Annotated in this window: 98 protein-coding genes, 1 tRNA gene and 2 pseudogenes (2 of these 101 running past the window's edge); 52 read left to right on the top strand and 49 right to left on the bottom strand. The window is 69.3% G+C overall.

The features are described 5' to 3' along the window. Both ACH4EW_RS06610 and ACH4EW_RS06605 read left to right on the top strand, forming a co-directional pair. Positions 1–1,254, top strand: the 3' portion of a protein-coding gene (locus ACH4EW_RS06610; protein ID WP_398252302.1) for a LamG-like jellyroll fold domain-containing protein. The gene continues 645 nt to the left of window position 1, outside the view; the window shows 1,254 of its 1,899 coding nt (coding positions 646–1,899); the start codon falls outside the window, past its left edge; its stop codon occupies positions 1,252–1,254. A gap of 493 nt (positions 1,255–1,747) precedes the next feature. Beyond that, a complete protein-coding gene (locus tag ACH4EW_RS06605; protein WP_398252299.1) occupies positions 1,748–2,596 on the top strand; it encodes a GNAT family N-acetyltransferase in 849 nt (282 codons plus the stop codon). Between the two features lie 29 nt (positions 2,597–2,625). Here ACH4EW_RS06605 and ACH4EW_RS06600 read toward each other — a convergent pair whose 3' ends face one another. From ACH4EW_RS06600 to ACH4EW_RS06585, 4 genes and pseudogenes are all read right to left on the bottom strand, one after another. After that, positions 2,626–4,341 carry a SpoIIE family protein phosphatase gene (locus ACH4EW_RS06600; RefSeq protein WP_398252296.1) on the bottom strand — a complete coding sequence of 572 codons (1,716 nt, stop codon included), beginning with the start codon at positions 4,339–4,341 and terminating at the stop codon, positions 2,626–2,628. A gap of 349 nt (positions 4,342–4,690) precedes the next feature. Further along, complete coding sequence (locus tag ACH4EW_RS06595; RefSeq protein ID WP_398252293.1) at positions 4,691–4,963, bottom strand: DUF1876 domain-containing protein; 273 nt, start codon at positions 4,961–4,963, stop codon at positions 4,691–4,693. Between the two features lie 163 nt (positions 4,964–5,126). Next, positions 5,127–5,321 (bottom strand): annotated as a pseudogene (locus ACH4EW_RS06590) (M56 family peptidase); the annotation flags it as partial. A 7-nt stretch (positions 5,322–5,328) separates the two neighbouring features. After that, complete coding sequence (locus ACH4EW_RS06585) at positions 5,329–5,820, bottom strand: BlaI/MecI/CopY family transcriptional regulator (RefSeq protein ID WP_398252290.1); 492 nt, start codon at positions 5,818–5,820, stop codon at positions 5,329–5,331. Between the two features lie 174 nt (positions 5,821–5,994). Here ACH4EW_RS06585 and ACH4EW_RS06580 point away from each other — a divergent pair, with 174 nt between their 5' ends. Then, positions 5,995–6,450, top strand: a complete 456-nt coding sequence (locus ACH4EW_RS06580) for a tellurite resistance TerB family protein (RefSeq protein WP_398252288.1) — start codon at positions 5,995–5,997, stop codon at positions 6,448–6,450. Positions 6,451–6,694: 244 nt separating this feature from the next. On the opposite strand, the gene ACH4EW_RS06575 is transcribed toward ACH4EW_RS06580, so the two are convergent. Next, complete coding sequence (locus ACH4EW_RS06575) at positions 6,695–7,765, bottom strand: PucR family transcriptional regulator (protein WP_398252285.1); 1,071 nt, start codon at positions 7,763–7,765, stop codon at positions 6,695–6,697. Positions 7,766–8,028: 263 nt separating this feature from the next. Between ACH4EW_RS06575 and ACH4EW_RS06570 the strand changes: the two genes are divergently transcribed. The 4 genes from ACH4EW_RS06570 (at position 8,029) to ACH4EW_RS06555 (ending at position 18,006) form a co-directional block, all read left to right on the top strand. Further along, entirely contained in the window at positions 8,029–8,712 is a 684-nt protein-coding gene (locus ACH4EW_RS06570; protein WP_398252282.1) for a hypothetical protein, read from the top strand. Between the two features lie 97 nt (positions 8,713–8,809). After that, entirely contained in the window at positions 8,810–10,930 is a 2,121-nt protein-coding gene (locus ACH4EW_RS06565; protein ID WP_398252279.1) for a flotillin family protein, read from the top strand. A 56-nt stretch (positions 10,931–10,986) separates the two neighbouring features. Then, the gene (locus ACH4EW_RS06560; protein WP_398252277.1) at positions 10,987–15,954 is read left to right on the top strand and encodes a DNA repair ATPase; all 4,968 of its coding nucleotides are present in this window, start codon (positions 10,987–10,989) and stop codon (positions 15,952–15,954) included. 51 nt (positions 15,955–16,005) lie between these two features. Continuing rightward, positions 16,006–18,006, top strand: a complete 2,001-nt coding sequence (locus ACH4EW_RS06555) for an NAD-binding protein (RefSeq protein WP_398252274.1) — start codon at positions 16,006–16,008, stop codon at positions 18,004–18,006. Between the two features lie 221 nt (positions 18,007–18,227). Here ACH4EW_RS06555 and ACH4EW_RS06550 read toward each other — a convergent pair whose 3' ends face one another. Together ACH4EW_RS06550 and trpS are read right to left on the bottom strand one after the other, a co-directional pair. Then, positions 18,228–18,818 (bottom strand): hypothetical protein, encoded by a 591-nt coding sequence (locus tag ACH4EW_RS06550; protein WP_398252271.1) that lies wholly within the window; start codon positions 18,816–18,818, stop codon positions 18,228–18,230. A 174-nt stretch (positions 18,819–18,992) separates the two neighbouring features. Then, entirely contained in the window at positions 18,993–20,069 is a 1,077-nt protein-coding gene (gene trpS / locus ACH4EW_RS06545) for a tryptophan--tRNA ligase (protein WP_398252268.1), read from the bottom strand. A gap of 537 nt (positions 20,070–20,606) precedes the next feature. On the opposite strand from trpS, the gene ACH4EW_RS06540 reads away from it, so the two are divergent. From ACH4EW_RS06540 to ACH4EW_RS06530, 3 genes are all read left to right on the top strand, one after another. Continuing rightward, entirely contained in the window at positions 20,607–21,602 is a 996-nt protein-coding gene (locus tag ACH4EW_RS06540; protein WP_398252265.1) for a helix-turn-helix domain-containing protein, read from the top strand. Then, on the top strand, positions 21,599–21,826 hold the full coding sequence (locus tag ACH4EW_RS06535) for a DUF397 domain-containing protein (protein WP_398252263.1): 228 nt from the start codon (positions 21,599–21,601) through the stop codon (positions 21,824–21,826). The genes ACH4EW_RS06540 and ACH4EW_RS06535 overlap by 4 nt, the downstream gene beginning before the upstream one ends. A 178-nt stretch (positions 21,827–22,004) precedes the next feature. Next, positions 22,005–23,432, top strand: coding sequence for an FtsW/RodA/SpoVE family cell cycle protein (locus ACH4EW_RS06530; protein ID WP_398252260.1), 1,428 nt, complete (start codon positions 22,005–22,007; stop codon positions 23,430–23,432). A gap of 86 nt (positions 23,433–23,518) precedes the next feature. Here ACH4EW_RS06530 and ACH4EW_RS06525 read toward each other — a convergent pair whose 3' ends face one another. Continuing rightward, positions 23,519–23,929 (bottom strand): VOC family protein, encoded by a 411-nt coding sequence (locus ACH4EW_RS06525; protein WP_398252257.1) that lies wholly within the window; start codon positions 23,927–23,929, stop codon positions 23,519–23,521. A 228-nt stretch (positions 23,930–24,157) separates the two neighbouring features. After that, complete coding sequence (locus tag ACH4EW_RS06520; protein ID WP_398253312.1) at positions 24,158–24,295, bottom strand: DUF6126 family protein; 138 nt, start codon at positions 24,293–24,295, stop codon at positions 24,158–24,160. A 141-nt stretch (positions 24,296–24,436) separates the two neighbouring features. Between ACH4EW_RS06520 and ACH4EW_RS06515 the strand changes: the two genes are divergently transcribed. Both ACH4EW_RS06515 and ACH4EW_RS06510 read left to right on the top strand, forming a co-directional pair. After that, positions 24,437–24,742 carry an LLM class flavin-dependent oxidoreductase gene (locus tag ACH4EW_RS06515; RefSeq protein WP_398252254.1) on the top strand — a complete coding sequence of 102 codons (306 nt, stop codon included), beginning with the start codon at positions 24,437–24,439 and terminating at the stop codon, positions 24,740–24,742. Between the two features lie 85 nt (positions 24,743–24,827). Beyond that, entirely contained in the window at positions 24,828–25,250 is a 423-nt protein-coding gene (locus ACH4EW_RS06510) for a universal stress protein (protein WP_327274239.1), read from the top strand. A gap of 110 nt (positions 25,251–25,360) precedes the next feature. Here ACH4EW_RS06510 and ACH4EW_RS06505 read toward each other — a convergent pair whose 3' ends face one another. After that, positions 25,361–25,771: a hypothetical protein gene (locus ACH4EW_RS06505; protein ID WP_398252251.1), complete on the bottom strand. Its 411-nt coding sequence runs from the start codon at positions 25,769–25,771 to the stop codon at positions 25,361–25,363. A gap of 119 nt (positions 25,772–25,890) precedes the next feature. Here ACH4EW_RS06505 and ACH4EW_RS06500 point away from each other — a divergent pair, with 119 nt between their 5' ends. Beyond that, the gene (locus ACH4EW_RS06500) at positions 25,891–26,787 is read left to right on the top strand and encodes a hypothetical protein (protein ID WP_398252248.1); all 897 of its coding nucleotides are present in this window, start codon (positions 25,891–25,893) and stop codon (positions 26,785–26,787) included. Positions 26,788–26,876: 89 nt separating this feature from the next. Next, positions 26,877–27,824 (top strand): NADP-dependent oxidoreductase, encoded by a 948-nt coding sequence (locus ACH4EW_RS06495; protein ID WP_398252245.1) that lies wholly within the window; start codon positions 26,877–26,879, stop codon positions 27,822–27,824. Between the two features lie 94 nt (positions 27,825–27,918). Here the strand turns inward: ACH4EW_RS06495 and ACH4EW_RS06490 are convergent, their stop codons facing one another. After that, positions 27,919–28,320 carry an RNA-binding S4 domain-containing protein gene (locus ACH4EW_RS06490; protein WP_398252242.1) on the bottom strand — a complete coding sequence of 134 codons (402 nt, stop codon included), beginning with the start codon at positions 28,318–28,320 and terminating at the stop codon, positions 27,919–27,921. A gap of 381 nt (positions 28,321–28,701) precedes the next feature. On the opposite strand from ACH4EW_RS06490, the gene ACH4EW_RS06485 reads away from it, so the two are divergent. Next, positions 28,702–30,672 carry a VWA domain-containing protein gene (locus ACH4EW_RS06485; protein ID WP_398252239.1) on the top strand — a complete coding sequence of 657 codons (1,971 nt, stop codon included), beginning with the start codon at positions 28,702–28,704 and terminating at the stop codon, positions 30,670–30,672. On the opposite strand, the gene ACH4EW_RS06480 is transcribed toward ACH4EW_RS06485, so the two are convergent. Then, positions 30,606–31,838, bottom strand: coding sequence for a sensor histidine kinase (locus ACH4EW_RS06480; protein ID WP_398253309.1), 1,233 nt, complete (start codon positions 31,836–31,838; stop codon positions 30,606–30,608). The genes ACH4EW_RS06485 and ACH4EW_RS06480 overlap by 67 nt on opposite strands. 62 nt (positions 31,839–31,900) lie before the next feature. Then, the gene (locus ACH4EW_RS06475; protein ID WP_398253306.1) at positions 31,901–32,554 is read right to left on the bottom strand and encodes a response regulator transcription factor; all 654 of its coding nucleotides are present in this window, start codon (positions 32,552–32,554) and stop codon (positions 31,901–31,903) included. A 148-nt stretch (positions 32,555–32,702) separates the two neighbouring features. On the opposite strand from ACH4EW_RS06475, the gene metG reads away from it, so the two are divergent. Then, entirely contained in the window at positions 32,703–34,307 is a 1,605-nt protein-coding gene (metG, locus tag ACH4EW_RS06470) for a methionine--tRNA ligase (RefSeq protein WP_398252236.1), read from the top strand. Between the two features lie 358 nt (positions 34,308–34,665). On the opposite strand, the gene ACH4EW_RS06465 is transcribed toward metG, so the two are convergent. From ACH4EW_RS06465 to ACH4EW_RS06450, 4 genes are all read right to left on the bottom strand, one after another. Then, entirely contained in the window at positions 34,666–35,490 is an 825-nt protein-coding gene (locus ACH4EW_RS06465; protein WP_398252233.1) for a L,D-transpeptidase family protein, read from the bottom strand. Positions 35,491–35,668: 178 nt separating this feature from the next. Next, positions 35,669–36,181, bottom strand: coding sequence for a GNAT family N-acetyltransferase (locus tag ACH4EW_RS06460; RefSeq protein ID WP_398252230.1), 513 nt, complete (start codon positions 36,179–36,181; stop codon positions 35,669–35,671). A gap of 175 nt (positions 36,182–36,356) precedes the next feature. Continuing rightward, complete coding sequence (locus ACH4EW_RS06455) at positions 36,357–36,554, bottom strand: DUF397 domain-containing protein (protein WP_398252227.1); 198 nt, start codon at positions 36,552–36,554, stop codon at positions 36,357–36,359. A gap of 11 nt (positions 36,555–36,565) precedes the next feature. Next, on the bottom strand, positions 36,566–36,907 hold the full coding sequence (locus tag ACH4EW_RS06450; protein ID WP_398252225.1) for a Scr1 family TA system antitoxin-like transcriptional regulator: 342 nt from the start codon (positions 36,905–36,907) through the stop codon (positions 36,566–36,568). Positions 36,908–37,057: 150 nt separating this feature from the next. Between ACH4EW_RS06450 and ACH4EW_RS06445 the strand changes: the two are divergent. The 3 genes and pseudogenes from ACH4EW_RS06445 to ACH4EW_RS06435 all read left to right on the top strand — a co-directional run bounded on the left by ACH4EW_RS06445 (position 37,058) and on the right by ACH4EW_RS06435 (position 39,221). Beyond that, positions 37,058–37,476: pseudogene (locus ACH4EW_RS06445) on the top strand (ATP-binding protein). 307 nt (positions 37,477–37,783) lie between these two features. Next, positions 37,784–38,173: a hypothetical protein gene (locus tag ACH4EW_RS06440; protein ID WP_398252222.1), complete on the top strand. Its 390-nt coding sequence runs from the start codon at positions 37,784–37,786 to the stop codon at positions 38,171–38,173. A gap of 451 nt (positions 38,174–38,624) precedes the next feature. Further along, positions 38,625–39,221 carry a dihydrofolate reductase family protein gene (locus ACH4EW_RS06435; protein WP_398252220.1) on the top strand — a complete coding sequence of 199 codons (597 nt, stop codon included), beginning with the start codon at positions 38,625–38,627 and terminating at the stop codon, positions 39,219–39,221. A 113-nt stretch (positions 39,222–39,334) separates the two neighbouring features. Here ACH4EW_RS06435 and aspS read toward each other — a convergent pair whose 3' ends face one another. Then, positions 39,335–41,119, bottom strand: a complete 1,785-nt coding sequence (gene aspS, locus ACH4EW_RS06430; RefSeq protein ID WP_398252217.1) for an aspartate--tRNA ligase — start codon at positions 41,117–41,119, stop codon at positions 39,335–39,337. Between the two features lie 197 nt (positions 41,120–41,316). Between aspS and ACH4EW_RS06425 the strand changes: the two genes are divergently transcribed. Further along, complete coding sequence (locus ACH4EW_RS06425; RefSeq protein WP_398252215.1) at positions 41,317–43,413, top strand: SpoIIE family protein phosphatase; 2,097 nt, start codon at positions 41,317–41,319, stop codon at positions 43,411–43,413. A gap of 44 nt (positions 43,414–43,457) precedes the next feature. Here the strand turns inward: ACH4EW_RS06425 and ACH4EW_RS06420 are convergent, their stop codons facing one another. The 3 genes from ACH4EW_RS06420 to ACH4EW_RS06410 form a co-directional block, all read right to left on the bottom strand. Continuing rightward, positions 43,458–44,513, bottom strand: a complete 1,056-nt coding sequence (locus tag ACH4EW_RS06420; protein ID WP_398252212.1) for an AI-2E family transporter — start codon at positions 44,511–44,513, stop codon at positions 43,458–43,460. Between the two features lie 82 nt (positions 44,514–44,595). Continuing rightward, positions 44,596–45,552 carry a pirin family protein gene (locus tag ACH4EW_RS06415; RefSeq protein WP_398252209.1) on the bottom strand — a complete coding sequence of 319 codons (957 nt, stop codon included), beginning with the start codon at positions 45,550–45,552 and terminating at the stop codon, positions 44,596–44,598. 145 nt (positions 45,553–45,697) lie between these two features. Beyond that, positions 45,698–46,138, bottom strand: a complete 441-nt coding sequence (locus ACH4EW_RS06410; RefSeq protein WP_030930244.1) for an SseB family protein — start codon at positions 46,136–46,138, stop codon at positions 45,698–45,700. Positions 46,139–46,310: 172 nt separating this feature from the next. On the opposite strand from ACH4EW_RS06410, the gene ACH4EW_RS06405 reads away from it, so the two are divergent. From ACH4EW_RS06405 to ACH4EW_RS06385, 5 genes are all read left to right on the top strand, one after another. Next, positions 46,311–48,137, top strand: coding sequence for an acyl-CoA dehydrogenase (locus ACH4EW_RS06405; RefSeq protein ID WP_398252206.1), 1,827 nt, complete (start codon positions 46,311–46,313; stop codon positions 48,135–48,137). Between the two features lie 111 nt (positions 48,138–48,248). After that, entirely contained in the window at positions 48,249–48,866 is a 618-nt protein-coding gene (locus ACH4EW_RS06400; RefSeq protein WP_398252203.1) for a Uma2 family endonuclease, read from the top strand. Between the two features lie 70 nt (positions 48,867–48,936). After that, positions 48,937–50,235: a M18 family aminopeptidase gene (locus tag ACH4EW_RS06395; RefSeq protein WP_398252200.1), complete on the top strand. Its 1,299-nt coding sequence runs from the start codon at positions 48,937–48,939 to the stop codon at positions 50,233–50,235. A gap of 154 nt (positions 50,236–50,389) precedes the next feature. Beyond that, positions 50,390–53,191 carry an AfsR/SARP family transcriptional regulator gene (locus tag ACH4EW_RS06390; RefSeq protein ID WP_398252197.1) on the top strand — a complete coding sequence of 934 codons (2,802 nt, stop codon included), beginning with the start codon at positions 50,390–50,392 and terminating at the stop codon, positions 53,189–53,191. 174 nt (positions 53,192–53,365) lie between these two features. Beyond that, positions 53,366–54,097, top strand: coding sequence for a DUF4232 domain-containing protein (locus ACH4EW_RS06385; RefSeq protein WP_398252194.1), 732 nt, complete (start codon positions 53,366–53,368; stop codon positions 54,095–54,097). Positions 54,098–54,206: 109 nt separating this feature from the next. Here ACH4EW_RS06385 and ACH4EW_RS06380 read toward each other — a convergent pair whose 3' ends face one another. Both ACH4EW_RS06380 and ACH4EW_RS06375 read right to left on the bottom strand, forming a co-directional pair. Then, complete coding sequence (locus ACH4EW_RS06380) at positions 54,207–56,030, bottom strand: NHL domain-containing thioredoxin family protein (RefSeq protein ID WP_398252191.1); 1,824 nt, start codon at positions 56,028–56,030, stop codon at positions 54,207–54,209. Between the two features lie 147 nt (positions 56,031–56,177). Next, on the bottom strand, positions 56,178–56,978 hold the full coding sequence (locus ACH4EW_RS06375) for a carbon-nitrogen family hydrolase (RefSeq protein WP_398252188.1): 801 nt from the start codon (positions 56,976–56,978) through the stop codon (positions 56,178–56,180). A 169-nt stretch (positions 56,979–57,147) separates the two neighbouring features. Here ACH4EW_RS06375 and ACH4EW_RS06370 point away from each other — a divergent pair, with 169 nt between their 5' ends. Next, on the top strand, positions 57,148–57,972 hold the full coding sequence (locus ACH4EW_RS06370) for a maleylpyruvate isomerase family mycothiol-dependent enzyme (RefSeq protein ID WP_398252185.1): 825 nt from the start codon (positions 57,148–57,150) through the stop codon (positions 57,970–57,972). Positions 57,973–58,052: 80 nt separating this feature from the next. Here ACH4EW_RS06370 and ACH4EW_RS06365 read toward each other — a convergent pair whose 3' ends face one another. Then, a complete protein-coding gene (locus ACH4EW_RS06365; RefSeq protein WP_398252183.1) occupies positions 58,053–59,363 on the bottom strand; it encodes a nitrate/nitrite transporter in 1,311 nt (436 codons plus the stop codon). Next, complete coding sequence (locus ACH4EW_RS06360) at positions 59,360–60,067, bottom strand: GntR family transcriptional regulator (RefSeq protein WP_398252180.1); 708 nt, start codon at positions 60,065–60,067, stop codon at positions 59,360–59,362. Before ACH4EW_RS06360 ends, ACH4EW_RS06365 begins: the two co-directional genes overlap by 4 nt. A 157-nt stretch (positions 60,068–60,224) precedes the next feature. Here ACH4EW_RS06360 and ACH4EW_RS06355 point away from each other — a divergent pair, with 157 nt between their 5' ends. Next, positions 60,225–61,184 (top strand): BRO family protein, encoded by a 960-nt coding sequence (locus ACH4EW_RS06355; RefSeq protein ID WP_398252178.1) that lies wholly within the window; start codon positions 60,225–60,227, stop codon positions 61,182–61,184. A gap of 175 nt (positions 61,185–61,359) precedes the next feature. Continuing rightward, on the top strand, positions 61,360–62,259 hold the full coding sequence (locus ACH4EW_RS06350; protein WP_398252175.1) for a D-alanyl-D-alanine carboxypeptidase family protein: 900 nt from the start codon (positions 61,360–61,362) through the stop codon (positions 62,257–62,259). 94 nt (positions 62,260–62,353) lie between these two features. On the opposite strand, the gene ACH4EW_RS06345 is transcribed toward ACH4EW_RS06350, so the two are convergent. The 3 genes from ACH4EW_RS06345 to ACH4EW_RS06335 all read right to left on the bottom strand — a co-directional run bounded on the left by ACH4EW_RS06345 (position 62,354) and on the right by ACH4EW_RS06335 (position 63,899). Next, positions 62,354–62,743: a VOC family protein gene (locus tag ACH4EW_RS06345; RefSeq protein ID WP_398252172.1), complete on the bottom strand. Its 390-nt coding sequence runs from the start codon at positions 62,741–62,743 to the stop codon at positions 62,354–62,356. Positions 62,744–62,832: 89 nt separating this feature from the next. Next, positions 62,833–63,015, bottom strand: a complete 183-nt coding sequence (locus ACH4EW_RS06340) for a DUF397 domain-containing protein (RefSeq protein WP_398252169.1) — start codon at positions 63,013–63,015, stop codon at positions 62,833–62,835. Further along, entirely contained in the window at positions 63,012–63,899 is an 888-nt protein-coding gene (locus ACH4EW_RS06335) for a helix-turn-helix domain-containing protein (RefSeq protein WP_398252166.1), read from the bottom strand. Before ACH4EW_RS06335 ends, ACH4EW_RS06340 begins: the two co-directional genes overlap by 4 nt. A gap of 219 nt (positions 63,900–64,118) precedes the next feature. Here ACH4EW_RS06335 and ACH4EW_RS06330 point away from each other — a divergent pair, with 219 nt between their 5' ends. After that, positions 64,119–64,628 (top strand): ATP-binding protein, encoded by a 510-nt coding sequence (locus tag ACH4EW_RS06330; RefSeq protein WP_398252163.1) that lies wholly within the window; start codon positions 64,119–64,121, stop codon positions 64,626–64,628. Positions 64,629–64,639: 11 nt separating this feature from the next. Here the strand turns inward: ACH4EW_RS06330 and ACH4EW_RS06325 are convergent, their stop codons facing one another. From ACH4EW_RS06325 to pdhA (ACH4EW_RS06315), 3 genes are read right to left on the bottom strand one after another with little or no spacing between them, the layout of a single operon-like run. Continuing rightward, complete coding sequence (locus ACH4EW_RS06325) at positions 64,640–66,031, bottom strand: dihydrolipoamide acetyltransferase family protein (protein ID WP_398252160.1); 1,392 nt, start codon at positions 66,029–66,031, stop codon at positions 64,640–64,642. 10 nt (positions 66,032–66,041) lie between these two features. Beyond that, the gene (locus ACH4EW_RS06320) at positions 66,042–67,022 is read right to left on the bottom strand and encodes an alpha-ketoacid dehydrogenase subunit beta (RefSeq protein WP_398252157.1); all 981 of its coding nucleotides are present in this window, start codon (positions 67,020–67,022) and stop codon (positions 66,042–66,044) included. Positions 67,023–67,024: 2 nt separating this feature from the next. After that, the gene (gene pdhA / locus ACH4EW_RS06315; RefSeq protein ID WP_398252154.1) at positions 67,025–68,197 is read right to left on the bottom strand and encodes a pyruvate dehydrogenase (acetyl-transferring) E1 component subunit alpha; all 1,173 of its coding nucleotides are present in this window, start codon (positions 68,195–68,197) and stop codon (positions 67,025–67,027) included. 340 nt (positions 68,198–68,537) lie between these two features. On the opposite strand from pdhA (ACH4EW_RS06315), the gene ACH4EW_RS06310 reads away from it, so the two are divergent. The 3 genes from ACH4EW_RS06310 to ACH4EW_RS06300 all read left to right on the top strand — a co-directional run bounded on the left by ACH4EW_RS06310 (position 68,538) and on the right by ACH4EW_RS06300 (position 71,073). Next, positions 68,538–69,197, top strand: a complete 660-nt coding sequence (locus tag ACH4EW_RS06310; protein ID WP_398253304.1) for a response regulator — start codon at positions 68,538–68,540, stop codon at positions 69,195–69,197. A gap of 164 nt (positions 69,198–69,361) precedes the next feature. After that, the gene (locus ACH4EW_RS06305) at positions 69,362–69,790 is read left to right on the top strand and encodes a pyridoxamine 5'-phosphate oxidase family protein (protein ID WP_398252151.1); all 429 of its coding nucleotides are present in this window, start codon (positions 69,362–69,364) and stop codon (positions 69,788–69,790) included. Positions 69,791–70,080: 290 nt separating this feature from the next. Continuing rightward, positions 70,081–71,073, top strand: coding sequence for a phosphotransferase (locus ACH4EW_RS06300; RefSeq protein WP_398253301.1), 993 nt, complete (start codon positions 70,081–70,083; stop codon positions 71,071–71,073). A 26-nt stretch (positions 71,074–71,099) separates the two neighbouring features. On the opposite strand, the gene ACH4EW_RS06295 is transcribed toward ACH4EW_RS06300, so the two are convergent. Continuing rightward, positions 71,100–72,686, bottom strand: a complete 1,587-nt coding sequence (locus ACH4EW_RS06295) for a protein kinase (protein WP_398252148.1) — start codon at positions 72,684–72,686, stop codon at positions 71,100–71,102. 458 nt (positions 72,687–73,144) lie between these two features. Here ACH4EW_RS06295 and ACH4EW_RS06290 point away from each other — a divergent pair, with 458 nt between their 5' ends. From ACH4EW_RS06290 to ACH4EW_RS06265, 6 genes are all read left to right on the top strand, one after another. After that, positions 73,145–74,791 carry a protein kinase gene (locus tag ACH4EW_RS06290; protein WP_398252145.1) on the top strand — a complete coding sequence of 549 codons (1,647 nt, stop codon included), beginning with the start codon at positions 73,145–73,147 and terminating at the stop codon, positions 74,789–74,791. Between the two features lie 575 nt (positions 74,792–75,366). Continuing rightward, on the top strand, positions 75,367–75,603 hold the full coding sequence (locus ACH4EW_RS06285) for a hypothetical protein (protein ID WP_398252142.1): 237 nt from the start codon (positions 75,367–75,369) through the stop codon (positions 75,601–75,603). A 245-nt stretch (positions 75,604–75,848) separates the two neighbouring features. Next, positions 75,849–76,463, top strand: a complete 615-nt coding sequence (locus tag ACH4EW_RS06280; protein ID WP_398252139.1) for a PadR family transcriptional regulator — start codon at positions 75,849–75,851, stop codon at positions 76,461–76,463. A 192-nt stretch (positions 76,464–76,655) separates the two neighbouring features. Next, positions 76,656–77,435 carry an ABC transporter ATP-binding protein gene (locus ACH4EW_RS06275; protein WP_398252136.1) on the top strand — a complete coding sequence of 260 codons (780 nt, stop codon included), beginning with the start codon at positions 76,656–76,658 and terminating at the stop codon, positions 77,433–77,435. After that, positions 77,432–80,269 carry an FtsX-like permease family protein gene (locus ACH4EW_RS06270; RefSeq protein WP_398252133.1) on the top strand — a complete coding sequence of 946 codons (2,838 nt, stop codon included), beginning with the start codon at positions 77,432–77,434 and terminating at the stop codon, positions 80,267–80,269. The genes ACH4EW_RS06275 and ACH4EW_RS06270 overlap by 4 nt, the downstream gene beginning before the upstream one ends. 119 nt (positions 80,270–80,388) lie before the next feature. Continuing rightward, entirely contained in the window at positions 80,389–80,937 is a 549-nt protein-coding gene (locus tag ACH4EW_RS06265; RefSeq protein ID WP_398252130.1) for a bacterial proteasome activator family protein, read from the top strand. A 167-nt stretch (positions 80,938–81,104) separates the two neighbouring features. Here the strand turns inward: ACH4EW_RS06265 and ACH4EW_RS06260 are convergent, their stop codons facing one another. The 7 genes from ACH4EW_RS06260 to pdhA (ACH4EW_RS06230) all read right to left on the bottom strand — a co-directional run bounded on the left by ACH4EW_RS06260 (position 81,105) and on the right by pdhA (ACH4EW_RS06230) (position 89,723). Next, positions 81,105–82,091 carry an NAD(P)H-quinone oxidoreductase gene (locus ACH4EW_RS06260; protein ID WP_398252127.1) on the bottom strand — a complete coding sequence of 329 codons (987 nt, stop codon included), beginning with the start codon at positions 82,089–82,091 and terminating at the stop codon, positions 81,105–81,107. 167 nt (positions 82,092–82,258) lie between these two features. Next, positions 82,259–83,395: a potassium channel family protein gene (locus ACH4EW_RS06255; RefSeq protein ID WP_398252125.1), complete on the bottom strand. Its 1,137-nt coding sequence runs from the start codon at positions 83,393–83,395 to the stop codon at positions 82,259–82,261. Next, the gene (locus tag ACH4EW_RS06250; protein WP_398252122.1) at positions 83,353–85,107 is read right to left on the bottom strand and encodes a molybdopterin molybdotransferase MoeA; all 1,755 of its coding nucleotides are present in this window, start codon (positions 85,105–85,107) and stop codon (positions 83,353–83,355) included. Before ACH4EW_RS06250 ends, ACH4EW_RS06255 begins: the two co-directional genes overlap by 43 nt. After that, on the bottom strand, positions 85,104–85,952 hold the full coding sequence (locus ACH4EW_RS06245) for an NTP transferase domain-containing protein (protein ID WP_398252119.1): 849 nt from the start codon (positions 85,950–85,952) through the stop codon (positions 85,104–85,106). The genes ACH4EW_RS06250 and ACH4EW_RS06245 overlap by 4 nt, the downstream gene beginning before the upstream one ends. Before the next feature lie 98 nt (positions 85,953–86,050). Continuing rightward, the gene (locus ACH4EW_RS06240) at positions 86,051–87,532 is read right to left on the bottom strand and encodes a dihydrolipoamide acetyltransferase family protein (protein WP_398252116.1); all 1,482 of its coding nucleotides are present in this window, start codon (positions 87,530–87,532) and stop codon (positions 86,051–86,053) included. Next, positions 87,532–88,563, bottom strand: a complete 1,032-nt coding sequence (locus ACH4EW_RS06235) for an alpha-ketoacid dehydrogenase subunit beta (protein WP_398252113.1) — start codon at positions 88,561–88,563, stop codon at positions 87,532–87,534. Before ACH4EW_RS06235 ends, ACH4EW_RS06240 begins: the two co-directional genes overlap by 1 nt. Then, on the bottom strand, positions 88,560–89,723 hold the full coding sequence (gene pdhA, locus ACH4EW_RS06230; protein ID WP_398252110.1) for a pyruvate dehydrogenase (acetyl-transferring) E1 component subunit alpha: 1,164 nt from the start codon (positions 89,721–89,723) through the stop codon (positions 88,560–88,562). Before pdhA (ACH4EW_RS06230) ends, ACH4EW_RS06235 begins: the two co-directional genes overlap by 4 nt. Before the next feature lie 264 nt (positions 89,724–89,987). Here pdhA (ACH4EW_RS06230) and ACH4EW_RS06225 point away from each other — a divergent pair, with 264 nt between their 5' ends. Continuing rightward, entirely contained in the window at positions 89,988–90,494 is a 507-nt protein-coding gene (locus ACH4EW_RS06225) for an Lrp/AsnC family transcriptional regulator (RefSeq protein WP_398253298.1), read from the top strand. Positions 90,495–90,677: 183 nt separating this feature from the next. On the opposite strand, the gene ACH4EW_RS06220 is transcribed toward ACH4EW_RS06225, so the two are convergent. Continuing rightward, entirely contained in the window at positions 90,678–91,271 is a 594-nt protein-coding gene (locus ACH4EW_RS06220) for a TetR/AcrR family transcriptional regulator (protein ID WP_398252107.1), read from the bottom strand. 123 nt (positions 91,272–91,394) lie between these two features. Here ACH4EW_RS06220 and paaN point away from each other — a divergent pair, with 123 nt between their 5' ends. Continuing rightward, positions 91,395–93,095, top strand: coding sequence for a phenylacetic acid degradation protein PaaN (gene paaN, locus ACH4EW_RS06215; protein WP_398252104.1), 1,701 nt, complete (start codon positions 91,395–91,397; stop codon positions 93,093–93,095). A gap of 237 nt (positions 93,096–93,332) precedes the next feature. On the opposite strand, the gene ACH4EW_RS06210 is transcribed toward paaN, so the two are convergent. From ACH4EW_RS06210 to ACH4EW_RS06200, 3 genes are read right to left on the bottom strand one after another with little or no spacing between them, the layout of a single operon-like run. Then, positions 93,333–94,094 carry a TrmH family RNA methyltransferase gene (locus ACH4EW_RS06210; protein ID WP_398252101.1) on the bottom strand — a complete coding sequence of 254 codons (762 nt, stop codon included), beginning with the start codon at positions 94,092–94,094 and terminating at the stop codon, positions 93,333–93,335. Continuing rightward, positions 94,091–95,347, bottom strand: coding sequence for an HTTM domain-containing protein (locus ACH4EW_RS06205; RefSeq protein ID WP_398252098.1), 1,257 nt, complete (start codon positions 95,345–95,347; stop codon positions 94,091–94,093). The genes ACH4EW_RS06210 and ACH4EW_RS06205 overlap by 4 nt, the downstream gene beginning before the upstream one ends. Further along, a complete protein-coding gene (locus ACH4EW_RS06200) occupies positions 95,344–96,111 on the bottom strand; it encodes a DUF5819 family protein (RefSeq protein ID WP_398252096.1) in 768 nt (255 codons plus the stop codon). Before ACH4EW_RS06200 ends, ACH4EW_RS06205 begins: the two co-directional genes overlap by 4 nt. Positions 96,112–96,229: 118 nt before the next feature. Here ACH4EW_RS06200 and paaA point away from each other — a divergent pair, with 118 nt between their 5' ends. The 6 genes from paaA (at position 96,230) to ACH4EW_RS06170 (ending at position 101,152) form a co-directional block, all read left to right on the top strand. Continuing rightward, positions 96,230–97,234 carry a 1,2-phenylacetyl-CoA epoxidase subunit PaaA gene (gene paaA, locus ACH4EW_RS06195; protein WP_398252093.1) on the top strand — a complete coding sequence of 335 codons (1,005 nt, stop codon included), beginning with the start codon at positions 96,230–96,232 and terminating at the stop codon, positions 97,232–97,234. Further along, on the top strand, positions 97,231–97,521 hold the full coding sequence (paaB, locus tag ACH4EW_RS06190) for a 1,2-phenylacetyl-CoA epoxidase subunit PaaB (RefSeq protein WP_398252090.1): 291 nt from the start codon (positions 97,231–97,233) through the stop codon (positions 97,519–97,521). The genes paaA and paaB overlap by 4 nt, the downstream gene beginning before the upstream one ends. After that, the gene (paaC, locus tag ACH4EW_RS06185) at positions 97,518–98,219 is read left to right on the top strand and encodes a 1,2-phenylacetyl-CoA epoxidase subunit PaaC (protein WP_398252087.1); all 702 of its coding nucleotides are present in this window, start codon (positions 97,518–97,520) and stop codon (positions 98,217–98,219) included. Before paaB ends, paaC begins: the two co-directional genes overlap by 4 nt. Beyond that, positions 98,213–98,719: a 1,2-phenylacetyl-CoA epoxidase subunit PaaD gene (gene paaD, locus ACH4EW_RS06180; RefSeq protein WP_398252084.1), complete on the top strand. Its 507-nt coding sequence runs from the start codon at positions 98,213–98,215 to the stop codon at positions 98,717–98,719. Before paaC ends, paaD begins: the two co-directional genes overlap by 7 nt. Next, a complete protein-coding gene (locus ACH4EW_RS06175; protein WP_398252081.1) occupies positions 98,720–99,778 on the top strand; it encodes a 2Fe-2S iron-sulfur cluster-binding protein in 1,059 nt (352 codons plus the stop codon). Between the two features lie 150 nt (positions 99,779–99,928). After that, positions 99,929–101,152, top strand: coding sequence for an acyl-CoA dehydrogenase family protein (locus ACH4EW_RS06170; RefSeq protein ID WP_398252078.1), 1,224 nt, complete (start codon positions 99,929–99,931; stop codon positions 101,150–101,152). A 45-nt stretch (positions 101,153–101,197) separates the two neighbouring features. On the opposite strand, the gene ACH4EW_RS06165 is transcribed toward ACH4EW_RS06170, so the two are convergent. The 6 genes from ACH4EW_RS06165 to ACH4EW_RS06140 form a co-directional block, all read right to left on the bottom strand. After that, the gene (locus ACH4EW_RS06165) at positions 101,198–101,542 is read right to left on the bottom strand and encodes a rhodanese-like domain-containing protein (RefSeq protein WP_398252075.1); all 345 of its coding nucleotides are present in this window, start codon (positions 101,540–101,542) and stop codon (positions 101,198–101,200) included. A 46-nt stretch (positions 101,543–101,588) separates the two neighbouring features. Continuing rightward, on the bottom strand, positions 101,589–102,530 hold the full coding sequence (locus tag ACH4EW_RS06160) for a hypothetical protein (RefSeq protein ID WP_398252072.1): 942 nt from the start codon (positions 102,528–102,530) through the stop codon (positions 101,589–101,591). A gap of 58 nt (positions 102,531–102,588) precedes the next feature. Further along, positions 102,589–104,049, bottom strand: coding sequence for a DUF2252 domain-containing protein (locus ACH4EW_RS06155; RefSeq protein WP_398252069.1), 1,461 nt, complete (start codon positions 104,047–104,049; stop codon positions 102,589–102,591). A 405-nt stretch (positions 104,050–104,454) separates the two neighbouring features. Beyond that, positions 104,455–105,114: a response regulator gene (locus ACH4EW_RS06150; protein ID WP_398252066.1), complete on the bottom strand. Its 660-nt coding sequence runs from the start codon at positions 105,112–105,114 to the stop codon at positions 104,455–104,457. Between the two features lie 28 nt (positions 105,115–105,142). Beyond that, a complete protein-coding gene (locus ACH4EW_RS06145) occupies positions 105,143–106,861 on the bottom strand; it encodes a sensor histidine kinase (protein ID WP_398252063.1) in 1,719 nt (572 codons plus the stop codon). Positions 106,862–107,084: 223 nt separating this feature from the next. Continuing rightward, positions 107,085–107,167, bottom strand: a tRNA-Leu gene (locus ACH4EW_RS06140). 315 nt (positions 107,168–107,482) lie between these two features. Between ACH4EW_RS06140 and ACH4EW_RS06135 the strand changes: the two genes are divergently transcribed. The 6 genes from ACH4EW_RS06135 to pknB all read left to right on the top strand — a co-directional run. Then, entirely contained in the window at positions 107,483–108,346 is an 864-nt protein-coding gene (locus tag ACH4EW_RS06135) for an FhaA domain-containing protein (RefSeq protein ID WP_398252060.1), read from the top strand. A 10-nt stretch (positions 108,347–108,356) separates the two neighbouring features. Continuing rightward, positions 108,357–108,869: an FHA domain-containing protein gene (locus ACH4EW_RS06130; protein WP_398252057.1), complete on the top strand. Its 513-nt coding sequence runs from the start codon at positions 108,357–108,359 to the stop codon at positions 108,867–108,869. A 129-nt stretch (positions 108,870–108,998) separates the two neighbouring features. Further along, a complete protein-coding gene (locus ACH4EW_RS06125) occupies positions 108,999–110,504 on the top strand; it encodes a Stp1/IreP family PP2C-type Ser/Thr phosphatase (protein WP_398252054.1) in 1,506 nt (501 codons plus the stop codon). A gap of 23 nt (positions 110,505–110,527) precedes the next feature. Further along, positions 110,528–111,928, top strand: a complete 1,401-nt coding sequence (locus tag ACH4EW_RS06120; protein ID WP_398252051.1) for an FtsW/RodA/SpoVE family cell cycle protein — start codon at positions 110,528–110,530, stop codon at positions 111,926–111,928. Then, positions 111,925–113,382: a penicillin-binding transpeptidase domain-containing protein gene (locus ACH4EW_RS06115; protein WP_398252049.1), complete on the top strand. Its 1,458-nt coding sequence runs from the start codon at positions 111,925–111,927 to the stop codon at positions 113,380–113,382. The genes ACH4EW_RS06120 and ACH4EW_RS06115 overlap by 4 nt, the downstream gene beginning before the upstream one ends. 167 nt (positions 113,383–113,549) lie before the next feature. After that, positions 113,550–115,343, top strand: partial view of a Stk1 family PASTA domain-containing Ser/Thr kinase gene (pknB, locus tag ACH4EW_RS06110; protein ID WP_398252046.1) — the 5' portion only. It continues 186 nt past the right edge of the window; only the first 1,794 of its 1,980 coding nucleotides appear in the window; it begins with the start codon at positions 113,550–113,552; the stop codon falls past the right edge of the window.

The raw sequence follows: 115,343 nt of genomic DNA, 5'->3' as shown, positions 1-115,343 counted from the left end.
AAGGATGTCATCGCCCAGCACCCGCACACGCCGGTCATCCTCACCACCCACGAGTTGGTGTACGCGGACGCGGACGGCGACGAGGCCGAATTCTCCGAACACGGAAAGCATCTGTGGGACGAGTTGATAGCCGGGCACGACCAGATCTTCCTCACCCTCAACGGCCACTACTGGCCCGCGGGACGCACCACCCGTAGGAACACCGCGGGCAACGACGTCCATCTGCACATCACCAACTACCAGAACCGCTACTACGGCGGCAGCGCCATGATCCGCCTCTACCGCTTCGACCTGGCCAGGAACACCATCGACGTGGAGACGATCTCCCCGTGGATCCTCGGCCGCGCGGGCGAGAGGCTCAACGCCCTGGAGCGCGGCGAGATCGAACTGACCGGTCCGCAGGACTGCTTCGCCGTCCCCATCGACTTCGAGAAGCGCTTCGCGGGCTTCGCGCCCGTGCCGGTGCGCGAAGCCCGCCCGGCGAAGCAGATGCTGATACCGGGCACCGTCGCCTACTGGCGCTTCGACTCCCCTTCGCACCAGGACGGTTCCGCCGCCGACGCCGACCTGCGTGTCCCCGATCTGTCCGGACACCGCAACGACCTGGTGCGCGAAGCCGTCCCCGGCAGTGCGCCCGACGCGCTGCGCTGGTCCACCGGGCACCATCCCGACCAGCCCGGCCACGGCAGCCTCTGCTTCAACGGCTCGAAGCCGCCGCTGCGGGGCGCGTATCTGCGTACGGAGAACAACGCACCGCTCAATACCAAGACGTTCAGCTCCGGTTACACGATCGAGGTCTTTCTCCGCCTCCCCGCCGACTGGGACGCCGGACGCAACGCCTGGGGCGCCGTACTCAGCCGCCGCGGCACGCTCGGGGCAGCGGGCAAGACCTCCGGCGACCCGGAGGAGCCCGTCGTCACCCTGTCCGTATCGGACGGCCCCGGGCTCCAGTGGGCGGCGGCGCCGCTGAACCAGCCGGGGCTCGTCACCAACTGGAGCCATGAGCTGCTGCGTGAGCGGTGGTGGCATGTGGCGGTCGTCAACGACGGGAAGCACACGACGATGTACGTCGACGGCTGCGTCGTCGCCCGCAACCCCGCCACCCGCACCACCGGCCTCTCCACCCTGGGGCTGCCCTGGCTGCTCGGCGCATACGAGTACGGAGGCAGGCTCGACCAGTTGATGCACGGCCGGCTCGGCGACATCAGGATCGTCGAACGCGCCCTGCCCGTGCGGGACTTCATGATCGCCTGAAACCAGCGGCCCCCGTGGGCATGCCGCCCGGCCGGTACGGTGCTGCTCGGCGACGGGCCACGCCCCCCATCGTCCCAGTGTTGCGGCACGGCGCAGGGCCGGCGAGGGGCGGATCCGACGCCGTCGCCCGTAACCCCAATCCCACTGACTCATCAGTCAGTTGATGATGCCCTGACCAGCAGTCATAATGCACGTGCAGCCCTTCACGCATCCCCCGTCGTGAAGGGCTGCACCCACAGGCGGGCCATGCCCCTTTTGCCTGCGACGACTTCACGGGCAGGAGGCTCCCCTCGTGGTCCCCTGCCCGTGTTTTTTCGAGTTAACAGTTACGTAGAGTGTTTACGCAAGCCCGTTCCCGTACGGCCTTCCGAACCGCCTCCCACGCCGGGGACGCCACGTCAGCAGGGCCACGACGACGGGCGCGTTCCTGCCCGTCCGTTCCGCGAGGGAAAACCCACCGTTGAACCGGTCGCCCGCCGGGTACAGGTGCCCCGTGCCGAACTTCGAGATCACCACCGCAAGCGCCGACGACCTCACGATGCTGGCCGCATGGGCCCACGCGGAGGGCTGGAATCCCGGCCTGACCGACCGCCACGCCTTCTTCGCCGCCGACCCGCGCGGCTTCCTGATCGGCCGGCTCGACGGCGAGCCGGTCTCCTGCGTCTCCGTGGTCCGCTACGGCTCGGACTTCGGATTCCTCGGCTTCTACCTCACCCGCCCCGAAATGCGTGGCCGGGGTTACGGCACCCAGCTCTGGCGAGCCGGCATGACACGGCTGGACGGGCGCAATGTCGGGCTGGACGGTGTGGTGGCCCAGCAGCCCAACTACCGTGCGTCCGGCTTCCGTTCCGTCTGGACGAACATGCGTTACCAGGGCCTGCCACCCGCCGCCCCGACCGCACCGCCCGGCACCGCTCTCGTCGACGCCCGTACCCTCCCCTTCGGTCAACTCGCCTCCTACGACCGCCGCTTCTTCCCCGCCGAACGCGACAGCTTCCTCGCACTGTGGATCGCCGGCCCCGCACGCACCTCGCTCGCCGCCGTCCGCGACGGGGAGCTGCGGGGCCTCGCCGTGATGCGCCCCTGCCGTACGTCGTCCCGCATCGGCCCCGTGTACGCGGAGTCGCCCGAGGTGGCCGGCGCCCTGGTCGGCGCACTCGCGGCCACCGATCCGGGCACCCCGGTGGCGATCGACGTACCCGACATCAACCCGGCCGCTGTGCACCTCGCGGAACAGCTGGGCCTCACCCCGTCGTTCGAGACCGCCCGGATGTACACGGGCCCGGCTCCGGACGTCGATCACACCGGCCTGTTCGGCATCACCAGCCTGGAGCTGGGCTGACGTGCTGCCCCTTCCGGCGGCGGCCCGGATCAGAAGGCGGCACGGGGGCGGGTGCGCGAGGCCAGTACCGCTATGTCGTCCTCCGCACCCGGTCCGAACCGTTCGAGGACGTCATCGAGCAGATCGTCGAGGCTGCCGCTCTCCGGCAGGGTCAGTTCCCTGAGGCGGCCGACCGAGGTGTCGATGTCCTCACCGCGCCGCTCCACCAGGCCGTCGGTGTACAGGAACAGCACCGCGCCCGGCCCGAACTCCACCAGCGTCGTCCGGTACCCGCCGAACCCGGTACCGAGCGGCGGGCCCACCGGCACCTCGTCGCACACCCTGGTTCCGGCCTTCCCCGGGTCGATGAGCACCGGCGGGAGATGCCCTGCGCTCGCCACCTCGCACATCCCGCCGTGCCGGTCGACGACGACCAGCAGACAGGTAGCCGCCCGGTCCAGTCCGGACCGCTCCACCATCCGGTCCAGCTGTTCCAGGATGCGGTGCGGCGGCAGGTCGTCGTCGGCGAACATCCGCAGCAGCGAGCGGTAATGGCTCATGGCGACCGCCGCCTCCACCCCGTGGCCCATCACATCGCCCATCGCCTTCAGATGCCGTCCGTCCCGCAGCGGGATGACGTCGAACCAGTCGCCGCCGACCATCACGCTCCGATCGGCCGGCAGATAGCGGGTGGCGATCTCGATGTGCGGGTGCGGCAGGCACGGCTCGGACAGCAGGGAGCGCTGCAGCTCCAGGGCGATGGTGTGCTCGTGGGAATACCGGCGGGCGTGGTCGAGATCGACGGCGGCCCGGCCGGCGAGTTCCCGGGCGACCACCACGTCCTCGTCCGTGAAGACCGGCGAGTCCCCCGCCCGGATCAAGCCGAGGACGCCGAGCGGACGGCTGCGTACCGCAACGGGCACGATGACCGCCGAATGCATCCCGAGAGCTCGGTAGGCGGCGACCCGTTCCGGGGAGGGGGCGGAGCGGCTGAGCTGTTCGTCGGTGGTGAGGTTCTCCATGACCGGCTGGTTGGCGGCCAGACAGCGCTGCACGGCCGCGCCCTCCTGGTAGTCGACGTACTCGCCGGTCAGCCCGAACCCCGGCAGCTCGTCGCGCAGCCCGGCCACCGCCGTCAGCGCCGCCCTGCGCAGCCGCAGCACTCCGGCGGGCGCGGGGCGTACCGGGGCGGCGACATCGGGCGGGAACACCTCGACCGTGGCGAGGTCCGCCAGCCCCGGCACGACGAGGTCGGCAAGTTCCGCACAGGTGGTGTCCATGTCGAGCGTGGTGCCGATCCGGGCGGCCGCGGTGTCGAGCATGGTCAGATGCCGCCGGGCCTGTTCCAGCTCGCGCCGTCCCTTGTCCGAGGCCTTGACCTCCAGCACGATCCCGGCCAGGCCCACGATCCGCCCGTCGACCTCCAGCCGGTGGTACGCCCCGTGCCAGTACCGCCGGACCGAGCCCGCCACGGCGGCGGTGACTCCGCTGGACGTGATCTCGCGGGGCTTCCCGTCGGCGAGGACGGCCCGCATCATGTCCTCGCCCGCGTCGACCCCCGGAAGGACCTCGGAGACGGTGCGTCCGAGGTGTTCGGCGGCCGGAATGCCGTTGAGCCGCTCAAGGGCCGGGTTGACATACAGATAGCGCAGCCCCGTGTCGAGCACACCCACCCCGGCCATGGTGCCGTCGACCAGGGCCGCCAGGGTCGCCAGGGCCGCGGGGTCGAACGGCACCGCGCTGTCGGCGTACGCATCGGCCTGCACGTCAACCTCCTGGGGCGGGGGACGCGCGTCCCGCTTCCCGGCCTTCAATCGTCGACCGCCCGCTCCCGCCGCGCATCCGCAGCCGGGCCCCGACACGCCCTCATTCGCCGACGGGCCCTGCTTTCCTGCGCGGCCTCGCGGCACGGGGCCGGCCGGACACCCCCGCCCCCGAGACGGCGATCATTCAGCCGAACCCGAGACGGCGATCATTCAGCTGTACGCGCTCGTGGTCCTTCCTCACTCGGTCTTCAGCTCATACGGAACAGCGGTCGACGACGCCACCACGGACCGTCCGATCACGAGCGGCATCGACATGTTCCCGGGCCACCAACGGCCTGGGGGCGGGGGCTCAGGTGAGCGGGTGCGATGTCCGGCCGGACGCCTCGTCGATCTCGTCGTGCGCCTTCGTCAGCATCTTCATCGCCAGCTCATTGAGTGCTCTGGCTCCCGCGATCTCCTCGCCGACCCTCGGCTGATCCTTGTCCGAAGGGTGACGGCTCGCATATCCATGGGCCCGCACCTCGGCCCCGTCCGGAAGCCGTACCAGGGCGGCCGCGCGGGTGCGGTGGCTGTCCTCCTCGAATTCCAGGTCCACATGCCATCCGACGGTTGTGCGCATCATGACGATCACCTCTCTACCAGGGTGCGCCCGTTCTCCCACCCCTGCACCACGACACCTCCTCCACCGGCCGCTGCAGGAGCGCTGGTACGGCTCATAGCGGGGTCGTCTCTTGCAGGATCCGCACCAGCGTCACCGCCGCGTTGAGCGACGAAAACGCCGAGACCGCCGTTCCCGCCGTCACGACGAGTGCCGCCAGGGCGGCATGGGCGGACGACGGCGTACTGCACAGGGCGAGCAGTGTGCCGACGACGGCGAGCAGCCGGGTCGCGCTGCGAGGGTGCACATGCTGCTCGGCCAGGCGCGCGATCGGCAGCGCGGTCAGCGGAAGCACGAACGGCAGACAGACGAAGACACCCATCGAAGCGCTATCGGCCTTCCGTGTCAGGGGAGTTGTCCGGTGCGGCCGCGCGGGCCAGGAGCGCGCGAAGCCGTTCTTCGTCGCCCGGGGACAGGGCCGAGACGAAGTGGGCGAGCACGGCGTCCCGGTCCCGTTCGCCGTCCAGTACGCGGCGCATCCGCAGGGCCGCGAGACCGGCCTCGTCGGAGGCGGACGTCCAGGTGTAGGAGCGGCCCTCGCGGGATCTGGTCACGGCGTTCTTCGCGTAGAGGCGGGAGAGGATCGTGATGACGGTGGTGTACGCGAGGTCGCCGTCGAGGCGTGCCTGCACCCAGCCGGCCGTCGCGGGGCCGTTCGCCGAGTGCAGTACGGAGAGGACCTGGGCCTCCAGTTCGCCCTGCCCGCGCCTGCGGAGCCGCCGGCTGTCGGGGCGTACGGGGCCGGGGTGTACGGGACCGGGGTGTACGGCTTCGGGCACTTCCTCGTGGGGCGGCTCGTTGTCCGGGTGGTGGCCGGGCATGGCCGAGTCCATCTGGGGTCCGCCCTTCTGCGATACCGCGTCAGCCGCGGCGTCGCAGCATCCTACTTACCGAAGTTCCGGGACACAGCCAACGCCCGTCCTGCTAACTTCTACACGGCTGTAGAGTTGGAATTCGTTCCGGCAACACAACGCAACGCAATGTATGGAGACGTCATGGCACTGTGGGATCGGATCAAGGAATCCGCTTCGTCGATGCAGTCGCAGCTGGAAGCGAAGAAGAACGACCTGAAGAGCGGCGCGTTCCGTGACGCGAGCATGGCCATGTGCGCCCTGGTCGCGGCGGCCGACGGTTCCATCGACCCGTCAGAACGCCAGCGTGTCGCCTCGCTGATCGCTTCCAACGAGGTTCTGCAGAACTTCGCGGCGGACGATCTGCAGCGTCGCTTCAACGACTACGTGAACAAGCTCACCGCCGACTTCGCCTTCGGCAAGGTCAGCGTGCTCCAGGAGATCGGCAAGGCGAAGAAGAAGCCTGCCGAGGCGCGTGCCGTCATCCAGATCGGCATCGTCATCGGCGGCGCCGACGGCGACTTCGACAAGTCGGAGCGGGATGTCGTCCGGGAGGCGTGCTTCGCGCTCGACCTTCCGCCGCACGAGTTCGACCTCTGAGAGCCTGTCCTGCCCGACGGACCGGCTCTGCCCGGTCCCCCATGCTGCCGGAACGACCGCGGACCGGCTGACCACCGGTCCGTGCCCGGCAGGCCGGAGGTGTGCTGTTCCCCCCTGTGCACACCTCCGGCCACTCCCTTCCTACGGGACAGCCCTTGGACCCCGCTCCCCGAAGCGCGCATCGGCGTCGCGTCACGGGTGCGGGGTCTCGCCTCATGTGCACATCAGGGCCGTGCCGGCCAGGTCACAGCTCCTTGGCCGGCCAGCCCAGCAGCCGGGCGCCGATGACCGCCGTCTGCAGCGTGTAGCGGTGCACCGGATCGGACGGATCGGAACCGGTCAGCTGATGGATCCGCTCCAGCCGGTAGGTGAGCGCCCGCACGCTCAGTGACAGCCGACGGGCCGTCTCGGCAGACACACAGCCCGCGTCGAAGTAGACGGTGAGCGTCTTCAGGAGGGGTTCGGCGCCACCGCGGGCCTGCTGGAGCGGGCCCAGCTCGCTGCGCACCAGATCGGCCATCGCCTGTCGGTCCCGGGTCAGCACCGGGTAGACCAGCAGATCGGCGGCGTACAGCACCGGATCGTCCAGATCCATCCGTTCCGCGAGATCGAGTGCCTCGAGCGCCTCGTCATACGACTGGACGACGCCTCCGGGGCCCGGGTGCGGGCGGCCGACCGCGACCCGGCCGCCGTCCGTAGCCGCATGCGACTGCTTGGCGAAATACCGCAGGACGTCGGGCTGGCTGCCGGGGGCTATACAGACCAGGCGCCCGTCCTTCGTCGTGATCAGGATCTTCCGGCCGCTGAAACGCGTGAGCAGCGCCGCCTCGACCGAGCGCGGTACGGAGTCGGTCTCCGTGTACGCCTCCCGGCCCGTCGCCACCGCGACCGCGTGGGCGCGCGAGAGACGCAGCCCGAACCGGGTGGCCCGCTCCGCGAGCCGGCCCAGATCGCTGCGCCCGTACAGCAGATCGTCGATGAACTCGCGGCGCGCCGCCTCCTCGCGCCGTACGGTGAGCCGCTGGGCGCGCTCGAATCCCGCGGCGAAGGCGTCGACGGCCTGCTCGACCGCGGCCAGCACGGAGTCGGTGGACACGGCATCGGCGCAGACGGCATGCGGCCAGGCGGTGCGGGTCGCCGCGAGATGGAGACCGACCAGGGCGCGCAACTGGAATCCGGCCTCGGCGGCCTCCCGGCCCAGAAGCCGACGGGTGTCCAGCTCGTCCCGGGTCAACCGACGGCCGGTGGCGGCGACATCGGCCAGAATATGGGCATAGTTCCCCAAATACTCGTCGGGAATCTCCGGCTCCGGCACGCGCACTCCTCACATCCTGACGCGGTGTTGACACTCACCCCATGCACACTGGCCGATGTCTGTGCCCGGCATCAAGGACGTATAAAGATTGCCGGACTCCGGCAGTGCGACGCCACGGCCCCGAGTGACACGATCCGGTCAGCAAGAAACGGGGGAACACGGGGGACACGGGGGAAGACCCAGTTGCTGCGGCCACGCTTTCCGCAGTGCCGCAGCAGCGGGGTCACCACCCGGCCACCCGTAGGAAACAAGGGGGTGGACCGATGCGGGAGTTCCTGAGCGCAGCGACCGCCTTTCCCGCCGTCCTGTTCGGCGCCGCGCTGTTCGTGGTCGTCTTCTTCTGGCTCCTCGTGCTGGCCGGTGCGGCCGACCACCACTCCTTCGACGCGGACCTCGACACCGGCATGGCCGGGATCGGCGGGGTGCCGGTCACCGTCTCGGTGTCCGTGATGGTCGTCGTCGGCTGGTTCACGAGCCTGTCCGGTACGGTCCTGCTGCACCGCAGCGGTGTCACCGGCATCACCCGCGCGGGGCTCGCCTGTGCCGTGTTCGCCGGGGCACTGCTGATCGCCTGGGCCGTGACGCGGACGCTGGCACGCCTGGTGCGCCGGCGTTTCCCGGACGAGCCTCCTCCGTCGCGGCAGGACTTCCTCGGCCGGGTCTGCACGATCCGTACCGGCTCCGTCAGCTCCGACTTCGGCCAGGCCGAGGTCGCGGCCGCCGACGGTTCCACCGCGGTCGTCCAGGTCAGGCTGCTCGGTCCGACGGACGACACGATTCTCACCTCGGGCAGTGCGGGGCTGCTGTACGCGTACGACGACGAGGGCGAGTTCTTCTGGGTGTCGCCGTACGACAAGGCGCTGGACCCGGGGCCGCCGAAGCCGCGCACGCGCCCGGGCCCGGGTACGCGTTCGGGTGCGCGCCGGACTCCGCGTCGCTCCGGCTGACCGCCCCGTCTCTCGCGGCCGCGTCGTCAAAACCGCCCGGCCGCCCGGCGGAAACCTCTGCCCTCTCCACCTTCCTCACCAGCCGTCAAGGACTGTCATGGATGCCATCACCCTGGGCTTCGGTGTGCTCGTAGCCGTTGTCCTGCTCATCGTCGTCGCCCTGCTTCTCGTCATCAGCCGGCTCTTCCGCAAGGTGGAACAGGGCAAGGCGCTGATCATCTCCAAGACCAAGAAGGTCGACGTCACCTTCACCGGGGCCGTCGTCCTGCCGGTGCTGCACAAGGCCGAGTACATGGACATCTCGGTGAAGACCATCGAGATCCGCCGCACCGGGCGCGAGGGCCTGATCTGCCAGGACAACATCCGCGCCGACATCCACATCAACTTCTTCGTGCGTGTCAACAAGACCGTCGAGGACGTCATCAAGGTCGCCCAGTCCATCGGTACGGAGCGGGCCAGCGACAAGGTCGCGATCCAGGAGTTCTTCGCCGCGAAGTTCGCGGAGGCTCTCAAGACCGTCGGCAAGCAGCTGGACTTCGTCGATCTGTACACCAAGCGCGAGGAATTCCGGGATCGGATCATCCGGGTCATCGGAACCGACCTGAACGGCTACCACCTCGACGACGCCGCGATCGACTTCCTTGAGCAGACGCCCATGACACAGCTCGACGGCGCCAACATCCTCGACGCACAGGGCATCCGCAAGATCACCGAACTGACGGCGATCGAGCATGTGCGCACCAACGAGTACCAGCGCACCGAGGAGAAGGAGATCACCCGGCAGAACGTCGACGCCCGCGAAACCATTCTGGAGCTGGAGCGCCGGCAGGCCGAGGCCGAGATCAAGCAGCGCCGCGAGGTCGAGACGCTGCGCGCCCGTGAGGAGGCCGCCACCGCCCAGGTCCAGGAGGAGGAACGGCTCGGCGCCCAGGCCGCGTTCATCCGTACCGAGGAGCAGCTCGGCATCCAGCGCGAGAACCAGGCCCGGGAGATCGCCGTCGCGCAGAAGAACCGTGAGCGTGTCATCGCCGTGGAGAACGAGCGCATCGAGAAGGACCGGCTGATCGAGGTCATCGGGCGCGAGCGGCAGACCGAACTCAGCCGGATCGCCGCGGCGAAGGAGGTCGAGGCCGAGCGCCGCGAGGTCGCCGACGTGATCCGGGAGCGGATCGCCGTGGACCGTACGGTCGCCGAGCAGGAGGAGTCCATCAAGACGCTGCGGGCCGTCGAGGAGTCGGAGCGCACCCGCAGGTCGGTCATCATCGCCGCCGAGGCGGAGGCTCAGGAGAAGCTGGTCAAGGACATCAAGGCCGCGGAGGCCGCGGAGGCGGCGGCCACCCACCTGGCCGCCGAGCAGCTGACGCTCGCCGAGACCAGGCTGAAGACCGCGGACCTCGACGCCCGGGCGAAGCTGCGGCTGGCCGAGGGCATCCAGGCGGAGTCCGCGGCGCCCGGGCTTGCGGAGGTTCAGGTACGTGACGCGGAGGCCGACGTCATCGAGAAGACCGGTCTCGCCGAGGCCGAGGCCGCGTCCGCCCGGCTCAGGGCCGAGGCGGAGGGGGCCAGGCTCAAGGCGCTCGCGGCAGCGGAGGGTACGCAGGCCCAGGCGACGGCCGACGCGGCGGTGATCGGCGAGAAGCTGAAGGCCGAGGCGGCGGGGCTCACCGAGAAGGCGGCCGCGATGGCGGCGCTGGACGACGCCTCGCGCGGCCACGAGGAGTACCGGCTGCGGCTCGCCGCGGAGAAGGAGATCCGGCTGGCCGGTCTCGATGCGCAGCGACAGGTCGCCGAGGCCCAGGCGACGGTGCTCGCCACGGGGCTGGAGAACGCCGACATCGACATCGTCGGCGGGGAGTCGGTCTTCTTCGACCGGCTCGTCTCGTCCGTCGCGATGGGCAAGAGCTTCGACGGATTCGTCGAGAACTCGCAGACGGCGAAGGCACTTGCGGGGCCGTGGCTGAACGGCACGTCGTCGTTCACGGACGATCTGACCCGGGTGCTGGGGTCGGTGTCGACGGCGGACGTGCAGAACCTGACGGTGTCGGCGCTGCTGATGCGGTTGATGCGGTCGCCGGGGGCGGGGGTCGCGCCGGGAGCGCTGCAGAAACTGCTGACGGCGGTCCAGGAGTCGGGCCTGGCGGACGTACCGGTCTCCGCGGTCACCGGGGCGGGCGCCGGTGAGGTACCCGCCTCCCGGAACGGGACACCGGTCGCGTAGACAACCCCCACAGCTGGACGCACCCCGCACCGCACACCTCGTAGGGAGCCGTACGCATGGACACCGACACCACACTCACCGCGCCGCGTGGCGATGTGGACGCGGGGACCTACGACGTGCTGCGCCGCAGGCTGACCGCACAGGCCGCCGATCTCGCGAGCCGTGCCGAGGCGCTCAACTCACAGCGCACGCGGGAGTTCGGGTCGACCGGGCTCAGGCTCAGCGGCACCGAGCAGATCCGTACCGAGCAGGCAGCCGTCCCCCGCGACCTGGTGGCCGTAGGCGGCCGGCTGCTGTTCGGGTTCGAACGGGCCCCCGGGGCAGCGGAGGCGGCCGAGATCGGTGACGTACTCACGCTGTACGGACCCGAGTTGGAGGAGACGCCCCACGGCGAGGGCGGCCTGCTCGAGGACGAAGCCTTCGTACGCGAATTCACCGCCCTCCACCGCTACTACCGCGACGCCCGCCTGATTCGGCTGCGCCGGGTGGACGGCAGGCTGCTCGCCGTCTTCCGTACCGGCGAGAGCGCGGACGGTGTCCGCGTGCTGCGCTGGGCGCTCGCCCCGGACGGTTCGCCCGGCGCGTTCCTCGACGCGCGCGGCGACCGCGACCATGTCTTCCCGCCGTCGCACGACTTCACCTGGACCGTCGCGGGCCGCGAGTCCCATGTCCCCGGCCGGCACCCGCACATCGCCGTGGGCGGCGACGGGGACGGCACGGGCGCCGTTCTCTTCGTCGACACGCTCGGCGGCACCCTCACCGTCAAGACGGTCAACGACACCGACACCCCGGACGGGATCTACGAGGAGCCGGTCACCGAACCCCTCCAGTCACTCGCCGACGCGGATGTCGAGCATGCCGTGATCGGCCCGCTGGTCCTGCTCCGCGTCCGCCCGTACAACGAGGAGTCCTGGCGGCATCTGGTCTTCAACACGCTGCTCGGCACGGTCCTGCGGCTGGACCTCATCGGGCCCGCCTGCCACCGGCTCCCGGACGACCAGGGGATCATCTTCCCCGGCGGCTACTACCTCACCACCGGCACCGCCAAGACCTTCGACATCGCCGAACCGCTCACCGACCCGCTCTTCGAGGGCGCGATCCGCTCACCGAACGGTGAGGACGTCCTCTACGTCTTCCGCTCTTCCGCCGACGGCCGCAGCCTGCTGCTGCCCTACAACCTGATCCGGCAGGAGGTCGCCACCCCTCTCCAGGGCCGCGGCCACGCCCTGCTCGACGACGGCACGCTCGTCCTCCTGCGAGGTGCCGCCACGGGTGACGAACCGGTCCGGGTCCACCCGTTGCAGCGCTGGCGGACCCCGTACGTCTCCGACACCCACGCCGCCGCCGGCCCCGCCGGAACCGGACAGCTCGCCCGGGTCGGCAACGCCGATCTGGTGCGCGGCATCTCCGACTGCCTCGCGCTCGCGCACAGCGCCGCCGAGACGACGCCGACCGCCGCCGTGTACGCACGGCTGGTCGCGGACTGCGCTCGCGCCACCGACCGCTACCACTGGCTGAACGATCCCGAACTCGGCGCGCTTGCCGTCCCGTTGGCCGACCTGCGAGCCACCGCGCAGCAGGTCCTCACCGAGTTCGAGACGGTGCAGGAGCTGACCCGGCAGGCCGCGGACGCACTCACCGAGGCGGCCGACCGGCTCACCGCTCTCGTCCGCCGCATCCGTGGCGAGGCCCCGCGCTCGGCCGCCGCCTGGGTCGCCCAGCTCACCGCACTGCGCGGCGCACACGGTCATTTGGCGACACTTGCCGAGATGCGGTACGCGGACACCGAGCGGATCGCGGCGCTGACCACCGCCACGGCGGCCGACATCGAATCGGCCGCCCAGCGCGCCGTCGCGTTCCTCGGCCGGGACGATGCGTTCGCCGGCTACCACGAGGACATCGCGCGCCTGGCCGCCGAGGCGTCCGCGCTCACCACCGTCGTGGACGCCTCGGCGCTCGGCGACCGGCTGACGGAGATGACGGACGGCCTGAGCACCGTCACGGATGTCGTCGCCGGGCTCGACATCGGTGACGCGACGGTCCGCACGTCGATCCTGGAGCGGATCGCGGAGGTGCTCGGCGGGGTGAACCGGGCCCGCGCCACTCTCGACGCGCGTCGGCGCGAGCTCCTGGACCACGAGGGCCGCGCCGAGTTCGCCGCCGAGTTCGCGCTGCTCGGGCAGGCCGTCACGGGGGCCCTGGCCGCGGCGGGCACCCCGGACGCCTGTGACGAGCAACTGACCAGGCTGCTGCTCCAGTTGGAGAACCTGGAGTCGCGGTTCGCGGAGTTCGACGACTTCCTCGCCGAGCTGGCCGAGCGGCGGACGGAGGTCTACGAGGCGTTCTCGGCCCGCAAGCAGACGTTGCAGGACGCCCGCGCCCGGCGGGCGGAGCGGCTGGCGGGTTCGGCGGCCCGGGTCCTCGAGACGGTGTCCCGGCGGCTGGCCGCCCTGCCCGACCTGGACGCCGTCCACACCTACTTCTCCTCCGACCCGATGGTCGCCAAGGTCCGCCGCACCGCGGACGAGCTGCGGGAACTCGGCGACCCGGTGCGCGCCGAGGAACTGGACGGGCAGCTGCTGGCCGCCCGCCAGGAGGCCGGGCGGGCGCTGCGCGACCGCGGTGAGCTGTACGCGGACGGCGGCGCGACGATCCGTCTCGGCCGGCACCGGTTCGCCGTGAACACCCAGCCCTTCGACCTGACGCTCGTCCCGCACGGGGACCGGCTCGCGTTCGCCCTCACCGGCACGGACTACCGGGCGCCGGTCACCGACCCGGAGTTCGAGGCGACCCGCCCGTTCTGGGACCGGACACTGCCCTCCGAGTCCCCGCACGTCTACCGCTCCGAGCACCTGGCCGCCCGGCTCCTCGACGAGCACGGCGCCGATGCGCTGGCCGCCCTGAGCGCGGACGAACTGACGTCCCTGGTACGGGAGTCGGCGGCGGCCGCGTACGACGAGGGCTACCAGCGCGGTGTCCACGACGAGGACGCCACCGCCATCCTCACCGCTTTGCTGCGGCTGCGCGCCGGAGCGGGGCTGTTGCGCTTCCCGCCCGCCGTACGGGCGGCGGCGCAGCTCTTCTGGGCATACGGGACGGACCAGGCCCGGCGCACCTCCTGGACCCGGCGGGCGCTCTCGCTGGCCCGCGCCCGTGAGACGTTCGGCCTCGCCCCGGCCGTCGCCGGTCTTCAGGAGGAGTGGTCGGACATCATCCGGGGCGACGATTCCCGGGCCGTCGCCGCGTACCTCTTCGAGGAGCTGACGAGCGGCCCGGACGGATTCGTCACGAGCGCCGCCACCGGCACCTTCCTGGACAAGTTCCGCCGTACGACGGGCTCTTCGGCGTACGACGAGGACCTCGCAGCCCTCCACGACGATCTGCCCGCCCGGCGCCAGCTCGTCGAGGGCTGGCTCGCCTCGTACGCCGCCGCGAGCGGCACGGAGATCGGCGAGGGCGATCTGGCGGAGGCCGTCGCCGTGGAACTCTGCCCGGAGCCGGTGCTCGCCCGGTACGCATGCGAGGCACCGCTCACCGCGACCGTGGACGGGCTGCTCGGCACCCATCCGCGCATCGACCGGGGCCGGCTGACCGTCCGCCTCGACGAACTCCTCGCCCGCACGGAGGAGTTCCGCACCACCGCCGTCCCCGGATTCCGCGCCTATCAGCGCCGGCGCACCGCACTCGTGGCCGCTGAACGTGCCCGGCTCCGGCTGGACGACCACCGGCCGCGCGTCATGTCGGCGTTCGTCCGCAACCGGCTCCTGGACGAGGTGTACCTGCCGCTGATCGGTGACAGCCTCGCCAAGCAGATCGGTACCGCCGACGCCGACCGGCGCACCGACTCGCAGGGCCTGCTGCTGCTCGTCTCGCCGCCCGGCTACGGCAAGACGACACTCATGGAGTACGTCGCCGACCGGCTCGGCCTGGTCCTCGTCAAGATCAGCGGACCGAACCTCGGCCACGACGTGACCTCCCTCGATCCGGCACAGGCGCGCACCGCGACCGCCCGCCAGGAGATCGAAAAGATCAACTTCGCGCTGGAGACGGGCAACAACACGCTCCTCTACCTCGACGACATCCAGCACACCTCGCCCGAACTGCTTCAGAAGTTCATTCCGCTCTGTGACGCCACCCGCCGGATCGAGGGCGTACGGGACGGCGAACCGCGCAGCTACGACCTGCGGGGCAAGCGGTTCGCGGTGTGCATGGCGGGCAATCCGTACACCGAGTCGGGCGAGCGGTTCCGTATCCCCGACATGCTCGCCAACCGGGCCGACGTGTGGAATCTCGGTGAAGTGCTGAGCGGCCGCGAGGACGTCTTCGCGCTGAGCTTCATCGAGAACGCGCTGACCGCCAACCCGGTGCTCGCGCCGCTCGCCGGGCGCTCCCGCGACGATCTCACCGTGTTCGTACGGCTCGCCTCCGGTACCGAGCCGGCAGCCCGCACGGACCGGCTCGACCACCCGTACACGCCCGCCGAGGTGGACCGGATCGTCTCCGTCCTGTGCCATCTGCTGACCGCCCGGGACGCGGTCCTGGCCGTGAACGCCGCGTACATCGCCTCGGCCGCGCAGACGGACGCGACGCGCACCGAGCCACCGTTCCGGCTGCAGGGCTCCTACCGCAACATGAACAAGATCGCCGAGCGGATCATGCCGGTGATGAACGACGCGGAACTCTCGGCCGTGATCGACGACCACTACGCGGGCGAGGCACAGACGCTGACCACGGGCGCGGAGTCCAACCTGCTGAAGCTCGCCGCACTGCGCGGCCGGCTCACGGCCGAGCAGGCCGAGCGCTGGTCCGCGATCACCGCCTCCTACGTCCGCACGCAGGCGCTCGGCGGCCCGGACGGCGACCCGGTGACGCGCGCCGTCGCCGCGCTGGGGCTGCTCGCGGACCGGATCGCGGCGGTCGAGTCGGCGATCGTCCGGATCGCGGACCCCCGTCACCTGCTCACGGGCCCGTCACAGCCGCCCCGTCACGCGGCCCCGCGCACCACGGCACCCGCAGATCACTGACCGGCCCGGAACGGCGGTCCGAACCGGTCGAACATCGGAGGTGGGCAAGGCATGCTGGGCTTCGTGTCCACACTTCCCCAGCAGCCCCAACGCTCGCCCTTCAGCGGCCACATGGTCGTCTGCGGCGACGACGCACTCGCCCAACGGCTGGCGGTGGAACTGCGCTACGTGTACGGGGAGCGGGTCACGCTGCTGCTCCCGCCGGGACGCGACCCGCGCCGCCCGGAGCTGCCGCCGACCCAACGCGGCCGCGCAGCCACGCTGTTCGGCCGGATGTCGGCGGCGATGAACCGCAACCTGGGCAACGCGGGCAACGCGACCGCCGCCACCGCCGACAGCTCCGACACCAACGCGGGTATCGAAGCGGTGCGCATCCTGGAAGCCCCGGAACCCTCCGACGAGGCCTTCGAGGAAGCGTGCGTCGAATCGGCCGCCGCACTGGCCCTGGTCTATGACGACGACGAGCGCAACATCCGCGCCGCGCTGACCGCCCGCCGCCTCAACCCCCGGGTCCGTCTGGTCATCCGGCTCTACAACCGCAAGCTGGGCCAGTATCTGGAGACCCTGCTCGACCAGGCCGCCGCCGTCACCGCCCCCGGCCTCGACCCTGCTGCACCGGACGCCTCCACCACCGTCCTGTCCGACGCCGACACCGCCGCCCCCGCCCTGGCGGCAACCGCCCTCACCGGCTCCAGCAAGGTCATCCAGGCGGAGGGCCTGCTGCTGCGCGCCGCCGAACGCACCCCGCCCGAGGACGGCCGGGTCGCCGACCCCGGCCTGTGCACCCTCGCGCTGCTCTCCTCCACCACCCATGACCCGGCGGGCGCCGAGGGTTCCGACAGCAGCGGCGACGAGGGCCCCCGGCTCCTGCCCGACGAACGGCAGGTGGCCGCGGCGACGGGCCGCGGCACGATCGTGCTGGAGGCGGTCAGCCAGGCGGCCCCGGCCGGTCAGCCACCCCGGATGGGCGGCAGAGGCGCACCGCTCAGCCAGTTCTTCTCCCGGCGGCTGCGCTGGTCGGCCCTGGGCGTCGGCCTGGCCGTCGTGGGCCTCGCCGTCGCCTCGACGCTCACCACCGGCGATGACCCGCTGCACGCCGCGTATCTGACGCTGCTGGACCTGTTCGCGATGGGCGACCCCGCGACCGGCGACCAGACGGCCCGCCAGGTCATCCAACTCCTTTCCGGCGCAGCCGGGTTGATGCTTCTTCCACTGCTCGTGGCCGGTGTCCTGGAGGCCTTCGGTTCACTCCGCACGGCATCGTCCCTGCGCCGCCCGCCACGCGGGCTCTCCGGCCATGTGGTGCTGCTCGGCCTCGGCAAGATCGGTACGCGGGTCCTCGTCCGGCTGCGTGAGCTCGGCATTCCCGTGGTGTGCGTGGAGAACGACCCGGACGCACGCGGAATCCCCGTGGCCCGGCGGCTGCACGTACCGGTGGTCCTCGGCGACGTCACGCAGGAGGGCGTGCTGGAGGCGGCGAAGATCCAGCGCTCCCGCGGACTCCTCGCCCTGACCAGCATCGACACCACCAACCTGGAGGCGGCTCTCTACGCCCGCTCGGTCAAACCGGACCTGCGCGTCGCCCTGCGCCTGTTCGACGACGAGTTCGCCACCGCCGTCTACCGCACCCTGCGCACCGCCCACCCCCAGGCCGTGACCCGCTCCCGCTCCGTCTCCCACCTGGCCGCCCCGTCCTTCGCGGTCGCCATGATGGGCCGGCAGATCCTGGGCGCCATCCCGGTCGAGCGGAAGGTGTTGCTGTTCTCGGCGGTCGAGGTGGCGGGGCACCCGCAGCTGGAGGGCCGCACCGTGGAGCAGGCGTTCCGGACGGGCGCCTGGCGGGTCATCGCCCTGGACGCCACCCCGCCCGAGGACCGCCGCCCGGACCTGACCACGGCCACCCCCGCCGCACCGGGCCGCCCGTCGGGCCTGGTCTGGGACCTGCACCCCGGGTACGTACTGCGCCCCGAGGACCGCGTGGTGCTCGCCGCGACCCGGCGCGGCCTGGCCGAACTGCTCCGCAGGCGGCGCCCCGTGGCACCGCGGTCATAGCCGGGGTGTGAGCGCCGGTTCAGAGGACGCGCATCGAGTCCGGCGAACTCGCCCCGCACCCAACGCCGTTGATCGAGTCCCTGCCCCTTGGCCCGGTCGTCGTCGGCGCCGCCCGCCGCCGACCAGGCAGCGGCCCGCTCCGCCCTCGTACGCGAAGCGGGCCATCCGCCGGATCCGGCGCCGCAGTGCGCTGCGCGGCTCTCGGACCTCGCGGAACAACTTCAGTTGATGGCCTCCCCCCGGGCCTTCAGCCTGTAAGAGGTGGCCTGGTCGTTCATCGCTTCGCCGACCCAGTCCGCTACGTCATAGGTGTTGTGTATCCCTTTGAAATTGGCGCTCGCGTACAGCTCGATATAACAGTTGTTCCACGTCTTCACGGAGCTGGTGATGTCATCGAAGTTCAGGGCGTCGAGGTCGCTGATCTGGGCATCCCACTTACCGTCGTTCTTGCACGGCTCGGCGAGCGCCCATCCGGTAACACGGCCACCGAAGTGGCCGTTCTCGTAAAGCTCGGCGCCCATGTAGCTCATCGTCCCAGGAAGCGCGTTCAGCCGGGCCTGGAACTTCTTGTCCGTGGCAGCCTTCTCCGGGGCCGGGGCGTCGGTGATCCGGCCGCCGGTCATCGCGGCCATGTATTCACGGAAGGTGTCATAGCAGGTGGTTTTCCCCGCACTGACCTTGACGACGCAGTAGGAACCGGCCTTGGCCCGAGAGGATTCGGGGGCCTGGGCCGCGCCGGCCGGGGACGGTGCCAGGAGGACGCCCGCGCAGGCAGCGGCCACCAGCCCGGTCACACCAGTTCTCACCCTCATGATTCTCCTCATTTTCAGCGGTGTGAGGCCACAACCACCCACATCGGTACGGCCGTTCACCCTGTGATCTCGTCGGAACGGGAGAGGGAGTGCATGCTCGAAAGGTTGCCTTGCAACTGCGTGATATCGGACCGCGCCAACCGGCCAGGCCCGGCCACCCCCGGCCGTGCGCCGCTACAGCACTCCCCCCATCACCCCGCGCACCTCGTCCAGCGTCACCTCGGCGATCTCGTTGGCGCGCTCGTTGCCGGCCCGGAGCACCGACCGTACGTACGCCATGTCCTGCGCGTACTCGGCCCGCCGGGCCCGGATCGGCGCCATCCGGCTGTTGACGGCATCGGTCACCGTCCGCTTGAGCGCGGCGGCACCCCCGCCGCCGATCTCCTCGGCCACGGTGTGCGGATCACGGTCCAGGCAGAGCGCGGCCAGCAGCACCAGCCCCGACACCTCGGGCCGCGTCTCCGGCTCGTACGTGATGCGCCGGTCGGCGTCCGTCTTCGCCCCGCGGATCAGCCGCGCCGTCTCGTCGGCGGAGGCGCCGAGCGCGATGGAGTTGCCCCGGCTCTTGCTCATCTTGGTGCCGTCGGTACCGAGCAGCAGCGGCGCGGCGGAGAGCAGCGCGTCCGGCTCCGGGAAGACCGCCCCGTACCGTTCGTTGAAGCGGCGGGCGACGGTCCGCGTCACTTCGAGGTGCGGCAGCTGGTCCTGCCCGACGGGGACGAGGTTGCCCTTGCAGAACAGGATGTCGGCAGCCTGGTGCACGGGATACGTGAACATCAGCCCGCTGACGGCGGACTGCCGGGAGTGAGCGATCTCGTCCTTGACGGTGGGGTTGCGGTTCAGCTCGGCGACGGAGACGAGGCTGAGGAAGGGCAGCATCAACTGGTTGAGCGCGGGCACGGCACTGTGGTTGAAGATCGTCGCGCGTTCGGCGTCGATACCGACGGCCAGATAGTCCAGCAGCATCCCCTCCATGTGCTCGCAGAGCCGGTCGGCGAGATCCCGGTCGGTGAGCACCTGGTAGTCGGCGATGATCACGAAGACGTCCACCCCGAGATCCTGGAGCCGGACGCGGTTGTGGAGGGTGCCGAAGTAATGCCCGAGGTGCAGCGGCCCGGTGGGCCGGTCCCCGGTCATCACCCGGAACCGGCCGGGTTCCCGCTGAATCCGCTGCTCCAGCTCGGCGCTGCGTCGCCGGGCGGACTCGGCGGCATCGGCGGAGTCGGCGGTAGTGGCTGTGGCGGTGGTCATGGGGCTCTCCTCGCGTGTGCTGGTTGCGTGGAGGACGGCCCGCCGGGATCGGCATCCGTACCCGTACGAGGGCAGAGAAATGGGCCGTCCGTTTCGAACGGCCCTGTTTCCGTGCAGATGGAGGTGGCCGCTCCTAGGAGGAGCGCCACCAGTTTCGGCACGGTACGGAGGTCATGGGCCGAGTTTAACGGGAGCGAGCTCGGCCCACACGACCTTTCCCGGCCCGCGCCGCGCCCCGTACGCGCGTACTCCGCTTGCTCGGCGTCGAGTTGGTACCTGGCGCGTGCAGGGAAGCAAGGGCTTACGCGTTCGTCGGCCGGTCGATCACCTCCGGGGGCCGAATTGAAAAACGCCGGAACAACGAGAGAAAGCGGGAGATAGGGTTCAGCAGGTCGACACTTCTTGTAAGCGTTGACCACGCCCCCGGACCGGTCGCACGGTCGCGGGGTTCCTCAGTGGCAGACCTCGGCACGCCTGCAAACAGCGTCGGCCACTACGTACAGCGACGAGACGCGTACCACTCTTGCCATCGGAGTGATGTCACACCACACGAATGGCAAGCAGAACCAGAGGATTGGCAATATTGCCAATCTTTCTAGCGATGGTGCCTCTGTGCAAGCATGGAGTCACTGGGTGCAGTCACCGCGAAAGCTGGGCACCCACAGGGAATTGCGAGGGGGCACCACCGTCATGACGGAACCGACTGTGCGACGTCGCAGGCTCGGCCTGGAACTGCGCCGCCTTCGAGAAGCGGCAAAACTGACACTTGAAGAGGTCGAATCCCGTTCCGGGCTCAGTGCGTCCAAGGTTTCACGGATCGAAAGCGCAACCCGTGGCGCGCGGCCGGTCGACGTGGAGCTCCTGATCGACCTATACGGTGCGGCGGGTACCGAGGTCGGCAGCTTCCTGCTGACGCTCGCGAACGACGGCAGAAGGCGCGGCTGGTGGCAGAGCTACGAACTCTCCTCCGTATACGCCGATTTGATCAGCCTGGAGTCCGATGCCTCGTCCGTCTCGACGTTCCAGCCTCTCTTCATCCCCGGCCTCTTACAGACGGCCGCATACGCCCGGGCAGTGATCGGCGCAGTGAGTATGACAGCGACGACCGAGGAGATCAGCCCGCTGGTCGAGGTGCGCATGGCCAGGCAATCCGTCCTCAGCCGACCCAAGCCACTGAAGCTACGAGCGATCGTCCATGAAGCGGCCTTGATGGCCCGGACGCCCGATCCGTCCATCATGCGGGACCAACTCCAGCGCCTGCTGGACATCGCGGTCTATCCGCATGTACGCATCCAAGTCCTGCCTCTTCATGCCGAGTTGAACCCAGGCATGGCAGGCGGCTTCACCTTGCTCGGCTTCGGCCAACCGGGACTCGATGTGGTGCTGCTCGAACATCTCGACAGCAGTCTCTATGTCGAGGACACCCCCGATGTGGAACGCTACGCGGAGGCGTTCGAGCGGCTGACCGCTTCGGCTCTGTCGTTCGACCAGTCGTTGTCCCTCATCGCCAGCAAGAAGGAAGCCAGCACGTGAGAACGCCCATCGCCGACGCTGCCACCGTCAACGTCTCATGGCACAAGTCACGTCACAGTGGGGCCAACAGCGACTGCGTCGAAACCGGACTGCTGGGCACCGGCACCAGCACTGTCGTCCGCGACAGCAAGGCTGCTCACGGCCCCGCCCTGGCCTTCAACCCCTCTACGTGGTCGACGTTCCTGACCGCAGTGAAGGAGGATGCCTTCCCGGCCTCACGCTGACTCTTCTCCACGTCTGCGACTGTAAGGAGCGCCTGCGAGGGCAAGACCGGCGGTACCACGGGCACCACAGGAACCACACACGCTTTCTTCACGTCTAAGACGACATCCAAGGCCGCAGCGCCGCCGACTCACTCGACTCAGTCAGCAGTAGGCAAGCCGTGAGAGGCCCTGTCACACGATGAGCATCACCACGAACACGTCGACGCACCGCACGTCGACGGTCGGCGCGCCAAGCCGGCGCAACACCGAGCTCGCACTGCTGTTGTTCGCCGTCGCCGTCCCCGTGTTCGCCTACGCCAACGTGGGCCTGGCCATCAACAACCGGGTGCCGTCCGGTCTGCTGAGCTACGGCCTGGGCCTGGGCCTCCTGGCCGGCATCGCCCATCTCGTCGTACGGAAGTCCGCGCCGTACGCGGACCCGCTGCTGCTGCCGCTGGCCACGCTGCTGAATGGGCTCGGCCTGGTCGTCATCTGGCGGCTGGACCAGTCCGAGCTGCTGAAGTCGATCAAGCAGGCGGGAACAGCCGCGCCACGGCAGCTGATGTACACGGCGATGGGCATCGCGCTGTTCATCCTGGTGCTGATGTTCCTCAAGGACCACCGCGTCCTGCAGCGCTACACCTACATATCCATGGTGAGCGCGCTGTTCCTGCTACTGCTTCCGCTGGTCCCGGGCCTGGGCGCCAACATATACGGGGCCAAGATCTGGATCCACGTCGGCAGCTTCAGCATTCAGCCCGGTGAGTTCGCGAAGATTGCGCTCGCGGTCTTCTTCGCCGGCTATCTGATGGTCAAGCGCGACGCGCTGGCCCTGGCCAGCCGCCGCTTCATGGGCCTGCACCTGCCGCGCGGCCGCGACCTCGGCCCGATCCTGGTCATCTGGTTCCTCTCGATCCTGATCCTGGTCTTCGAGACCGACCTCGGCACATCGCTGCTGTTCTTCGGAATGTTCGTCATCATGCTGTACGCCGCCACCGAGCGGACCAGCTGGATCGTCTTCGGGCTGCTGATGTCCGCGGCCGGCGCCGTCGGTGTCTCCTCCTTCGAGCCGCACGTCCAGCAACGTGTCCAGGCCTGGCTCGACCCCATGCGCGAGTACATGCTCAGCCGCCAGGACGTGCTCGGTCACTCCGAGCAGTCGATGCAGGCGCTGTGGGCGTTCGGCTCCGGCGGCACCCTCGGCACCGGCCTCGGCCAGGGCCGCTCCGACCTCATCCGGTTCGCCTCCAACTCCGACTTCATCCTCGCCACCTTCGGCGAGGAACTGGGTCTGACGGGCATCATGGCGATCCTGCTGATCTACGGCCTGATCGTGGAGCGCGGCGTACGCACCGCCCTCGCGGCCCGCGACCCGTTCGGCAAGCTGCTCGCCATCGGCCTGTCGGGCGCGTTCGCGCTGCAGGTATTCGTCGTCGCCGGCGGTGTGATGGGCCTGATCCCGCTGACCGGTATGACGATGCCGTTCCTGGCGTACGGCGGTTCTTCCGTCATCGCCAACTGGGCCCTCGTCGGCATCCTGATCCGCATCAGCGACACCGCACGCCGCCCCGCGCCCGCCCCCGCCCCCAACCCCGACGCCGAGATGACCCAGGTGGTGCGCCCGTGAACAAGCCCCTGCGCCGGATCGCGCCGGCTGCGGCGTGACGCCGGTTCGTGCGACAGCCTCCCCCTCGCACAGTCCGTCCGGGATCCTCAGGAGTTGGGCCAGTCACGCGCGCAGAGGACGAGCCGGTACCCGTCCGGGTCCTCGACGGTGACACCCCACTCGTTCCAGTACGGATTCGGCGACAGGACGCGCTTGCCCCCGTGCTCCTCAAGCCGGTCCACCATCTCCTGGGGCACGGGCCCGTCGAGGTAGAGGACGAGCAGGTCCTCGTCGGTGGGGCGGGGTCGGGCGGGGTGGTCGCCGCCGTGGACGAGTTCGAGGTGCCAGGACGCGTCCGGGTGTCCCACCATGAGCAGATCGTGCGCCCCGGGCTCGCGGCTCCCTTCGGCGCGGAACAGGACCGTCAGTCCGAGTCCCCCCACCCAGAACCGCTCAGCCGCGATGAGATCACGGGACGGCCGGGCAAGACGAACATGGCTCTGGCCGGTGAACGGCATGGTGGTGTTCCTTCCTCGACAGCGGCACGCCCGTCTGCGCACCGAGCCCGCAGCGTAGGCATCCAGCTCTCTCGCCCGCATCGGCACAACTTCCCGGTCCCCGCGACCGATCTCCTGCGACCGAAGGCCTACGCCCCCGCCGGGATGGACGTCCTCGACCCGGGCCAGGGAAGCCGGGCGACGCCCCTGCTCGATCGCGGTCGTACTGCGTCGCGGCCTCCGCTCCGCTTACTTCTTGGCGTGCTCGCCCACGTAGAAGAGGATCCAGATGAAGCCCGCGAAGAGGTGCGTGGCGAAGACGTAGACGAAGACGCGCAGGGCAACGCCGCGTTCCTTCCAGCGCTCGCTCTCGCCACTCCCGCCCACAGCCCTGCCTCCGCCCGGCAGAGGCGCGACCGGCCTCCGCAACCCGTCCAGGGTACGCACCATCCCAGTCCTCCCCGGCGGAATGGACCAGGGGTTTGCCCCGTTGGAGAGTGCGACCAGATGGTTTAATATTCAACAACAATGAAGGCGGGCGCCATGAAGTTCGGGATCTTCACCGTCGGAGACGGCCCTGTCCACCCGTGGTTCGGCAAGGACATCCGCCAGGGCATCCCGCTCGCCATCGAGCACTACGCCCTGCTGCACAAACTGTGGCGCAAGGACGCCGTCGACGGGGAGGGCAAGTTCCGTACGCCGCTGCAGCCCTTCACCGCGACCCCGCACGGCCGGCGCCGCCCGGCCCCGATCGGACCAAGTCGACCCCGACCGGACCGAGTCGATCCTCGGCCGGGCCAAGGCCCCCGCCACCCAAAGCCCTGTCCGGTTTGATTAGAGTTGGAACGAAAGATGCGTGGTGCGAAATTTTCTCGCACCACGCCTCTGCGCACTGAGCCGAACCGAGCTGGAGGCAGAGATGGGCAGGATCGTGGTGGGCGTTGACGGCTCCGAGTCGTCGATCAAGGCACTGCACTGGGCCGTACGCCAGGCGGAACTGACCGGTGACACGGTGGAGGCCGTCAACAGCTGGGAGTACCCCGCGACCAGCTGGGCGTCCATGATGCCGGGCATGCCGGAGGACTTCGACCCGCAGGCCGTGGCGACCGTGTCCCTCACCGAAGCGCTGGAAGAGGCCCTGGGCGCCGAGGGCGCGGCCGCAGTCAGCAAGGTCGTGGTGATCGGCAACCCGGCCCAATCCCTGCTGGAGCGCGCCAAGGGTGCGAACCTGCTGGTCGTCGGGGCTCGCGGCTACAGCGGCTTCAAGGCGACCCTGCTCGGCTCGGTCAGCCTCCATGTCACCCAGCACGCACCGTGCCCGGTGACGGTCGTACGCGACTGACCGCAACCGCGCGGCAGACGAGGCGACATGAGGACGGGCCCGCGCCCTGTGCGGGCCCGTCCTCATGTCGGCGCACCCCCATACCTGGACGGGAGATGCGGGAGACACGCTCACGTCCTCTCTCTCGTGTAGAAGATGTAGAACGTGGTGATGAACATCCCGAGGCCGACCGTCAGTCCCAGCGCCGAGGACCGCAGCACGCTCGAATTGGTCAGTCCCACCAGCAGGCCGATCGCCGCGGATGTCAGCGCGCCGTACGCCACTGCCCGAGCGAGCGGGATCATGGTGTGCTGAATCCGGCCCAGCCCGAAGCAGAGAACGGCGAGCACCACCGCACAGATCAGGCCGTACCAGAACTGCCGGCCGCCGCTCGCGCCGTTGTTGCGGAGGATGAACGACGCGTAGAGGCCGTACGCCGCGCCCAGCGTGACGGGTATGGCCCAGGCGAGCGCGCTGTGCCGACGTTCACCTGTCCTGGCCCCGGTCCGTCTGCGGGTCGGCGTCGCTGCATGAGTGGCCATGGCGGAGGACTCCTTCCGTCGCCCCTTTTCCCTCCAGGGCACACCCGGCCGCGCCGCCCGGCAACTCGGATGGCGTAGGGCCCTGGGCGCGCCGCTCCCGTACGGGATTCCCTGGAGAGGTGCGGACGTATCTCTCGGCGGCTCTGGCGGTGGTGGTGCTGGTGCTGCTCGCCGTGCTCGTCCCGCTGAGCGCACTCTCCGCCTGGGTGGATCTGGAGATCGACAACACGGACCGTTACGTCGCGGCGGTGGCCCCGCTCGCCTCCGACCCCGAGGTGCGGAGCACCGTCAGCGACCTCATCACCGACGGGGCGATGAAGCAGATCGACGCCGGGCCGCTCCAGAGCACCGTGCGGGACGTCCTGCACGAGGCGGTGATGTCCTTCACCACCACCGACACTTTCCGGACCGCATGGAACAGCGCCAACCGCACCGCCCACGAAGCCGTGACCGCCGCGCTGAACGGCAAGACCGGAGAGGCCGTGACCATCGATCTGGCGCCGATGACGGAGCAGATCAAACAGAACCTGGAGGAGAACGGGGTGCCGTTCGCCGACCGGATCCCGGTCCAGCACACCGACATCACGATCGTCTCCGCCGACCGCGCCGACCAGTTGCGCCAGACTTTTTGGTGGCTGCGGACCGGCAGCATCTGGCCCGCCGTGGCCACGGTCGTGTTCGCCGTCCTGACCGTGGTCGTGGCCTGGGTGCGCGGCGGACCGGGGCGCGGGCGTTCCGCGCTCGCCGCGCTCTCGGCCACCGCGGTGGCCGGGTTCGGTTTCGCGCTGGGGGCACTCGTGCTGCGCGCGGTGATCGCGGTCGCTCGCGACCGGGTGCTGTCCGAGGTGCCGGACGGCGAGAGGGGCAGTGTGGCGGCGGTGTACGACGCGCTGACGAGCTCGCTGCGTACGACGGTGTGGATCGTGTTCGCCGCTGGGCTGGCGGTGGCGCTGTGCGCGGTGCTCGGGCGGCTGTGGGCGGCGCGCACAGTGCACGGCGGCGGGCAGCGCCCGTAGCGGACCCGGTTCGACGTGCGGCGCCGGGCGGGCCGGGGAAGAGTGGTTCTGGTGACTGCCGGATCGGGGACGACTGAGAGGTCTTCCACATGCGAGCCATAGCCGTCAGCGCATTCCGGGCCGACCCCGCACTGGTCGAGATACCCAAGCCCGAGCCGGAAGCCGGTGAGGTACGGGTCAGGATCGAGTACGCCGCACTCAACCCGTGCGACTGGCAGGCCGCACAGGGCTCCCTGGACGACGACCCCGCCCCGAGGGTGTTCCCGCTGGTTGTCGGCGTGGACTTCGCGGGCCGGGTGGACATGATCGGCAGCGGCGGGAACCGTTTCCGGGTCGGCGACAATGTCTTCGGCCGGGTCGCCGGGCCGACGGCCGCCGCCGGTACCTACTGCGACTACGTGTCCGTACCGCAGGACTCCGCCATCACCTTCGTCCCGGACGGCCTCCCCCTCCGTACGGCGGCGGCACTGCCGTCCGCCGGGATGACGGCCGCCCAGATCCTGGAGACCGCGGTGCTCCGCGGCCACGAGAGCCTGCTGGTCATCGGCGCGGCGGGCGGCGTCGGCAGCTATCTGACCCAGTTCGCGTCGGCCCGCGACGTACGCGTGCTCGCAGCCGTGCGCGGCGACGAACACAGGCGGATGGCGGCCCTGGGCGCCACCGTCACGATCGACACCACGAGCCGCTCCCTCGAAGCGGCGGTACGGGAGGCCTGCCCGGACGGCGTCGACGCACTCGTCGACCTGGTCTCCACCACCCCGGCCGCCTTCGCCGCCCGTGCCGCGCCGGTACGCGGCGGAGGGATCGCTCTCACCACGCGGGGCGTCGCCGCCGGGGCCGCGCTCCCCCCGGGCGTGACCGGCATCGACTTCCGGCTCGAACCCACCCCGGTCCTGCTCGACGTCCTGGCGGAGGGGGCCGCCGAGGGCGTACTGCGCGTGCCCATCGACACCGAACTCCCGCTGGAGAAAGCCCCGCAGGCTCTCGACCGGAACCGGACGGGCGGCGCACGCGGAAAGACCGTCATCGTGCTCTGAGCCCCCACGAATCCGGACGCAGACGCACCCAACCGCCCCTGGACGCTGAGCAAACAAGCCCGTCCGGCACTTGAGGGCCACGGGGCAGCTCCGGTCACCCCGTGGGGCCGGCCCCCCGCAACCGATCCATCTCCCGCCGGTCCCGCTTCGTCGGCCGCCCCGCGCCCCTGTCCCGCACCGGAACCTGGATCGCCGCCTCGCGCGGTGGCGGAGGCGGGCTGTTGTCGATGAAGCACTCCGCCACCACCGGAGGGCCGACCCTCTTCTTCACAATCTTCGACACGACGACGATCCGGTCCCGGCCCGCGTGCCGGAGCCGTACCTCGTCGCCGACGTGCAACGCCTGGGCGGGCTTGGCGCGCTCGCCGGCAACCTTCACATGTCCCGCGCGGCAGGCGGCAGCGGCCTGCGAACGGGTCTTCGTCAGCCGGACCGACCAGATCCAGACGTCGACCCGAACGCTTCCATCCACCTGCGGCGCCTCACCGGAAACCATGCAACCGACTCTAGGGCGTGTTTCGAAAGCAGCTTCGTCCGCCCGCAGGGCGGGGCCGGGGGCGTCTGGTGCGTGCCGGACGCCCCCGGCCGGACGGGACTTTCGAAACACGCCCTCGGGGCACGCCCGTCGGGTCAGGTCATGCGGATGAGCCGAAGCAGCTCGGAACCGGGTGGGCACATTTGAACGACGTACATCAGGCCCGTACGGCATGCGCACAGGACGTGGTCGGGGATCGGCTTCGGCTCAGTTGTCCCACGGGCGGGCCGCACCGCCGAACGGCCGGATCCGGCCGCTAACCTTACGTATCCGTCCTGGCCAGGGATGAATTCCCGCAGGTCGGACATTTCTCGCACCCAACTCACGGGAAAGGCCTCGCCCATGGGCATTCGGAGCTTGCTGCGCAAGATGTTCGGCCGCGACCGCGCGGAGCAGGACGCGCCGGCGCCGACGGCCACGGTCCCGCCCCAGACCGAACGCACAGCGCCCGCGGAGTCGGAGCCGATCACGGTGACGGCGGACGAGCCGGCTGCGGAGACCGCCCCGGTACGCGAAACCGCCCCGGCCGCCAAGGCCTCGGTACCGTCCCCCGCCTCTACCCGGTCCACCACCAGCAACAGCGGTTTGGCGTCGGACCTGGTGGCAGCGGCCTTCGACAAGGCGTCCATCGTCACGGTCCCGGCACAGGGTTCGGCCCCGAAACCGAAGCCGTCGGAGCCGGAGATCGAGGCTGTGGAGCCGGTGGCTGCGGAGACCGGCAAAGCAGAGGTCGAGCCCGTCGCCGACGAGGTCGAGGTCGAGCCGGCCACTGCGCAGGCAGAACCGGAGGCCGCACCCGCCGCCGAGGTCGAGCCGGAGGCCGCGCCTGCTGCTGACGAGACCGAGCCGGAGCCGGAGGCCGCACCCGCCGCGGTCGACGTCGAGGCTTCCGCCGAGCCTCAGCCCGCCGAAGCCGAAGTCGAGGTCGAGGTCGAGGTCGAGGCCCCCTCCGAGCCGGCGTCGGAAACCACACCTGCCACCGAGGCCGAGCCGGAAGCCGCACCCGCCGCCGTCGCTGAAACCAAGGTCGAAGCCCCCGCCGAGCCCGAGCCCGAGCCGGTGATTGCACCCGTCGCCGAGCCCGTCGCCGCCGAGACCGAGCCGGAGCCGGAGGCCGCACCCGCCGCGGCCGACGTCGAGGCTTCCGCCGAGCCGCAGCCCGTCGAAGCCGAAGTCGAGGTCGAGGCCCCCGACGAGCCCGAGCCGGTGATTGCACCCGCCGCCGAGACCGAGCCCGTCACCGCCGAGACCGAGCCCGAGCCGGTCAAGGCGCCCGAGGCTCTCACTGAGCCGGACGCGGCACCCGCCGCCGAGGCCGAGCCCGTCGCCACCGAAGCCAAGCCCGAGACCGAGCCCGTCGCCACCGAAGCCGAGCCCGAGGCCCCCGCCGAGCCCGAGCCGGTGATTGCACCCGCCGCCGAGACCCTGACCGAGGTCGAGCCCGAGCCGAACCCCGAGCCCGTCGCCACCAAGCCCGAGACCGAGCCCGAGCCGGTCGCCACCAAGCCCGAGCCCGAGACCAACCCCGTCGCCACCGAAGCCGAGACCCCGGCCGAGGCCGAGGTGGAGCCGGAGCCTGCGGCCCCCGAGCTCGCTCCCGCGGCCGCGGCTGACACGGCCCCCGAGCCCGCTCTCCCCCTCGCCGAGGTCAAGTCCCGTGCTCCCGGGCTCGTCGACTCCTACGAGGCCGCCCGGGCCGGGCTGGAGGCGCACGGGCTGACCGGGCTGCGCGCCACCGTCTACCTGGTCCTCGACCGCTCCGGCTCCATGCGGCCGTTCTACAAGGACGGCAGCGCCCAGCACCTGGGCGACCGCACCCTGGCCCTCGCCGCGCACCTGGACGAGAAGGCCACCGTCCCCGTCGTGTTCTTCTCGACCGACATCGACGGCACCGGCACGGTCGACCTCACCTCGCACGAGGGCCGGATCGACGAGTTGAACGCGGGTCTGGGCCGCCTCGGCCGTACGAGCTACCACCGCGCCGTCGAAGAGGTCGTCGCGCACTACGAGAAGTCGGAGGCGACCGGCCCGGCCCTGGTGATCTTCCAGACCGACGGCCCGCCGGACGCCAAGCAGCCCGCCAAGCAGGCGCTGGCCGAGGCGGCACGGCTGCCGCTGTTCTTCCAGTTCGTCGCGTTCGGCGACGAGGACGCGAAGGGCTTCGACTTCCTGCGGAAGCTGGACGCCCCGAACGCCGGGTTCTTCCACGCGGGCCCCGCCCCCCGCGAGGTCGCGGACACCACGTTCTACCGCGAGGTCCTGGCCGCTCTCCCCACCTGGGTCGCGGCCCGCGAAGCGGCGACCGAGGACTGATCCACCGGCAGGCGTACGGTCACGGCGAGCCCGCCCTCGGGGCCCGGAACCGCCGTGACCGTACCGCCGTGAGCCACCGCGATAGAACGCACAATCGAGAGTCCGAGCCCGGAACCCCGCCCCATCCGGTCCTTGCCCTCACCCCGCCGGAACGGCTCGAACAGCCCGGGGATGTCCGCCGCGTCCACCACGGGCCCGGTGTTGCGCACCTCCAGCAGTCCCCCGTCGCCGGCCGTCACCAGGGACACCTCCACCGTCCCGTCGGACACGTTGTACGTGACGGCGTTGGCCAGCAGATTCGCCACCAGCTGGGCGAGCAGCAGCCGGTTCCCCCGTACCGCACAGGGTCCGGCATCGACCTCGACGCCCGGGTGCCTGGCCGCTTCCTCCGCCACCACCTGCGCGAGGTCCACCGCCTCCCGCTCGCTCGCCGCGAGCCCGCGTTCGCTGCGCGCCAGGACCAGCAGCCCCTCGATGAGCCGCTCGCTGCGCCGGTTGTTGTCCAGGAGCGTCTGCCGGGTCCGTACGAGATCCTCCTGGGTCGGGTCGTCCAGACCGATCTGAATGGCGGCCCGCTGGGTGGCGAGCGGTGTCCGCAGTTCGTGCGAGGCGTTGGCGATGAACCGGCGCTGACTGTCGAACGCCTTCTCCAACCGGGCCAGCAGCGCGTCGAGCGTCTCGCCGAGCTCTTTCAGCTCGTCGTCGGGGCCGCTGGACGCGATCCGTTCGTGCAGGGTGTGCTCGGACAGCCGGCGCGCCTTCGCCGTCATGGCGTGGACGGGGCGCAGGACCCGCCCCGCGATCCACCACCCCACACCGACCGCGAAGGCCGTCATGACGAGCAGCGAGGCCACGGACCACACGAGCAGCTGCTGACTGGCCGCATCGCTGACGTCGTCGGTGAGGTCGTAGACGGTGGGCGGCCCGAGAGTCCGCCGGGTGACCATCGGGCCGTTCACCGCGTAGCCGGGCTGGACGACCGCCGCCGTGCGGGCGATGTCGCGCGCCTGGGAGTCCGTACCCGCGCGGGAGGCGAGGTTGACGGTGGTGAGCAGCGCCGTCCCGAGCACCAGGAACACCCCGCCGTACACGAAGGCGATCCGCCTCCGGATCGTGGAGTGCGGGACACAACGAACGCGCAGAACACGAGGAACGCGCGGGCGCAGGAGACGACGGAGCCGCAGAAGACGAGGGAATCGCAGGACACCCGGAACGCGCGACGGGCGCTTCACAGGGCGTACCCCACACCCTGCACCGTACGGATCAGGGCCGGTTCCCCGAGCTTCCCCCGCAGCTTGCTCATGCAGACGCGGACGGCGCCGGTGAACGGATCGGCGTTGGCGTCCCAGGCCCGCTCCAGCAGTTCCTCCGCGCTGACGGTCGCGCCGTCGGCCTCCAGCAGCAGTTGCAGCACCGAGAACTCCTTCGGCGAGAGGTCCAGCTCCCGCCCCTCCCGGGAAGCGGTGCGCCGTACGGTGTCGAGCCGGATGCCGTACCGCTCCAGCTGCGGAGGCACGGGGCGGGCGCTGCGCCGCCGCAGCGCCCGTACCCGCGACACCAGCTCGGGGAAGTCGAACGGCTTGCCCATGTAGTCATCGGCGCCGAGGTCGAGGCCGGCGACCCGGTCCTCCATGGAACCGGCGGCGGTGAGCATCAGAATCCTGGTCCGCGAGCCGGAGGCGACCAGCCCCCGCGCCACGTCGTCGCCATGCACCCGTGGCAGGTCACGGTCGAGGACGACGACGTCGTAGTCGTGCAGCCCCAGGTAGGCGAGGGCGGCATCGCCGCTGTACACCGTGTCGACGGCGAATCCGGCCCGCCTCAGCCCGGTAGCGACCAGCTCCGCCAGGATCTCCTCGTCCTCGGCGACCAGTACCCGCATCGTGATGTCCCCTGCCTTGTGCATGCGTGTCCACTCCCTCCCAGGATGCGTCTTTGCTAGCGGAAGGAATGTTTCGCAAAGGTCTCCGCACCGGAGGCCCGGTTTATCGGTGTGAGTCGATCTTCCGCAGGCCGTTAGGATTTCGACCATGGCGGCCACTGGATCCGAGAAGCAGGGGGCGACGGCGTACTACGTCTCGACCCCCATTTACTACGTCAACGACGCTCCTCACCTGGGCCACGCCTACACGACCGTCGCAGGCGACGTGCTCACGCGCTGGCATCGCCAGCGCGGCGAGAAGGTGTGGTACCTCACCGGCACGGACGAGCACGGTCAGAAGATCATGCGCACTGCCGAGGCGAACGACGTCACCCCGCAGGAGTGGTGCGACAAGCTCGTCGAGGAGGCGTGGAAGCCCCTCTGGGAGCACCTGAACGTCGCGAACGACGACTTCATCCGTACGACGGAGAAGCGGCACACCGACCGGGTGCAGGAGTTCGTGCAGGACCTGTACGACAAGGGCGAGATCTACAAGGGCGGGTACGAGGGCCCGTACTGCGTGGGCTGCGAGGAGTACAAGCTCCCCGGCGACCTCATCGAGGACGAGGACGGCGTCAAGCTGTGCCCGATCCACAAGAAGCCGGTGGAGATCCTCAAGGAGGAGAACTACTTCTTCAAGCTGAGCGCCTACGGCCCGAAGCTGATGGAGTTCTACGCGAACAACCCGGGCTTCATCCAGCCCGAGTCCGCCCGCAACGAGGTCGTGAACTTCGTCAGGCAGGGCCTGCAGGACCTCTCCATCTCCCGCTCGACCTTCGACTGGGGCGTCCCGGTGCCGTGGGACGAGAAGCACGTCATCTACGTGTGGGTCGACGCCCTGCTCAACTACGCCACGGCGGTCGGCTACGGCGCCAACCAGGAGAAGTTCGACGGGACCTTCCCGGCCAACGTCCACCTGGTCGGCAAGGACATCCTCCGCTTCCATGCGGTGATCTGGCCCGCGATGCTGATGGCGCAGGGTCTGCCGCTGCCCGGCCGGATCGCGGCGAACGGCTGGCTGATGGTCGGCGGCGAGAAGATGTCGAAGTCGAATCTGACGGGCATCAAGCCGCAGGATCTGACCTCGCACTTCGGCGTCGACGCCTACCGCTGGTACTTCCTGCGCGCCATCGCGTTCGGCAGCGACGGCTCGTTCTCCTGGGAGGACTTCTCCGCCCGCTACACCTCCGAACTCGCCAATGACTACGGCAACCTCGCCTCGCGCGTGGCCGCCATGGTCGGCAAGTACTTCGGCGGGGCGCTCCCGGAGGCCACCGCCGCGGGTGACGCCGAGAAGGCGGTCCAGGAGGGGCTGGCGAAGGCCGTCGCCACGGCCGACCGGAAGATCGGCGAGGAGCTGGACTTCCAGGCCGGCATCCTGGCGGTCTTCGACTTCGTGAAGCAGGTCAACGGCTACATCACGGAGCAGGAGCCCTGGAAGGTCGCCAAGGACACGTCCCCCGAGGGCCAGGCCCGCCTCGCGACGATCCTCTACACGGCGGCCGAGTCGCTGCGCGGTGTCGCGGTCCTGCTGAACGCCGTGATGCCGGAGACCTCGCAGAAGCTGTGGGACTCCCTCGGCGCCGAGGCGTCCCTGGGTGCGCTGTCCGATCAGCGCGTCCAGGACGCCGGCACATGGGGCCTCCTGCCGGCGGGCGCGACGGTGACGAAGGGCGCGGTGCTGTTCCCCCGCCTGGAGGAGAAGCCGGCTTGAGCGACGGGCTCACCCACGCACACACGGCGAAGAGCCGGGACCGCACGAGGGGTCCCGGCTCTTCGCCGTGTTCTCCCGCCTTCGGATCAGTGGACCCAGTTCCCGGGTCGGGGTGCACGCAGCTGCGCGTCAACCATTCGATGATCCGCCCATGATTGCCGTCCGGCAGGGCCTTGGCCCCCGGTTTCCCGTTCAGGAACTCCAGGCGCGGCGCTTCTTCGTCGCGCATGGCGTGACGGGCGAGGTCCTCGAAGACCTCCTGGGTCAGCACACTCTCCTCAGCCACGGTCATCACTGCCTCCTGAGGGAAACCGGACTGTGCCCAGCGTACGGGCTGGAAGCCGGGCCCATCCCCGGTTCACCGCTCCAGTGCCGGTACGTCCCCCATCACGACGACCGGCTTCTTCGCCGGGTCGAGGAGCTGCAGCAGTTCCCTCATCCGGTCCTTGGGGAGCGTGATGCAGCCCTGGGTCGGGCCGTCGTGGTCCACGTGGATCCAGATGCCGCCACCCCGCTCCTGGCCGAGCGGACGCTTCTGGTCCAGGGGTGAGGCACCGGGGATCCGGTTGTAGTCGACGGCGATGACGTAGTCGAAGGAACCCTCCAGTGGCTCCCCGTCGAGCCCCTCGCCGCTCACGGCGAACGCCGGGCTCTGGTTGTACGGGAGCATGGTGCCCGGGGCATCGAGCAGGCCGCCCGCGGACGTCAGTCCGTAGACCCCGGTCGGGGAGCGGAGGTCGTCCTCCCAGTGCTCGTCGGTCCAGCCGTTCATGGCGTTGCGGGCGGGCCAGCGGGACGTGGCCGCCTGCCAGCCCAGGGCCGGATCGTCACGGGTGTAGAGGACAGCGGTGGACAGGCTGGAGTTGTAGGAGTGGCCGGTGACGACCAGCGCCTGCCGGGAGTCCGCCGGGATCGTGGCCCGGGTCCGCGGTCCCAGAGCGGGGATCTCGCGGGGGCGGAGGCGCGGAGCGTACGGGCCGGGGGCCGCCCGCCCCCGGCCCCCGTCGGCCTGTGGGCCCGCGACGCCGGCGGAAGCCGTGGCACCTGCCCGGACACCGCGGATTCCCGTGGCAGTACCGGAGATGCTGTCGCAGGCGGTGAGCAGCAGGATCGCGGCGGCACACGTTCCGGCGCAGACGACGTACGGGGGACGCCGGGAGGCCGACGGACGCAACACGGACACGGGCACTCCTCAGCAGTCGTGGGTGAAGACAGCGCGGGAGAGCTCCCCGTCACGCCTCTTCCCGCTGAACCCAGTTAACGCCGCGACACGCGAGCGCGAATCCGCACCAGGGCCATACGGCGGTACCGCCCGGAGGCGATCACCGACGAGCGCGAGGCCCCCGCACAGCGCGGATGGATCAGATACCGAACGGTGCTGCGTAGCGGACCGTTCCGCTGGGCAGCGGGTGGTTGGCGTCAAGGGTGAGAGCCATCAGGGCCTCGTCCGGAACCTCGATGGTCAAGCCAATGCCGTGGGTGGAGGCGCGGGTGAATCCGAACCGAGGGTAGTAGGTCGGGTGCCCCAAGACGATGACATAGTGCTCGCCCTTGCTCTTGGCTGCCGTCAGTGCGGCCAGAACCGCAGCAGAGCCGACGCCGCGGTTCTGTTTCTCGGGCCGGACGGCAACAGGACCCAGGCACAGGGCCGGGGCGTCGTCAATGTGGCAACGGGTCAGCAGTGCGTGACCGACGGGGGTGCCGTTCTCATCTGCGGCGACAAGGGACAGGCCGTCAATCCATGCGCTCGGGTCGGCGCGCAGGGCGTCGACGAGATCGGCTTCCTGAGCGGTGGGAAAGGCGGCGATGTTGATCGCGCGGAGAGCGGGGATGTCGGCGCTGGTCTCAGCGCGCGTGATCCACGTGCTGCTCATGATCGATGAAGATCCGTTCGGAGCGGTGTTCGTGTGGGCGCCTCGCGAGCTCACGCTCTCAGCGAGGGTGGACAGGATGAGGTCAGGCCACGGCCCGGGACGTGAGGGAAACCCGGGCGCCGTGCCCGGTGGCCTTGAGCGCGGTCATCATCACCCCCTGCGTGAGAGCCGGATGTCACGCCCTGCCGAGCCGCCCGCCCTTCACACCCCGAAGAAGCCGGGCCAACTGCTCCGGGGCAACCGCCAGCTCCGTACCGGGGTCATCGCTCTCGCGGAGCCGTATGCGGCTGTCACCGAGGGCGAGTTCGACGCAATTGGATGAATCGCCCCCGCCGGAGAACGAGGATTTTTGCCACACGACGTCCTTTGTCATGCCGGGACCTTTCACATGCTCCGCACAAGGCGATGGATGAAGTCCCTCGACTCTATGGCGCCCAACGAGACCGTCTCCAGCTTGTGCACGACCTCGCGGTACCGGCAGAGCTGTGCTTGCGCGTCCAGAAATGCACCGCCGTGCGGGGTGTCCATGAGAACGGTATCGAGCGACGGCACTGGCCCACCCGCGTACACCAGCGGGTCGCCCATTCCCGCGAACCCATTCATGTCGAATGGAATGACCCGCACCGTCACATGCGGCAGTTCGGACTGCTCCAGGATGTGCAGAAGCTGACCTCGTGCGACTTTGCTGTCGGCGACCCTGATCCGCAGAGCGGCTTCGTGAATCACCGCTTCGTAATATCCCACCCGCCCCTCGGCGCTGCGAAATGCCGGGAACCCGAAAGCGCACCGCCCCGCCCTGCCATGGCGGGTGCGACATGCCACCACCCACGGACCGCCGCGCCCCGCAACCACTCACGCACCAAACGGAGTTCCCGTATGCCGAACTCGCCCGCACGCACCGACGCGCCCTGGGAGTACACGCTCTACATCCCCCACGACCCGCGCGCGGTCACGGTCTCCCGACGCACTCTGCGTCTGATCCTCACGCTGCACGACCTGCTGCCCCTCTCCGAGACCGCCGAACTCGTCGCCGGCGAACTGGTCGGCAACGCGGTACGCCACACCAAGGGCCCGGCAGCGTTACGCCTGCGCTGGGCGGGCGGCGCGTACTGCGCATCGGCGTCTGGGACGCGGACCCCACCCCACCCGCGCCACCGCTGTACTCATCCGCAGAGGCCGACAGCGGACGCGGCCTCGACCTCATCCGCAACTGCACGGACGGGTGGGGCTGGTACCCGCTCACTTCGACAGGCGATTCCGGAAAGTTCGTGTGGTGCGAACTCCGGGCCGCGTAAAGGGACATGGCATGGTCGTTGCGAGCAATCCAATGGCCGTGGGCCAGATCCGCAATCTGCCGCCAACTCGGCCCCACCCGGACCTGCGGCAGCTTCCGCACCGGGGTGCCCTGCCTCGAAGCCGTACGAGGGGCCCGGCGCGTCCGGCCCCGCACGCACTCTTCGCAGGGCCTTATGAACGAGCAGTTCTGGTGCTGTGACCGGGAAGGTTCACCGGGCTCGGGCAGCCAGGGCGAGCTCCGAGTTGGGATGGCCTGGTCAGCGATGTAGCAGCCTGTTGTGCCCCCGGCTCTGCGACGATTGCTGAGTGAGCAAGCAAGAGTGGGACACTTTGACCAAGTCCGAAGAAGCCTTCATGGTCAATTCCTATGAGATCGACATCCTGCCTGGTGTCTGGGGCGATCTCGACGAAGCCGACCGGTCCCGACCGGTCAACGAGCTGGCGGGAATCTTGCTCGCTCTCATCGATCGTGGGTGGATCGAGGTCCGCCGACTCGCGCCGTGGACCTCCCCCTCCGGGGAGCATGGCTTCCAGCCCGGCAAGCTGGTACCTCGTGATCGTCTTCCGGCGATTCTCGAAGACGCGGCCACCTGGGAGTATCCCGAAGACGGGAACTGGATTGGCGCGTTGACCCTGGTCGAGACCGAAGCGGGAAAGAAGATCACTCGTCTGTCTCCTGAGGATATGGCTGAGTAGATCGTCGTCGCGGGAAGCCTTGGACCGCTGCAACGGCCGGCCGCCCCCAGCGGAGGCCCTTCTCGCTACGGATGCGGGCCAATCGGATTGGCCCAGGAGGCGTTCGTCGGGGTGCAGCACAACTCGACGTTGTTCTTCCGCGCCCACCGGCGGATCTCGGCGCTCGTGTGGGCGGGGTCGGTCCCGCCACGAACGCGGCGGCGGGGGCGGCCCCGGTCGCCTGCTTCCCGCGCATGCGGGGTTCAGCTCTGTTCACTTCGAACAACTGCGTTTCTTGGCTGGTTTCAGCAGCCGCTGGGCCCGGCGCGCGTGCGAGTTTGCACAAACATTGACGGTCCGCCGCGCGCTCGGTCGGCCCAGTGTGATGATCACTCAGCGGTCTCGCACCCTGGCACCCGTCCGGCTGCCCCGGGGCCGCGCCGCGGCAGCGGACCGACGGAAGGGACACGGCGTGCGCAGACTCGTCCACTACATCGCCATCACTCTCGATGGCTTCATCGCGGGCCCGGACGGCGCGGACCCCACTGGTCCGAACGGCTTCTGGCCCATACCGGAGGACTACCTCCAGCACCTCATGGCCGAGTACCCGGAGACGCTTCCCGTACATGCCCGGCAGGCGCTGTCCGTCACTGCGGAAGGCACGCACTTCGACACCGTGCTCGAGGGGCGGCGCAGCTACGAGATCGGTCTTGCGGCCGGAATCACCGACGCCTACCCACACCTGCGTCACCTGGTATTTTCCCGGACCCTGACCGAGAGCCCGGACCCGGCCGTCGAACTGGTCGCCGACGACCCGGTGGCGACCGTGCGGGGGCTCAAGCAGCTGGACGGCAAGGACATCTGGCTGCTCGGCGGAGCCGAGCTGGCGGGCTCCCTTTACGCCGAGATCGACACGCTGATCCTCAAGGTCGCCCCGCTGACCATCGGCGACGGAATCCCTCTGTTCTCCCGCAAGGCCGCCTTCGACCCGCGCACTTGGACGCTCACCGACCACACCGCTCTCAAGAGCGGCGCGGTGTTCCTCACCTACACGCGCGTCACCAGCTGAGCGCTCCGGGCGGGCGGCGGTGCGCGGGACCGGGCGCGGGCACGCTCAGCGAACAGCCCCCGGCCGTCCGGCCGGGGGCTGTTTCACGTGGAACCAGGGGAAGGAACGGGCGCTTACTTCTCCGTCTGGTCCTTGGCCGTCGCCGCCGGCTTGCGGAGCTGGATGTTCAGCTCGCGCAGGCGGGACTCGTCCAGCTCCGTCGGGGCGCCCATCATCAGGTCCTGGGCGTTGCCGTTGAGCGGGAAGGCGATCGTCTCGCGAATGTTGGGCTCGTCGGCCAGGAGCATCACGATGCGGTCGACGCCCGGGGCGATGCCGCCGTGCGGCGGGGCGCCGAGGCGGAAGGCGCGGAGCATGCCCGCGAACTCGTGCTCGACGGTCTCGCGGTCGTAACCGGCGATCTCGAACGCCTTGAGCATGACGTCGGGCTCGTGGTTGCGGATGGCGCCGGAGGACAGCTCGATGCCGTTGCAGACGATGTCGTACTGCCAGGCCAGGATGTCGAGCGGGTCCTTCTCCTCCAGGTCCTTCATGCCACCCTGGGGCATCGAGAAGGGGTTGTGCGAGAAGTCGATCTTGCCGGTGTCCTCGTCCTTCTCGTACATCGGGAAGTCGACGACCCAGCAGAACCGGAAGACGCCCTCCTCGAAGTGGCCGGCGCGCTTGGCGGCCTCGACGCGGACGGCGGACATGATCTTGGAGACCTCGTCGAATTCGCCCGCGCCGAAGAAGACCGCGTGGCCGGGGACGAGAGACAGACGCTCGGTGAGGGTCTTGATGTCGGTCTCGGTGAGGAACTTGGCGATCGGGCCGGTGAGGCCGCCGTCCTCGCCGACGCGGACCCAGGCCAGGCCCTTGGCGCCGTGCTGGACGGCGTAGTCGCCGAGGCCGTCGAAGAACTTCCGGGACTGGCCAGCGGTGTCCGGGACCGGGAGGGCGCGGACGTGCTTGCCGGCGAAGGCCTTGAACTCCGAGTCGGCGAAGATGTCGGAGATGTCGACCAGTTCCAGCTGGGCGCGCAGGTCCGGCTTGTCGTTGCCGTACTTCAGCATCGCCTCGCGGAACGGGATGCGCGGGAAGGGCGAGGTGACGTGGCGGCCGTTGCCGAACTCCTCGAAGAGCTCGGTCATCAGCTTCTCGATCGGCCGGAAGACGTCCTCCTGCTCGACGAACGACATCTCGACGTCGAGCTGGTAGAACTCGCCGGGCGAGCGGTCGGCACGGGCGTCCTCGTCGCGGAAGCACGGCGCGATCTGGAAGTAGCGGTCGAAGCCGGAGATCATCAGCAGCTGCTTGAACTGCTGCGGGGCCTGGGGCAGGGCATAGAACTTGCCCGGGTTCAGGCGGGACGGGACGACGAAGTCACGGGCGCCCTCGGGGGACGTCGCGGTGAGGATCGGGGTCGCCATCTCGTTGAAGCCGAGGTCCACCATCTTGGAACGGATGGAGGCGATGACGGCCGAGCGCAGCATGATGTTGCGGTGCATGCGCTCGCGGCGCAGGTCGAGGAAGCGGTACTCCAGGCGCCGCTCCTCGTTGACCCCGTCGTCGGTGTTGATCGTGAAGGGCAGCGGGGCGGCCTCGCCCAACACCTCGACCTCGGTGACCTCGATCTCGATCTCGCCGGTCGGGAGCTCCGGGTTCACGTTGTCGGCGCCGCGCGCGGAGACCTTGCCGTCGATCCGTACGACGGTCTCCTTGGTGAGCTTCGCCAGGGCCTCGTTGCCGGGGGTGCCAGGACGGGCGACGAGCTGCACCAGACCGTAGTGGTCGCGCAGATCGATGAAGAGGATGCCGCCCAGGTCTCGGCGATTGTGCAGCCAGCCGCTCAGCCGGACGTCGGTGCCGACGTCAGAGGCGCGGAGCTCGCCGCAGGTGTGGGACCTGTACCGATGCATTCTCGTTCATCCAGTCTTCGCGGTTCGGGGTGGATTCAGCCTCCCCAGGCTACCGCCCGCACCCGCCGGAATCATTGACATTGACATTTCAAGATCATCCCGGGAGGGGCGAGGCGCGACCCCTGGGGCGTGCCCGGCCGGGCCTGGGCGGCAACCCTCGGTGGCGTTTGCGGGGCACATCTTCTTAAAGTAGGGCAATGCGCACCGAGGACGTCCTGGCCGCGACCGCGACCGGCCTGTGGCGCTGGGACAACGGAGCCGGGACCGTCACGCTCGATGCGGAGGCGGCCCGGCTGCTTGAGCTGCCCGCCGCTGCCGGTGTCTTCCGTGAGTCCGCGGTGCGTTCCCGTTTCCATCCGGTCGACTGGAACGAGATCTACGGAGTGGTGAATCTCGCTGTCGCCGAGGGCACCCTCGCCGAGGCCCGGCTGCGGATCGTGGACGAAAGCGGCCGGGTGCTGCGTACCGTACGCAGCCGTTCCAAGCCGCTCCCGCCCGAGGAGCCGGGCAGCACGGCCTATGTGCTGGTCGGCACCCTTCAGGAGGTTGCCGAGCCGCAGCCCGGCACCACCGGGGCGCACACCCCCATCACCGGTGACTGGCGCCGCTCCCGCGAGGCGTTCCTGCTGGACGCGGGCCGGGCGCTGGCCGAGGCCCGGTCGACGGAGGAGGTGCTGCGGGTCGCCGCCTCGCTCTCCATGCCCGGGTTCTCGCCGGACGGCCTGGCGGTCTTCGGCATCGCGGGCGAGCGGCTGACGATCACCGGTCACCACGGACACAGCGTGGGCGACGAGGGCCCGTTCAACGGCATGCCGCTGGAGACGGATTATCCGGCCGCCGAGGCCGTACGGACGGGGCGGGCGATCTATCTGCCCTCGCCCGAGGACTACAGCCGCCGCTACCCGGCCACCTGGCCGCTCGCCAGCCGTTTCGGGCGCCGCTCCTGGGCGTTTCTGCCGCTGATAGTGGCGGGGCGCACCATGGGCGCCTGGATGGCGGGGTTCCGGCACCCGGTGTCGTTCTCGCCGGACGAACGGTCCGTGCTGACGACCGTGGCCCGGATGCTGGCCCAGGCACTGAGCCGTGCCGGGCTCGCCGAGACCGAGCGGGAGCTGTCGCTCGGGCTGCAGCGCTCGATGATGCCGACCCTCGGCCCCGACATCCCGGGAATGACGGTCGCCGCCCGCTACATCCCGACCGGCGGCGGGCTCCAGGTCGGCGGCGACTGGTACGACATGATTCCGCTCCCCAACGGCAATATCGCGCTCGTCATCGGTGACGTCCAGGGCCACGATGTGCGCGCCGCGGGCCTGATGGGGCAGTTGCGGATCGCCCTTCGCGCGTACGCCACCGAAGGGCACCGCCCGGATGCGGTGCTCTCCCGTGCGTCCCGGTTCCTGTCCGGGCTCACCGATGCGTACGAGGACGGGGAGGAGACCGGGCCTCGCTTCGCGACCTGTCTGTACGCGGAGGCCGACCCGGAGACCGGCGTCCTGGACATCGCACGGGCCGGCCACCCCGATCCGGTGGTGATGACCGCCGACGGGACCGCGATGATCCGCCAGACCGAGGGCGGGCTGCCGCTCGGCGTCGAGGCGGACGCCGACTATCCGACGACCCGGCTCACCCTGGAGGCCGGAGAAACGATCATGCTCTGTACGGACGGGCTGATCGAGACCGGCGGCCATGATTTGTCGACCGGCTGGGTCCGGTTGCGGCCGGTCCTGGAACAGGACACGTCCGACCTGGAGAAGCTCGCCGACGCCCTCGTCCAGGCCGTGCACGGGCCGACATCGCACTACACGACCGGGCCGCTGGCGGACCGCCGGGAGGACGACATCGCGGTACTGCTGCTGCGGCGCGATGGTGGGACGCCGGGAGAGACGGCGCCGCGGCGCACCGCGCTGGCCATCGCGCAGGCCGAGCCGGCTCGGATCGCGGCGGCCCGGCAGCAGCTGCGGGAGCTGCTGCACGACTGGGCGGATCCGGAGCAGGTCGACGCGGCGGTGCTGATGATCTCCGAGATGGCCACCAATGTCCTCGTCCACACGGACGGGGATGCGCTGGTGGTCGCCGAGGCGACGGGGGAGCACGGTGAGCGGCGGCTGCGGGTGGAGGTTGCCGACGGCAGCGACGAGCTGCCGCACATGCGGCGCCCCGGGGAGATGGCTTCCAGTGGACGGGGGCTGGTGCTGATGGAGATGCTCGCCGATGCGTGGGGAGTTGATCCGCGGGGGGCGGGGAAGTCGATCTGGTTCGAGCTGTACGAGTCGGGGTCGGGGGCGGGGAGCTGAACCGGGTCGTCGGGTTCGGGCTTTCCGCGGGAACGGTTCCGTCCTCAGGCGCCGGGCGGGCTGGAGCGCTGTCCGCGCAGTTCGCCGAGGATGCCGAAGGCCGCCGCGCAGGCCGGTACCGCGAGCAGCATGCCCAGCAGGCCCGCCACGCTGGCGCCCGCGGTGATCGCGATCATGATGGTGGCGGGGTGCATCTGGACCGTACGGCTCTGGATCAGCGGCTGCAGGACATGGCCCTCCAGCACCTGTACGGCGAGCACGACCCCCAGCGCCCAGAGCGCGATCACGAACCCCCGGTCGGCGAACGCGACCAGGACCGCGACCGCGCCGGAGAGGAACGCCCCGAGGTAGGGGATGTAGGCGCCGACGAATACCAGCGCACCCAGCCCCACGGCGCCGGGGACGTTCAGGATCAGCAGGCCGACGGTGATGCAGATCGCGTCGATCAGGGCGATGAACGTAGTGCCGCGCATGAAGCCCTCGACGGCTTCGAAGGCCCGCCGTCCCATGGCCTCGACCTGGCGCCCGGTACCGCGCGGGGCGACCGTGTGGGCGAGGTTCACAGCCTTGTCGGAGTCGCGCAGGAAGAAGAAGGTCAGCAGGAGAGCGAGGACGCTGGTCGCGATCAGCGAGCCGATCAGGCTGATCCCGGAGAGAATCCCGCCTGCGGCGCTCGCCCCGAACTTCTCGGCAAGCTTCTGGGCATTGGCGAGGAGGGCGTCCACATTGGTGTTCTTGCTGATGCCGAAGTGGTCGACGACCCACTGCCCGGCGTCCTTCAGCGACCGGACGATCTGGTCGCCGGTGTCGACGAGGGCGGTGACGACGATGTATCCGGCACCGCCGACCACCGCGACGAGCAGGGCGCAGGTGAGCCCCGCGGCCAGCGACCGGTTCATTCCGCGGGCGGTCAGCCAGCGGTGGACCGGGCCGAGCAGCGCCGTACCGAGCAGCGCGAGCAGAACGGGGGTGACCGCGGTCTTGAAGATGATGCACAGCCAGACGGCGACCGCGGCGACCCCGGTGACGAGGAGAACAACACCGCACCAGGCAGCTGTGCGGCGCGCGGCGGCGGGCAGGAGGGGTTCAGGAGTTTGCACCCTCCCACCCGATCACGGCGCGGGCCGATAATCCGCTTGCACCGCCGTACGAGTGTGGATCGTCACACGCCGACGGCGGATGTCACATCCCGTGGACGGCGGGCACCGTACCGAGGCGGCCGGCCTGGAAGTCCTCGAATGCCTGCTTCAGTTCGGCCTGGCTGTTCATCACGAACGGCCCGTAGTGCGCCATCGGCTCGCGGATCGGACGGCCGCCGAGCAGGACGACCTCCAGGTCCGGCGTGTTGCCGTCCTGCTTCTCGTCCGCGCGGACGGTCAGCGAGGAACCGGTGCCGAAGACCGCGGTCTGCCCCATGTGGACGGGGCGGCGCTCCGCACCGACGGTGCCGCGCCCGGCGAGCACGTACGCGAGTCCGTTGAAGTCCTCGCGCCACGGCAGGGTCACCTCCGCGCCGGGGCGGACGGTGGCGTGGATCATCGTGATCGGGGTGTGGGTGATGCCGGGGCCCGCGTGCCCGTCGAGCTCACCGGCGATGACGCGGAGCAGCGCGCCGCCGTCCGGGGAGGCGAGGAGCTGGACCTGGCCGCCGCGGATGTCCTGGTAGCGGGGGTTCATCATCTTGTCGGCCTTGGGCAGGTTCACCCAGAGCTGGAGGCCGTGGAAGAGACCGCCCGACATGACGAGGGACTCCGGCGGGGCCTCGATGTGGAGGAGGCCGGACCCGGCCGTCATCCACTGGGTGTCGCCGTTGGTGATGGTGCCGCCACCGCCGTTGGAGTCCTGGTGGTCGAAGATGCCGTCGATGATGTAGGTGACGGTCTCGAAGCCGCGGTGGGGGTGCCACGGGGTCCCTTTCGGCTCCCCGGGCTGATACTCCACCTCGCCCATCTGATCCATCATGATGAACGGGTCGAGGTACTTGTAGTTGATCCCGGCGAACGCGCGGCGAACCGGGAAGCCCTCGCCCTCGAATCCGCTCGGCGCCGTGGTGACGGCGAGCACGGGACGGGCCTTGGCGTCGCCCGAAGCGGCGACCTTGGGCAGGGTCAGCGGGTTTTCGACGGTCACTGCGGGCATGGGAGCCACCTCCGGGGTTGTCCTGAGCTCAATTTAGTTGAATGGTGAACATCAGGCAAGGCGTCATTCATTCCCGCACCGCCCACGACAACGAGAAGGGGTCCGCACCGATCGGTGCGGACCCCTTCGGGAAGGACCTCGGGCGTCAGCCGTACATGCGGCGCATCGCGAAGTCGACCATCTGCTCCACGGCCTTGGCGTCGAAGACCATGCGGTGCTCACCCTCCATGTCGAGGACGAAGCCGTAGCCGGTCGGCAGCAGGTCGATCACCTCGGCCCCGGTGATCACGAAGTACTTGGACTCCTTGCCCGCGTACAACCGCAGCTCCTTGAGCGTGGTGAACATCGGGATCACCGGCTGCTGGGTGTTGTGCAGCGCGAGGAATCCAGGGTTGTCGCCGCGCGGGCAGTAGACCTTCGACGTCGCGAAGATCTGCTGGAAGTCCTCTGCGGACAGAGAACCCGTGGTGAAGGCCCGTACCGCATCACCGAGGGAGGGCGGCGAGGGCTCGGGATACAGCGGCTGCTCGCCGTAGCCGCCGCCCATCTGCTGCTGTGCGCCCTGGTTCTGGTCGTAGCCGTACATGCCGCAAAGAGTAATCGGACACATCAGACCCTTGAGGGGTTGCGTCTTATTACTGACGGGTAGCATCATCGGAGAGGTCAGCTGATATACGCACGCCAGCTCGTCGCCCGCCCGGCCCACACCCCGTCCCCGGGGCCCTGTGCGCCACTGCTATTGATTACGGAGCCTTCCCATGGGGCACTACAAGTCGAATCTCCGCGACATCGAGTTCAACCTCTTCGAGGTCCTCGGGCGCGACAAGCTGTACGGCACCGGACCGTTCGCGGAGATGGACGTCGAGACCGCGAAGAGCATCCTCGACGAGGTCAACCGCCTCGCCGAGAACGAGCTCGCCGACTCGTTCGCCGACGCCGACCGCAACCCGCCGGTCTTCGACCCGGAGACCAACACCGCACCGGTCCCGGCCTCCTTCAAGAAGTCCTACCAGGCCTTCATGGACTCCGAGTACTGGCGTCTGGGCCTGCCCGAGGAGATCGGCGGCACCACCTCCCCGCGCTCCCTGATCTGGTCCTACGCGGAGCTGCTGCTCGGCTCGAACCCGGCCATCTGGATGTACTCCTCCGGCCCGGCCTTCGCCGGCATCCTCTTCGACGAGGGCAACGAGGCTCAGAAGAAGATCGCCGAGATCGCCGTCGAGAAGCAGTGGGGCTCGACGATGGTGCTGACCGAGCCGGACGCCGGTTCGGACGTCGGCGCGGGCCGCACGAAGGCCGTCGAGCAGGAGGACGGCTCCTGGCACATCGAGGGCGTGAAGCGCTTCATCACCTCGGGCGAGCACGACATGTCCGAGAACATCATCCACTACGTGCTGGCCCGCCCCGAGGGCGCAGGCCCCGGCACGAAGGGCCTCTCGCTCTTCATGGTCCCGAAGTTCCACTTCGACTGGACCACCGGCGAACTGGGCGAGCGCAACGGCGTGTATGCGACGAACGTCGAGCACAAGATGGGCCTCAAGGCGTCCAACACCTGCGAGATGACGTTCGGCGACCAGCACCCCGCCAAGGGCTGGCTGATCGGTGACAAGCACGACGGCATCCGCCAGATGTTCCGCATCATCGAGTTCGCCCGCATGATGGTCGGCACGAAGGCCATCGCGACCCTGTCGACCGGCTACCTGAACGCACTGGAGTACGCCAAGGAGCGCGTCCAGGGCAGCGACCTGTCGCAGTTCATGGACAAGACCGCCCCCAAGGTCACCATCACGCACCACCCCGACGTGCGCCGCTCGCTCATGACGCAGAAGGCGTACGCGGAGGGCATGCGCTCCCTCGTGCTGTACACCGCCTCCGTCCAGGACGCGATCCAGGAGAAGGAGGCCGCAGGCGAGGACGCCAAGGCGCTGCACGGCCTCAACGACCTGCTGCTCCCGATCGTGAAGGGCTACGGCTCCGAGAAGTCGTACGAACAGCTGGCGCAGTCGCTCCAGACGTTCGGCGGCTCCGGGTACCTCCAGGAGTACCCGATCGAGCAGTACATCCGTGACGCCAAGATCGACACGCTGTACGAAGGCACGACGGCGATCCAGGGCCAGGACTTCTTCTTCCGGAAGATCGTCCGCGACCAGGGTGCCTCGCTGAACGCCCTCTCCGAGAAGATCAAGAAGTTCCTCGCCGGCGCCCAGGGCAACGAGGAGCTGGCCGGTGCGCTGGACTCCCTCGCCAAGGCGGCCGTGGACCTGGAGGCGATCGTCGGCACGATGATCACCGACCTCACCGCGACCGGCGAGGACGTCAAGAACATCTACAAGGTCGGCCTGAACACCACCCGCCTGCTGATGGCCTCCGGCGATGTCGTCGTCGGCTACCTGCTGCTCAAGGGCGCGGCCGTCGCGGCCGAGAAGCTGCGAGACGCCTCCGCGAAGGATGTCGCCTTCTACCAGGGCAAGATCGCCGCCGCGAAGTTCTTCGCCACGAATGTGCTGCCGGGCGTCTCCACCGAGCGCGCGCTCGCCGAGTCCGTCGACAACTCGCTGATGGAGCTGGACGAGGCCGCGTTCTAGCCTCCGGCCCCGCTCACGATCGTCAACACGCACCGTCACCCGGACACGCTTTCGGGTGGCGGTGCTGTCGTATCAGCTGGGTACGCTGAGTGCAGGCCGAGAATCCCGTTCATGGGAGGAACCATGACTGCCGAGGCACTGCCCGAAGCGGCGCGGCGCGACGATTCCATCTGGCCGGTCCCGCCGCCGGACGGCTACATCGCGGACGATCTGTTCACGCTTGACGACCTCCCGCCGCATACGGAGCTGATCGACGGGAGCCTGGTTTTCGTGAGTCCGCAGCGAAAGTTCCACACGCTGGCGATGTATCTGCTGGAACAGGGGCTGCGCAGCCACGTTCCCACCGATCTGCGCGTACGCCGCGAAATGGCCGTCGTGCTCGGCAAGCGCAACGTCCCGGAACCCGACCTCGTCGTGGTGACGGCCGAAGCGGACGGGGACCAGCACCAGACCCGCTACCAGGCCGCCGACATCCTGCTCGCCGTCGAGGTCGTCTCCCCCGACTCCGAGGCCAGGGACCGCGACACCAAGCCGCACAAGTACGCGGGGGCAGGCATCCCGAATTTCTGGCTCGTCGAGATGAACAAGAACGGCCGGCCCGTGGTCTGGACGTATCAGCTGGACCCGGTCAACAAGAAGTACGTCTCCACCGGCGTCCACCACGACCGGCTGAAGGTCTCCGCCCCGTACGACGTCGACATCGACCTGACCGCCATCGACGAGCTGTAGGCCCGGTCGGTGCGGCGGCGCCGCGGAGACCGGGCAATCCGGCCGGTGCGGCCTCGTTACAGTGAAGAACATGAGTTCCTCGCTCCGCTTCGACCGCGGTCACACCGACGATCTGATGGCCTTCCTGATGGCCTCCCCCTCCCCGTACCACGCCGTGGCCACCGCGGCCGAGCGGCTGGAGAAGGCCGGATTCCGACAGGTCGAGGAGACCGCGGCCTGGGACGGCACCAGCGGGGGGAAGTACGTCCTGCGCGGCGGTGCGATCGTGGCCTGGTACGTGCCGGAGGGCGCCGCGGCGCACACCCCGTACCGGATCGTCGGGGCGCACACCGACTCGCCGAATCTGCGGGTCAAGCCGCTCCCGGACACCGGGGCGTACGGCTGGCGGCAGGTCGCGGTGGAGATCTACGGCGGGACGCTCCTCAACACCTGGCTCGACCGGGACCTCGGTCTCGCCGGCCGCATCTCGCTGCGCGATGGCACGCACCGGCTGGTGAACATCGACCGGCCGCTCCTGCGCGTGCCGCAGCTGGCCGTGCACCTGGACCGGTCGTCCAACACCGACGGTCTGAAGCTCGACCGGCAGAAGCACATGCAGCCGATCTGGGGGCTCGGGGCCGTCGAGGAGGGCGACCTGATCCGCTTCGTTGCGGAGGAAGCGGGCGTCGACGCCGAGGACGTGACCGGCTGGGACCTGATGCCGCACCCCGTCGAGCCGCCCGCCTATCTGGGCCGGGACAGCGAGCTGCTGGCCGGGCCCAGGATGGACAACCTGCTGTCCGTGCACGCGGCGACCGCCGCGCTGGCCGCCGTCGCCGGACAGCCGGACTCCGAGCTTCCGTACATCCCGGTGATGGCCGCCTTCGACCACGAGGAGAACGGCTCGCAGTCCGACACCGGCGCCGACGGGCCGCTGCTCGGCACAGTTCTGGAACGCTCCGTCTTCGCCCGCGGCGGTGCGTACGAGGACCGCGCCCGGGCCTTCGCCGGAACCGTCTGCCTCTCCTCGGACACCGGGCACGCGATCCACCCCAACTACGCCGAGCGCCACGACCCGACCCACCACCCGATGGTCAACGGCGGACCGATCCTCAAGGTCAACGTCAATATGCGGTACGCGACCGACGGCGGCGGCCGGGCCGTGTTCGCGGCGGCGTGCCAGAAGGCGGACGTGCCCTGGCAGACGTTCGTCTCCAACAACTCGATGCCGTGCGGCACCACGATCGGCCCGATCACCGCCGCCCGTCACGGCATTCAGACCGTGGACATCGGCGTCGCGATCCTGTCGATGCACAGCGCCCGTGAACTGTGCGGCGCGGACGACCCGTATCTGCTGGCGAACGCGCTGGCGGCGTTCCTGGCGGGCTGAGAGCCCGTGGGGTGGGAGCGCCCGGCTCCCACCCCCGGCCGCGCTCCGCGAACTGGCCAGTAACCCTTCGTCGGCCCGGCGGAACCCCCCGATATTCTGGGACTTTGCCCGTGCCCCCACGCCGGGCGCACCTCGCCCGGAAGGGAAGCCGTACGTGGAGTTCCGGCTGCTCGGCACCGTCTCCGTCGACACGCGCACCGGGCCGCTGCCTCTCGGTCCCGCCAAACGCCGCAGCCTGCTCGCCGCGTTGCTGCTGTCCGCCAACACACCCGTGTCCATGGCCCGGTTGACGGACTCCCTGTGGGACGACGCACCGCCGCTGCACGCCCGCAGCGTCATCCAGGGGCACGTGTCGCAGCTGCGCTCCCTCCTGGTCGGCGCGGACGCGAAAGTCTACGGGGTGGAACTGGTCACGCTCGGCAACGCGTATGTGCTGCGCGTACCGGAAACCCTGCTGGACTCGCAGCGGTTCGAGGAGTTGCTGGTACTGGCTCGGGAACAGCGCAGCCCCGCTGACGCCGTACTGATGCTCAAGGAGGCCCTGTCCCTGTGGCAGGGCCCGGCGCTCACCGGCGCGTTCGCCGGGCCGCCGCTCCAGGCCGCCGCTCACTCGCTGGAGGAGTCGCGGCTGGCGGCGGTCGAGCAACTGGCGCGGGCCTACGCGGCGCTGGGGGAACACAGCCGGGCCGCTGCGATGCTGCGGGCGGAAGCGATCGCGCATCCGATGCGGGAGTCGCTGGCGGCGGCCCTGATGACGGCGCTGTACCGGGCGGGGCGTCAGTCGGAGGCACTGGACTGGTTCCACCGCACGAGGCGACTGCTCGCCGACGAGCTGGGAATCGACCCTGGGCACGAACTCGCCGACGCGTACGCACTGATCCTGCGCGGCGCCCCCGGGCCGGACACACGGACCGAACCGGCCGCCCCCTCGGACGCCTCGCCCGGCACCACGGAGGCCGGGGCGGGAACCGGCACCGACAGCGCCCCCGGCCCGCCGTCGCCCCGCCCCCTCCCCCTGCCACCCCTCGGCGGCGAGCCGCACCCCACCGATCTGCTGCCCCGCGCACCCCGCGGCTTCCACGGGCGGGGCGCCGAACTGGCCGCACTCACCCGGGCCGCGGCCGGCGAGGCGCCCGTCTGTCTGGTCACCGGACCGGCCGGAGTGGGAAAGACCGCGCTGGCCCTCCAGTGGGCGCACCGCAACCCCGCCGCCTTCCCGGACGGACGGCTCTTCGCCGACCTGCGCGGCTTCAGTGACACCGGTGAGCCCGCGCCCATCGAAGTGCTGCGTGAGTTCCTGCTGGCGATGGGCGTCGCACCGCGCCGTGTCCCCGAGTCCGTCCCCGCCGCAGCGGCGCTCTTCCGGTCCCTGACCGACCGGCGCAGGCTGCTCGTCGTCCTCGACAACGCCCGCGACTCCGCCACGGTCAGGCCACTGCTGCCGGGCGGTACCGACTGCGTCACGCTGGTCACCAGCCGGCACCGGCTGGAAGGCCTCATCGCCTCGGACGCGGCCCGTCCCGTCCCGCTCGACGTACTCGAACCGCAGGACGGCACGGCCCTGCTGGCCGGTGTCCTCGGCGAGGAACGAGTCCTCGGCGAACCGGTGGCGGCCCGTCGGCTCGCCGAGCTCTGCGGAGGTCTGCCGCTCGCTCTGCGCGTCACCGCGGCCCGGCTGGCAGGGCGTCCGCAGTGGACGCTGGCCGGACTGGCCGACGAACTCGCCGACGAACGCAGCAGGCTGGCGTACCTCGACGTGGACGACACCGGTGTCTCGGCCGCGCTGCGGCTGACCGTGCAGCAGCTTCCGCCGGACGCCGTCCACCAGTTCGCCCGGCTCGGCCACCACCCCGGCAGTCACTTCGACCCGTACACGGCCGCCGCACTCGCCGGCACGGACCCTGCCGTCGCGGCAGCGGCGCTGGAACGGCTCGCCACCGCCCACCTCGTCACCGAGAGGGCACCCGGGCGCTGGGTGCTGCACGATCTGGTACGCCTCTACGCCCGCGGTCTGGACCCCGCGTCCGGGCCCGAGGCCCTCATCAATGTCCTCGACCACTACATCGCCACCGCGCTCGCCGCCGCCGACACGGCCGAACCCGGCGGTGAGCCCTGCTTCGTCCTGCCGGACGACTACCACCGCCCCGCCGCCACAAGGGACTTCACCGACCGGGCGGCGGCGATGCGCTGGCTGGCCGCCGAACGCGACGACCTGGCTCTGGCCGCCGTCGCGGCCCGGGCCGCCGGGCTCGACGACCGGGCCTGGCGGATCATTCTGCTCCAGTGGCCGCAGGTGGTGTGGCGGGCACGGGACAGCTGGGCACCACTGCTGGAACTGGCGCTGGACTCCGCCCGCACCGAGAGCGATCCGTATGCCGAGTCGCGGGTGATCAATCTGCTGGGCTGGGTGCTGGCCGAGGAGGGCAGGACCGCCGAGGCCGTCACCCTGCTGGAGCGTTCGCCGGGCCTCGCCCGGCAGGCCGGTGACCGGCTCGGCGAGGCGACCGCGCTGATCAACCTGGCTGTCGTCCAAGCCGAAGCGGGCGGGCTCGACATGGCGCTGGAAGGCTGCGGACGGGCCGTCGACCTGGCCCACGAGGAACGCGACGCGCACACCGAGATGCTCGCGCTGCAGCACCTCGCCCGGATGCAGCTCACCGCGAACCGGCCGCAGGACGCCCTCGACTCCGCCCGGACGGCGCTGGACCTCGGGCCCGAGCACGAGGAGGTCGCACGCCGGGTGCTGCTGCTGACCACCAGTGGCCAGGCCCGTCTGGCGCTCGGCGACGAGAGCGAAGGTATCCGGCTGCTGGACCGGGCGGCCGGGGAGGCGGAGCGCGCCGGTTACGACGAGGGAGCGGTACGGGCCCTCGAAGCGTTGTTGCGGGTGACGGCGCGGACGGAGTACCGCAAACGGTACGAAGAAGCGGTCCGGCGGCTCACCGACGACGGCTGAGAGCCGCACGCCCGTGCGATGACGTGAGAGTGACGGTCCCGGACGTCAGCGGGACGTCAGCGGGACGTCAGCAGAACATGAGCGGCGGACCCAAGAATCATGAATGTCAGCAGGTCAGGGGCGCTCGCCACACGACCAGCCGTTCGCCGCACCGTCTCACTCGGGGGAAATTCCATGAGCACTCTCCGCAACCGCACCACCGTCCTCGCCGCCGCGACCACCGCGGTGCTCGCCCTGGCTCTCACCGCCTGCGGCGGGGACGGCACCGGTACGAAGTCCGCCGGCCCGGCGAGCGGCGCCTCGAAGGAAGCCTCCCAGCCCGCCACCGACGCGACGACCGCGAAGACCGACGGTGCCGCGCAGAACACCGAAGCCACGAAGACGGGCACTTCGAAGACCGGCACGTCGAACGGCAGCACCAAGACGGGCGGGGACACCAGCGACAGCTACGCCTACAAGCACCCGTGCAAGAGCGGGGACCTGTCGGTGCGCGTGTATCCCCGCGAGGGTTCGGCCACCCAGCACGTGATCGAGGTCAACAACGTCGGCGCGAACTCCTGCGGCCTGAGCTACTTCCCGCGGGTCAGCCTGGGCGCCGCGAAGGCCTCGGACCACAGCGGGGACATCCAGCCGGCGGTTCCCGGCGGCCTGGGCGGCGCACCGGCCTACCCGGTCAAGCCGAAGACGGCCGCCATCGCGGTGATCGACCTCAACCCGAAGGGCGGCGACGGCATGACCTGGATCAACGAGATGAGCGTTCTCGCCGACGGCGACCACATGGCCAACGCGGACACGCAGAACTTCGACCTCGGGCCCGCTGTCAAGGTGCTCGACCCGAAGCTGGGCCTGTACGAGAGCACGGTTGCCGCCGCGGTGAACTCCATGAAGCAGGCGGCCACCTCCTGACCTGCTGAGCCAGGCCGTACGCCGCGCCCCGCGGGGCGCGGCCCCTCCCCTCGCCGCAGACCCCGCACCGGGCACGGAAGCCCCTCCGTATCCAGGGCTCCGCGCGCCGTCAGGCCTGCTCGTCCATCCCTGCCAGCACCAGCGGCAGCCGGGGCGTTCCCTCCGCACTCACGCGGACGGGGACGCCCCAGTCCTGTTGGTGGACATGGCAGGCCGGGTACTCGTTCGCAGGGTCGTCGTCGCAGGACGCCGCCATCGCGGACACATGCAGGACCCCCTCGGTGATGCCGTCGGCCAGGACCAGATCGCGGAACAGGTCGGTACCGGGGCCCGAGCCCTCCGCCAGCAGTTCGGGCGGGGTCGACGAGACCAGCAGCCGGGTCGAGGGACCGTACCGGGTGTCCAGCTTCTGCCCGGCGGGAGCCTGGAAGACCACATCGAGGCGGAGCGCGCCCGGGGCGATCTCGGTGGCCGCGCGCTGCGTGTGGTGCGCCCGATCGACGACACGTACGGCCTCCTCCGGGAGCCGCAGCCGGGTCAGCCGGTGCCGGGCCGACTCGACGACCACGAGATCGCCTTCGACCAGCACGGCGTCGCTGGGCTCACGCAGATCCGTGGCCAGGGTGGTGACCTCACCGCTCGCGGGGTCGTAGCGCCGCAGCGCGTGGTTGTACGTGTCGCAGACGGCGACGGACCCGTCGGGCAGCGCTGTCACGCCCAGCGGGTGCTGAAACAGCGCCTGCTCCGCTCCGCCATCGCGGTGTCCGAAGTCGAAGAGGCCGGTGCCGACGGCCGTACGGACGGCAAAGCCGGTGCCGTCGCGCTCGACGTACCGCAGGGCGGACGTCTCCGAGTCGGCGACCCAGAGCCGCTCCCCGTCGGCCGACGTGGCAAGCCCCGATGGCTGGGCGAACCAGGCCTCGTCGGCCGGCCCGTCGACCAGGCCCTCGTTGGTCGTACCCGCCGCGACCTGCACGGTCTGTGTCGCGGGGTCGTACGTCCACAGCTGGTGCACCCCCGCCATGGCGATCCACAGCCGGTCCGCGAACCAGGCGACGTCCCAGGGGGAGGAGAGGTCGACCTCCCGTGCCGGACCGCTCGTCGGCGAGCCCTGCCACCACTGGCGGCCGGTACCGGCGAGGGTCGTCGTCACCCCAGTGGTGAGCTCGAGGGCGCGGATGGCGTGGTTGACGGTGTCGGCGACCGCGATCCGGCCGTCGGGCAGCACGGCCAGCCCCTGCGGCTCGGAGAACCGGACCTCGTCGGGCCCGCCGTCCGCGAACCCCCTGTCCCCCGTGCCGACATGGCGGCGAACCCCTTCGCTGTCACGTTCGATCTCGACCAGGCGGTGACGGGTGGTGTCGGAGACGAGGAAGCCGCCGTCGGGCAGGAGCAGGGCCTTGCCGGGGAAACGCAGATGCGTGGCGACCGGCTCGGGCGCGACGTAGGGGCCGTCACCGCGGCGCAGCGTGCCCTTCGCGCCGTGCTCGGCCTCCAGCTCCTCGACCAGCTTCTCGATGGCGTGCGCATGGCCCTCGCCCGCGTGCTGGGCGACGACATAGCCCTCGGGGTCGATCACGACCAGCGTGGGCCAAGCCCGTACGGCGTACTGCTTCCAGGTCGCCAGTTCCGGGTCGTCGAGAACAGGGTGGTGGACCTCGTACCGCTCGACGGCGTCGACGACTGCCTGGTGCTCGGCCTCGTGGACGAACTTCGGCGAGTGCACACCGACGATCACCACGGTGTCGCGGTGCTTCTCCTCCAGCTCTCGCAGCTCATCGAGGACGTGCAGGCAGTTCACACAGCAGAAGGTCCAGAAATCCAGAACCAATATGCGACCTCGGAAGTCCGCGAGGGACAATTCCTTGCCGCCAGTATTGATCCAGGCTCGGCCTTGCAGCTCAGGGGCACGGACACGGGCACGCTTCTTCATGCCGTCCAGGGTGCCATTCACAGCCGGGCGGTCGTACAGGAGGACGCCGATGTGGCACCGCTGCTCATCGCTGTATCGGTGTGCGTCATCGCGCTCGCGGACAAGGAGCAGCAGGGCTGGCCCCGGCGCGTTTCACGTGAAACGTGGCTACTTGCCCATCTCTGGCGGAGCCAGCCCGAGCCGCCGGTCCTTGAGCGCCGGGAATTGCTCGCGCGTGGCGGCAACCTTCGACGGGTCGAACTCCACGGTGAGCACCTCCTCGTCCGCGCCCGCCTCAGCAAGCACCTCACCCCAGGGGTCGACGACGATGCTGTGTCCGGCCTGCTGGATTCCGGCGTGGGTGCCCGCGGTGCCGACGGCCAGGACGTACGACTGGTTCTCGACGGCGCGGGCCTGGGCCAGCAGCGTCCAGTGGGCACGGCGACGCTCCGGCCAGCCCGCCGCGACGATCAGCGTCTCGGCGCCCGCGTCGACCAGGCCACGGAACATTTCCGGGAAGCGCAGGTCGTAACAGGTGGCGAGACCCAGGGTGGTCTGCGCCAGGGCGACCGTGACCAGCTCCTCGCCGGCGCCCATCATGACCGCCTCGCCGGTGTCGAAGCCGAAGCGGTGGATCTTGCGGTAGGCGGCAGCCCGCTCGCCCTCGGGGGTGAAGACGAGCGCGGTGTTGTAGAGGGTGCCGTCGGCCGCGCGCTCGACGAAGGAGCCCGCGTGCAGCCAGACCCCGGCATCGGCCGCGGCCTTCGCCATGATGTCGTGGGTGGGCCCCTGGAGCGGCTCGGCCTCGTCCTCGAAGGCGGTGTACGCGAACGCGCCGACCGGCCAGAGTTCGGGAAGAACCACCAGATCCGCACCGCGTTGGGCCGCAATCAGCGAGGCCGCGCGTTCCCTACGGGAATTGACGGATTCGTCCGGGTCTACTGCGATCTGGATGAGGGAGGCGCGCACACTACCACCGTCCTGGCATTCGAGCCGTCAACACGGCCTACGATCGTCACACGAAAGCACTGCCGGGGTGCCTGCTCGCAGCGTAACTTAGCGATCGAACCTCCCACGCAGCCCGCCGCCCGCGCCCAGCACTCCAGCCCATGCACCGCAGAACCGCACGAGGGGTCCCGTGACCGTCCATCCCAGCCTTCAGACCTACGCCGATGCCTGGACCCACTCCATCGAGTCGATTGCCGAACTGGTGAAGCCGCTCGCCGAGGGAGACTGGAACCGCCGTACGCCGTGCCCCGCCTGGTCGGTGCGTGACATCGTCTCGCACATCATCGGCATGGAGTGCGAGCAGCTCGGCGACCCGCGCCCGATCCACAGCCTGCCGCGCGACCTCTACCACGTGCAGAACGACTTCGCCCGCTACATGGAGATGCAGGTCGATGTGCGGCGCCACCATACGGCGCTGGAGATGACCTCCGAGCTGGAGTACACGATCATTCGCCGCGCACGTCAGCTGCGCAACGAATCACGTGACCCCGAGACCATGGTCCGGGCGCCGCTCGGCGCCGAGCAGACCCTTGAACTGGCACTGCGGATGCGGGTCTTCGACGTCTGGGTGCACGAGCAGGATCTGCGCATGACCCTGGGCCGGCCCGGCAATCTTGACTCCCCCGGCGCCACCATCGTCCGGGACACGCTGCTCCACGGGCTGCCGAAGGTCGTCGCCAAGGACGCGGGGGCGCCGCCCAACTCGGCGATCGTGATCGATGTGCACGGGGAGCTGGAGTTCCTGCGCACCGTCAGGGTCGACGCGGAGGGCCGCGGTTCGGTGGACGGTTCACCGTCCCTCGGCCCCGCGGTGACGCTGGCGATGGACTGGGAGACGTACTACCGCCTCGCCTGCGGGCGGGTGCGCGCGGGGGCGGTCGCAGACCGGATCAAGGCCGAGGGCGATCAGGAACTGGCAGAGGCGATCCTGCGGAACTTCGCCGTGACGCCGTAGCGCCCCAGCGCCGCACCACCGTGGCCGGCGGCGCCCGTCGTGCGGGGACGGGCTCGCCGCCGATCCGGCGCGACAGCGCGTTACGCCGGTACGTGCACGGCTTCCACGCGGCTGATCACATGGTGGTCCCGCTCACGGTGGGTGGCCCGCGAGTACAGCCGCAGAATCTGTACGACGCCGAGCGCCTCCAGCACGAAGACCGAGGCGAACGCGATCCGGTAGTTGTCGCCGGTCGCGTCCAGCAGCACGCCTACGGCGAACAGGGTGGTCATCGAGGCGATGAAGCCTCCCATGTTCACGATGCCCGAGGCGGTGCCCTGGCGCTCGGGCGGGTTGGCGGGCCGTGCGAAGTCGAAGCCGATCATCGAGGCGGGACCGCACGCGCCGAGCACCACACACAGGACGATCAGCAGCCACATCGGTGCATGGTCGCCCGGGTAGAAGATGGTCGACGCCCAGAGCAGCGCCGTCACCGTGACGGTCCCGAGGGCCAGCGGGGCGCGGGCCGCGTGGTGGCGGGCGATGATCTGCCCGTAGACCAACCCGAACGCCATGTTGGAGAGCACCACCAGGGTGAGCAGCTCACCGGCCGTGGACCGGCTCAGCCCCTGCGCCTCCACCAGGAACGGCAGCCCCCACAGCAGCAGGAACACCATCGCCGGGAACTGCGTGGTGAAGTGCACCCACATACCGAGCCGGGTGCCGGGCTCGCGCCAGGAGGCGGCGATCTGCTTGCGGACGTAGGCGGCGCCCGCGTGCTCGACGGGCGGCGGCTCGTGGCCGTCGGGGTGGTCCTTCAGGAACAGCAGAACAAGTACGAGGACGACAACACCGGCGGCGGAGCTGCCCACGAAGGTGGTGGTCCAGCCGAATTCGTGCAGGGCCGGCGCGATGAAGAGCGTCGAGACGAGGTTGCCCGCCATCCCGAAGAGCGCGGCGACCTGCCCGATCAGCGGACCGCGCCGGGCCGGGAACCAGCGGGCACCGAGCCGCAGCACGCTGATGAACGTCATCGCGTCGCCACAGCCGAGCAGCGCCCTGGACGCCAGCGCCATGCCGTACGAGGGGGAGAGCGCGAAACCGAGCTGCCCCAGGGTGAACAGAACGGCCCCGAGGGTGAGGACCTTCTTTGTGCCGAGCCGGTCGACCATCAAGCCGACAGGTATCTGCATGCCCGCGTAGACGAGCAGCTGAAGAATGGAGAACGTGGAGAGCGCGGAGGCGTTGACGTGGAACCGGTCGGCGGCGTCGAGTCCGGCAACGCCCAGGCTGGTGCGGAAGATGATGGCGACGAAGTAGACGGCGACACCGGTGCCCCAGACCAGCACGGCACGCCGGCCGCCGGGTGGATCTCCGGGCAGGGACAGGGTGGGAGCAGCGGCAGAACTCACCGGTCCTCACCCCTGACCAGCACCTTGACCCGGCTGACATGACGCCGCACGACCTGTGCGGCACCGTCCGCGTCACCCGACCTGATCGCCTCCAGCAGCTCACCGTGCTCGGTGATGTTGGCCGCGATCCTGCCCGGGTGCGCCTCCATCACGGCAACACCCATCCGCAGCTGCCGGTCGCGCAGCTGGTCGTAGAGGCGCGAGAGAATGTCGTTGCCCGCGTTGCGCACGATCTCGGCATGGAAGCACCGGTCCTTCACGGAGACGGCGGCCAGATCCCCGGCCTCGGCCAACTGCCGCTGCTCCTCAAGAAGTTCTTCGAGCCGTCCGATCAACTGCGCGGAGGCGGGCACGGCCTTGCGGACCGCGAACTCCTCGACGAGCAGCCGGGTCTCCACCACATCGGCGATCTCCTGTGCGGAGACGGCGAGAACGAGAGCGCCCTTCTTCGGATACAGCTTGATCAGCCCCTCGACCTCCAGCCGCAGCAGTGCTTCACGCACGGGCGTACGGGAGACCCCGACGGCCTGGGCGAGATCGCCTTCGGTGAGGAGCGTGCCGCCCTCGTAGCGGCGGTCCAGGACCGCCCCCTTGATATGGGCGTAGACGCGCTCGGCGGCGGGGGGCTGCTTGACGGGGGACTTCACGGTCGACTTCGCGGCGGAGTTCGCAGGGGGCTTCACGACAGGGGGTGCGGCAGGCATGCACACAGCATAGATACAACATGCGTACATACGCTTCGCTCATCCGGAATGCGGACAAGCCAAACCTCAAGAGCCCTCCCCGTAGTGATGAACATTTTTGCTTCCGGTGGCACATTCGATTTGCTCCGCTTTACGTTCCGTCACGGAGGTGGTTCGGATGACCACGGAGAACACACCGGACGCGGCCGACGGGGCGGGGCGGACACCCGCACGGCATGACGCGATCGACATCAACGACTTCGTGTACGGAGCGACAGGGGCCCGGGTCCGGCGGCTGACCATGCCGGACGGGAAGCACTGGTTTCCGGCGGTGGACGTGTGCAGGCAGTTGGGATACGCCAACTCACGAAAGGCGATCAATGACCACGTGCCCAAGAGCCATCAGAACTTTCTCGAGACTGTAACTGGAGGATATGGTCTCAGCGTTCCCGCAGGTAGAGAGTGGCGTCGAGACCTGCAAGTCATCGATCTCCGGGGACTGATCCACCTCGTCAACGGCTGCACGAAGCTCTCGTGCCGACCGTTCAAGGAGTGGGTCGTCGACGTCATCATCGCGGTCCAGCGGGACGGCAGTTACAGTCTCAATAACCCTCGACCGACCGACTCGGAACCGGCTTCGACCGCGCCCGCCGTCGTCCACGCACTGCCGGCTCAGGTCGCCGACGCGATCGTCCGACTCGAAGAGCGGAACATCAGGCTGGACGAGCAGTTCGCAGCCGCACAGCACGAGACGCTCCTCGCACAGCGGGCCACGGCACGCGCGCTGGAACGGATCGCCGACCGCCTCGACACCCTGTTCGCCGACGGCTCCGCCCTGGTCCCGCCCGCGACCGTCGTACCCGCGCAACCGGTACGCCCCACCGCCGAGGCCGTCCTCGACGACTGGAGGTCACGCATGTCCGTGACGGAGGACGTCTGGGCGGTCGCCGCCACCATCGCCCCCGTACTGGCCGCGGAGGGCGAGCTGTCCCAGTCCCTGGAGTCCATCGCCGACCGCACGGGCCTCACGGTGCACCGGGTGAACGAGTGCCTGCGGTTCATGCGCAAGCACGCCTGCATCCGCTCCCGGGGCGGCACGGTGGACGGGGCCCCGGTCTATGTCCTGAACCATCCGTAGCGGGGGCGTGGCGTGACCGCGCCACCGCAACCGCACTTCTGACACCACCCGAGCCATCTGAGAACGCCCCGAAAACACCCCGGAAATCGGTACATCCATTCACCCACCCCGTGAGTCTCATCACCGAGCGGCACCCTCATGTGGCCGCATTCCAGGGGCATTTGGAGCGTTCAAGTTGAAAATCGGCATTAAGGACATAAACCGCGTTTCCGCCACTGCCACCGTGGCCCTCACCGCGAGTGCCGTCATCTCGGGCAGCGTATTTGCCTCCACTGCGCAGGCTGCCACGCTGCCCACCCCCACGATCACCGCCAAGGGCGGTTACGTGATGAACAACGGGACCGCGAAGACCCTGTACAGCAAGGCCGCGGACACCCGTCGCTCCACCGGCTCCACCACCAAGATCATGACCGCCAAGGTCGTTCTGTCGCAGAAGAACCTCAACCTGGATTCCAAGGTCACGATCCAGAAGGCGTACAGCGACTACATCGTCTCCAAGGGTGCCTCGTCGGCCCGCCTCATCGTGGGCGACAAGGTCACCGTCCGCCAGCTGCTGTACGGCCTGATGCTGCCGTCCGGCTGCGACGCCGCGTACGCACTGGCCGACAAGTTCGGCTCCGGCACCACCCGCGCGGCCCGTGTGAAGTCGTTCATCGGCAAGATGAACGCCCAGGCCAAGTCCCTCGGGCTGAAGAACACCCACTTCGACTCGTTCGACGGCATAGGGAACGGCTCGAACTACTCGACGCCGCGCGACCTGACGAAGATCGCCAGCAGCGCGATGAAGAGCTCCACGTTCCGCACGATCGTGAAGACCAAGTCGACCAAGCAGAAGGTCACCACGAAGTCCGGCGGCTACCGCTACATGTCGTGGTCCAACACCAACGCGATGCTCAGCAGCTACAGCGGTGCGATCGGAGTGAAGACCGGTTCCGGCCCGACGGCCAAGTACTGCCTGGTCTTCGCCGCGACCCGCAACGGCAAGACGGTCATCGGCACCGTGCTGTCCTCCACGAGCGCGACCACCCGGACCTCTGACATGAAGAAGATCATGGACTACAGCTTCAAGAAGTAGTCCCGCCGGCCACGGCAGCACACCACAACAGAGGGGCTCCGCACCACGCGGGGCCCCTCTCGCTGTCACGTGGCCTCTCCGGCCTGCTGACGGCTCAGTCGAGGCAGAACTCGTTGCCCTCGACGTCCTGCATCACGATGCACGACTCGTTCTCCTCATCGGCGTACAGCACGTTCACGCACACCGCCCCGAGCTCGACCAGCCGATCACGTTCGGCCTCAAGCGTGGCCAGACGCTCCGCACCCACGAGCCCGGTACCGGCCCGCACGTCGAGATGCACCCGGTTCTTGGCGACCTTGCCTTCGGGAACCTGCTGGAAATACATGCGCGGGCCCTCACCCGTGGGATCGGAGCACACAGCCCATGATCCCTGTCCCTCAGAAGGCAGCGTTACGACGTACCCCAACACCTCGCACCAGAAACGAGCCACACGCTCGGGTTCTGCGCAGTCGAAGGTGACTTGGAACTTCTTGACCGATGCCATCGGGCCACCCTAACAGCGAGCCTCTTTGGCCCAACTTCCAGTGAGGCATGGCATGTTGACCAGCACGTCCACTTGCTCACCGGTACGGGTCAGTCCGACCGGACCAGCCCGTCCTGGAAGGCGTCCCACACGGCGGGGGCGACGACCAGGACTGGGCCGGCGGGGCTCTTGGAGTCGCGGACGGCGACGGTGTCGGGGATGTTGACAGCCACCTCGACGCATTCGCCGTGCGCTTCGCTGTAGCTGGACTTCCTGAAACAGAACTCGATCATTTACTCGTCCCTTTGGCGATACTCGCAATGAACCGCACCGAATCGTATGGCGACAGACTCATGGCGCAGGTGCGCGCGAACAGCTCGGAGTACGCCATGCTCTCCTCCGCTCCCTCCACCCAGTTGGTGGTACGCAGCCCGTCCATGTGCACGACGTCCACGGCGTTCTCCTCAGCGAACGAGAGGATATTGAACGGTCCGCCACTACAGGGATTCACCTCTGCCCGGAAGGGAAGCACCTGCACGTCGATGTCCGGCTGCTCCGCAAGCTGGCACACGTGCTCCAACTGCCGTCCCATGACGTCAGGGCCGCCGATCATCTGGCGCAATGCGGCTTCCCAGATCACCGCGTGCACCCGCAGAGGATTCTCGCCCCGCAGACGACGCTGACGGCGCACACGCACATCAACGATACGCTCGACCTCGTCGATCCTGTCAGGCGAAACAGCCGCCACCGCAAGGGCTCTCGCGTACTCGGGCGTCTGGAACAGGCCAGGAATCAGAGAGAGTTGCCAGGTCCGCACCCTGAGCGCGACATCCTCCATCGCAACGTACTCGCGCAGGCTTCCTGGGGTGAGTGAGGTTGTCCACCAGCCTTTTGCCTTACGCCGTTCTCGGTCGAGCTTGGCCAGCCTGAGCAATCCCTCGACCACTTGCGGGTCATCGACACCATACGCTCGACAGAGCGCGGCAACGTCCGGATCTCTGACCGGAACCCAGCCGTGTTCCATCTTGGCGATCTTTGCCGCCTGAGCGCTGAGGACAGCCGCAGCCTGTGTCTGATTCAGCCCTGCGGCCTCCCGGAAGGTCAGCAACTGACCGCCCAACTGGCGGGCGAGGACTGTAGAAACGCGATTCCCCAAGCCCACACGCGTTTTTGACACCGTTCAACACCTCCTGTGCACGCACAGTCTGCATGGCGTGATCGGACAGCCACAATCACCCGTTGGAGATAAATATCTCCAAGTAGGTTGTGTCGACCACCGGAGATCGCTACGTTCAGTGCCCAGCCGCTCACCCTGCGGCCCAATTGGCGGAAGTGCACCGCCCCGCCCCCACGCAGGTCGGCATCGCCACCGCCCGCACCCGAGGAGCTCGCGCCCATGACCGCAGCCCAAGAGGCCCCGACCCCCGAGCCCGTACTTCGCGAGGACCGGCTCGACTACACCCCGTACGCCCGTAGCATCACGCTCAGCCGCCGCCGCGCCGCCCGGCTCGTCGCGGAGTGGGGGCATCCTGAGCTGTCCGGCGACGCGGCGCTCCTGGTGAGCGAGTTGGCCACCAACGCACTGCTGCACGGCGCCCTGCGCGATCGGCTCTTCCGGGTCCACCTCGTCCTCACAGCCACCGTCCTCCGGATCGAGGTGAGCGACCCGCGCGGTGAACGGCTGCCGGGAGTACGCGAGGCCGCCGACGACGAGAAGTACGGGCGCGGGCTGCTGATCGTCTCCCGGGTCGCGGACGACTGGGGCGTCGAACCCCGTACGGTCGGCAAGACCGTCTTCGCCGAACTCGCCCTGACCGAACGGCCGGTGGACATGCCGCTGGAAACGACGACGGATACGCCGGTGGGCCCGCGCGTCGGAACGTGCGGGCCCACCGGCGGTGAGTGACCTACGGACCGTCAGGCCCAGGTGATCAGCCGCTTCGGCTGCTCCAGGATCGTGGCGACATCCGCAAGGACCTTGGAGCCGAGCTCGCCGTCGACCAGTCGGTGGTCGAACGACAGGGCCAGCGTCGTGACCTGACGCGGCTTCACCTTGCCCTTGTGGACCCACGGCTGGAGCTTGATGGCACCGACCGCGAGGATCGCGGACTCGCCCGGGTTCAGGATCGGCGTCCCCGTGTCGACGCCGAAGACACCGACGTTGGTGATCGTCACCGTGCCGCCCGCCATCGCGGCCGGGGAGGTCTTGCCGTCCCGCGCCGTGGAGACCAGCTCGCCCAGTGCCGCGGCGAGCTCCGGCAGGGTCTTGTCGTGCGCGTCCTTGATGTTCGGCACGATCAGACCGCGCGGGGTGGCGGCGGCGATGCCCAGGTTGACGTAGTGCTTGCGCACGATCTCCTGGTTCGCCTCGTCCCAGGCGGAGTTGACGTCCGGGTTCCGCTTGATCGCGACCAGGAGGGCCTTGGCGATGATCAGGAGCGGGTTGACCCGGACCCCCGCCATGTCCTTGTCCTCCTTGAGCTCCGCGACGAGCTTCATCGTGCGCGTGACATCGACCGTCACGAACTCGGTGACATGCGGAGCCGTGAACGCGCTGCCGACCATCGCCTGTGCGATGGCCTTGCGCACACCCTTGACCGGGATACGGGTCTCCCGCGCGCCCGCGACGACGGGGACCGGCGCCTCGGGGGCCAAGGACGGCGTGGCCTCCACCGCGACCGGTGCCTGAGCCTGCGCCGGTACGGGCGTGGCCGCCGCGTGCACGTCCTCGCGGGTGATGATCCCGCCCTCGCCGGTCGGGACGACCGTCGCCAGGTCGATGCCCAGGTCCTTGGCCAGCTTGCGCACCGGCGGCTTGGCGAGCGGGCGGCTCTCCCGAACGGCCGCGGCGCCGTGAGCGTTCATCTCACCCTGTACCGCGGCCGCCGCGGCACCCTTGCGGGCGCGCCGCTTCGTGGAGGTCTCGGCGACGCCGTAACCCACCAGGACGGGCTGACGGCCCTTGGGGGCCTCGGGTTCCGGCTCCGTTTCCGCGACCGGCTCGGGTGCCGGGGCCGGGGCCGCGTCACCGCTGCCCGGCGCCACGTCCACCGCGATGATCACCTGGCCGACGTCGACGGTCGTGCCCTCGGGGAAACGCAGCTCGTGCACCACCCCGTCGAACGGAATCGGCAGCTCCACGGCTGCCTTCGCCGTCTCGACCTCGCACACGACCTGGCCGTCGGTGACGGTGTCACCGGGCTGTACGTACCACTTGAGGATCTCGGCCTCGGTCAGCCCCTCGCCCACGTCGGGCATCTTGAACTCGCGGAAGCGAGCAGCGTTGGAAGTGTCGGTCATCGTTGTCACGTCCCAGTCCTCAGTACGCCAGCGAGCGGTCGACGGCGTCGAGCACACGGTCGAGACCCGGCAGGTACTCGTCCTCCAGCCGCGCCGGCGGGTACGGGGCGTGATAGCCGCCGACCCTCAGCACCGGTGCTTCCAGATGGTAGAAGCAGCGCTCGGTGATCCGGGCGGCGATCTCGGCCCCGGAGCCGTAGAACACCGGCGCCTCGTGGACCACGACGAGCCGGCCGGTCTTCTCGACCGATGTCTGAATGGTGTCGAAGTCGATCGGGGACATCGAGCGCAGGTCCAGGACCTCGATCGACTTGCCCTCCTCCTGGGCGGCCGCGGCCGCTTCCAGGCAGACCTTCACCATCGGGCCGTACGCGGCGAGCGTGAGGTCGGCGCCCGTGCGCGCCACCGCGGCCCGGTGCAGCGGACCGGGGATGGAGTCGGTCTCGACCTCGCCCTTGTCCCAGTAGCGGCGCTTCGGCTCGAAGAAGATGACCGGGTCGTCGCTCTGGACGGCCTGCTGCATCATCCAGTAGGCGTCGCTCGCGTTCGAGGGCGAGACCACCTTCAGGCCCGCGACATGCGCGAACAGGGCCTCGGGGGACTCGCTGTGGTGCTCGACGGCACCGATGCCGCCGCCGTACGGGATCCGCACGACGACCGGCAGTTTGATCTTGCCGAGCGCCCGGGCGTGCATCTTCGCGAGCTGCGTGACGATCTGGTCGTACGCGGGGAAGACGAAGCCGTCGAACTGGATCTCCACGATGGGCCGGTAGCCGCGCAGGGCCAGGCCGATCGCCGTACCGACGATGCCGGACTCGGCGAGCGGGGTGTCGATCACCCGCTCCTCGCCGAAGTCCTTCTGGAGTCCGTCGGTGATCCGGAAGACCCCGCCCAGCTTGCCGACGTCCTCGCCCATGATGAGGACCTTGGGGTCGGTGTCGAGGGCCTTGCGCAGCGACTCGTTGAGAGCCTTCGCAATGGACATCTTTTCCATGGCCATGGCTAGTTGCTCTCCTCGGCGAACGATGCCTGGTAGGCGGCGAACTGGGCGCGCTCCTCGTCGACGAGCGGGTTCCCGTCGGCGTAGACGTGGTCGAAGATGGCCATCCGGTCCGGATCGGGCATCGCCCGTACCGCTTCACGCACCCGCTTGCCGAGGGCTTCGCTCTCCGCCTCCAGCGCGGTGAAGAACGCCTCGTCGGCGGCGCCCTGCTTCTCCAGGTACGTGCGCAGCCGCAGGATCGGGTCCTTGGCCTCCCAGGAGGCCCGTTCCTCGTCCGCCCGGTACTTCGTCGGGTCGTCGGAGGTGGTGTGCGCGCCCATGCGGTAGGTGAACGCCTCGACGAGCGTGGGCCCTTCTCCCCGGCGGGCCCGCTCCAGCGCCGACCTGGTGACGGCCAGACAGGCGAGTACGTCGTTGCCGTCGACCCGGACACCGGGGAAGCCGAAGCCCTGCGCGCGCTGGTAGAGCGGGACACGGGTCTGCTTCTCGGTCGGCTCGGAGATCGCCCACTGGTTGTTCTGGCAGAAGAAGACGACCGGGGCGTTGTAGACCGCGGAGAAGGTGAACGACTCGGCGACGTCTCCCTGGCTGGAGGCACCGTCGCCGAAGTACGCGATCACGGCCGAGTCCGCGCCGTCCTTGGCGACGCCCATGGCGTAGCCGGTGGCGTGCAGGGTCTGCGAGCCGATGACGATCGTGTACAGGTGGAAGTTGTTGCTGTTCGGGTCCCAGCCACCGTGGTTCACACCGCGGAACATTCCGAGCAGATTGGTCGGGTCGACGCCCCGGCACCAGGCGACGCCGTGCTCGCGGTAGGTCGGGAAGACGTAGTCGTCGTCGCGCAGGGCCCGGCCGGAGCCGATCTGGGCGGCCTCCTGGCCGAGCAGTGAGGCCCACAGGCCCAGCTCACCCTGGCGCTGCAGGGCGGTGGCCTCGGCGTCGAAACGGCGGGTCAGGACCATGTCCCGGTACAGACCGCGCAGCTCTTCGGCGGTCAGGTCGATCTGGTAGTCCGGATGCTCCACCCGCTCGCCCTCGGGCGTCAGCAGTTGTACGAGCTCGGGCTCGGAACTCTGCGGCGTCTTGGCGGACGTCTTAGCGGGCGTTTTCACGGCGCTGGTCCGCTTGCTGCTGCGTCGCGGTTTGCGCGCGGCAGTGCTCTCCACGGTCACTTGCGTGCTCCTCCGTCGGTCCGGCCCCCGGGGTCTGCCGGGAAGCCAGTGCGGCTCGCCTGTGTCCGTACCCGTGCACGGGGTGGGTGCCGCTCGGTCCGGGAACAGGCGTGACAGGTGCCCCGGCGAGCGCCCTGTCAAAAGCACGTTACCCAGTACGCCGCATAACTGCGAAACCCTGTCTGACCTGCGATTTTGCTTGGATTTCCAAGTAAATCGAAAAAGTCGGGAGCTTTCGCTGGTCACAGCACCGGGAACGTCCTTGCAGGCCGCCGGAACAACCGCACGTTATCCCGCCGTTCGGCGGCAGGGAAGAGGCGAGTGTGTGAGACTGCATTTTGTGCGCGAACAAGGAAAAATCACTGTTTTTCTGCTGGATGACCACGAAGTCGTCCGGCGCGGAGTCCATGAATTGCTCTCGGTCGAGGACGACATCGAGGTCGTCGGCGAGGCCGGCACGGCCGCGGACGCGCTGGCCCGTATCCCCGCGACCCGGCCCGATGTGGCGGTGCTCGATGTGCGGCTGCCGGACGGGAGCGGGGTGGAGGTCTGCCGGGAGATCCGTTCCCGGGACGACGACATCAAATGCCTGATGCTGACCTCGTACGCCGATGACGAGGCGCTCTTCGACGCGATCATGGCGGGCGCGTCCGGGTATGTACTGAAGGCGATACGCGGCAACGAACTGCTGAACGCGGTACGGGACGTGGCGGCCGGGAAGTCGCTGCTGGACCCGGTGGCGACCGCCCGGGTGCTGGAGCGGCTGCGCGACGGCAAGAAGAACCGGGGCGACGACAAGCTCGCCCGTCTCACCGATCAGGAGCGCAAGATCCTCGACCTGATCGGGGAGGGGCTGACGAACCGGGTGATCGGCGAGCGGCTGCACCTCGCCGAGAAGACGATCAAGAACTATGTCTCCAGTCTGCTCTCCAAGCTGGGCATGGAACGGCGCTCGCAGGCCGCCGCGTACGTGGCCAGGCTGCAGGCGGAGAAGGGCTGAACGCCGCCCGGCGGGAAGGCCGGGAGGGTTGAACGCCGCGTGGCGGTGTGCCTGGACGTGCACAGAGCGGCTGCGGCCCTCAGTGGTCCTCGGGACTTTGGTCCCGGGCCACCTGGGGCCGCAGCCTCTTTTTACGGCCTCCCCGGCGGCGGAGAGTGAAGGACATGCCCCCTGAGGAACTCCACGCGATCGAACTGCTCGGTCGCGTCCCGTACGGTCGGCTGGCGACGAGCATGCGGGCCCTCCCGATACTGGCGGTCGCCCGCCACATCGTGGTCGACGGCCGCGTCGTCCTGCGGATGCACAGCGGCCTCGGTTACCACGAGGCCTGCGACGGCACGGTCGTGGCGTACGGAGCGGACAACTTCAACGCCGCGCTCTCGGGGGACGACGGCGAGCTGTGGTCCGTGCAGTTCACCGGCTTCGCCGAGATCGTGCACCCGACGCCCGACCAGCGGGAGCGCTTCGGCGCCGCCCCCGTCCAGGTGAACGGGGAGCCCTTCGTCCCGGCCTACCTCGGGGTCGCCCCGCACTTCGTCTCTTTGCACACTCTGGACTTCCACGCAAGTCAACTGATCCGCAACGCAGCGTGATCTAACGACCTCGCCCACGATTGGCAGTGGGGAGAAGGAGCGGTGCCTGGGGCCTTCGAATCCAAGGCGGAGGAGGGAGTGATGGCGGAGTCATCGCGACTGACGACAACGCCGGAGGCGGAGGCCCCAGACGCCGCGACGCCGCTGACAATCGTGGGCGAGGTCGTAACATCTGGCGAGTGCCGCGCTCATCTGTAACGTTTCCGTCTGCTCCGCCGGTCGGCGAGGTGCTGTGCTCATCCGCGCCCCGTTCGGCCGTTCCCCGTCCTCCCGTTCCTCCGGTGGACGAGGTGCTGCGCCGCTACCCGGGTGCCGGTGAGCCCCTCACCTGCAAGCCCGTCACCCAGGGCCTGCTCAACCACGGCTACCGCGTCTCCACCACCCGCGGCTCGTACTTTCTCAAGCATCACCTCGACGACTCCACCGGCGACCGCGCCACCATCGCCCGCCAGCACCGTGCCACCCAGCGGCTGCAGTCACTCGGTGTGCCCGTCGCCCCGCCCGTGGAGGACACCGAGGGCGACACGGTCACGGAGATCGGCGGCCGGTGCTACGCCCTGCACCCCTGGGTCGACGGACGGCACCGGGTCGGCGCCCAGCTCACCGCCGCCCAGTCGCAACGGCTCGGAGCGCTGCTCGGGGCGGTGCACACCGGGCTCGAACAGATCATGGAGGCGGGCACGGGGCTCGCCGGGCGGTCCGGCGGTTACCGGAGCCCCGACCCCGCCGACACCTTCGCGCTGATCGACGACCTGCTGACGGCCGCGCGCGGGCGCCGCCCCCGGGACTCCTTCGACGAACTGGCCGAGCACCGCCTCCTGGAGCGGCGCATCCTGCTGGAACAGCACGCCGACCGCAGGCCGCCCACTCCCGGCATTCCGGCCACCGGCTGGGTGCACGGCGACTTCCACCCGCTGAACGTCCTCTACCGGGGCACGGCCCCGGTCGCGATCCTCGACTGGGACCGGCTGGGGGTCCAGCCGCGCGCGGAGGAGGCGGTACGGGCCGCGGCGATCTTCTTCGTACAGCCGGCCGGGAATCTGGAGCTGGAGAAGGTACGGGCGTACGCGGGAGCCTACCGGCGGGTCGCCGGGGCGGGGGCGGCGGAACTGGCCGCGGCGGTGCACCGGGTGTGGTGGGAGCGGCTCAACGACTTCTGGATACTGCGCTGGCGGTACTGCCGGCACGACCGAAGGGCCGACCCGCAGTTCCCTGCGGTGTCGGCCCTGGCGGTCTGGTGGACGCGCGAGTACGAGGCGGTGTGCGAGGCGTTCACGGGGTGAGCTCACCCCGTGAACGCGCTGCGGGGCTACTGGGTGACTGTGCCCGTGGTGGTGCCGGCCGCACCGGCCGCTCCCGAGGAGGTTCCGGTCGACGTACCCGTGCCGCCGTCGGTCGCCCCGGTGCCGCCGTCGGTCGCACCCGTGCCGCCGTCGGTCGCCCCGGTACCGCCGTCGGTCGCACCCGTGCCGCCGTCGGTGCTGCCACCCGTGGCCGGTGCCGACGGGTTGGTCGACGGCGCCTCGGACGACGGGCTCGGCGAGTAGGGCGGGGAATAGTGCTTCTTCGGCGGTGAGTCCTGCTGGTTGCCGGTGGAGTTCTCCGGCAGCCGGTTGTCCTCGCTCTGGTGGTCGCTCGGCGAGGGCGAAGTCTTCGTCGGGGACGGCGAGCTGGAGGCCGGCGCGGGCTTCTTCTCCTGCTGGCTGTCGGTGCCGTCCGCCGCACTGACCGCCATGGCGACACCGGCGCCGATCGCGATCAGCGCGAGCACGACGAAAAGCCACAGCTTGCCGCGGCCTCCACCGCCCTGGTGTCCGCCTTCGTAGCCACCGTCGTCGGGGTTCATCGGCGGCAGGATCGGGCTCTGCGAGGTGTCCCCGTGCTGCGGGTGGCTCATCGCCATCGTGCCCCCGGCGATACCCATGGCCGGAGTGTGTCCGCCTTCGTGCATGGCGACCGGGCCGGTGTTCCACGTACCCGTGTGGCCGCCCTGCACCTGAAGCATCTGCAGGCTGTACTGGACGAGGCCGCGCATCTCCTCGGCGCTCTGGAACCGGTCGTCCGGGTCCTTCGCGAGCGCGCGCATGGCCAGCCCGTCCAGCTCCGGCGGCACCGCGGCCAGGACCTCGGACGGCGGGACCGGAATGTCCTGCACATGCTGGTACACCACGGAGAGTGGTGTCTCACCCGTGAACGGGGGCCGCAGTGCCAGGAGTTCGTACAGCAGGCAGCCGGTGGCGTAGAGGTCGGAGCGGTGGTCGACGGCCTTGCCCAGCGCCTGCTCGGGGGAGAGGTACTGCGGCGTGCCCATGACCATGCCGGTCTGCGTCATCGTCGACTGCGCACCGTGCAGTGCACGGGCGATGCCGAAGTCCATCACCTTGACCGCACCCGAGTCCGTGATGATCACGTTGGCCGGCTTGATGTCACGGTGCACGATGCCGTGCTGGTGCGAGTACGCGAGGGCTTCCAGCACACCCGAGACGATGATCAGCGCCTGCTCGGGCGGCGGGGCCTCGGCATTGAGCAACAGATCGCGGATGGTGTGACCCTCGACGAGCTCCATCACCATGTAGGGGACGGTCTGGCCGCCCACGACGTCCTCGCCGGAGTCGTACACGGCCACGATCGCATGGTGGTTGAGGCCCGCGACCGACTGTGCCTCGCGCGTGAACCGGGCCTTGGAGACCGGGTCCTCGGCGAGATCGGAACGCAGGAGCTTCACGGCGACCGTACGCCCCAGTCGGACGTCCTCGGCCGCGAAGACCTCCGCCATACCGCCCCGGCCGAGCCGGTGGGTCATCCGGTAACGCCCGTCACCGACGACGCCGCCGATGCCCCAGGAGTCGGTGCCATCCGAAACTCCGCCGCCGTTTGCTTCGGAATCGGGTGCCATCAGTCCTCGCCGTCGTATCTGTCCGCGCGTCCGCGGGTTCTCACGGTGTCTAGCTGCATTGCCACGTCACGCTACAGCCTCCGCCGGGCACTCCGTTTCCGGGACGGACGGGTCATCCAACCGGCGGGCGTGCCGCGCGCGCAAATTCCTTGTGGTTCCTGTAACGCTTCCGGGATGCTTCTTGTGCGTAGAGTCACGGAACGGGCACCTGGCTTGACGTTTCGTACCCCTCGGGCAGACTTGGCGCGTAATTACGACCTCGCCCACGATTGGCAGCGGGAGAAGGAGCGGCGTCTGGGGCCTTCGGATCCAAGGCGGAGGAGGGAGCGATGGCGGAGCCATCGCGACTGACGACAACGCCGGAGGCGGAGGTCCCAGACGCCGCGACGCCGCTGACAATCGTGGGCGAGGTCGTTAGGGACCATTGCGTCAGTCGCGCGCCGAGGGGGAAGCAAGTCATGAGCCAGGACGGCGCACACGGCGCTCGGGGCCGCTATGCGGGCGGTTCCCTCGCCGGCGGCCGGTACCAGCTTCGCGACCTGCTCGGCGAGGGCGGGATGGCGTCCGTATATCTGGCGTACGATTCCGCGCTGGACCGCCAGGTCGCGATCAAGACGCTGCACACGGAGCTGAGCCGTGAGCAGTCCTTCCGTGAGCGGTTCCGGCGCGAGGCGCAAGCCGTTGCCAAACTGCAGCACACCAACATCGTCTCGGTCTTCGACACCGGCGAGGACGAGCTCGACGGCGCGCTGATGCCGTACATCGTCATGGAGTATGTGGAGGGGCAGCCGCTCGGCTCAGTGCTCCAGGCGGACATCCGGAGTTACGGTGCGATGCCGGCCGACAAGGCACTCAAGGTGACGGCCGATGTACTGGCCGCGCTGGACACCAGCCACGAGATGGGCCTGGTCCACCGCGACATCAAGCCCGGAAACGTGATGGTGACCAAGCGCGGTGTCGTGAAGGTCATGGACTTCGGCATCGCCCGCGCCATGCAGTCGGGCGTCACGTCGATGACGCAGACCGGCATGGTCGTCGGCACCCCGCAGTACCTCTCCCCCGAACAGGCCCTCGGCCGCGGGGTGGACGCGCGCTCCGACCTGTACTCGGTCGGCATCATGCTGTTCCAGTTGCTGACCGGACACATACCGTTCGACGCGGACTCACCGCTCGCCATCGCGTACGCGCACGTCCAGGAGGAGCCGGTCGCGCCCTCCACCATCAACCGGTCGGTCACCCCGGCGATGGACGCGCTCGTCGCACGCGCGCTGAAGAAGAACCCGAACGAGCGCTTCCCGAGCGCCGCGGCGATGCAGGACGAGATCGCGCGTGTGCTGAACGCGAGCGGGCAGACGCGCGCCCCGATGATCGTCACGGGTGGCGGCACGCCGTCGAACAGCGGCTCGGGCGTCGGCTCGGCGGTCTTCCCGCCGGTCGACCAGTCCACCCCGGCGCCGCAGAGCGTGCAGACGCCGTACCAGCCGGGCCCGTACCAGTCGGGGCCGTACGGTCCGCCGTCCCCGGCGCCCGCGCCGGCTCCGTCGTACGGCTATCCGCAGTCGGCTCCGGCGTACCGGAGCCAGGCGCCGATGTCCCCGATGCAGCAGACCCCGCCCCCCTACACGATCGCGCCGCAGCCGCAGCCGCAACCGCAGTCCGGCGCCGGCGCGGGCGGCTCCAGGCGGAACATGCCGGTGATCGTCGGCTCGATCGTGGTCGCGCTGATCGCGATCGGCGGGCTGATCATCGAGCTCTCGCTGAAGGACTCGGATACGGGCAGCGGCTCCTCCGGACACGAATCGCCGGCCGCGAGCGAGCACAAGGACCCGGAGCGGAACCGGACGATGAGGACCGAGGACTGCACGGACCCCCTGGAGAGCAGCGACGACCCGAGCAAGGTCGACGCACCGAGCTTCCTCTACAAGGACATCCTCTCCGCGAAGGCGTGCGCGGACGCGGCGGGCTGGACGATCAAGCAGATCAAGGTGCCGGGGAACGCGTACGCGGAGGACCAGGTCATCGATCAGTTCCCGACCTCCGGGACGGCCGTGTCCAAGACGGGCGCCCACTTCGAGCTGCGCATCGCGACGGGCGACCCGGCCTGAGCGGACGCGTACTCGGGTGCGCGGGTGCGCGGGTACACGGCCGAGGTGCCGGACATACCGTCACATGTGACGCTGACCCCATGGCTCCAGGACTTCTCCCCTCACGGTCCACGAGGTGCGTGGCCTGCCTCATATTGACGGCGGGCGCGGCGTTAGGGGGCGCAACCGGCGCGGCGCACGCGGACCGGCGCAGCCCTGGCGGGACGCCGGGGGCGGCCGGCGCCCCGGTGGCGTCGGCCACGGCCATGTCGGCCGGCCTTTCCGCCCCGCCTTCCACCACCCCCGGTACCGAACCGACAGGCAAGGGTTCGGCCACTCCTTCGGCCGTACCGCCGACCACTCCCTCGGGGGGTGGCGCGGCCGCCCCGGCTCTCCCGGCATCCCCTGCGCCCTCTTCCTCGGTTTCCGGCTCCCCCTCGGCCTCCCCCTCCACCGGACCGTCCCCCTCCACCGGACCCTCCTCCGCCGCCGGGAACGCAGGGTCGCCGCCTCCCGAAGCGCAGCCCCCGCTCGCGGGGCGCGAGGCCGGCGAGGGGCGGCTGCGGCCCGGTCGGCAGCTCCTGCCGTCGGAGCTCGTGCCCGCGGACAGCTCGTTCGACGAGCCCGACGCGCGGCCCGCGGCGACCGACCCGGCGCCGCTGACCGCCGTAACACCGGCGGCGAGCACCTCCCCCGAAGCCGGCCCGCTCACTCCGCAGGCACCCGACGGGCCTGACGTCGAGCGGGTGCAGCGGGTCTCTCTGGGCGCCGGAATCGCGCTGATAGGGCTGGGGCTGGGCTTCCTGGCATTCCGTCTGCGCCGCCCGAACTGAGACAGCCCTAACGACCTCGCCCACGATTGGCAGTGGGAGAAGGAGCGGTGTCTGGGGCCTTCGAATCCAAGGCGGAGGAGGGAGTCGACGCGGAGCGTCGGCGAGTGACGACAACGCCGGAGGCGGAGGTCCCAGACACCGCGACGCCGCTGCCAATCGTGGGCGAGGTCGTAAGCCTCCCACCAGCTCTCATGCGCTCCGGCAGGGACTTGCATCAAGCAACATACTCGGTATACATACTCAGTATGTCGATCCGTCACGGGCTGCTGGCCCTGCTGGAGCGGGGGCCCCGATACGGCTCCCAGCTCCGTACCGAATTCGAGTCGCGCACCGGCTCCACCTGGCCGCTCAACGTCGGCCAGGTGTACACGACACTGAGCCGGCTGGAGCGCGACGGCCTGGTCGCCCAGGACGACGAGGACGACCAGGGACACACCCTCTACGCGATCACCGACGAGGGCCGCGCCGAGCTGCGGAGCTGGTTCGAGACGCCGGTCGACCGCAGCAGCCCGCCGCGCGACGAGCTGGCCATCAAGCTCGCCATGGCGGTCGGCGCGCCCGGTGTCGACATCCGGGCCGTCATCCAGTCCCAGCGCCGCCACACCCTGAAGGCGATGCAGGACTACACCCGCCTCAAGGGACAGGCCCTCGCCGATGTCCCGGCCAACCGCGACGAAGTCGCCTGGCTGCTCGTACTCGAGCAGCTGATCTTCCATGCGGAGGCCGAGGCCCGCTGGCTGGACCACTGCGAGTCCCGGCTGGTCCGCCTCGCCGAGGCCGCCGCCACGCAGCCGGAGCCCGAAGTGCGTACGACCAGCCGCGCTCCGGCCCGTACCGCCCGCCCGCGCACCCGGCGCTGACCACAAGTCACTGGGGGAATCCGGCACTGATCCCAGGCCGTCCCCGTACTCACCGGGCGCCGGCCGCGGCCTGCCACGTACGCACCCGGCGCCAACCACGAACCACCACGTACACACCCGGGCTGACCACGCACCGATTCGGTGTCCGGCGTCGGCCCTACAAGACCCGTTCCAAGGGGGGAACCACCCACCATGTCCTCGCGCGCCCCGTCCCCATCCGCGTCCTCGTCCGGTTCGCCGCTGCCGGCCAACGCACCGGTGCTCGAACTCCGAGCGCTCACCCGCACCCACGGCACCGGTATCGCCGAAGTGCAGGCCCTGCGCGGCATCGACCTCTCCGTGCACACGGGTGAACTCGTCGCCGTGATGGGCCCCTCCGGCTCCGGCAAGTCCACCCTGCTGACCATCGCGGGCGGTCTCGACACCGCGACCAGCGGCCAGGTCATCATCGAGGGCCAGGACATCTCCGGCCTCGGCCGCAAGGGCGTCGCCGCCCTGCGCCGCCGCAGCGTCGGCTATGTCTTCCAGGACTACAACCTGATCCCGGCACTCACCGCCGCCGAGAACATCGCCCTGCCGCGCGAGCTCGACGGGGTCTCCGTGCGCAAGGCCCGCAAGGAGGCACGGGCGGCGCTGGAGGAGTTGAAGCTCCTGCAGATCGCCGACCGGTTCCCGGACGAGATGTCCGGCGGCCAGCAGCAGCGCGTCGCGATAGCCCGTGCGCTGGTGGGGGACCGGCGCCTCGTGCTCGCCGACGAACCGACCGGGGCACTCGACTCCGAGACCGGCGAGGCCGTGCTCGCGCTGCTGCGCAAACGCTGCGACCAGGGTGCGGCCGCCGTGATGGTGACGCACGAACCGCGGTACGCCGCCTGGGCGGACCGGGTGGTCTTCCTCCGCGACGGCTCGATCGTCGACCAGACGCTCACCGCCGGTGCCGACTCGCTGCTGGCCGCCGAGGGCGCCAAGTGAGCGTCTTCACGGGCTGGCGCGCCTCCCTCCGGATAGCCAGGCGCGACGCGATGCGCGCCAAGGGCCGCAGCGCACTCGTGGTCGCGATGATCGCGGTGCCGGTACTCGGGGTCACGGCCCTCGACGTGACGTACCGCAGCGTCACACCGACCACCGCCGAGCAGCTGACGGCCGAGATGGGCGCCGCCGACGCGCTCTTCAGCGACCAGCAGACAGGCCCCATCGAGCAGATGCCCGACGGGGAGATGTACAACAACGCCGAAGGCACTGTGATGGGGACCGACACCGGCCCCTCGGTCGACATCACAACCACGTTCCCCAAGGGCTCACGGGCGATCAGCATCCAGTCCGTCCCGGCGAGCGTCACCACCGCGCACGGCGTCGCCAACACCAACGTCTACGAGTTCCGCACATCGGACAAGCTGGCCCGCGGCAAGATCGACCTGGTGCGCGGTGCCTACCCGCACGGCAAGGGCGAAGTGGCCGCCACCGAGCCGTTCCTCAAGTCGACCGGGCTGCACATCGGTTCGTCCACCACTCTGCGCAACTCCGGTGAGAAGTACACGATCACCGGAGTGGTCGAGCAGCCCAGCGAGCTGCGGACCGAGGCCCTGTACGCCGACCCGGGAGCGGTCATCGCGCCGTGGAAGGCCAAGGCCGACCACGACAAGAAGGTGCTGCCGCCGAACGTCGGCTCCAAGAACTGGCTGGTCAAGGGCCCCGAAGCGGTGGGGGTGACCTGGCCGCACATCATGGAGGCCAATAAGTCGGGCATCCTCGTCAAGTCCCGCCAGGTCGTCCTCGACCCGCCGCCGGACTCCGAGGTCCCGCTGGCCAAGAAGAACTCCGAGATGTACTCGGGCAGCTCCGCGGAGCAGAGCACGGCCCTCATCACCGTGATCGCCATGGCGGTCCTGGAGATCGTGCTGCTCGCCGGACCGGCTTTCGCCGTCGGCGCGCGCCGCTCCCGCCGTCAGCTCGGCCTGCTCGGCACCTGCGGCGGGGACAGGCGCCATGTCCGGGCCGTGGTGCTCGGCGGCGGCCTGGTGCTCGGTGGCACCGGGGCCGTGGCCGGTGTGGTGACCGGACTCGGGCTCACCGCGGCGTTCCGCCCCGTGATCGAAGACTGGGCCGGGCAACGCTTCGGCTCCCTCTCCCTGAAGCCCACGGAGCTATTGGCCATCGCCGCGCTCGGCCTGATCACCGGTCTCCTGGCGGCGTTCGCCCCGGCGATCGTGGCGAGTCGGCAGTCGGTACTGGCATCGCTCACAGGACGGCGCGGCGTCCGTCGCTCCTCCCGGGTGCTGCCCATCCTGGGCGTCTGCATGCTGGCCATCGGTTGTGCCGTCGCCGTCCTCGGCGGCACCAGCGGAGAATCGGCACTGGTCGCCGGCGGCTCGATCATCGCCGAACTCGGGGTGCTCGCCTGCATCCCGGTGATCGTCGGCTTCCTCGGGCGGCTCGGCAAGAGGCTGCCTCTCTCGCCCCGGATGGCGCTGCGCGACGCGGCCCGCAACCGCGGCCGTACCGCCCCCGCGGTCGCCGCGGTGATGGCGGCCGTCGCGGGTTCGGTCGCCATCGCCACATACATGGCCAGCCATTCGGCCGAGGCGGAGTACAAGTACATTCCCTCGATCACCGAGGGGACCATCGTCGTCGCGTCCACCGACGAGAAGTCGGCCGAGCGCCTCCCGCTGGCTCGGACAGCGGTGGAGCGGAACATGGACGTCACCAGCAAACCCACGGACTACCGGCGGGTCTGGGCAGGCAGCGACTGCTACATCTACGAGGAGAACCACTGCGGCTCGCTGGAACTGGTCAAGCCCACCGGCAAAGCCCGCAGCTGCCCGCTCATCGGCAAGGGAGCCAAGGAACTCGCCGCACGGCTCTCCGCCGACGAGCACAAGAAGCTGATGCGTTCTCCCGCCTGCGCCGAGCTGACGGAATCGGGGGTCTTCAACACCGATGAGAGCAACATCGTCGTCGCGGACGCGGCCCTGCTCGACATGTATGTGAAGCTCGGCGACCCCGAAGCCGCCAAGGCACTGGCCGCGGGCACACCGGTGCTGCTCAACCCGGTGTACGCGGAGAACGGCGAGGTCACCGTCAAGGCGGTCCACCAGTACAGCGAGAAGGACACGAACTGGAAGCTGCACCCGGGCAAGGCGCGGACCACTGTGGACAAGCTGAAGGTGTACGTGGCCCCCGCGAAGTACGCGGCAACCCGTGGAATCCGCATGATCCTTCCGGAGAAGACCGCAGAGCGGCTCGGCCTGCACACCAGGGTCTCCGGGAGCGTGTATGCCGTCGCCCATGCGCCGACGTCCGCCGAGTACCAGCGGGTTGACGGTGCCATCGAGCAGGCGGGCGGTGGCATCTGGGTGCAGTCCGAAAACGGTCCCAGCCGGCGGGAGGAGGACAGCCTCCTGCTGATCCTGACCCTGTTCGCCGGAGTGGTGACCCTGGGCGCGGCCGCGATCACTACGGGCCTCGCCAAGGCGGACGCGGAAGCCGATCTCAACACGCTCAGCGCGGTGGGTGCGACTCCGGGATTGCGGCGGAAGCTGTCCGGCTTCCAGTGCGTGGTGGTGGCGCTCACAGGTGTGGTGCTCGGCGCACTGGCAGGCCTGGTGCCCGCGGTGGCACTGCGCCTCACCGACCTGCGGGAGGCGCTGGAGGTGATGCGGCTGGAACCCACGCAGTCGGCGTACACGCCGATCGTGCTGCCCTGGGAAACCCTCGGTCTGCTCGTCGTGTGCGTTCCGTTGCTGGCCGGAGTGCTGGCGGCGGCGTTCACGCGGTCGCGCCTGGCGCTGGCTCGGCGGGCCGGATGATGACGCGGACGGTGCGGTCAGTGGCCTGACCGGCTGATTCGGTGCCCTCGCAAACGGTGGATCAACCGTTTGCGGGGGCACCACCGTGTTGCACGGCAGGTGTGCGAGACAATGACGCCATGGAGATGCCGAGGAATGAACGGTCGCAGGAGCACCCCCAAGTCCTCGTTGTGGGGCAGGACGGCATGGCGATCGGCGGCGGTGGCGCTGACGACGAATCGCGTGAGGTCCCGGTGACGGAGATGGTCGAACAGCCCGCGAAGGTCATGCGCATCGGCAGCATGATCAAGCAGCTCCTGGAGGAGGTCAGGGCGGCTCCTCTCGACGAGGCGAGCCGGGTGAGGCTCAAGGAGATCCACGCAAGCTCCGTGAAGGAGCTGGAGGACGGCCTCGCACCGGAGCTGGTGGAGGAGCTGGAGCGGCTTTCCCTGCCGTTCACCGAGGAGTCGGTGCCTTCCGAGGCAGAACTCCGGATTGCGCAGGCCCAGTTGGTGGGCTGGCTGGAGGGCCTCTTCCACGGCATCCAGACGGCGCTGTTCGCCCAGCAGATGGCGGCAAGGGCCCAGCTGGAGCAGATGCGGCGCGCCCTTCCGTCGGGGATCGGACACGAGGACGAGGGCGGCAGCGGGGACCAGCACGGGGCCATCCGGTCGGGCCCGTATCTCTAGTGCCGGTCGTCTCCGGTGCCGGTCGTCTCCGGTGCCGGTCGCGGCACCAGTCCGTACATCGCAATTGGCTCGTACACCTCGATCACATAGCAACACCAAGGCCCGGCGCACATGATCAACGATCTGTGTGCCGGGCCTCTTCCCGCGCGGTGCGGGAAGGCGCCGCGTCAACCCGCGGGTGTCTGCAGAAGCACCTTTCCGATGTGTGTGCTGGACTCCAGCACCCGGTGAGCTTCGGCGGCATCGGGCATCGGCAGCGTGCGGTCCACGATCGGCCGTACGACGCCGTCGGCGATCAGCGGCCAGACGTGCTCGCGTACGGCGGCGACGATGGCGGCCTTCTCGGCGAGCGGACGGCCACGCAGCGAGGTCGCGGTGATGGCGGCCCTCTTGTTCAGGAGAGCGCTCAGATTCAGCTCGCCCTTGACGCCGCCCTGAAGGCCGATGATGGCCAGCCGGCCGTTGACGGCGAGTGACTTCACGTTCCGGTCCAGGTACTTCGCGCCGACGATGTCGAGGATGACATCCGCGCCGGCCCCGTCCGTCGCCGTCTGCAGCTCCTCGACGAAGTCCTGTCCCCGGTAGTCGATCAGGATGTCGGCCCCGAGCTCCGCGCAGCGCGCGAGCTTCTCCGGTCCGCCCGCGGTCACCGCGACCCGTGCGCCCACGGCCTTGGCGAGCTGGATCGCCATCGTGCCGATACCGCTGGACCCGCCGTGCACCAACAGCGTCTCGCCGGGGCGCAGATGGGCCACCATGAACACGTTCGACCAGACCGTGGCCGTCACCTCGGGCAGCGCCGCGGCCAGGGTCAGGCCGACTCCGTCCGGTACGGGCAGCAGCTGCCCGGCGGGGACGGCGACCTTCTCCGCGTAGCCTCCGCCTGCGAGCAGCGCACACACCTCGTCGCCGACCGACCAGCCTGTGACACCGGGCCCGATCGCCGAGATGCGGCCCGCGCACTCCAGGCCCGGGTACGGGGACGCGCCGGGCGGCGGGTTGTAGAACCCCTGCCGCTGCAGCACATCGGCGCGATTGACAGCGCTGGACACGACATCGATGAGGACCTCGCCGTCGCCGGCTACCGGATCTGGCACCTCGGCCCATACGAGCGCCTCGGGGCCACCGGGTTCGGGGATCGTGATCGCATACATGGCGGCGAGGCTACTCCGTGGCGCGGGCCGGGCGACGCCGTGGCGCCAGGCGGCGGGAGAACGCCAAGAGGCGGGCGCCGCCATGCGGACAGGGCGACAACAGGCCGGGCCGGCGGAAGCGAACTGTGCCTCGGCGACGCCCGCTACGGGCGCGGCGCAATTCCCGGCTACGGGCGCATCGTGCCCGCAGCCGGGTTGCTCAGCGGTGGTTCGTTCGAGGCACGCACGATGGTGATCAATCGGTCCGTCAACTGCAGCGGACTGGCCGCCGGATCGTCGTATCCGATCAGCCGATGCCCGCGCAACACGCTCACCACGAGATCGTCGGTCTCCCGGACGTTCTTGCCCACCTCGGCCTTTATCACCGGCCGTTCGACGAGATCGAGACCGCTGCCCTGCTGGATCAGGTCCTCCATCACCGTGCCCGCGCTGGGGCTGAGGACGGAGAGGCCGAGCAGCCTGCCCGCCGCGCTGGCGCTGGTGATCACGGCGTCAACGCCGGACTGCCGGAGCAGCGGAGCGTTCTCCTCCTCGCGCACCGCGGCGACGATCTTCGCGCCGCGGTTGAGCTGCCGCGCCGTCAACGCCACCAACACCGCCGTGTCGTCGCGCTGTGTGGCGATGATGATCTGTCGCGCCTTCTGGAGCTCGGCCCGCAACAGAACCTCGCTGCGCGTCGCATCACCGACCACGCCCACGAACCCTTCGGCGTTGGCAATCTCGATCACCTTGGTCGACGGGTCGACGATGACGATCTGTTCCTTCTTCAGGCCGGTGGCCCGCAGGGTCTGGATGGCCGAACGGCCCTTCGTGCCGAAGCCGACGACAACGGTGTGGTCACGCAAGTTCGTTCTCCAACGCTTCAGCCGAAAGTCCTCCCGGGTCCGCTCCGTAAGGACCTCGAGAGTGGTGCCGACCAGGATGATCAGGAAGAGCACCCGCAGCGGTGTCACGAGCACCACATTGATGAGCCGGGCTCTGTCCCCGTACGGGGTGATGTCGCCGTAGCCGGTGGTGGAAAGGGTTACCGTCGAGTAGTACACCGCGTCCAGCAGGTCGACTTTTCCATCGGCGGCGTCGTGATAACCGTCGCGGTCGAGCCAGACGATCAGCACGGTGGCGGCAAGCACCATCAACGCCATCATCAGCCGCTTGGCGACCTGCCGCGCCGGTCTGTCGACGACCCTGCGCGGGAGCTGCGCCCGCGTGGGCGCGACATACTCGTCGGCGTGCCTGGCCATCGCATCGTGGCCGGGAAGTTTCACGTGAAACACCCTTCCGTCCGCGGCGTCGCCGAGGCCCACGGTACGTCGAGAATCTCCACCTCGGTGCCGGACCGTACCCCGCCCGGTGGTACGACGGCCAGCCCGTCCGCCGCGGCAATTCCTCGGAGCATCGCCGGACCGTTGTAGTGCAGCGGTACAACGTGCTCGGTACCACTGCTGGTTCCCGCGCCGAGGCGGCCGGCGCTGTCGCCGGTGGTGCCTGTGCGGCGGACGACAGGCACCAGACGGGTGTCGTGCGGGTGCCCGTGCACCTCGTCGCGTACGACGACCCGGTACGGCGCCTCCGGCGCTAGGCCGGCCAGCCCGCGGAGCAGCGGCGCCGCGAGCGTGAGGAGCCCGGAGACGGCGGCCAGGGGATTACCGGGCAGTCCGACGAGGTAGGGACCCACGCCTGAACCCTCCGTCTTGAGCCTGGCCAGCAGCATCGGGTGACCGGGGCGGACCGCGACGCCGTCGACCAGCAACTCGGCCCCGGCCTCGGCGAGGACCGGGTGGACGTGGTCGACAGGGCCCGAGGCGGTACCGCCGGTGGTGACGACCAGATCGGCGTCGGAGGTGGTGAGGACGCGACGGAGGGCCACCGCATCGTCGCCGAGGCGCTGTGGGGCGGAGACCTCGGCTCCCAGCGCGCGCAGCCAGGGGCCGATCATCGGGCCGAGCGCGTCGCGGATCAGCCCGTCGTGCGGCAGACCGCTGGTCAGCAGTTCGTCACCGAGGACGAGGACATCGACGCGAGGGCGGGGGACAGTGACGAGCTCGTCATACCCGGCAGCGGCGGCCAGACCGAGGACAGCGGGCGTCACCAGCGCTCCTGCGGGCAGAAGTTGATCGCCGGAACGGCATTCCTGACCACGGGGCCTGATGTCCTGTCCAGGGAGCACCTGATGCTTCGAGTGGAGCAGCCCCTTGGCCTCGTCCACGTGAGCGTGTTCGCTGCGGATCACGGCGTTGGCATCCGCCGGGATGCGGGCGCCGGTGGCGATCCGTACGGCATCGCCGTCGGGGAGCGTGGCGGGGGTGCTGTGCCCGGCAAGAATGCCCAGATCCTGGCCTGGGCGTGGACCTGCATCCGTGTCCCCGGAGCTCTTCTCGTTTCCGGCTCCTTCGGCAGTTCGGATGGTCCACGGCCCCGGTCCGGTGACGACCCAGCCGTCCATGGCGGAGGTGTCGAAGGACGGCAGATCGGTGAGTGCGACAAGCGGCTCGGCGAGTACATGTCCGAGCGCCTGGTCGAGGGGGAGTCGCCGGACGCGGGCGGGAGTGTCCCGGCCCGACTGTGCGGCGAGGGCACGCGCCTCCCGCCAGGGCGTCGCCCGCCTGCGCCGGTCACGCCCGTGGGGCGAGCCGGCGCTCCGGTGCGGGTGCGGATGGGTGTGCGGGAACTGGGATGCGGACGCGAGTCTTTCCACGGGTCGGGGCAGGCCCTTGGAGTTCGGTTGCCCCGAGAGGCCGAATTCCATGAAGTGGGGCTGATCCGCAAAGTGCTGATCCGCAGAGTGGGGCTGATCCGCGGACTGAGGCCGACGTGCGGGGCGGGGCTCACCCGACGACTGACGCCCGACCAGAGCGAGAGCCTGTTCAACAGCCCTGTCCTCCTCGGCAGCTCGGAGCTCCTCAGTAGTCAGGACCCGATCCGCCACCGGAGGACGGTCGCTCGCCGAGGACAAGTTGCCCGCTGACGACGGGTTGGCCGCCGAAGGTGGGTCGGACCTGCCGATATGGTCTGTCATTGCGTCTCGTTCTCGTCCGCCCACCGGAGGGCAAGCGCGGCAGCCTTGCGTGCGACCTCGGCCACCGCCGCCGGGCCGTCGCCGTCGCTGCTCGCCTTCGCCGCCGCGTACCCGACCAGGAAGGTCGTCAGGGGCGCGGCGGGCCGGGCGACGCCATGGGCGGCGTCACGGGCGAGATCGAGCAGGACGTCGGTGTCGACGTCGAGTTCGATGCCCAGTTCGTTCTTGACTGCGGTGATCCATTCGTCCAGCACGGTCCCATGCTCTCTGACACGGGCCCGGGCCGACGCGACGTCCTCCCAGGTGTCGCAGTCGAAGGAGGCGAGGGGACCGGCACCCACCCGGGCAAGGTCGAGCTCATTCGTCAGCAACCGCAGGGGAAGTCCGGACAGACTGCCGTGCTCAGTGGCGAGCAGGGCGAGCTCGCGGCGCAGCGGTTCGGCCCGGTACACGGCGACGAGAGGCTGGTCACGACCGTCCTGATCGGTACACAGGGCCCCGTCCCGCTGCCCGTCACCGGCAGCGGCCAGCAGCGCTCCGACCGTGCTCTCCCCGAGGAACGGCAGATCCGCGGAGAGCACGAGAACCCATTCCGCGGCGGTGCACCGGACCCCGGCACCGAGCGCGGCCAACGGGCCGCCGCCCTGCGGTTCTTCGCGCGTCCAGGTCACTGCGCGCACCGTGGGCCGCCGCCCGCCCACCACCGCGGTGACCGAGGCACCGGCGCAGGCCGTCAGCACCCGGTCGAGCAGCGCACGGCCGCCGACCCGGATCCCCGGCTTGTCGGCGCCGCCGAGCCGCTTGGCGGCCCCTCCGGCAAGGACGATGGCGTCATACGCGGTCATGCATCCGAGTATGCGGGGCGCAGCCTCCCGTTGGTCCTCCCGGTCCGCGTTCCAGTGGATCGGGAGGGCAGGAAACGGGAGCCCGCACCCCTTTCCGCCTACAACGTGCGCAGCAGCACCGCCGGTTGTTCCACGCAGTCGGCCACGTAGCGCAGGAAGCCGCCCGCCGTACCGCCGTCGCAGACCCGGTGGTCAAAGGTCAGCGAGAGCTGGACGACGTGGCGTACGGCGAGCTCACCCTCGTGCACCCACGGCTTGGGCATGATCCGGCCGACACCCAGCATCGCCGCCTCCGGGTGGTTGATGATCGGGGTCGAACCGTCGACTCCGAACACCCCGTAGTTGTTCACCGTGAACGTGCCACCGGTCAGCTCCGCCGGGGTCAGCCTCCCGGTCCGGGCCGCCTCGGTCAGCCGGGCGATCTCGGCCCCGATCGACTCCGCGTTCCGGGCCTGCGCATCCCGTACGACAGGGACAACCAGGCCCCGCTCGGTCTGGGCCGCGAACCCGAGATGAACCTCCGGCAGCCGCACGATCTCCCGTGCTTCCAGGTCCACCGTGGAGTTGAGCTCGGGAAACCGGGCCAGCGCAGCGGTGCAGATACGCGCCAGCAGGGCGAGCACCGACACCTTGGGCCCGGCGGCCGGTCCAGTGGCGCTGTTCATCGCGGATCTGGCCGCCATCAGCTCGGTGGCGTCGGCGTCGACCCAGCACGTGGCATCAGGAATCTCCCGGCGGCTGCGCACCAACTTGTCGGCGACCGCACCCCGTACACCGCGCAACGGAACCCGCTCCACGGCCGGACTCGCAGCCTTCTGCGCCACCGACGGCTGCACCGGAGGCAGCGACGTCGGTTCCGATGCCGACTCCGGCACCGAGGCCGGCGTGGGAGCCGCCGCCCCCTCTGCCAATGCCCTGATCGCGGATTCGACATCGGCCCGCAGGATCAGTCCGTCGGGCCCGGAACCCGCCAGCTGCCGCAGATCGAGATCATGCTGCCGCGCCAGCTTCCGCACCAGGGGGGAGACGACGGCCACCGGCCCCCGCGCCGCGTGCGGAACAGCCGCAGAAACCGCAGCCGCGGCCGTCACCTGTGCGACACCAGGCGCCGCCATCGCGTCGGGACGGACCCGTCGACGGCGCGCCACCGGTGCGCCCGTCCCGTATCCGACCAGGACATTGCCGGACGCCTCCGCCTCACCGGACCCAGATCCGGACCCGGAACCCGGCCCGCCTGAACCGGCCTCCGACCCCACAGCCGACACCACCGCCGCAGCCCCGGCCCGCGCATCCGACCCCGGGCCCCCCGACCCCACGGACCCCAAGGCTCCCTCGGACCCAACCGCCACCGTCAACAGCGGCGCCCCGACTGGAAGTTCCGTGCCCCCCTCGCCGAACCGCGCGGTCACCACGCCTCCGTACGGGCACGGCACCTCCACCATCGCCTTGGCCGTCTCGACCTCGACGACCGGCTGGTCGATGGCGACGACATCGCCGACCTCCACCAGCCAGCGCACGATCTCCGCCTCGGTGAGCCCTTCACCGAGATCCGGCAGCTTGAATTCGAATACCTGGGGCATCAGCTCTCCGCCTCCCACTGCAGGCGGGCGACCGCGTCGAGCACCCGGTCCACGCCCGGCAGATGGTGCCGCTCCTGCATCGGCGGCGGATACGGAATGTCGAACCCGGCGACCCGCAGCACCGGTGCCTCCAGATGGTGGAAACAGCGCTCGGTGACCCGGGCCACGATCTCACCGCCCGGACCGCCGAAACCGGAGGACTCATGGACGACGACGGCGCGCCCCGTACGCCGCACGGAAGCGGCGACGGTCTCGTCGTCGAACGGCACCAGTGAGCGCAGGTCGACGACTTCGAGATCCCAGCCCTCTTCGACGGCCGCCTCCGCGGCCTCCATACAGACCGGCAGCGACGGCCCGTACGTGATCAGCGTCGCACTGCGCCCGGTCCGGCGGACGACAGCCCGTCCGACCGGCTCCACGGCCACCGGCGCCTCGGGCGACCAGTCCGCCTTCGACCAGTAGAGCCGCTTCGGCTCCAGGAAGACCACAGGATCGTCGGAGGCGATCGATGCCCTCAGCAGCCCGTACGCATCCTCGACCGTGGCGGGCGTGACGACATGGAGGCCGGGCGTCGCCATGTAGTACGCCTCCGAGGAGTCGCTGTGATGCTCGACCCCGCCGATCCCGCCGCCGTACGGCACCCGGACCGTGAGCGGCAACGGCATGGCACCGGCCGTCCGGTTCCGCATCTTGGCGACATGGCTGATGAGCTGTTCGAACGCCGGATAGGCAAAGGCATCGAACTGCATCTCCACCACGGGCCGCAGCCCGTACATCGCCATGCCGACGGCCGTGCCGAGGATTCCCGCCTCGGCCAGCGGGGTGTCCGTGCAACGGTCCTCGCCGAACTCCTTCGCCAGACCGTCGGTGATCCGGAAGACCCCACCGAGCGTGCCGACGTCCTCGCCGAGGACATGCACCGTCGGGTCCTCGGCCATCGAGTCGCGCAGCGCTCGCCCGAGCGCCTGCGCCATGGTGGCGGGTTTGGCCTTCGCCGTCCGCTCTCCGGCCGGCGCCGCTGCGGTGGTCATCGCCCTTCCTCCAGATCGTTGTGGCTGTGCTGGCCCTGCTCGGCCTCCAGCTCGACACGCAACCGGGCGGCCTGCTCCCGCAGTTGCGTGGTCTGCTCCGCGTAGACATGGGCGAAGAGATCCATCGGGTCGAGCACCGGATCTGCGTTCATCCGCTCACGCAGAGCGGCAGCCATCCCCTCCGCGGCCGCGCGCGCCTCCTCGATCCCGTCGTCGCCGAGCAACCCCCGCCCGGTCAGCTCCCGCTCCAGGAGCTGGATCGGATCGTGCGCACGCCACGCCTCCACTTCGCTTTCGACGCGGTACCGCGTGGCGTCGTCGGCGTTCGTATGGGCATCCATGCGGTACGTCACCGCCTCGACGAGCGTCGGACCGCCGCCGCTCCGGGCCCGCGCGACCGCCTCACCGAGGATCTGGTGCATGGCGGCCGCGTCATTGCCGTCCACCAGCCGGCCCGGCATCCCGTATCCCACGGCCTTGTGCGCCAGGCACGGAGCAGCGGTCTGCTTAGCCAGCGGTACAGAGATCGCGAAGCCGTTGTTCTGCACAAGGAAGACAACCGGGGCCCGCCAGACGGCCGCGAAATTCAACGCCTCGTGAAAATCGCCCTCACTGGTCCCGCCGTCACCGACCATGGCCAGCGCCACCACGTCGTCGCCCTTGAGGCGCGCCGCGTGTGCCAGGCCCACCGCGTGCGGCAGCTGGGTGGCGAGGGGGGTGCAGAGCGGGGCGATGCGGTGCTCGCGCGGGTCGTAACCGGTGTGCCGGTCGCCGCGCAGCAGCGTCAGTGCCTCGACCGGGTCCAGGCCGCGCGCCACGGCCGCCAGCGTGTCGCGATAGCTGGGAAAGAGCCAGTCCCGCTCCTCCAGCACCAGCGCGGCCGCTACCTCGCAGGCCTCCTGCCCCGTGCTCGACGGGTAGACGGCGAGCCGGCCCTGCTTGGTGAGAGCGGTGGCCTGCGCGTTGTACCGCCGGCCGCGCACCAGCTCCGCGTAGAGCCGCAGCAGCAGCTCGGGGTCGGCATCGGCCACGGCATCCGTACCGAGCACGCGGTACGGCTCGGGGTCCGGGAGCAGCGGCGCGGGATCGGTGAGCGGCTTCCAGGCCGGGGGCGGCGTGGGCCGGTAAGCGGCCGCGCCGGGCAGCTCTTGGACCGTCATGACAAGCACCTCCTGGCATCGAGGGTTTTCGAGCGGCGTCTGGCGGCATCGGTGGATCGTCCGATGTCGAGGGGTGTCGAAATACATCGAAATGTCGAGCACTGTCCGAGGCGCGGATGTGGCGCGCCTCACCTACCGATTGTTCGGTCGCGAGCGCATTTTGGCTACAGGCACCTTCAGCCTGTGGACAAACGGTTCTCCACAGCCTGGGATAGAGGCAGGTCGTCCAGGACAGGGAGGTGCGGGCACATGTCAGCTGAACAAATGGCCGACGGGGGCGAGGGCCCCGGCCAGGTTCCGCCCGCGCGCCCGCTGGACGCCGTCGACCGCGACATCCTGCGATTGCTCCAGACGGACGGCCGCGCCTCGATACGGTCGGTGGCTGACCGCGTCCATGTGTCCCGGGCCAACGCGTATGCCCGGATCAACCGGCTCATCGACGACGGCGTGATCCGCGGTTTCAGCGCGCGCGTGAACCACGAGCGGGCGGGGCACGGCGCCTCCGCGTACATCACTCTCAAGATCGTCCAGAATTCCTGGCGCACCGTGCGTGAGCAGCTCCAGGCGCTACCGGGGGCCACGCATATCGCCTTGGTCAGCGGCGACTTCGATGTCCTGCTGCTGGTGCACACCTCGGACAACCGGTCGCTGCGCGAGCTGGTCCTGACCAGGATCCAAGCCATCCCGGAGGTGCTCTCCACCCGCACACTTCTTGTGTTCGAGGAGACGGACCTGGCTCAGGGCCCGGCCAGACCCACCGAGCTCACCTGACGGGAATCAGCGTGAACCAGTACGCGCCGGCCCCTCCGTCACCGTCGCCTCCACTGCATCCGGTCAGCGACTCGGCCGCAAGCAGCACGGCAGCGGACAGAATCCCGGGAACACGCAAAACAGCAGCACGCCAGCGGTCATGCCGATGGCATGGTGATCTGGACCTGCCCGGCCGTCAACGGCTCAGCGGCTGGACCGCATCCCCTCGAAGGCCACCCGGACGAGCGTGTCCGCCAGCCGCTCCGCGTCGACGCCGCCGTCCGGTTGCGGCCGGTACCACTCCACCAGGGAGTTGACCATCCCGAAAAGCAGCCGTGTCACCAGCCGTATGTCCACGTCGGAGCGGAGATCGCCGTCCGCGACCGCCGCCCCGAGCAGATCGGTCACCTGATGGTCGAACTCGCGCCGCCGCTCCATGGCCCAGCGCTCGGTCTTCGTATTGCCCCGTACGCGCAGCAGAAGCGTGACGTAGGGCAGTTCGGCTATCAGCACATCGACGGTGCGACGGGTGACGTACTCGACCCGCTCGATCGCACGCCCCTGCGTCGCTCCCGGCTCGTCGAGGATTCCGAAGAGGCCGTCCAGCGCCCGGCTGACCGCACGGCGGAGCAGTTCCTCCTTGCCCGCGACATGGTGATAGATGGACGACTTGGAGATGCCCGCTGCTCTGGAGAGATGCTCCATGGACGTGCCGTCGTAGCCGCGCTCGTTGAAGACACGGACGGCGACTGTGAGCAGTGTCTCCGGGGTGTACGTGTCCCGCTTGGCCGTGGTCATGTCCGCGATCCTCCCCTACGAGTTGTCCACAGGTTTGGCGGGCCCCCTTGTCCCGACCGATCGTTCGGTTACTCTAACTCTGTCCGCCCGTTCCTGCCCAGCTCGATGAGGAGTTGGTCCGTCATGGCCGCCGAGCTCTCCCCGCACCTGCTGTCCGAGAAGCACCGCCCCACGCTCGACCAGGCCCTCGACGCGATCCGTACGCGCGCCTACTGGTCCCCGCATCCCGAGCATCCGAAGGCATATGGCGAGGGCGGCGCCCCCGGCAGCCTGAGCGCCGCCGAGGGCAAGGCAGCCTTCGACGCCGTGCTGCACACCCGGCTCGACCTCGGCCAGCCGGGCACCGACGGCTGGACGGGCGGAGAGACCTCTCCGTACGGGCCGGAGCTCGGCGTCGAATATCCGCACGCCGACCTGGACATCCTGCTTCCGGCGATGCGTACGGGAATGTCCGCCTGGCGTGCGGCCGGCCCCGAGACCAGGGCCCTGGTCTGTCTGGAGATCCTGGCGCGGATCAGTGCCAGGACCCATGAGTTCGGCCACGCCGTGATGCACACCAGCGGCCAGGCCTTCATGATGGCGTTCCAGGCAGGCGGCCCGCACGCCCAGGACCGCGGCCTGGAGGCGGTGGCGTACGCGTACGAGGAGCAGATCCGCACCCCGCAGAGCGCCGAATGGTCCAAGCCGCAAGGCAAGCGCGACCCGCTCCAACTGCACAAGTCGTTCACCGCGGCACCCCGCGGCATCTCGCTTCTGATCGGCTGCAACACGTTCCCCACATGGAACGGCTATCCGGGCCTTTTCGCCTCCCTGGCCACCGGCAACCCCGTCCTGGTCAAGCCGCACCCGCGCGCCGTGCTTCCGCTCGCGCTCACGGTGCAGCTGGCCCGCGAGGTGCTCGTCGAGGCGGGCTTCGACCCCAACCTGGTAGCCCTGGCGACCGAACGGCCGGGCGAAGGCATCGCGAAGACCCTCGCGGTCCGCCCCGAAATCAAGATCATCGACTACACCGGCTCCACCGCCTTCGGCGACTGGCTGGAGATCAACGCCCGCCAGGCCCAGGTCTACACGGAGAAAGCCGGCGTCAACACGATCGTCCTCGACTCCACCGACAACTACCAGGGCATGCTCGCCAACCTGGCGTTCTCCCTCTCGCTGTACAGCGGCCAGATGTGCACCACCCCGCAGAACCTGCTGATCCCCCGGGACGGCATCACGACCGATGCCGGCGACAAGGCGTACGACGAAGTCGTCGACGACATCGCCTCCGCGGTCAACGGACTGCTGGGCGATGACGCCCGGGCGAACGCACTGCTCGGCGCCCTGGTCAACCCCGATGTGAAGGCCCGCCTGGAGGCGGCTGCGGAGCTGGGCGAAGTCGCCCTGACCTCCCGCGAGGTGGCCAACCCGGAATTCCCCGACGCCGTGGTCCGCACCCCCGTCGTCATCAAACTGGACGGAACCAAGCCCGACGACGAGCAGCACTACCTGTCGGAGTGCTTCGGACCGGTCTCCTTCGCGGTAGCGGTCGACTCGACGGCCGACGCCGTGGAACTGCTCCGCCGCACGATCCGCGACAAGGGCGCGATGACGGTAGGCGCCTACACCACCTCACCGGAGGTGGAGCGCGCGGTGGAAGACGTCTGCCTGGAAGAGTCGGCCCAGCTCTCGCTGAACCTGACCGGCGGGGTGTACGTCAACCAGACCGCGGCGTTCTCCGACTTCCACGGCTCGGGCGGCAACCCCGCAGCGAACGCAGCCCTGTGCGACGGAGCCTTCGTAGCAAGCCGCTTCCGCATGGTGGAAGTCCGCCGCCAGGCGTAATCCCCAGCCCTGCCCTTCCCGACTTGTCCGCCTCTCGCCCCTGACCCCTCCCAGCCCCCTGCTTGCCCCCAGCTCCCTCAGCCCTCCTTCCAGCCCCTCCGGCATTTGAGGCGCAGGTCCGGCGGTGGAGCCCCCGGTCACGGGAAGGGGCGGGCAGGGGAACAGGACCGCCGCAAGCGCCCCACCCGCACCCGGCGCCGCCCCACCTGCCTCAGAGCCCCAGCCCGCCCCGGGCCCCTACTCCTGCCCGACCCCCGGAATCTCCGCATAACGCTGCACCCACGCGTGCATGGCAATCGCAGCCGCAGCCCCCGCATTGATCGACCGCGTCGACCCGAATTGCGCAATGGAGCACACCATCGCCGCGTGCTTGCGGGCCTCCTCGGTCAGCCCGGGCCCTTCCTGCCCGAAGAGCAGCACACACCGCCGCGGCAACTCGGTCCGCTCCAGCGGCACCGCCCCCGGCAGATTGTCGATCCCAATGATCGGCAGCCCCTCCGCCGCCGCCCACACGGTCAGCGACTCCGTGTCGGGGTGGTGCCGCACATGCTGGTACCGGTCGGTGACCATCGCACCGCGCCGGTTCCAGCGCCGCCGCCCCACAATGTGGATCTCCTTGGCGAGGAAGGCGTTCGCGGTGCGCACCACGGAACCGATATTGAAGTCGTGGCCCCAGTTCTCGACCGCCACATGGAAGTCGTGCCGCCGCAGATCCAGATCGGCGACGATCGCCTCCCGCGTCCAGTACCGGTAGGCGTCGCCCACGTTGCGCCGGTCGCCGTGGGCCAGCAGCTCGGGGTCGTACTGCTCGCCCACGGGCCAGGGCAGCGGATGCGGCCCGACGCCGATCTCCGTCCCGAATCCGTCGTCGTACTGCATCGGTTCCGCCGCCGGTACGGATGCGACGGACGGTTCGAGTCCGATCCCTACGGACTCTTCGGTCAATGAATCCCCGCCGGTACCACCGGTGCTGCCACTGCTGCCGCTCTCACTACTCACCCGACGAGCGTATGGTCCCCGGCGCCGCTGTGCAGCGGGGCCTCCTCGTCATCGTCGGCATGCCGCTGCCCCGGCACCTTGCCCCTGCGCGAGAACAGCAGCTCCCGTCCGAGGGTCACCCGGCCACCGAGCCACACCAGGAAGACGGTCGGCAGGAAGACGGAGTCGGCGGCGATCATCGCCATCGAGAAGAACGGCAGCCCGAGCAGCAGGGCAATGCCGACGTGCTCACAGATCATGACGACGAGCAGGACGTTCTTGACCCGCCGGTTGAACAGGGTGAAGGGGAAGGCGACCTGGACGATCACCGTGCCGTACGTGATCAGCATCACCATGACACCGTTGGACGCGAGAATGTCCGACAGCCCGGGCCAGGGCGTGAAGTAGTCGAGCTTGAGCGGGTAGTACAGCGCCGTGCCGTCCTGCCACCGCGAACCCTGGATCTTGTACCACCCTGCCGTCGCGTAGATCAGACAGACCTCGGCCATGATCACGACGAGGGTCGCGTTGTGGGCGAGATTGGCGACGACATCCAGCAGGGTGCGCGCTTCGCTGTGCGGGGCATAGCGATTCACGGCCCACCAGGCACCCTGGCCGGCCCAGAGGGCCCAGAAGAGAACCGGCAGCCACCAGGTGCCGCCGAGGCCGTCTGTCACGGTGGCCACGATCAGAACCAGGCCGAGCACCACCCAGAGAACCGGACCGGCCACGTTCCCCCGCACCGAACGTCGCGGACCATCGTCTTCCGCATCCGTCTCTGTCGGACGGCCCGCACGGGCCGCACGCCGCGCGTCCAACGACCACACCTGCCCGCAGCGCGTCAGCACGAGGTAGATCGCCATCAGATGGATGACGTTGTCGCCGCCGTCGCCCATGAAAATGTTGCGGTTCTGCAGGGAGAGCACACCGACCATGAAGAGGACCGACATGGCGCGGGTGTGCCAGCCGACCATCAACAGTGCGGCGGAAAGCAGAGCAACCGCGTACACGATCTCGAACCAGACCGTGCTGTCCGACCACATGAGCGTGGTGAAGGCTTGATTGCCCGATATGAGCTGCTGCGCCATGTCCCAGCTCCACGGGGCGTCGGGGCCGTACATCTCGTGGCGGTGCGGCAGTTCGCGCAGCAGGAACAGCAGGTAGGTGGCGGAGAACCCGATCCGGATGACGGCGCTCTGGTACTGGCCCAGGGCCGAGGAAGTAATGCGCTGGATGCCGCGAGCGAGCTTGCGGTCGAAGGTGAACGTACTCACTTGCCCGCCCCCTCGGTGTTCTCGGGGAGGTCGGCGGAGGTTACGGTCCACCACGGCAGCACCCGGTAGGACGGCCTCGTACTGATCTTCTCCTCGCTCCATCCGGGCGCTGCGATGGACCGCACCTCGGAACGGATCTGGATGCGCTCGATGGTGCCGCCGTAGTCGTGTTCGCTGAGTCGCAGCATCGCGATGCGGCGGATGTAGCGCTCGGAGAGCTCACCGCGCAGGCCATTCGCCCGGTTCTCGTTGTCATGGGAACTGAGATAGAAGTCCCAGGCGCGACGGAGTTCGTTCTGATGGACGTGGCTGGGGGCCAGATTGCCGCGTATCGCCTTGCCGTCCTCACCGGAAAGGCTCATCCAGGGGGTGGTGTGGCGGCCGTCGGCGCCGACTATCTCGGCTCGTACATGAACCGCCACGTTCTGCTGAAGCGGGTTCGGGGCGAAGAGCTTCCAGTTCTGCTCGAACTCGGGATAGATCCAGTCGTCGACCGCTTCGCCGTGCTGCTTGGTCAGGGTATTGGAGGGTGCGACGTGCAGAAACACCATGGCCAGCTGAGCGCAGGCGACCAGCCCGATGGCCGCCAGTGCGATCGCGGCAACGATCTGGTACGGAAGTGACAGAGCAGCCATGCCGCCACGGGGACCTGGCCCAGACACCCGATCGGCGCCGGACGACGCATCTTCGCGCTGCCCCGGCCCTGGCCCGACGCTCCCGTTCTCGCTCCCGCTCCCGACACCCCTGTCGTCGTACGAATCCATCCTGCCCCGATCCCCGTCGATCCCCGTCAGTTATCCACAGGGTTGACACCCTACGGGTCACCGACTCACCATTGAAGACAATGAACCGAACGATCGGTCGGTCGGTAGGGAGTCCGGGATGACGGCAGTGACTGCGGACCAGACAGCGCAGGCAGGAGCAGGCGGCCCCGAAGGGGTGGACGAGGCCCTGGAGGCAGCCTTCGATGCCGCGGTGGCGGCGGACGAGCGCATCGAGCCGCGCGACTGGATGCCGGATGCGTACCGCGCCTCACTGGTCAGGCAAATGGCCCAGCATGCCCACTCCGAAATCATCGGAATGCAGCCGGAAGCCAACTGGATCTCGCGAGCACCCTCGCTGCGCCGCAAGGCGATCCTTATGGCCAAGGTGCAGGACGAGGCCGGACACGGCCTCTATCTGTACAGCGCCACGGAGACCCTCGGCACCGGCCGCGAGGAACTGCTCGACAAGCTCCACGCAGGCCGCCAGAGGTATTCATCGATCTTCAATTACCCGACGCTGACCTGGGCGGACGTCGGCGCAATCGGCTGGCTCGTGGACGGCGCCGCGATCACCAACCAGGTACCGCTCTGCCGCTGCTCCTACGGCCCGTACGCCCGGGCGATGGTCCGTATCTGCAAGGAGGAATCCTTCCACCAGCGTCAGGGTTACGAGCTGCTGCTCACCCTCAGCCGCGGCACCCCGGCGCAGCACGAGATGGCGCAGGACGCGGTGAACCGCTGGTGGTGGCCGTCCCTGATGATGTTCGGCCCGCCGGACGACGCATCGGCCCACTCGGCGCAGTCGATGACCTGGAAGATCAAGCGGCACTCCAACGACGAGCTGCGGCAGCGCTTCGTGGACATCTGTGTCCCACAGGCCGAGGCGCTGGGGCTCACCCTCCCGGACCCGGATCTCCGGTGGAACGAGGATCGTGGACAGCACGACTTCGGGGCGATCGACTGGCAGGAGTTCCAGGAGGTCCTCAAGGGCAACGGCCCGTGCAACGAGCAGCGCCTCACCCAGCGCCGCCGGGCACACGAGGAGGGCTCCTGGGTCCGGGACGCAGCGGTTGCGTATGCCGAGAAGCACACAGCAGTACGGAACGGGGAGGCGACAGCATGAGCAGCTCGACCGAATGGCCGCTGTGGGAGGTGTTCGTGCGTTCGCGCCGCGGACTGTCCCACACCCACGCGGGCAGCCTGCACGCCCCGGACGCGGAAATGGCCCTGCGCAACGCGCGCGATCTGTACACGCGCCGTTCCGAGGGCGTCTCCATCTGGGTAGTCCCGTCCGCACAGGTCACGGCCTCCTCACCGGACGAGAAGGACTCTTTCTTCGAGCCGGCCGGTGACAAGCCGTACCGGCACCCGACGTTCTACAAGATCCCGGAAGGGGTGAAGCACCTGTGACCGCGGCCCTCGCCCTGGGCGACGACGCGCTGGTGCTCTCGCACCGGCTGGGGGAGTGGGCAGGCCATGCCCCCGTACTGGAAGAGGAAGTGGCCCTGGCTAACATCGCTCTGGACCTGTTGGGGCAGGCCCGGGTGCTGCTCTCCCTCGTCGGGGACGAGGACGAGCTGGCGTATCTGCGCGAGGAGCGCGCCTTCCGCAATGTCCAATTGGTCGAGCAGCCGAACGGCGACTTCGCCCACACCATCGCCCGCCAGCTCTACTTCTCCACCTACCAGCGACTGCTCTACGAGCAGTTGGAGGCCGGTGGGAGTCCATTCGCCGGGCTGGCGGCGAAGGCGGTCAAGGAGGTCGCCTACCACCAGGACCACGCGGAGCACTGGACGCTGCGGCTCGGCGACGGCACGGCCGAGAGCCATGAGCGGATGCAGCGCGGGGTCGACGCCCTGTGGCGGTTCACCGGCGAGCTGTTCCAGCCCGTCGAGAGCGTGGAGATCGACTGGCAGTCGCTGCACGGCGGCTGGCTGAAATCCGTCACCGCAGTGCTGGAGCAAGCCACCCTGAGCGTGCCGACAGGCCCGCGGTCCGGAGCATGGACGGCGGGCGCGGGACGCCAGGGCATCCACACCGAACCCTTCGGACGGATGATCGCCGAGATGCAGCACCTGCATCGCAGCCACCCGGGGGCGTCATGGTGACCGAAACACTCCTGGAGGAGGAGCTGCACCGGCTGGCGGGCTCCGTACCCGACCCCGAACTGCCTGTACTGACCCTGGACGAGCTGGGAGTGCTCCGGGGCGTGGACGTGGTGGCACCAGGCAGGGTCACCGTGCGTCTCACCCCGACCTACACCGGCTGCCCGGCGATCGAGGCCATGTCCTCCGACATCGAGCGGGTGCTGCATGACCACGGCATACCCGAGGTCTCCGTGGTCACCGTGCTCTCGCCGGCCTGGTCGACCGACGACATCAGCGCGGAAGGACGGCGCAAGCTGGCCGAGTTCGGCATCGCGCCCCCGCGCCCGCACGAGGCCACGGCGCCCGCGGGTGGCCCGGTACCGCTGACACTCTCGGTGCGCTGCCCGCACTGCGGCTCGACCGATACGGAGCTGCTGAGCCGGTTCTCCTCCACTGCATGCAAGGCACTGCGCCGCTGTGTGACGTGTCGCGAACCGTTCGACCACTTCAAGGAGTTGTAGATGTTCCATCCGCTCCGGGTCCGCGCTGTCGAACGGCTCACGGACGATTCGGTGGCCGTCACCCTCGCCGTGCCGCCCGAGCTGTGCGAGACCTTCCGCCACAAACCCGGCCAGCACCTCAATGTGCGCTACACCGTCGATGGCGAGGAGATCCGCCGCTCGTACTCGATCTGTTCCCCGGCCGCTGAGGAACAGCCAGATCCGGCTCTACGGGTAGGCATTCGCCTCGTCGACGGCGGCGCGTTCTCCACGTACGCGCTGAAGGAACTCGCCGTCGGTGACCTGGTCGAGGCGATGCCCCCCATGGGCCGCTTCGTGCTCACGCCTCGCGCCGGACATTTCGCGGCGATCGTCGGAGGCAGCGGAATCACCCCGGTGCTGTCGATCGCGGCGACACTCCTGGCGAGGGAGCCCGGCGCCAGTTTCTGTCTGATCCGCAGCGACCGGACGGCGCTCTCGACAATGTTCCTTGACGAGGTCGCCGACCTCAAGGACCGCTACCCGGACCGGTTTCAGCTGGTCACGGTGCTCTCCCGGGAGGAACAGCAGGCAGGTCTCCCGTCCGGCCGACTGGACCGGGATCGGCTCACCGACCTGCTGCCCGCACTGCTTCCGGTCGCGGAGGTGGACGGCTGGTATCTGTGCGGCCCGTTCGGACTGGTGCGGGCGGCCGAAGGCGCGCTGCACGGCCTGGGCATCGACCGGACCCGAATCCACCAGGAGATCTTCCATGTGGACGACGGCCCGAACGCGCCCGCCCGCCCACGGACCGAAACGCCTGCTCACAGCAGACTCACCGCGACCTTGGACGGCCGCTCCGGAACCTGGCCGGTACAGGATGGCGAATCGCTGCTGGAGACGGTGCTGCGCAGCCGCTCCGACGCACCGTACGCCTGCAAGGGCGGTGTGTGCGGGACCTGCCGGGCGTTCCTGGTCTCGGGAGAGGTACAGATGGACCGCAACTTCGCGCTGGAGCCCGAAGAGACGGGCGCGGGCTATGTGCTGGCGTGCCAATCGCACCCGGTCACTCCGGAGGTGGAACTCGACTTCGACCGCTGAGCGCCAACAGGCCGGCCGCCGACCGTCGGCCACACCCCGTTCCACCCACCCCTCCACACCTCCCCCTGTTCCCTTCTCATAGAACCTGTTCTATCTTGACGAACCGTCAGATCTGGGTAGGGGAGCAGCGGTTCGCGGGAGGCCAGGGCAGTGGATTTCACCTTCACCGAGGAACAGCAGGCGGCCGCTGAGGCGGCGAGAGCGGTCTTTTCGGGCGTCGCGCCCGACGTAGTTCCCAGCCCCGCTCTCGTCCCGGGCGCGGTGGCCGAGGACATCGACCGGCAGCTGTGGGCGCGGCTTGCCACCAGCGATCTGCTGAGCCTGACGCTGGCACCGGAGCACGGCGGGGCCGGGCTCGATCTCGTCGCGCTCTGTCTGGTGCTTCGCGAGTCCGCCAAGGTACTTGCGCGAGTGCCACTGCTGGAGACGTGCGCGGTCGCAATGGCGCTCCAGCGCTACGGCGGCCCAAGGCTGGCCGCCGAATTGCTGCCCCGGGTCGGCCGGGGCGAGCTGGTCCTCACCGTCGGGGCCAACGGTCGCTCCGGCCACGATCCGGCCGAGCTCGCCGTCACGGCCCGCCGTGAAGTTCCCGCGAGAAACAACCGGCCGTGCGCAGAACCTGGCGAAAGGCCCGACGAAGGTTTCGGCGACGCGCCCGGGGATTCCGATGGTGACGTCGCGGGCTGGGTGCTCGACGGGGTGCAGTCAGGGGTGCCGTGGGCGCAGGCCGCGGACTGGATCGCGGTTCCCGCCCACACGGGCGAGGGCCGGGCCGTTGTGGCCCTGATCCAACCCACCCACGACGGAGTCACCCTCGTCAAGCAGGTCTCCACCAACGGTGAGCTGTTCGCCGAGGTCCGGCTGGATTCGGTAGGAATCGACAGCCGCGCGCTGATCGACACTGCCGGGGCCTGGGAGTGGCTGCGTGCCCTGCTTACCACCGGAACGTGCGCGCTCGCCCTGGGTCTGGGCGAGGCCGTGCTCACCATGACGAGCGAATACACCGGCAAGCGCGAGCAGTTCGGCTTTCCCATCGCAACCTTCCAGTCCGTCGCCGTACAGACCGCGGACCGTTACATCGACCTGCGAGCCATGGAAGTGACGCTCTGGCAAGCGGCCTGGCGGATCTCCACCGGGGCCGACGGTGCGCTGCCCGCCGAGGGCGACATCGCCGTGGCGAAGATCTGGGCATCGGACGGTGTCCGCCGGATCGTGCAGACGGCACAGCATCTGCACGGCGGCTTCGGCGCAGACACCGACTACCCACTGCACCGCTTCCATGCCTGGGCGAAGCAGATCGAGCTGTCCCTGGGCCCCGCAGCGGCGCACGAGGAGGCGCTGGGCGACCTCCTAGCCGCCCACCTGCCCGGCTGACCCCCGACCAGCGCCCAGTGGCTGGCCACCGAGCCGCCATCCGGTTCAGAGCACGAAAGCCGGGTTGCCGTTGTCGGTGACCATCGGACGCCCGGCACCGTCCCAGGCGAGCATCCCGCCGTCGATGTTCACAGCGTCGATGCCCTGCTGCACCAGGTACTGGGTGACCTGGGCGGACCGGCCACCGACCCGGCACATCACATGCACACGCCGCCCGTCCTCGGCAGCCTCGGTGATCTCACCGAGGCGAGCCACGAAGTCACTCATCGGAATGTGCAGGGCGTCTTCGACATGACCGGCCGCCCATTCGTTGTTCTCCCGGACGTCCAGAACGAGGCCGTCCAACGGAACTGCCGCAACATCCACCGAGGGCAGCGGGGCGAAATTCATGGGTCATGCCTTCTCTCGTAGGTACGATCCGGAGTCACCAGGAACGCTACTGCACCAGACCGGCCAGCTCCGCCTCACGCTGAGCGACCTCGCCCAGCAGCTGATCGGCGATCTCGTCGAGCAGCCCGTCCGGATCATCGGGCGCCATCCGCAGCATGGCCCCGATAGCGCTCTCCTCAAGCTCCTGAGCGAGCACCGTCAGGAGTTCCTTGCGCTTGGTCAGCCAGTTCAGCCGGGCGTAGAGCTCCTCGCTCTCGCTGAGCTCCGCCTCCGGCGCCACCGGCCCCGCCGCCCACTCCTGCGCCAGCTCCATCAGCAGCGCCTCGTCACCACGCCCGTAAGCGGCGTTGACGCGGGTGATGAACTCGTCGCGACGGGCCCGCTCCGTCTCATCCTGCGCCAGGTCCGGATGGGCCTTGCGCGCCAGCTCGCGGTAAAGCTTGCGCGCCTCCTCGGTCGGCCGGACCCGCTTGGGCGGCCGGACCGGCTGCTCGGTCAGCATCGCCGCTGCCTCGGGGGACAGCCCGTCCGAGTCGATCCAGTCGTGGAACAGCTCGTCGACGCCCGGCATCGGCATCACGATCGCTCGGGCCTCCTGAGCCTTGCGGAGGTCCTCGGGATCACCGGTCCTGGCGGCTCGGGCCTCCGCGATCTGAGCATCGAGCTCATCGAGGCGGGCATACATCGGCCCGAGCTTCTGATGATGCAGACGGGAGAAGTTCTCGACCTCGACCCGAAAGGTCTCCACCGCGATCTCGAACTCGATCAGCGCCTGCTCCGCCACCCGTACCGCCTTGGCGAGCCGAGCCTCGGGCCGGGCCTCCTCCGCGTACCCGCCGGCTGCCCCGCCAGTCCCATCACCGACAGCGGCCGACCGGCCCTCCTGCGCATCTTGCGCATCCGGTGCATGCTGCTCGTGCTGCCGGTCGTTGTCCTGCCGGTCATCGTCGTTCCGGGTGGTCGGCACCCCGGCGGCTTCGTGGGTCACTCGTCCAGCGTATGGCCACCTTCGGCGCCCCGATCACGCGCGGTCGGCGGAATGCCGCTCACACGCCCAGTTCGGCGGCTATTCGCCCCGCGTCGATGGCCCGTATCAGCTCTGCGTGGTCCGCCTCCGTACGGTCCGCGTACGTCACCGCGAACGCCGCCACCGCCTCGTCCAGCTCTTCATTCTTGCCGCAGTACCCCGCGATCAGTCTCGGATCGGCGCTGTGCGCATGGGCACGCGCCAGCAGAGCACCGGTCATCCGGCCGTAGTCGTCGACCTGGTCGGCTGCCAGGGCCGCCGGGTCCACGCTGCCCTTGCGGTTCCTGAACTGCCGCACCTGGAAGGGCCGCCCGGCCACGCTGGCCCACCCCAGCAGAATGTCGCTGACGACCTGCATCCGCTTCTGCCCGAGCACCACTCGACGCCCCTCGTGCGCCACCTCCGGCACGTCGAACCCGACAGCCGGCAGATACGGCGCCAGCACTGAGGGCCGCGCCTCCTTCACCTGCAGCACCAGTGGCTCGCCGCGGTGATCGAGCAGAAGCACCACGTACGACCGGGTGCCGACGCTCCCCGTGCCGACCACCCGGAACGCCACGTCGTGGATCGCGTATCTGGCGAGGAGCGGCACCCGGTCCTCCGAGATAGTGCCCAGATAGTCGCCGAGTCCCGCTGCCACCGCGGCGGCCTCGTCGTCCGGCACCCGCCGCAGCACCGGCGGCGCGTCGATGAAGCGACGTCCACCGTCACCGGAATCCTCGGTGGACTTGGCAGCGAAACGGGCGCTGGTGTTGTTGCGGGCCTTCTCCGAGACCCGCTCCAGAGTGCCGAGCAGATCCCGCGCATCCGTGTGCGAGACCAATTCCTCGTCCGCGATGGCGTTCCAGGCATCGAGCGCGGGCAGTTTGGCCAGCAGCCGCATCGTCCGCCGGTAGGCGCCCACCGTGTCGTACGCGCCCTGACGGCAGGTGTCCTCGTCCGCCCCGGCCTCCCGCCCGGCGAGTACCAGCGAGGTGGCCAGGCGCTTGAGATCCCATTCCCAGGGGCCGAACACGGTCTCGTCGAAATCGTTCAGATCGATGACCAGGCTGCCGCGCGCATCGCCGTACAGCCCGAAATTGGCCGCGTGCGCATCGCCGCAGAGCTGGGCGCCCACCCCGCTGACGGGCGTGCCCACCAGGTCATGGGCCATCAGTCCGGCCGAGCCGCGCAGAAAGGCGAACGGCGTGGCCGCCATTCGTCCCACCCTGATCGGGGCGAGACCGGGCACCCTGCCGCGGCTCGACTCCTTGACCGCCTGCACGGCATCGGGCCGCCCGGCCGGAAGCTCCAGAGAAGAGTGAGAGGCCCTGGAGACCCTCGCCCGCAGGGCTTTGCCCGCACCCCTGGGCGACTGCGGCGCGCTGCTGCCCGCCGCAGTCGCCCCATCCGCCCGCCGAGCGAATCCGAGGACAACCGGAATGCGCGGATTTCCAGTCACAGCCTGCTGAACCGGCACCGTCGATTCGATTTCACCCATGGCGCGCAGCCTCCCCCGCCCTCGTCCTGCGCTCCTGGCCCGATGCCCAGTCGCAGATCAATTGCGAAGAAGGTACCGCCATCCACCGAAAACCGTCTTCGCCTGTGGAAAACTTACCTTCCGGCCTGTGGACAACCCCCTGTGCACGCTGTGCACGCTCTGCCCTGGTCAGACTCCAGCGGCCTCTTCCAGCTCCTCTTCCGCCTCTTCCTCGCTGTCCGCCCCAATCCGGGCTTCGCCTCTGTCGTGCCGCCCCCGTCCCTGTGCAGCCCCGCCCTCGGAGGTTCCACCGACCACCCCGGCCGGCCCTTTCGAACGTGCGGGAACGTCCTGAATCGGGTGTTTCACGTGAAACACAGCCCAACCATCCCGGTCTCGCCCCACCCGCCACACCTCACGACTCCCCTACAGGCCCGCATCCCTCGCCAACAACGCAGCCTGCACTCGGTTCTCACATCCCAGCTTCGCCAGGATGCGACTCACATACGTCTTCACCGTCGCCTCGCTCATGTGCAAGCGCCTGCCCGCATCCGCGTTGGAGAGCCCTTCCCCGAGCACTGCCAGCACCTCGCGTTCCCGCCCGCTGAGCGCGGCCACCCGCTGTCGCGCCTCTTCACCCCGCACCGCCGTCCGGCCCAGGGTCAGCTGATCCACCACATGCCGGGTGGCACCGGGTGAGAGATACGCATCTCCGGCCGCCGCTGCCCGCACCGCCTGGATCAGTTCGGCCGGAGCCGTGTCCTTGAGCAGGAATCCGGCACCCCCCTGCTCCAGCGCCCGCAGCACGTTCTCCCGCTCACCGAACGTCGTGAGCACGATCACCCGTGCCGCCGGAGCCGCCGTTCGCAGTTCTGCCAACGCCGTAAGCCCGTCCATCACCGGCATCTGGATGTCGAGCAGCACCACATCCGCGGCATGGGCACGGACCAGTTCGATGGCCTCCCGCCCGTTCGCCGCCTCCGCGACGACCTCGATGGAACGGTCCGAGGTGAGGATCATCCGTATCCCGGCGCGGATGAGGGGCTCGTCGTCAGCGATGACAACCCTGATCAGCTGACCCGTCACTCATACCCCCGCGCTCGCCCCGGGCGCCTCATCCACTGGCGACCTCGTAGGACTTCTTCTCGATCAGCTTGCCGTCCCGGAAGCAGAACCGGAACACAGGCTCGGTGTCGAAGTTGTCGCCGATCTCGGAGGACATCAGGACCAGACACCTCGCCCCGGCCGGCTTCTCGGGTCCCCCACCGTCGAGGCCGGCCGTCATGAATGTATCCCCGGCAGGCAGTTCCTCCCGCACCCTGTCCTCCGCCGTGCCGATCTCGATCGACCGGTACTGACTCGGATCGATCATCCCCTTGTTCGCCTCCGCCACCAGAAAGTAGAGACCGAAGCCACAGGCCAGCACCAACAGCACCAAGGCCCCTGCCCCTATCCCGCAGCCCAGCGCGACCCCGCTGCCCGGACTCCTTCTGCTACCGCTCATCGCCAACTCCCGCTCGGAAACCGTCCAGTCCATGCCCGGACCACCGTTCCCCTGCGGAGCCATTCGGGACTGCTGCCGGAAGTCGTCCTCCGCATCAACCATCGGCGCACCCGCCAGCCCACCGACCGCGCCCTCGGCACCGTACGGAAGCACCCCGGCCACCCGGAAGCCGCCGTCCTCGGTCCGGCCGGTGTGCACCATGCCGCCGACCAGCCGGGCCCGCTCATGCAGGCCGGGCAGCCCCTGCCCGCCGCTGACGACCTCACCCGCGCGCCGCATATCCCGCTGTGGACCGTTGACGATCTCGACGACGAAGGAATCCGTCTCGTAGCGCAACTCGACTGTGATCGCCGCACCCGGCGCATGCTTGTACGCATTCGTCAGCGCCTCCTGGACGATGCGGTACGCCGCATGGTCCGAGGCCGCGGCAAGCGCCCGGATGCTTCCTGTGTGACGAAGCTCCACAGCGCTCCCGGCAGCCCGCGCCACTGCCGTGAGCTCCTCGATGCCGGCGGTCCCCCGTGCCGCCGACTGCCCGCCCTCGCCCTGCACCGGTCCCTCGACACCGTCCCGCAGAATGCCGACGACCTCACGCAGCTCATGCATCGCGTGCACCGAGGCATCTCTCAGCACCCCGACCACTTCCCGCTGCCGTGCCGTCAGCTCACGGTCGACCTCCAGCGCCCCCGTATGGACAGAGATGAGCGCCAACCGGTGACCGAGGCTGTCGTGCATGTCCTGGGCGATCCGCTGGCGCTCCATGAGCCGCGCCTGTCCCACGATCATGACCCGCTCCCGGATGAGCTGCGCGTTGCGCTCCTGCAGGGCGTGCAACAGGGTCCGGCGCTGTGTCCAGTACCGGCTGGCGAGGCCGGGCACGAGTGTCGTCGCCAGGAAGTAGAGGGTGGTGAACAGCACCTGGGTCAGCGGCCACATCCCCGACCAGTTCACCGCCACGGTCAGCCCCACATAGAACGCGTACGAGGTGGTGAAGGCCCCCAGGGCCCGTCCCGCCCCGGCGATCCGGCGCCCGGAACTCCACGCCACCACCATCAGCAGCAGCGCGAATCCGCCGGACAGCCCGGCCAGGGCGGCCGTCACCACCAGCACGGTCACCGGCAGCCGGCGCCTCATCAAGGACAGCACCACGACCGCGACGGACACCGCCCACAGCCGCAGCTCCCCGCTCCGCAGCAGCTCTTCCACGCCGGCGGCGAGCAGCCCGAGCATCACGGCCAGCACGGCCTCTCCGGCCGCCCTGCGCCGGGACCACAGCTCGGGCACCGCACACCACTGCCACCCGGCCCTGAGCTTCGATATCGCGTACACGTTTCGCACCCTAGGCAGCCACGGATGCGCACGACGCCCCACTTTCGTCGTACCCGTCCACGACGAAAGTCGCCCACACCCCGGTCGCCGCCCATCGGCCACGCAGAAGCCCGAACGGGCAACATGACAGACATAAGAGACAGGGCAGGCAGTGGCGAACATCGATGCGCACCAGGGAACGAAGAAGCCTCACAGACCGTTGGTCTGTGAGGCTTCTCTCTTGTGCGCGAGGGGGGATTTGAACCCCCACGTCCATAAGGACACTGGCACCTGAAGCCAGCGCGTCTGCCGTTCCGCCACTCGCGCAAGAGTGGTGTTTCCAGGCTCTCTCACTGTTTGGTGCGAGCGCCTGGCGACATCCGGAAGATTAGCACGATGGACAGGGTGGATTCACATCCGTTGTTTCACCGAACACCCGGCGGGAATCGGGAACGCCTTTCGGCCGCCCCCACTCCTCCCCAGTGCGCCCCAGGTGCGGGACACTGTCAGGAGGCCGCCTCTACGATCCATGTGAGAGGTGACACTCATCCACAGAGCAGGCAAGGGGAACCAGCCGTTTTCCCCACGCGTGGATACGATCAGTAAGCAGTACAGGGACGACTACAACGGAGGAGGTGCCCCATGGGAGTCATGAAGCGTTTCGAGCAGCGTCTCGAAGGTCTGGTCAATGGCACCTTCGCCAAGGTCTTCAAGTCCGAGGTCCAGCCGGTCGAGATCGCGGGAGCCCTCCAGCGCGAGTGCGACAACAACGCAACGATCTGGAACCGTGAACGGACCGTCGTCCCCAACGACTTCATCGTCGAACTCAGCACCCCGGACTACGAGCGGCTCAGCCCGTACTCCGGCCAGTTGGGCGACGAACTCTCCGGCCTGGTCCGCGACTACGCCAAGCAGCAGCGGTACACCTTCATGGGCCCCATCAAGGTCCACCTGGAGAAGGCCGACGATCTCGACACCGGGCTCTACCGGGTACGCAGCCGAACCCTCGCGTCGAGTTCGTCACAGCAGCAGGACCCCCAGGGCCGGCAAGGACTGCAGAGCCACCCGGGCCCGGGGCGGTCGCCACAGCCCACCGGCGGCTACGGCTACCCGCCCAGCGCCGCCCCGCCCATGCCCGCGGCCCCGCCGCCGGGCGCGGGCAGGCCCGGAGCGTCCAGTACCGACCGGCATCCGCCGACCGGACCCAGCCCCCTGCCGAACGCGCAGGCGCGGCGCTGGATCGAGATCAACGGCACCCGCCATCAGATCTCCCGCCCGACGCTGGTGCTGGGACGCAGCACCGACGCCGACGTGCGGATCGACGACCCCGGCGTATCACGTCGGCACTGTGAGATCCGGACCGGAACGCCCTCGACGATCCAGGATCTCGGGTCTACCAACGGCATCGTGGTAGACGGGCAGCACACAACCCGCGCTACGCTCCGCGACGGCTCGCGGATCGTCGTGGGCAGCACCACCATCGTTTACCGGCAAGCCGAAGGGTGAAGCGGGGGCAATGTCAGAGCTGACCCTGACGGTCATGCGGCTAGGTTTCCTGGCCGTTCTGTGGCTGTTCGTCATCGTGGCCGTCCAGGTCATCCGCAGCGACCTGTTCGGAACGCGCGTCACGCAGCGCGGCTCACGCCGCGCTGCCGATGCACGGCCGCCACAGGCACGCCAGAGTGCCGCGGCACCGCCGCAGCAACGCCAACAGTCCGGCCGCCAGCGCCGGGGGGCACCCACAAAGCTGGTCGTCTCCGAGGGCACCCTCACCGGCACCACGGTGGCGCTCCAGGGGCAGACCATCACGCTGGGCCGGGCCCACGACTCAACGATCGTCCTGGACGACGACTACGCGTCCAGCAGGCATGCCAGGATCTACCCCGACCGTGACGGCCAGTGGATCGTCGAGGATCTCGGGTCCACCAACGGCACGTATCTCGACCGGACCCGACTCACCACCCCGACACCTGTTCCGCTGGGCGCGCCGATCCGGATCGGCAAGACCGTCATCGAGCTGCGGAAGTAGTACGACAATGAGCGAGCGGAGCGAGCGAGCCGCGGCGGTCCGGGCAACGGACCCGGACCGGTTCCCGACCGGAGGGTGGGCAGTGTGGCTCGAGACCGTCTGTACCCCGAGCCGACGGGCGAGGTGCGCATGAGTCTTTCCCTGCGCTTCGCCGCCGGATCACACAAGGGCATGATCCGGGAAGGCAACGAGGACTCCGGCTACGCCGGTCCGCGCCTTCTCGCCATCGCCGACGGCATGGGCGGCCAGGCAGCCGGCGAGGTCGCCAGCTCCGAGGTGATCTCCACACTCGTCCAGCTCGACGACGACGTCCCGGGTTCGGACATTCTCACTTCGCTCGGTACGGCGGTCCAGCGAGCCAACGATCAGCTGCGCATGATGGTCGAGGAGGACCCCCAGCTGGAGGGCATGGGCACCACGCTCACCGCCCTGCTCTGGACCGGCCAGCGCCTCGGTCTCGTCCACGTCGGCGACTCCCGTGCGTACCTGCTGCGCGACGGCGTACTCACCCAGATCACCCAGGACCACACCTGGGTGCAGCGGCTGGTCGACGAGGGCCGGATCACCGAGGAAGAGGCCACCACCCACCCGCAGCGCGCCCTTCTGATGCGTGCGCTGGGCAGTGGCGACCACGTCGAACCCGATCTCTCCATTCGTGAGGTCCGGGTCGGCGACCGCTATCTGATCTGCTCCGACGGGCTCTCCGGGGTCGTCTCCCACCAGACGATGGAAGAGACCCTCGCCGGCTACCAGGCCCCCCAGGAGACCATCCAGGAGCTGATTCAGCTCGCACTGCGCGGCGGCGGCCCGGACAACATCACCTGCATCGTCGCCGATGTCCTCGACGTCGACAGCAATGACACCCTGGCCGTACAGCTCAACGACACCCCGGTCATCGTCGGCGCGGTCGCAGAGAACCAGGCTGCACAGATGACCGCCGCCGAAAACACAGCCGCCATGCAGACCCCCGCCGGGCGAGCGGCCGGCCTCGGCCGCCCCGTCCCACCTCCCGCAGGCGGCTTCGGCCCGCCCGGAAGCGGCGACGACATCGGCTACGGCGGAATGCCGGACGGCTCGTTCGACGCGTACACCGACGACGACTTCATCAAGCCCGGCGGCGGCCGCAAGTGGGTCAAGAGGTCCCTCTGCACCGTGCTCGCGCTCGCCGTCATCGGCGGCGGCATCTACGGCGGCTACCGCTGGACCCAGAACCAGTTCTACGTCGGTGCGAAGAACGAACACGTCGCACTGTTCCGTGGCATCAGCCAGGACCTCGCCTGGATCTCGCTCTCGAAGGTCGAGAAAGACCACCCCGAGATCGAACTCAAGTACCTCCCGCCCTACCAGCGCAAGCAGGTCGAGGCGACCATCGCGGAGGGCAACCTCACAGCCGCACGCGAGAAGATCGGCGAACTCGCCGTCCAGGCATCCGCCTGCAAGAAGGACGCCCAGCGACGCGCGGCCGAGAAAGCCCGCTCCGACGAGGGCCAAGCCGGTGGGACGGGCGCGGACGTCAGCAAGACGCCCGAGACTCCCGATGCCACCAAGACCAAGCCGACCGCAGCGACTCCCACTCCTGGTCCCAGCCTCTCGGCGGAAGAGAAAAAGCTGGTCCCGCAGTGCGGTAAGCAGTAAAGCCGTAGGGAGCCTTCAGCACCATGAGCGTTGTCACCAATACGACCACGATCGGCGCGATCGACGCACCGAGCCGGCGTAACACCGAACTGATGATGATGGTCTTCGCCGTCGCCATCTCCGTGTTCGCGTACGCCAATGTGGGCCTCGCCCTCCATGGCAAACTGCCCTCCGGCATGCTCGGATACGGACTGGGGCTCGCCCTGCTCGCTGCCGTTGCGCATCTCGCCGTCCGCAGATTCGCGCCGTACGCGGACCCGCTGCTGCTGCCGCTCGCCACCCTGCTCAACGGCCTGGGCCTGGCCATCATCTGGCGCCTGGACCAGTCCGAGAGGTTCCAGGCGCTGGAGACCTTCGCGCCTGCCGCGTCCAAGCAACTGATGTTCTCCGCGGTCGGCGTCGGGCTGCTCGTCGTCGTACTGGTGGTCCTCAAGGATCACCGCATCCTGCAGCGCTACACCTACATCTCCATGGTCGTCGCGCTGTTCCTGCTGATCCTGCCGATGTTCTTCCCCGCCGTGAACGGCGCCAAGATCTGGATCAGCATCCCGGGCGTCGGCACCATCCAGCCCGGCGAGTTCGCCAAGATCATCATCGCCATCTTCTTTGCGGGCTATCTGATGGTCAAGCGCGACGCACTCGCTCTGGCCAGCCGCCGGTTCATGGGGCTGTACCTGCCGCGTGGCCGTGACCTCGGACCGATCCTCATGGTCTGGGCCTTCTCGATCCTGATCCTGATCTTCGAAACCGACCTGGGATCCTCCCTGCTGTTCTTCGGCATGTTCGTCGTGATGCTCTACGTGGCCACCGAACGCACCAGCTGGATCGTCTTCGGCCTGCTGATGTCCGCGGTCGGCGCCATCGGTGTCGCCTCGTTCGAACCGCACGTCCAGCAGCGCGTCACCGCCTGGCTCGACCCCTTCGCAGGCTGGGGCAAGGAGGCCGCGAGCGAGCAGATGGCCAAGTCCCTGATGGCCTTCGGTTCCGGCGGCACACTCGGAACCGGGCTCGGCCAGGGCAACTCCGACCTCATCGGCTTCGCCGCCAACTCCGACTTCATCCTCGCCACCGTCGGCGAGGAGCTCGGCCTCGCCGGAATGATGGCGATCCTTCTCATCTACGGTCTGATCGTCGAGCGCGGCGTCCGTACCGCCCTCGCCGCCCGTGACCCCTTCGGCAAGCTCCTCGCGATCGGCCTCTCCGGCTCCTTCGCCATTCAGGTCTTCGTCGTTGCCGGCGGTGTCATGGGACTCATCCCGCTCACAGGTATGACCATGCCGTTCCTCGCGGCGGGCGGGTCATCAGTGATCGCCAACTGGGCTCTGATCGGCATCCTGCTCCGCATCAGTGACACCGCGCGCCGCCCCGCTCCGGCCCCAGCACCATCACCCGACGCCGAGATGACCCAGGTGGTCCGACCGTGAACAAGCCCCTTCGCAGGGTCGCGATCTTCTGCGGGGTGCTCGTCCTCGCGCTCCTGTTCCGCGTCAACTGGCTGCAGTACGTGCGTGCCGATGAACTGAACGCGAATGAGCACAACCGCCGCGTACAGATCGAGCGGTACGCACATGAGCGCGGCAACATCATCGTCGACGGAAACCCGGTCACCGGGTCCGTCGAGACCAAGGGCAGCGACTTCAAGTACAAGAGGGTCTGGAAGGACGGCCCCATGTGGGCCCCTGTGACCGGCTACTCCTCGCAGGCGTTCGATGCCTCGCAGTTGGAGAGCATCGAGGACGGAATCCTCACCGGCAACAGCGACCAGCTGTTCTTCGACCGCACTCTGTCACTCTTCACCGGTGAGAAGAAGACCGGCGGCAACATCGTCACCACTCTCAACGGCGCCGCCCAGAAGGCCGCCTTCAACGGACTCGGCGACAAGAAGGGTGCCGTAGCCGCGATCGACCCGCAGACCGGCGCCATCCTGGCTCTGGTCAGCACTCCCTCCTACGACCCTTCGGTATTCGCGGGCAATTCCCTCAAGGACGCCGACGCCCGGCAACAGCTTCTGAAGGACAAGGACAAGCCGATGCTCAACCGGGCATTGCGCGAGACCTACCCCCCGGGCTCGACCTTCAAGGTCGTCACCGCCGCGGCCGCGCTGGAGAACGGGCTGTACACCAGCATCGACGAACCCACCAAGTCGCCGCTGCCCTACCGGCTCCCGCTGACCACCGGCAACCTGGAGAACGAGGGCAACATCCCTTGCGAGAACGCCTCGCTCCGGGAAGCGCTGCGGTGGTCCTGCAACACCGTCTTCGGCAAGATCAGCGACGACCTCGGCAACCAGAAGATGATCGACCAGGCCAACAAGTTCGGCTTCAACAAGGAAATCTTCACCCCGGTACGCGCCGACGCCAGCATCTACCCCAAGGACAACCGGCCGCAGAACGCCATGGCCGGCATCGGCCAGGCGTCCAACCGCGCAACCCCGCTCCAGATGGCCATGGTCGCCGCCGCGGTCGCCAACGACGGCAAGCTGATGCAGCCGTACATGGTCGCCGAACGCCAGGCGCCCAACCTCGACGTCATCTACACCCACGAGAAGGAGCAGCTCAGCCAGCCCCTCTCGGGAGAGAACGCGCAGAAACTCCAGCAGATGATGGAGACCGTCGTCGACACCGGCACCGGGCAGAAGGCCAAGATCCCCGGCGCCACCGTCGGCGGCAAGACGGGTACGGCCCAGCACGGTCTCAACAACAGCGAGAAGCCGTACGCCTGGTTCATCTCCTACGCCAAGACGGACAGCGGCTCCCCGGTCGCCGTCGCCGTGGTCGTCGAGGACGGCCAGGCCAACCGCGACGACATCTCCGGCGGTGGTCTGGCCGCGCCTATCGCAAAGTCTGTAATGAAGGCGGTCATCGACAGCAAGAAGTGATGCCCATCACATCGGGTGCCATACCTGCACATCGGGATACCGGTCAGATATCAGGTCCGGACTCCGGGCCGATCAGGTAGTGCGCGGCCGGTAGCGTATGTGCGAGCAGCACACCGCCGGACCGCACACCGGTGCGGTCGGGACTGACGGAGAGGGCTGGAACAGTTATGGAAGAGCCGCGTCGCCTCGGCGGCCGGTACGAGCTGGGCTCGGTGCTCGGCCGTGGTGGCATGGCCGAGGTCTACCTCGCACACGACACCCGGCTCGGCCGCACCGTAGCTGTGAAGACGCTGCGGACCGATCTGGCCCGCGACCCGTCCTTCCAGGCCCGGTTCCGCCGTGAGGCCCAGTCCGCCGCCTCGCTCAACCACCCGGCGATCGTCGCTGTCTACGACACGGGTGAGGATTACGTCGACGGGGTCTCCATCCCGTACATCGTGATGGAGTACGTCGACGGGTCGACGCTCAGGGAACTTCTGCACTCCGGCCGCAAGCTGCTGCCCGAGCGCACCCTTGAGATGACCGTCGGCATCCTCCAGGCGCTGGAGTACTCGCACCGCGCGGGCATCGTCCACCGCGACATCAAGCCGGCGAACGTCATGCTGACGCGCACCGGCCAGGTCAAGGTCATGGACTTCGGCATCGCCCGCGCCATGGGCGACTCCGGTATGACGATGACCCAGACCTCCGCCGTCATCGGCACCGCCCAGTACCTCTCCCCGGAGCAGGCCAAGGGCGAGCAGGTCGACGCACGCTCCGACCTGTACTCGACCGGCTGTCTGCTCTACGAGCTGCTGACGGTCCGGCCTCCGTTCATCGGGGACTCACCCGTCGCGGTCGCCTACCAGCACGTACGGGAAGAGCCGCAGCCTCCGAGCAACTTCGACCCCGAGATCACGCCCGCGATGGACGCGATCGTGTTGAAGGCTTTGACCAAGGACCCCGACTACCGCTACCAGTCGGCCGACGAGATGCGCGCCGACATCGAGGCCTGCCTCGACGGCCAGCCGGTCGCCGCCACCGCGGCAATGGGTGCGGCCGGTTACGGCGGTTACGACGGGTACGGCAACGACCAGCCCACCACCGCGCTGCGTGCCGCGGACCAGAACGGCGCGCCCACGTCCATGCTGCCCCCGGTCAACCCGGACGACGGCGGCTACGGCTACGACGACCGCCCGGACCGCCGCCGCCAGAAGAAGAGCAGCACCTCGACAATCCTGCTGATCGTCGCGGGGATCCTGGTGCTCATCGGCGCGATCCTGATCGGCCGCTCGGTGTTCAGCGGCACCGACAACAACAGCGGCAAGGTCGATGTGCCGAACATGGTCGGCTCGACCGTGAAGGAAGCACAGAAACGCGCGGAAACCTCCCACGTCATTCTCAAAGTCGGTTCGCACGAACCCTGCGAGGACCAGCCCAAGGGCAAGATCTGCAGCCAGACCCCGACCGCCGACGGCAAGATGGTGGAGGAGGAGACCGTCACGGTCGTCGTCTCCACCGGTGCGCCGAAGGTCGAGGTCCCGAACGTCGTGGAGAAGACAGAGAAGACCGCCAGTAAGGAACTTGAGAACAAAGGCTTCACGGTGAACGTCACCACCGTCGAGTCCGACATGCCCGCGGGTACGGTCATCAAGCAGGACCCCGAGGGCAACACGAAGGCCGAGAAGAACTCCGAGGTCACGATCACGGTCGCCAAGCAGGCCCTGCTGGACCTCCCCGACGTTCGCACCCGTACGTACCAGGATGCGGAGGACCAGCTCAAGCGCATCGGGTTCACCAACATCGTGCGTACCGACGTCGAATCGACCGAGGCGGCGGACGTGGTGGTCGAGCAGGCCCCAGGTGCCGGCAAGCAGGCCAAGGATGTCCAAATCGTCCTGAAGGTCTCCAAGGGTCCACCGCAGCCGGAGCAGACCACGGTTCCCGACCTGCAGGGCAAGACCCTCGGGGAAGCGAAGAGC

It is taken from the genome of Streptomyces sp. NPDC018000 (assembly GCF_044328025.1).
Classification (GTDB): domain Bacteria; phylum Actinomycetota; class Actinomycetes; order Streptomycetales; family Streptomycetaceae; genus Streptomyces.
The sequence above is the reverse complement of the archived record's forward strand: the minus strand, read 5'-3'. Positions and strand labels throughout refer to the sequence as shown.

Bases quoted from the DNA above. Each gene is read 5' to 3' on its own strand.
- ACH4EW_RS06400 (WP_398252203.1), top strand. From the start codon at position 48,249: ATGGGAGGAACCATGACTGCCGAGGCACTGCCCGAAGCGGCGCGGCGC.
- ACH4EW_RS06510 (WP_327274239.1), top strand. From the start codon at position 24,828: ATGGGCAGGATCGTGGTGGGCGTTGACGGCTCCGAGTCGTCGATCAAG.
- pdhA (WP_398252110.1), bottom strand. From the start codon at position 89,723: ATGACGGTCCAAGAGCTGCCCGGCGCGGCCGCTTACCGGCCCACGCCG.
- ACH4EW_RS06585 (WP_398252290.1), bottom strand. From the start codon at position 5,820: ATGCCCGGCCACCACCCGGACAACGAGCCGCCCCACGAGGAAGTGCCC.
- ACH4EW_RS06395 (WP_398252200.1), top strand. From the start codon at position 48,937: ATGAGTTCCTCGCTCCGCTTCGACCGCGGTCACACCGACGATCTGATG.
- ACH4EW_RS06580 (WP_398252288.1), top strand. From the start codon at position 5,995: ATGGCACTGTGGGATCGGATCAAGGAATCCGCTTCGTCGATGCAGTCG.
- ACH4EW_RS06560 (WP_398252277.1), top strand. From the start codon at position 10,987: ATGGACACCGACACCACACTCACCGCGCCGCGTGGCGATGTGGACGCG.
- ACH4EW_RS06405 (WP_398252206.1), top strand. From the start codon at position 46,311: ATGGGGCACTACAAGTCGAATCTCCGCGACATCGAGTTCAACCTCTTC.
- ACH4EW_RS06385 (WP_398252194.1), top strand. From the start codon at position 53,366: ATGAGCACTCTCCGCAACCGCACCACCGTCCTCGCCGCCGCGACCACC.
- ACH4EW_RS06130 (WP_398252057.1), top strand. From the start codon at position 108,357: ATGTCAGAGCTGACCCTGACGGTCATGCGGCTAGGTTTCCTGGCCGTT.
- ACH4EW_RS06120 (WP_398252051.1), top strand. From the start codon at position 110,528: ATGAGCGTTGTCACCAATACGACCACGATCGGCGCGATCGACGCACCG.
- ACH4EW_RS06525 (WP_398252257.1), bottom strand. From the start codon at position 23,929: ATGCCGTTCACCGGCCAGAGCCATGTTCGTCTTGCCCGGCCGTCCCGT.
- ACH4EW_RS06220 (WP_398252107.1), bottom strand. From the start codon at position 91,271: ATGACCACGGCCAAGCGGGACACGTACACCCCGGAGACACTGCTCACA.
- paaN (WP_398252104.1), top strand. From the start codon at position 91,395: ATGGCCGCCGAGCTCTCCCCGCACCTGCTGTCCGAGAAGCACCGCCCC.
- paaD (WP_398252084.1), top strand. From the start codon at position 98,213: ATGGTGACCGAAACACTCCTGGAGGAGGAGCTGCACCGGCTGGCGGGC.
- ACH4EW_RS06175 (WP_398252081.1), top strand. From the start codon at position 98,720: ATGTTCCATCCGCTCCGGGTCCGCGCTGTCGAACGGCTCACGGACGAT.
- ACH4EW_RS06305 (WP_398252151.1), top strand. From the start codon at position 69,362: ATGCCCCCTGAGGAACTCCACGCGATCGAACTGCTCGGTCGCGTCCCG.
- ACH4EW_RS06380 (WP_398252191.1), bottom strand. From the start codon at position 56,030: ATGAAGAAGCGTGCCCGTGTCCGTGCCCCTGAGCTGCAAGGCCGAGCC.
- ACH4EW_RS06345 (WP_398252172.1), bottom strand. From the start codon at position 62,743: ATGGCATCGGTCAAGAAGTTCCAAGTCACCTTCGACTGCGCAGAACCC.
- ACH4EW_RS06225 (WP_398253298.1), top strand. From the start codon at position 89,988: ATGGCCGACGGGGGCGAGGGCCCCGGCCAGGTTCCGCCCGCGCGCCCG.
- ACH4EW_RS06355 (WP_398252178.1), top strand. From the start codon at position 60,225: ATGACCACGGAGAACACACCGGACGCGGCCGACGGGGCGGGGCGGACA.
- ACH4EW_RS06565 (WP_398252279.1), top strand. From the start codon at position 8,810: ATGGATGCCATCACCCTGGGCTTCGGTGTGCTCGTAGCCGTTGTCCTG.
- ACH4EW_RS06530 (WP_398252260.1), top strand. From the start codon at position 22,005: ATGAGCATCACCACGAACACGTCGACGCACCGCACGTCGACGGTCGGC.
- ACH4EW_RS06340 (WP_398252169.1), bottom strand. From the start codon at position 63,015: ATGATCGAGTTCTGTTTCAGGAAGTCCAGCTACAGCGAAGCGCACGGC.
- ACH4EW_RS06260 (WP_398252127.1), bottom strand. From the start codon at position 82,091: ATGTATGCGATCACGATCCCCGAACCCGGTGGCCCCGAGGCGCTCGTA.
- ACH4EW_RS06555 (WP_398252274.1), top strand. From the start codon at position 16,006: ATGCTGGGCTTCGTGTCCACACTTCCCCAGCAGCCCCAACGCTCGCCC.
- ACH4EW_RS06265 (WP_398252130.1), top strand. From the start codon at position 80,389: ATGGAGATGCCGAGGAATGAACGGTCGCAGGAGCACCCCCAAGTCCTC.
- ACH4EW_RS06410 (WP_030930244.1), bottom strand. From the start codon at position 46,138: ATGTACGGCTACGACCAGAACCAGGGCGCACAGCAGCAGATGGGCGGC.
- aspS (WP_398252217.1), bottom strand. From the start codon at position 41,119: ATGCATCGGTACAGGTCCCACACCTGCGGCGAGCTCCGCGCCTCTGAC.
- ACH4EW_RS06455 (WP_398252227.1), bottom strand. From the start codon at position 36,554: ATGACAAAGGACGTCGTGTGGCAAAAATCCTCGTTCTCCGGCGGGGGC.
- ACH4EW_RS06320 (WP_398252157.1), bottom strand. From the start codon at position 67,022: ATGGCCATGGAAAAGATGTCCATTGCGAAGGCTCTCAACGAGTCGCTG.
- trpS (WP_398252268.1), bottom strand. From the start codon at position 20,069: ATGACCACCGCCACAGCCACTACCGCCGACTCCGCCGATGCCGCCGAG.
- ACH4EW_RS06415 (WP_398252209.1), bottom strand. From the start codon at position 45,552: ATGCCCGCAGTGACCGTCGAAAACCCGCTGACCCTGCCCAAGGTCGCC.
- ACH4EW_RS06250 (WP_398252122.1), bottom strand. From the start codon at position 85,107: ATGACAGACCATATCGGCAGGTCCGACCCACCTTCGGCGGCCAACCCG.
- ACH4EW_RS06330 (WP_398252163.1), top strand. From the start codon at position 64,119: ATGACCGCAGCCCAAGAGGCCCCGACCCCCGAGCCCGTACTTCGCGAG.
- ACH4EW_RS06125 (WP_398252054.1), top strand. From the start codon at position 108,999: ATGAGTCTTTCCCTGCGCTTCGCCGCCGGATCACACAAGGGCATGATC.
- ACH4EW_RS06245 (WP_398252119.1), bottom strand. From the start codon at position 85,952: ATGACCGCGTATGACGCCATCGTCCTTGCCGGAGGGGCCGCCAAGCGG.
- ACH4EW_RS06200 (WP_398252096.1), bottom strand. From the start codon at position 96,111: ATGGATTCGTACGACGACAGGGGTGTCGGGAGCGGGAGCGAGAACGGG.
- ACH4EW_RS06275 (WP_398252136.1), top strand. From the start codon at position 76,656: ATGTCCTCGCGCGCCCCGTCCCCATCCGCGTCCTCGTCCGGTTCGCCG.
- ACH4EW_RS06550 (WP_398252271.1), bottom strand. From the start codon at position 18,818: ATGAGGGTGAGAACTGGTGTGACCGGGCTGGTGGCCGCTGCCTGCGCG.
- ACH4EW_RS06570 (WP_398252282.1), top strand. From the start codon at position 8,029: ATGCGGGAGTTCCTGAGCGCAGCGACCGCCTTTCCCGCCGTCCTGTTC.
- paaB (WP_398252090.1), top strand. From the start codon at position 97,231: ATGAGCAGCTCGACCGAATGGCCGCTGTGGGAGGTGTTCGTGCGTTCG.
- ACH4EW_RS06360 (WP_398252180.1), bottom strand. From the start codon at position 60,067: ATGCCTGCCGCACCCCCTGTCGTGAAGCCCCCTGCGAACTCCGCCGCG.
- ACH4EW_RS06595 (WP_398252293.1), bottom strand. From the start codon at position 4,963: ATGATGCGCACAACCGTCGGATGGCATGTGGACCTGGAATTCGAGGAG.
- ACH4EW_RS06540 (WP_398252265.1), top strand. From the start codon at position 20,607: ATGTCACACCACACGAATGGCAAGCAGAACCAGAGGATTGGCAATATT.
- ACH4EW_RS06475 (WP_398253306.1), bottom strand. From the start codon at position 32,554: ATGCGGGTACTGGTCGCCGAGGACGAGGAGATCCTGGCGGAGCTGGTC.
- ACH4EW_RS06460 (WP_398252230.1), bottom strand. From the start codon at position 36,181: ATGAGCAGCACGTGGATCACGCGCGCTGAGACCAGCGCCGACATCCCC.
- ACH4EW_RS06280 (WP_398252139.1), top strand. From the start codon at position 75,849: ATGTCGATCCGTCACGGGCTGCTGGCCCTGCTGGAGCGGGGGCCCCGA.
- ACH4EW_RS06235 (WP_398252113.1), bottom strand. From the start codon at position 88,563: ATGACCACCGCAGCGGCGCCGGCCGGAGAGCGGACGGCGAAGGCCAAA.
- ACH4EW_RS06505 (WP_398252251.1), bottom strand. From the start codon at position 25,771: ATGGCCACTCATGCAGCGACGCCGACCCGCAGACGGACCGGGGCCAGG.
- ACH4EW_RS06425 (WP_398252215.1), top strand. From the start codon at position 41,317: ATGCGCACCGAGGACGTCCTGGCCGCGACCGCGACCGGCCTGTGGCGC.
- ACH4EW_RS06155 (WP_398252069.1), bottom strand. From the start codon at position 104,049: ATGGGTGAAATCGAATCGACGGTGCCGGTTCAGCAGGCTGTGACTGGA.
- ACH4EW_RS06135 (WP_398252060.1), top strand. From the start codon at position 107,483: ATGGGAGTCATGAAGCGTTTCGAGCAGCGTCTCGAAGGTCTGGTCAAT.
- ACH4EW_RS06295 (WP_398252148.1), bottom strand. From the start codon at position 72,686: ATGGCACCCGATTCCGAAGCAAACGGCGGCGGAGTTTCGGATGGCACC.
- ACH4EW_RS06515 (WP_398252254.1), top strand. From the start codon at position 24,437: ATGAAGGCGGGCGCCATGAAGTTCGGGATCTTCACCGTCGGAGACGGC.
- ACH4EW_RS06490 (WP_398252242.1), bottom strand. From the start codon at position 28,320: ATGGTTTCCGGTGAGGCGCCGCAGGTGGATGGAAGCGTTCGGGTCGAC.
- ACH4EW_RS06240 (WP_398252116.1), bottom strand. From the start codon at position 87,532: ATGCCCCAGGTATTCGAATTCAAGCTGCCGGATCTCGGTGAAGGGCTC.
- paaA (WP_398252093.1), top strand. From the start codon at position 96,230: ATGACGGCAGTGACTGCGGACCAGACAGCGCAGGCAGGAGCAGGCGGC.
- ACH4EW_RS06290 (WP_398252145.1), top strand. From the start codon at position 73,145: ATGAGCCAGGACGGCGCACACGGCGCTCGGGGCCGCTATGCGGGCGGT.
- ACH4EW_RS06165 (WP_398252075.1), bottom strand. From the start codon at position 101,542: ATGAATTTCGCCCCGCTGCCCTCGGTGGATGTTGCGGCAGTTCCGTTG.
- metG (WP_398252236.1), top strand. From the start codon at position 32,703: ATGGCGGCCACTGGATCCGAGAAGCAGGGGGCGACGGCGTACTACGTC.
- ACH4EW_RS06495 (WP_398252245.1), top strand. From the start codon at position 26,877: ATGCGAGCCATAGCCGTCAGCGCATTCCGGGCCGACCCCGCACTGGTC.
- ACH4EW_RS06485 (WP_398252239.1), top strand. From the start codon at position 28,702: ATGGGCATTCGGAGCTTGCTGCGCAAGATGTTCGGCCGCGACCGCGCG.